Annotated in this window: 97 protein-coding genes and 3 pseudogenes (2 of these 100 only partly in view); 37 read left to right on the plus strand and 63 right to left on the minus strand. The window is 49.0% G+C overall.

Going from position 1 to position 115,343, the window contains the following annotated elements; all coding sequences use genetic code 11:
- The 5 genes from ASF12_RS06195 to ASF12_RS06215 form a co-directional block, all read right to left on the minus strand.
- On the minus strand, nt 1-787 hold the start of the coding sequence (locus tag ASF12_RS06195) for a 5'-nucleotidase C-terminal domain-containing protein (protein ID WP_056030973.1). 6,455 nt of this gene lie to the left of the window's left edge; 787 of the gene's 7,242 nt are visible here — the first part of the coding sequence; the start codon lies at nt 785-787; its stop codon lies beyond the left edge, outside the window.
- Nucleotides 788-1,359: 572 nt separating this feature from the next.
- Complete coding sequence (gene fumC, locus ASF12_RS06200; RefSeq protein ID WP_056030976.1) at nt 1,360-2,745, minus strand: class II fumarate hydratase; 1,386 nt, start codon at nt 2,743-2,745, stop codon at nt 1,360-1,362.
- A 193-nt stretch (nt 2,746-2,938) separates the two neighbouring features.
- Nucleotides 2,939-3,604 carry a bifunctional 2-keto-4-hydroxyglutarate aldolase/2-keto-3-deoxy-6-phosphogluconate aldolase gene (locus ASF12_RS06205; protein ID WP_046232188.1) on the minus strand — a complete coding sequence of 222 codons (666 nt, stop codon included), beginning with the start codon at nt 3,602-3,604 and terminating at the stop codon, nt 2,939-2,941.
- A 217-nt stretch (nt 3,605-3,821) separates the two neighbouring features.
- Complete coding sequence (locus ASF12_RS06210) at nt 3,822-4,646, minus strand: TerC family protein (RefSeq protein WP_056030979.1); 825 nt, start codon at nt 4,644-4,646, stop codon at nt 3,822-3,824.
- A 15-nt stretch (nt 4,647-4,661) separates the two neighbouring features.
- Nucleotides 4,662-4,979 (minus strand): Dabb family protein, encoded by a 318-nt coding sequence (locus tag ASF12_RS06215; protein WP_056030982.1) that lies wholly within the window; start codon nt 4,977-4,979, stop codon nt 4,662-4,664.
- A 242-nt stretch (nt 4,980-5,221) separates the two neighbouring features.
- Between ASF12_RS06215 and ASF12_RS06220 the strand changes: the two genes are divergently transcribed.
- Nucleotides 5,222-5,896: a stalk domain-containing protein gene (locus ASF12_RS06220; protein ID WP_056030985.1), complete on the plus strand. Its 675-nt coding sequence runs from the start codon at nt 5,222-5,224 to the stop codon at nt 5,894-5,896.
- Nucleotides 5,897-6,196: 300 nt separating this feature from the next.
- Nucleotides 6,197-6,721 (plus strand): DUF2062 domain-containing protein, encoded by a 525-nt coding sequence (locus ASF12_RS06225; protein ID WP_056030989.1) that lies wholly within the window; start codon nt 6,197-6,199, stop codon nt 6,719-6,721.
- 25 nt (nt 6,722-6,746) lie between these two features.
- On the opposite strand, the gene ASF12_RS06230 is transcribed toward ASF12_RS06225, so the two are convergent.
- A complete protein-coding gene (locus ASF12_RS06230; protein ID WP_056030992.1) occupies nt 6,747-8,822 on the minus strand; it encodes an endo-1,4-beta-xylanase in 2,076 nt (691 codons plus the stop codon).
- 167 nt (nt 8,823-8,989) lie between these two features.
- Here ASF12_RS06230 and ASF12_RS06235 point away from each other — a divergent pair, with 167 nt between their 5' ends.
- The 4 genes from ASF12_RS06235 to ASF12_RS34275 all read left to right on the plus strand — a co-directional run bounded on the left by ASF12_RS06235 (nt 8,990) and on the right by ASF12_RS34275 (nt 11,408).
- Complete coding sequence (locus ASF12_RS06235; protein ID WP_235533054.1) at nt 8,990-10,276, plus strand: XRE family transcriptional regulator; 1,287 nt, start codon at nt 8,990-8,992, stop codon at nt 10,274-10,276.
- A gap of 242 nt (nt 10,277-10,518) precedes the next feature.
- The gene (locus tag ASF12_RS06240) at nt 10,519-10,938 is read left to right on the plus strand and encodes a hypothetical protein (RefSeq protein WP_056030995.1); all 420 of its coding nucleotides are present in this window, start codon (nt 10,519-10,521) and stop codon (nt 10,936-10,938) included.
- Nucleotides 10,939-10,962: 24 nt separating this feature from the next.
- Nucleotides 10,963-11,166, plus strand: coding sequence for a hypothetical protein (locus ASF12_RS34270; protein WP_155972821.1), 204 nt, complete (start codon nt 10,963-10,965; stop codon nt 11,164-11,166).
- Nucleotides 11,160-11,408 (plus strand): hypothetical protein, encoded by a 249-nt coding sequence (locus tag ASF12_RS34275; protein WP_155972824.1) that lies wholly within the window; start codon nt 11,160-11,162, stop codon nt 11,406-11,408. The genes ASF12_RS34270 and ASF12_RS34275 overlap by 7 nt, the downstream gene beginning before the upstream one ends.
- 8 nt (nt 11,409-11,416) lie before the next feature.
- Here ASF12_RS34275 and ASF12_RS06250 read toward each other — a convergent pair whose 3' ends face one another.
- From ASF12_RS06250 to ASF12_RS06260, 3 genes are all read right to left on the minus strand, one after another.
- Nucleotides 11,417-12,397, minus strand: a complete 981-nt coding sequence (locus ASF12_RS06250) for a hypothetical protein (RefSeq protein WP_056031001.1) — start codon at nt 12,395-12,397, stop codon at nt 11,417-11,419.
- Nucleotides 12,358-12,969 (minus strand): RNA polymerase sigma factor, encoded by a 612-nt coding sequence (locus ASF12_RS06255; RefSeq protein ID WP_056031003.1) that lies wholly within the window; start codon nt 12,967-12,969, stop codon nt 12,358-12,360. Before ASF12_RS06255 ends, ASF12_RS06250 begins: the two co-directional genes overlap by 40 nt.
- A 64-nt stretch (nt 12,970-13,033) precedes the next feature.
- Complete coding sequence (locus ASF12_RS06260; RefSeq protein WP_056031006.1) at nt 13,034-13,486, minus strand: MarR family winged helix-turn-helix transcriptional regulator; 453 nt, start codon at nt 13,484-13,486, stop codon at nt 13,034-13,036.
- Between the two features lie 119 nt (nt 13,487-13,605).
- On the opposite strand from ASF12_RS06260, the gene ASF12_RS06265 reads away from it, so the two are divergent.
- Together ASF12_RS06265 and ASF12_RS06270 are read left to right on the plus strand one after the other, a co-directional pair.
- Nucleotides 13,606-14,079, plus strand: coding sequence for a GNAT family N-acetyltransferase (locus ASF12_RS06265; protein ID WP_056031009.1), 474 nt, complete (start codon nt 13,606-13,608; stop codon nt 14,077-14,079).
- On the plus strand, nt 14,076-14,687 hold the full coding sequence (locus ASF12_RS06270; RefSeq protein WP_056031013.1) for a YczE/YyaS/YitT family protein: 612 nt from the start codon (nt 14,076-14,078) through the stop codon (nt 14,685-14,687). The genes ASF12_RS06265 and ASF12_RS06270 overlap by 4 nt, the downstream gene beginning before the upstream one ends.
- 104 nt (nt 14,688-14,791) lie before the next feature.
- Here the strand turns inward: ASF12_RS06270 and ASF12_RS06275 are convergent, their stop codons facing one another.
- Nucleotides 14,792-15,880 carry a pentapeptide repeat-containing protein gene (locus tag ASF12_RS06275; protein WP_056031015.1) on the minus strand — a complete coding sequence of 363 codons (1,089 nt, stop codon included), beginning with the start codon at nt 15,878-15,880 and terminating at the stop codon, nt 14,792-14,794.
- A 215-nt stretch (nt 15,881-16,095) separates the two neighbouring features.
- Here ASF12_RS06275 and ASF12_RS06280 point away from each other — a divergent pair, with 215 nt between their 5' ends.
- A complete protein-coding gene (locus tag ASF12_RS06280) occupies nt 16,096-16,650 on the plus strand; it encodes a hypothetical protein (protein WP_056031018.1) in 555 nt (184 codons plus the stop codon).
- 98 nt (nt 16,651-16,748) lie between these two features.
- Here ASF12_RS06280 and ASF12_RS06285 read toward each other — a convergent pair whose 3' ends face one another.
- The 4 genes from ASF12_RS06285 to ASF12_RS06300 all read right to left on the minus strand — a co-directional run bounded on the left by ASF12_RS06285 (nt 16,749) and on the right by ASF12_RS06300 (nt 23,391).
- On the minus strand, nt 16,749-17,315 hold the full coding sequence (locus tag ASF12_RS06285; RefSeq protein ID WP_056031020.1) for a TetR/AcrR family transcriptional regulator: 567 nt from the start codon (nt 17,313-17,315) through the stop codon (nt 16,749-16,751).
- 252 nt (nt 17,316-17,567) lie between these two features.
- Nucleotides 17,568-20,786 (minus strand): bifunctional cytochrome P450/NADPH--P450 reductase, encoded by a 3,219-nt coding sequence (locus ASF12_RS06290; protein ID WP_056031023.1) that lies wholly within the window; start codon nt 20,784-20,786, stop codon nt 17,568-17,570.
- An 851-nt stretch (nt 20,787-21,637) separates the two neighbouring features.
- Nucleotides 21,638-22,057 carry a VOC family protein gene (locus tag ASF12_RS06295; RefSeq protein ID WP_235533055.1) on the minus strand — a complete coding sequence of 140 codons (420 nt, stop codon included), beginning with the start codon at nt 22,055-22,057 and terminating at the stop codon, nt 21,638-21,640.
- A gap of 47 nt (nt 22,058-22,104) precedes the next feature.
- On the minus strand, nt 22,105-23,391 hold the full coding sequence (locus tag ASF12_RS06300) for an MDR family MFS transporter (protein WP_056031026.1): 1,287 nt from the start codon (nt 23,389-23,391) through the stop codon (nt 22,105-22,107).
- A 135-nt stretch (nt 23,392-23,526) separates the two neighbouring features.
- Between ASF12_RS06300 and ASF12_RS06305 the strand changes: the two genes are divergently transcribed.
- From ASF12_RS06305 to ASF12_RS36500, 3 genes are all read left to right on the plus strand, one after another.
- On the plus strand, nt 23,527-25,302 hold the full coding sequence (locus ASF12_RS06305; RefSeq protein WP_056031029.1) for an ABC transporter substrate-binding protein: 1,776 nt from the start codon (nt 23,527-23,529) through the stop codon (nt 25,300-25,302).
- Nucleotides 25,303-25,374: 72 nt separating this feature from the next.
- Nucleotides 25,375-25,527 carry a hypothetical protein gene (locus ASF12_RS34285; RefSeq protein ID WP_155972833.1) on the plus strand — a complete coding sequence of 51 codons (153 nt, stop codon included), beginning with the start codon at nt 25,375-25,377 and terminating at the stop codon, nt 25,525-25,527.
- 13 nt (nt 25,528-25,540) lie between these two features.
- On the plus strand, nt 25,541-25,690 hold the full coding sequence (locus tag ASF12_RS36500; RefSeq protein WP_442952518.1) for an S-layer homology domain-containing protein: 150 nt from the start codon (nt 25,541-25,543) through the stop codon (nt 25,688-25,690).
- A gap of 89 nt (nt 25,691-25,779) precedes the next feature.
- Here ASF12_RS36500 and ASF12_RS06310 read toward each other — a convergent pair whose 3' ends face one another.
- Nucleotides 25,780-26,409, minus strand: coding sequence for an NUDIX hydrolase (locus ASF12_RS06310; protein WP_056031032.1), 630 nt, complete (start codon nt 26,407-26,409; stop codon nt 25,780-25,782).
- Between the two features lie 229 nt (nt 26,410-26,638).
- Here ASF12_RS06310 and ASF12_RS06315 point away from each other — a divergent pair, with 229 nt between their 5' ends.
- The gene (locus tag ASF12_RS06315; RefSeq protein WP_056032901.1) at nt 26,639-27,262 is read left to right on the plus strand and encodes a LysE family translocator; all 624 of its coding nucleotides are present in this window, start codon (nt 26,639-26,641) and stop codon (nt 27,260-27,262) included.
- Nucleotides 27,263-27,308: 46 nt separating this feature from the next.
- The gene (locus ASF12_RS06320; protein ID WP_056031034.1) at nt 27,309-28,433 is read left to right on the plus strand and encodes a metallophosphoesterase; all 1,125 of its coding nucleotides are present in this window, start codon (nt 27,309-27,311) and stop codon (nt 28,431-28,433) included.
- A 116-nt stretch (nt 28,434-28,549) separates the two neighbouring features.
- Here the strand turns inward: ASF12_RS06320 and ASF12_RS35470 are convergent, their stop codons facing one another.
- Both ASF12_RS35470 and ASF12_RS35475 read right to left on the minus strand, forming a co-directional pair.
- A complete protein-coding gene (locus ASF12_RS35470) occupies nt 28,550-30,754 on the minus strand; it encodes an S-layer homology domain-containing protein (RefSeq protein WP_235533102.1) in 2,205 nt (734 codons plus the stop codon).
- Nucleotides 30,752-34,516: pseudogene (locus ASF12_RS35475) on the minus strand (DUF5695 domain-containing protein); the annotation flags it as partial. The gene ASF12_RS35470 and the pseudogene ASF12_RS35475, both read right to left, overlap by 3 nt.
- 483 nt (nt 34,517-34,999) lie before the next feature.
- On the opposite strand from ASF12_RS35475, the gene ASF12_RS06330 reads away from it, so the two are divergent.
- Nucleotides 35,000-35,890, plus strand: a complete 891-nt coding sequence (locus tag ASF12_RS06330) for a helix-turn-helix transcriptional regulator (protein ID WP_056031040.1) — start codon at nt 35,000-35,002, stop codon at nt 35,888-35,890.
- 98 nt (nt 35,891-35,988) lie between these two features.
- On the opposite strand, the gene ASF12_RS06335 is transcribed toward ASF12_RS06330, so the two are convergent.
- The 10 genes from ASF12_RS06335 to ASF12_RS06380 form a co-directional block, all read right to left on the minus strand.
- On the minus strand, nt 35,989-36,249 hold the full coding sequence (locus tag ASF12_RS06335; RefSeq protein WP_056031043.1) for a hypothetical protein: 261 nt from the start codon (nt 36,247-36,249) through the stop codon (nt 35,989-35,991).
- Between the two features lie 30 nt (nt 36,250-36,279).
- Nucleotides 36,280-37,521, minus strand: a complete 1,242-nt coding sequence (locus ASF12_RS06340; protein ID WP_056031045.1) for a hypothetical protein — start codon at nt 37,519-37,521, stop codon at nt 36,280-36,282.
- 11 nt (nt 37,522-37,532) lie between these two features.
- On the minus strand, nt 37,533-38,375 hold the full coding sequence (locus tag ASF12_RS06345; protein WP_056031049.1) for a hypothetical protein: 843 nt from the start codon (nt 38,373-38,375) through the stop codon (nt 37,533-37,535).
- Nucleotides 38,372-39,061: an ABC transporter ATP-binding protein gene (locus tag ASF12_RS06350; RefSeq protein ID WP_056031052.1), complete on the minus strand. Its 690-nt coding sequence runs from the start codon at nt 39,059-39,061 to the stop codon at nt 38,372-38,374. Before ASF12_RS06350 ends, ASF12_RS06345 begins: the two co-directional genes overlap by 4 nt.
- On the minus strand, nt 39,054-39,485 hold the full coding sequence (locus ASF12_RS06355) for a GntR family transcriptional regulator (RefSeq protein ID WP_056031055.1): 432 nt from the start codon (nt 39,483-39,485) through the stop codon (nt 39,054-39,056). Before ASF12_RS06355 ends, ASF12_RS06350 begins: the two co-directional genes overlap by 8 nt.
- Nucleotides 39,486-39,709: 224 nt before the next feature.
- Nucleotides 39,710-44,473 carry an FN3 associated domain-containing protein gene (locus ASF12_RS06360; protein WP_056031058.1) on the minus strand — a complete coding sequence of 1,588 codons (4,764 nt, stop codon included), beginning with the start codon at nt 44,471-44,473 and terminating at the stop codon, nt 39,710-39,712.
- Between the two features lie 184 nt (nt 44,474-44,657).
- The gene (locus ASF12_RS06365) at nt 44,658-45,191 is read right to left on the minus strand and encodes a phage tail protein (protein WP_056031061.1); all 534 of its coding nucleotides are present in this window, start codon (nt 45,189-45,191) and stop codon (nt 44,658-44,660) included.
- 18 nt (nt 45,192-45,209) lie between these two features.
- Entirely contained in the window at nt 45,210-45,707 is a 498-nt protein-coding gene (locus ASF12_RS06370; protein ID WP_056031064.1) for a phage tail protein, read from the minus strand.
- A gap of 41 nt (nt 45,708-45,748) precedes the next feature.
- Nucleotides 45,749-46,264, minus strand: coding sequence for a phage tail protein (locus ASF12_RS06375; protein WP_056031067.1), 516 nt, complete (start codon nt 46,262-46,264; stop codon nt 45,749-45,751).
- A 78-nt stretch (nt 46,265-46,342) separates the two neighbouring features.
- Nucleotides 46,343-46,816 (minus strand): GNAT family N-acetyltransferase, encoded by a 474-nt coding sequence (locus ASF12_RS06380; RefSeq protein ID WP_081418637.1) that lies wholly within the window; start codon nt 46,814-46,816, stop codon nt 46,343-46,345.
- A 438-nt stretch (nt 46,817-47,254) separates the two neighbouring features.
- Between ASF12_RS06380 and ASF12_RS06385 the strand changes: the two genes are divergently transcribed.
- Complete coding sequence (locus ASF12_RS06385; protein ID WP_056031070.1) at nt 47,255-47,512, plus strand: hypothetical protein; 258 nt, start codon at nt 47,255-47,257, stop codon at nt 47,510-47,512.
- A 102-nt stretch (nt 47,513-47,614) separates the two neighbouring features.
- Here the strand turns inward: ASF12_RS06385 and ASF12_RS06390 are convergent, their stop codons facing one another.
- The 8 genes and pseudogenes from ASF12_RS06390 to ASF12_RS33515 form a co-directional block, all read right to left on the minus strand.
- On the minus strand, nt 47,615-48,469 hold the full coding sequence (locus ASF12_RS06390; RefSeq protein ID WP_056031074.1) for a diguanylate cyclase domain-containing protein: 855 nt from the start codon (nt 48,467-48,469) through the stop codon (nt 47,615-47,617).
- A complete protein-coding gene (locus ASF12_RS06395; protein WP_155972836.1) occupies nt 48,459-50,558 on the minus strand; it encodes a cellulose biosynthesis cyclic di-GMP-binding regulatory protein BcsB in 2,100 nt (699 codons plus the stop codon). The genes ASF12_RS06390 and ASF12_RS06395 overlap by 11 nt, the downstream gene beginning before the upstream one ends.
- A gap of 17 nt (nt 50,559-50,575) precedes the next feature.
- On the minus strand, nt 50,576-51,826 hold the full coding sequence (locus tag ASF12_RS06400) for a glycosyltransferase family 2 protein (protein ID WP_056031077.1): 1,251 nt from the start codon (nt 51,824-51,826) through the stop codon (nt 50,576-50,578).
- Nucleotides 51,827-51,836: 10 nt separating this feature from the next.
- A complete protein-coding gene (locus ASF12_RS06405) occupies nt 51,837-53,453 on the minus strand; it encodes a hypothetical protein (RefSeq protein ID WP_056031080.1) in 1,617 nt (538 codons plus the stop codon).
- Between the two features lie 4 nt (nt 53,454-53,457).
- A complete protein-coding gene (wsfD, locus tag ASF12_RS06410; protein WP_056031083.1) occupies nt 53,458-54,984 on the minus strand; it encodes a glycan biosynthesis hexose transferase WsfD in 1,527 nt (508 codons plus the stop codon).
- Nucleotides 54,985-55,213: 229 nt separating this feature from the next.
- Entirely contained in the window at nt 55,214-56,395 is a 1,182-nt protein-coding gene (locus ASF12_RS06415; protein ID WP_056031086.1) for a glycosyl hydrolase family 8, read from the minus strand.
- Nucleotides 56,396-56,424: 29 nt separating this feature from the next.
- Nucleotides 56,425-56,793, minus strand: a complete 369-nt coding sequence (locus tag ASF12_RS06420) for an MGMT family protein (RefSeq protein ID WP_056031089.1) — start codon at nt 56,791-56,793, stop codon at nt 56,425-56,427.
- Between the two features lie 327 nt (nt 56,794-57,120).
- A pseudogene (locus tag ASF12_RS33515) lies at nt 57,121-57,240 on the minus strand (TetR family transcriptional regulator); the annotation flags it as partial.
- 316 nt (nt 57,241-57,556) lie between these two features.
- Here ASF12_RS33515 and ASF12_RS06430 point away from each other — a divergent pair.
- Complete coding sequence (locus ASF12_RS06430) at nt 57,557-58,411, plus strand: SDR family NAD(P)-dependent oxidoreductase (RefSeq protein ID WP_056031095.1); 855 nt, start codon at nt 57,557-57,559, stop codon at nt 58,409-58,411.
- Between the two features lie 80 nt (nt 58,412-58,491).
- On the opposite strand, the gene ASF12_RS06435 is transcribed toward ASF12_RS06430, so the two are convergent.
- A complete protein-coding gene (locus ASF12_RS06435; protein WP_056032909.1) occupies nt 58,492-59,001 on the minus strand; it encodes a GNAT family N-acetyltransferase in 510 nt (169 codons plus the stop codon).
- A 241-nt stretch (nt 59,002-59,242) separates the two neighbouring features.
- Between ASF12_RS06435 and ASF12_RS06440 the strand changes: the two genes are divergently transcribed.
- Nucleotides 59,243-60,199, plus strand: coding sequence for a ribose-phosphate diphosphokinase (locus ASF12_RS06440; RefSeq protein ID WP_056031098.1), 957 nt, complete (start codon nt 59,243-59,245; stop codon nt 60,197-60,199).
- A gap of 115 nt (nt 60,200-60,314) precedes the next feature.
- On the opposite strand, the gene ASF12_RS06445 is transcribed toward ASF12_RS06440, so the two are convergent.
- Entirely contained in the window at nt 60,315-62,081 is a 1,767-nt protein-coding gene (locus ASF12_RS06445; RefSeq protein ID WP_056031101.1) for an AraC family transcriptional regulator, read from the minus strand.
- A gap of 194 nt (nt 62,082-62,275) precedes the next feature.
- Between ASF12_RS06445 and ASF12_RS06450 the strand changes: the two genes are divergently transcribed.
- Nucleotides 62,276-63,241, plus strand: a complete 966-nt coding sequence (locus ASF12_RS06450; RefSeq protein WP_056031104.1) for an ABC transporter substrate-binding protein — start codon at nt 62,276-62,278, stop codon at nt 63,239-63,241.
- Nucleotides 63,242-63,387: 146 nt separating this feature from the next.
- Here the strand turns inward: ASF12_RS06450 and ASF12_RS06455 are convergent, their stop codons facing one another.
- Together ASF12_RS06455 and ASF12_RS06460 are read right to left on the minus strand one after the other, a co-directional pair.
- Nucleotides 63,388-65,733, minus strand: a complete 2,346-nt coding sequence (locus tag ASF12_RS06455; protein ID WP_056031107.1) for an endo-1,4-beta-xylanase — start codon at nt 65,731-65,733, stop codon at nt 63,388-63,390.
- Nucleotides 65,734-66,041: 308 nt separating this feature from the next.
- The gene (locus tag ASF12_RS06460; protein WP_056031110.1) at nt 66,042-66,686 is read right to left on the minus strand and encodes a TetR/AcrR family transcriptional regulator; all 645 of its coding nucleotides are present in this window, start codon (nt 66,684-66,686) and stop codon (nt 66,042-66,044) included.
- Between the two features lie 343 nt (nt 66,687-67,029).
- Between ASF12_RS06460 and ASF12_RS06465 the strand changes: the two genes are divergently transcribed.
- The 4 genes from ASF12_RS06465 to ASF12_RS06480 all read left to right on the plus strand — a co-directional run bounded on the left by ASF12_RS06465 (nt 67,030) and on the right by ASF12_RS06480 (nt 69,969).
- Nucleotides 67,030-67,797, plus strand: coding sequence for an SDR family NAD(P)-dependent oxidoreductase (locus ASF12_RS06465; RefSeq protein ID WP_056031113.1), 768 nt, complete (start codon nt 67,030-67,032; stop codon nt 67,795-67,797).
- 42 nt (nt 67,798-67,839) lie between these two features.
- Entirely contained in the window at nt 67,840-68,592 is a 753-nt protein-coding gene (locus tag ASF12_RS06470) for an SDR family NAD(P)-dependent oxidoreductase (RefSeq protein WP_056031116.1), read from the plus strand.
- A gap of 171 nt (nt 68,593-68,763) precedes the next feature.
- On the plus strand, nt 68,764-69,216 hold the full coding sequence (locus ASF12_RS33520; RefSeq protein WP_056031120.1) for a hypothetical protein: 453 nt from the start codon (nt 68,764-68,766) through the stop codon (nt 69,214-69,216).
- Nucleotides 69,217-69,324: 108 nt separating this feature from the next.
- The gene (locus tag ASF12_RS06480; protein WP_056031123.1) at nt 69,325-69,969 is read left to right on the plus strand and encodes an HAD hydrolase-like protein; all 645 of its coding nucleotides are present in this window, start codon (nt 69,325-69,327) and stop codon (nt 69,967-69,969) included.
- Between the two features lie 183 nt (nt 69,970-70,152).
- Here the strand turns inward: ASF12_RS06480 and ASF12_RS06485 are convergent, their stop codons facing one another.
- The 4 genes from ASF12_RS06485 to ASF12_RS06500 form a co-directional block, all read right to left on the minus strand.
- Nucleotides 70,153-70,533: a VOC family protein gene (locus ASF12_RS06485; RefSeq protein WP_063892469.1), complete on the minus strand. Its 381-nt coding sequence runs from the start codon at nt 70,531-70,533 to the stop codon at nt 70,153-70,155.
- 199 nt (nt 70,534-70,732) lie between these two features.
- Nucleotides 70,733-76,543, minus strand: a complete 5,811-nt coding sequence (locus ASF12_RS06490) for a PKD domain-containing protein (RefSeq protein WP_056031131.1) — start codon at nt 76,541-76,543, stop codon at nt 70,733-70,735.
- 842 nt (nt 76,544-77,385) lie between these two features.
- The gene (locus ASF12_RS06495; RefSeq protein ID WP_056031134.1) at nt 77,386-78,612 is read right to left on the minus strand and encodes an S-layer homology domain-containing protein; all 1,227 of its coding nucleotides are present in this window, start codon (nt 78,610-78,612) and stop codon (nt 77,386-77,388) included.
- Nucleotides 78,613-78,637: 25 nt separating this feature from the next.
- Nucleotides 78,638-79,639, minus strand: coding sequence for an S-layer homology domain-containing protein (locus tag ASF12_RS06500; RefSeq protein WP_056031137.1), 1,002 nt, complete (start codon nt 79,637-79,639; stop codon nt 78,638-78,640).
- Nucleotides 79,640-80,154: 515 nt separating this feature from the next.
- On the opposite strand from ASF12_RS06500, the gene ASF12_RS06505 reads away from it, so the two are divergent.
- Both ASF12_RS06505 and ASF12_RS06510 read left to right on the plus strand, forming a co-directional pair.
- Nucleotides 80,155-80,712, plus strand: a complete 558-nt coding sequence (locus ASF12_RS06505) for a hypothetical protein (RefSeq protein WP_056031140.1) — start codon at nt 80,155-80,157, stop codon at nt 80,710-80,712.
- A gap of 27 nt (nt 80,713-80,739) precedes the next feature.
- Entirely contained in the window at nt 80,740-81,216 is a 477-nt protein-coding gene (locus ASF12_RS06510; RefSeq protein ID WP_056031142.1) for a hypothetical protein, read from the plus strand.
- Nucleotides 81,217-81,225: 9 nt separating this feature from the next.
- Here ASF12_RS06510 and ASF12_RS06515 read toward each other — a convergent pair whose 3' ends face one another.
- Nucleotides 81,226-81,552 carry a hypothetical protein gene (locus ASF12_RS06515; RefSeq protein WP_056031144.1) on the minus strand — a complete coding sequence of 109 codons (327 nt, stop codon included), beginning with the start codon at nt 81,550-81,552 and terminating at the stop codon, nt 81,226-81,228.
- 245 nt (nt 81,553-81,797) lie between these two features.
- On the opposite strand from ASF12_RS06515, the gene ASF12_RS06520 reads away from it, so the two are divergent.
- A complete protein-coding gene (locus ASF12_RS06520; protein WP_056031147.1) occupies nt 81,798-84,035 on the plus strand; it encodes a carboxylesterase/lipase family protein in 2,238 nt (745 codons plus the stop codon).
- A gap of 186 nt (nt 84,036-84,221) precedes the next feature.
- Here the strand turns inward: ASF12_RS06520 and ASF12_RS06525 are convergent, their stop codons facing one another.
- Together ASF12_RS06525 and ASF12_RS06530 are read right to left on the minus strand one after the other, a co-directional pair.
- On the minus strand, nt 84,222-84,875 hold the full coding sequence (locus tag ASF12_RS06525) for a hypothetical protein (protein ID WP_235533056.1): 654 nt from the start codon (nt 84,873-84,875) through the stop codon (nt 84,222-84,224).
- Between the two features lie 93 nt (nt 84,876-84,968).
- Nucleotides 84,969-85,736, minus strand: coding sequence for a helix-turn-helix domain-containing protein (locus ASF12_RS06530; RefSeq protein WP_056031150.1), 768 nt, complete (start codon nt 85,734-85,736; stop codon nt 84,969-84,971).
- A 317-nt stretch (nt 85,737-86,053) separates the two neighbouring features.
- On the opposite strand from ASF12_RS06530, the gene ASF12_RS06535 reads away from it, so the two are divergent.
- Nucleotides 86,054-86,860 (plus strand): alpha/beta fold hydrolase, encoded by an 807-nt coding sequence (locus tag ASF12_RS06535; RefSeq protein WP_056031153.1) that lies wholly within the window; start codon nt 86,054-86,056, stop codon nt 86,858-86,860.
- Nucleotides 86,861-86,982: 122 nt separating this feature from the next.
- Nucleotides 86,983-87,969, plus strand: a complete 987-nt coding sequence (locus ASF12_RS06540; protein ID WP_056032915.1) for a sensor domain-containing diguanylate cyclase — start codon at nt 86,983-86,985, stop codon at nt 87,967-87,969.
- 159 nt (nt 87,970-88,128) lie between these two features.
- On the opposite strand, the gene ASF12_RS06545 is transcribed toward ASF12_RS06540, so the two are convergent.
- The 8 genes from ASF12_RS06545 to ASF12_RS06580 all read right to left on the minus strand — a co-directional run bounded on the left by ASF12_RS06545 (nt 88,129) and on the right by ASF12_RS06580 (nt 96,810).
- Entirely contained in the window at nt 88,129-88,983 is an 855-nt protein-coding gene (locus ASF12_RS06545; RefSeq protein WP_056031155.1) for an AraC family transcriptional regulator, read from the minus strand.
- A 195-nt stretch (nt 88,984-89,178) separates the two neighbouring features.
- The gene (locus ASF12_RS06550) at nt 89,179-90,099 is read right to left on the minus strand and encodes a hypothetical protein (protein WP_056031158.1); all 921 of its coding nucleotides are present in this window, start codon (nt 90,097-90,099) and stop codon (nt 89,179-89,181) included.
- Nucleotides 90,100-90,216: 117 nt separating this feature from the next.
- Nucleotides 90,217-91,245, minus strand: coding sequence for a serine hydrolase domain-containing protein (locus ASF12_RS06555; RefSeq protein WP_056031161.1), 1,029 nt, complete (start codon nt 91,243-91,245; stop codon nt 90,217-90,219).
- A 189-nt stretch (nt 91,246-91,434) separates the two neighbouring features.
- Complete coding sequence (locus ASF12_RS06560; protein WP_056031163.1) at nt 91,435-93,171, minus strand: ABC transporter ATP-binding protein; 1,737 nt, start codon at nt 93,169-93,171, stop codon at nt 91,435-91,437.
- Nucleotides 93,140-94,993 carry an ABC transporter ATP-binding protein gene (locus ASF12_RS06565; protein WP_442952503.1) on the minus strand — a complete coding sequence of 618 codons (1,854 nt, stop codon included), beginning with the start codon at nt 94,991-94,993 and terminating at the stop codon, nt 93,140-93,142. The genes ASF12_RS06560 and ASF12_RS06565 overlap by 32 nt, the downstream gene beginning before the upstream one ends.
- Nucleotides 94,994-95,038: 45 nt before the next feature.
- Nucleotides 95,039-95,275: a nitroreductase family protein gene (locus tag ASF12_RS06570; protein ID WP_056031166.1), complete on the minus strand. Its 237-nt coding sequence runs from the start codon at nt 95,273-95,275 to the stop codon at nt 95,039-95,041.
- Nucleotides 95,272-95,613 (minus strand): nitroreductase family protein, encoded by a 342-nt coding sequence (locus tag ASF12_RS06575; RefSeq protein WP_056031170.1) that lies wholly within the window; start codon nt 95,611-95,613, stop codon nt 95,272-95,274. Before ASF12_RS06575 ends, ASF12_RS06570 begins: the two co-directional genes overlap by 4 nt.
- Nucleotides 95,614-95,835: 222 nt before the next feature.
- Nucleotides 95,836-96,810 carry a helix-turn-helix transcriptional regulator gene (locus ASF12_RS06580; RefSeq protein ID WP_056031173.1) on the minus strand — a complete coding sequence of 325 codons (975 nt, stop codon included), beginning with the start codon at nt 96,808-96,810 and terminating at the stop codon, nt 95,836-95,838.
- A gap of 144 nt (nt 96,811-96,954) precedes the next feature.
- Between ASF12_RS06580 and ASF12_RS06585 the strand changes: the two genes are divergently transcribed.
- Nucleotides 96,955-98,586 (plus strand): helix-turn-helix domain-containing protein, encoded by a 1,632-nt coding sequence (locus tag ASF12_RS06585; RefSeq protein WP_056031175.1) that lies wholly within the window; start codon nt 96,955-96,957, stop codon nt 98,584-98,586.
- Between the two features lie 119 nt (nt 98,587-98,705).
- Nucleotides 98,706-99,719 carry an ABC transporter substrate-binding protein gene (locus ASF12_RS06590; RefSeq protein WP_056031178.1) on the plus strand — a complete coding sequence of 338 codons (1,014 nt, stop codon included), beginning with the start codon at nt 98,706-98,708 and terminating at the stop codon, nt 99,717-99,719.
- A gap of 91 nt (nt 99,720-99,810) precedes the next feature.
- On the opposite strand, the gene ASF12_RS06595 is transcribed toward ASF12_RS06590, so the two are convergent.
- From ASF12_RS06595 to ASF12_RS06605, 3 genes are all read right to left on the minus strand, one after another.
- A complete protein-coding gene (locus ASF12_RS06595) occupies nt 99,811-100,845 on the minus strand; it encodes an ABC transporter substrate-binding protein (protein ID WP_235533103.1) in 1,035 nt (344 codons plus the stop codon).
- Nucleotides 100,846-100,944: 99 nt separating this feature from the next.
- Complete coding sequence (locus ASF12_RS06600; RefSeq protein WP_056031181.1) at nt 100,945-102,654, minus strand: AraC family transcriptional regulator; 1,710 nt, start codon at nt 102,652-102,654, stop codon at nt 100,945-100,947.
- Between the two features lie 37 nt (nt 102,655-102,691).
- Nucleotides 102,692-103,735 carry an NAD(P)/FAD-dependent oxidoreductase gene (locus tag ASF12_RS06605; RefSeq protein ID WP_056031183.1) on the minus strand — a complete coding sequence of 348 codons (1,044 nt, stop codon included), beginning with the start codon at nt 103,733-103,735 and terminating at the stop codon, nt 102,692-102,694.
- A 129-nt stretch (nt 103,736-103,864) separates the two neighbouring features.
- Here ASF12_RS06605 and ASF12_RS34290 point away from each other — a divergent pair, with 129 nt between their 5' ends.
- Entirely contained in the window at nt 103,865-104,029 is a 165-nt protein-coding gene (locus ASF12_RS34290) for a hypothetical protein (protein ID WP_155972839.1), read from the plus strand.
- A gap of 325 nt (nt 104,030-104,354) precedes the next feature.
- On the opposite strand, the gene ASF12_RS06610 is transcribed toward ASF12_RS34290, so the two are convergent.
- Complete coding sequence (locus ASF12_RS06610) at nt 104,355-105,293, minus strand: aldo/keto reductase family protein (protein WP_056031186.1); 939 nt, start codon at nt 105,291-105,293, stop codon at nt 104,355-104,357.
- 91 nt (nt 105,294-105,384) lie between these two features.
- Nucleotides 105,385-105,711: pseudogene (locus ASF12_RS06615) on the minus strand (winged helix-turn-helix transcriptional regulator); the annotation flags it as partial.
- Nucleotides 105,712-105,912: 201 nt separating this feature from the next.
- Between ASF12_RS06615 and ASF12_RS06620 the strand changes: the two are divergent.
- The 5 genes from ASF12_RS06620 to ASF12_RS35030 all read left to right on the plus strand — a co-directional run bounded on the left by ASF12_RS06620 (nt 105,913) and on the right by ASF12_RS35030 (nt 109,599).
- Nucleotides 105,913-106,647 carry an SDR family oxidoreductase gene (locus tag ASF12_RS06620; protein WP_056031187.1) on the plus strand — a complete coding sequence of 245 codons (735 nt, stop codon included), beginning with the start codon at nt 105,913-105,915 and terminating at the stop codon, nt 106,645-106,647.
- Between the two features lie 207 nt (nt 106,648-106,854).
- Nucleotides 106,855-107,457 carry an adenylyl-sulfate kinase gene (cysC, locus tag ASF12_RS06625; protein WP_056031190.1) on the plus strand — a complete coding sequence of 201 codons (603 nt, stop codon included), beginning with the start codon at nt 106,855-106,857 and terminating at the stop codon, nt 107,455-107,457.
- Between the two features lie 50 nt (nt 107,458-107,507).
- On the plus strand, nt 107,508-108,266 hold the full coding sequence (locus ASF12_RS06630; protein WP_056031193.1) for a sulfotransferase family 2 domain-containing protein: 759 nt from the start codon (nt 107,508-107,510) through the stop codon (nt 108,264-108,266).
- 43 nt (nt 108,267-108,309) lie between these two features.
- The gene (locus tag ASF12_RS06635; RefSeq protein WP_327204899.1) at nt 108,310-109,107 is read left to right on the plus strand and encodes an HAD family hydrolase; all 798 of its coding nucleotides are present in this window, start codon (nt 108,310-108,312) and stop codon (nt 109,105-109,107) included.
- Nucleotides 109,108-109,128: 21 nt separating this feature from the next.
- A complete protein-coding gene (locus ASF12_RS35030) occupies nt 109,129-109,599 on the plus strand; it encodes a hypothetical protein (protein ID WP_056031194.1) in 471 nt (156 codons plus the stop codon).
- A gap of 150 nt (nt 109,600-109,749) precedes the next feature.
- Here the strand turns inward: ASF12_RS35030 and ASF12_RS06645 are convergent, their stop codons facing one another.
- The 4 genes from ASF12_RS06645 to ASF12_RS06660 all read right to left on the minus strand — a co-directional run bounded on the left by ASF12_RS06645 (nt 109,750) and on the right by ASF12_RS06660 (nt 115,109).
- Nucleotides 109,750-110,727, minus strand: coding sequence for a diaminopimelate dehydrogenase (locus ASF12_RS06645; protein ID WP_056031197.1), 978 nt, complete (start codon nt 110,725-110,727; stop codon nt 109,750-109,752).
- A gap of 64 nt (nt 110,728-110,791) precedes the next feature.
- Nucleotides 110,792-112,051 (minus strand): Glu/Leu/Phe/Val family dehydrogenase, encoded by a 1,260-nt coding sequence (locus ASF12_RS06650; RefSeq protein WP_056032926.1) that lies wholly within the window; start codon nt 112,049-112,051, stop codon nt 110,792-110,794.
- 506 nt (nt 112,052-112,557) lie between these two features.
- Nucleotides 112,558-114,357 (minus strand): sensor histidine kinase, encoded by a 1,800-nt coding sequence (locus ASF12_RS06655; RefSeq protein WP_056031200.1) that lies wholly within the window; start codon nt 114,355-114,357, stop codon nt 112,558-112,560.
- Nucleotides 114,354-115,109 carry a response regulator transcription factor gene (locus ASF12_RS06660; protein ID WP_056031203.1) on the minus strand — a complete coding sequence of 252 codons (756 nt, stop codon included), beginning with the start codon at nt 115,107-115,109 and terminating at the stop codon, nt 114,354-114,356. The genes ASF12_RS06655 and ASF12_RS06660 overlap by 4 nt, the downstream gene beginning before the upstream one ends.
- Before the next feature lie 220 nt (nt 115,110-115,329).
- Between ASF12_RS06660 and ASF12_RS06665 the strand changes: the two genes are divergently transcribed.
- Nucleotides 115,330-115,343, plus strand: the 5' end (the start) of a protein-coding gene (locus tag ASF12_RS06665; RefSeq protein ID WP_235533058.1) for a M23 family metallopeptidase. It continues 1,039 nt past the right edge of the window; only the first 14 of its 1,053 coding nucleotides appear in the window; the start codon lies at nt 115,330-115,332; the stop codon falls past the right edge of the window.

The raw sequence follows: 115,343 nt of genomic DNA on the forward strand, positions 1-115,343 counted from the left end.
TAGGCGAAGCATAAGCTGCAAAATTTTCCGGAGCAACCGGCGCATCCGGGCTGTAGACGCTGTAATACACGCTGTATCCAACCGTTGCTGTAGACAAGGTTACATATGTTCCTGCTGGAACCTCGCCCGCCGCTGGACTAGCCGTTACGCTTGCAACCACGCCGTAAGAAGAATTTCTAGGGCTTGGAGCAGCTACTGTAAAGTCGGCGTTATTGTTATCCGTATCCAGCGCGCGGTCACCCGGATTTAGCGCTTTGCGGATAGCTGCTAATGCAGCACCCAAATCGCCAGTTGGAGCACCTTCTCCACCAGTCGCTGTTGAACCGTAAGCAACTAGATCAATCACTGCGCTGCTTGCATTAAGCAGCCTAACTTTACCAGCGGTACCACCCATATTAAGCGTACCAATTGCATCTGGCGATTCCAGATCAGCAGCCGTCGTGCTTGCTCCCGCCGCCTCTTGAATAAGGAAGTAGCCTTTAGCGGCAATTGTTCCGCTTAAATTGTGTATATTCGTTGTAAAAGCTCCTGCAGCCGAAGCATATTGCACACTCCAGCCTGCGAGGGAAATCGGTGAATCGGTTGGATTGTATAATTCTATAAAGTCCTGTTTGAGTGGCGCGCCTCCATTGCCGCCGCCCCCATACACTTGTGAAATGACAATGTTGTCATTGCTTACAGCCGCTTGCACAGGTGCACCAAAACCACCCAATATCGTTCCTACAAGCAAAATAGCAGCCAAAAACAGGCTTACTGGCCGCTTGAACGCCTGAAACTTTCGCCTCATAGACAATCTCTCCTTTTTTCCTAGGTTAATTCCATAGATAGTTCTTTTTCTCACATATATGTGACATTGAGATCATTTTGTCGATAATTGTTGTCATTTCGTGCAATAAATCAGATGAAAATAAGAAAAATCCACAACTATTTTGCTATTTGTGCATTTTTCATTCATCAACCCCTTATCAAAATTTCATATTATTATGAATCAATGAAAAAAAGAAACCTTTTTCTCTCTATTTAATATTTAATATAAAGTAGAGTAGGCCTATTGTAAACATTTTGACAAAAAAATATTGTTAAGCTATCTTTAATTGTTATCTAAATTTACATTGTCTTAACATTCGGTCATGAAAATGAATATAATATCTTAACATTTCGCTTGTCGCCCCTCCGAATGATCAAATGTTCAATATGTCGAGAATCAATTGTTCAGTCTGTTTTCATCCCATTTTCCACAGAAAAAAGCCCCTGGCATCCTATATTTCTTAGGACACTAGAGGCTAAATTTTATACCTATTTAAAATTTTATCGTACCGCTAGCAAGAACAATGCAGCACTTGCTGCTGTGTCACTGGCTTAGCGTTTGCCAATCATCGCTTCCGGCTTCACAAATTCGTCGAACTGCTCGGACGTCAAGAGGCCGCTCGCAATTGCCGATTCTTTCAGCGTCAGCCCTTTTTTATGCGCGTTTTTCGCAATGGCTGCTGCATTTTCATAGCCGATATGCGGATTAAGCGCTGTTACGAGCATGAGCGATTGATCGAGATTGCGCTTGATCACGGCTTCGTTCGGCTCAATGCCAACCGCACAGTTGTCATTGAAGGAAATCATGCCGTCCGCCATCAAAGCAACGGATTGCAGGAAGTTGTAAATGATAACCGGCTTAAATACGTTCAGCTCAAAATTGCCCTGGCTCGCCGCAAAAGCAATCGTTGCATCGTTGCCGATAACTTGGCAGACCGCCATCGTAATCGCTTCGCTTTGCGTCGGGTTAACTTTACCTGGCATAATCGAGCTGCCCGGCTCATTTTCAGGAATCGAGATTTCGCCAATTCCGCAGCGCGGACCGCTTGCCAGCCATCTAACGTCATTGGCGATTTTCATCAAATCAGCCGCCAGCGCTTTAACAGCACCGTGTGTATAGACGATTTGGTCGTGGCTCGTTAGCGAGTGGAATTTATTTTCTGCTGTAATAAACGTTTTGCCCGTAAGCGTCGTTACTTCCTCCGCTACCTGCACCGCGAAATCCGGATGCGCGTTAAGGCCTGTGCCGACCGCTGTGCCGCCTAGCGCCAGTTCGCGCATTTCGTCTACGCTTTGCACGATCATTTTGCGAGTTTTAACCAGCATGGCGTACCAGCCGCTAATTTCTTGGCCAAGTGTAATCGGAGTCGCGTCCTGCAAATGCGTACGGCCTATTTTCACAATATCGTTGAAACGCTCAGCCTTGTCCTGCAGCGTTCTTGCCAGCACATCAATAGCCGGAATCAGGCGCTGCTCCACCGCTACTACGCCAGCAATATGCAGCGCCGCAGGGAACGTATCATTAGAGCTTTGGGAGCGGTTAACATCATCATTTGGATGAATGCGAACGGCGCTGCCGCGCTCCTCAAGCAGTTGATTGGCGCGATGAGCTACAACTTCATTGACGTTCATATTCGTTTGCGTACCGCTGCCCGTCTGCCAAACGACGAGTGGGAAATGCTCATCCCAGCGGCCAGTCAAAATTTCATCTACCGCTTCACCGATAACCGCAGATTTCTCTGCATCCAGCACGCCCAGCTTCTCATTGGCGATAGCTGCAGCTTTCTTAATAATAGCCATAGCATGAACGACCTCAATCGGCATCTGCTCTCCGCTGATTTTGAAGTTTTGCAAGCTGCGCTGCGTTTGAGCGCCCCACAGCTTGTCCGCAGGAACCTGAATTTCACCCATTGTGTCCTTTTCAATCCGATATTCCATCTTTTAAGTAGCCTCCTTAAAAATCTTGAACAACCTACTCCTACTTTATCAAACGCAAACGGCTTTCGCCATCCAAATGCGTCAAAAGCCCTTTAATTGCTTGCGAATAGGCTGCCCACTCGCCTTGCAATAGCCGCTTTCTGCCGCTTTTCGCTAATGCGCTTACATAAAAAGCAGCGGCCGAACGTTAATTTTAGCGCTTCGCGCTGCGGTAAGCTTCCATATAAGCGCGTGCTTTTGCCTCAATTAAGGTGTAATCGCCTGTTTTCACAGCTTCCTTCGTCAAATCGGAGCCGATGCCAACAGCAACCGCGCCCGCTTTCACCCATTCGCCGAGATTATCCAGCGATACGCCGCCAGTCGGCATGACATTCGCTTGCGGCAAAGGCCCTTTAATCGAAGGAATAACGCTTGGCGAATACAGATTGCCAGGGAACAGCTTCACAACATCAACACCCAGCTCCAGCGCATGTTGAATTTCATTAACGGTCATCGTGCCCGGCATAACTGGAATGGCATAACGATGGCACAGCTTTATAGTATCAGGGTTAAGTGCCGGAGAAACGACAAATTCCGCGCCGCTCAAAATCGCCGCGCGTGCCGATTCTGGATCAAGTACCGTTCCCACTCCGATAATAGCAAATTGATCCGATTGCGGGTCCGCATCTACCGAATATTCCTTGCTGAGCTGCTCGATCGCACGCAGCGCAAACGGTACGGTCAGCGTAATTTCAATCGCTTTAATCCCACCTTTTATCGCATGGCGGGACATTTCTACAACTTCCTCCGGCGAATCAGCGCGAAGTACAGCGACGACGCCAGCATCTACAATTTGTTGAAGCACCTTGATTTTCTTCACAAGTACAGCCTCCCCTAATGTTCATATTTGTACGAAAAAGTACGATGTTTGCCGTTTTAATTATATGCCTTTCTCGTCCACTCGGCAATGCATGACAGGCAATTGTCAAATTATGCGGAATAAAAGAGCCACCTCACAGCATAAAGCTGTGTAGATGGCTCCCCTTGTTCATTCATTTATTCATTCATTCATTTATTAAACGGTTTATGTCATTTGATTAACCCGTATGTTTATCCAAGCTTGCGGCTTTTCCCGATCCATCTCCATGCTCGCCTTCCACTTTGCTGCGGCCCGACAAGAACCAGCCAACAACAGCAATCAGGACGAGTACGATGTAGAAGGTCGCTTTCCATACAGAGCCTTCTACAAAATCATGCGACAGCCAGTGGATGGATGGATGCGCCATCGTATGCACGGCCAGCTTAACGCCGACCCAGCCGACGATAACGAATGCTGTCAGCTCCAGCGCGGGACGGGAATGCAGCAGCTTCACGAAATAGTTCGCCGCGAAACGCATAATGACAAGCCCGATAAAACCGCCGAGGAAAATAACGATAAACTGTCCGCCGTCCATGCCGCCGATTTGCATCAGACCGCTTGGAGGCAAGGCCACTGCCAGCGCTACCGCTGCCAGAATAGAATCGATCGCAAAGGCGATATCAGCGATTTCGACCTTCAGAACCGTCCACCAGAAGCCAGCTTTGGAGTTTTTCTTCTCCTTCTGCTCCTCTGTCTCCTCTTCCTCTTCGGCCTCTTTGGACCTTCGTAAAAACTTAATGATATTGCTTATTGAAATAAATAAGAGATACAGCGCTCCGAGTGCCTGAATTTGCCATACATTCACAAGCAGCGAGATAACGAACAAGGAGGCTAGACGGAAAATAAATGCGCCGAACAATCCGTAAAACAGCGCCTTCTTCCGGCTTTTCTCATCAAGATGTTTAACCATTACAGCTAGCACGAGCGCATTATCTGCTGCCAGCAAACCCTCCAGAACAACCAAGACCACTAATACCCAGCCATATTCCAACAGCAATTCCAACGTTGTCTCCTCCTTCTAAACGACCGTGACATGTTTCTGATAATCAATTTCCAGAAACTTCTCTACTTCCGTAACCCAGCGCTCCTCAACAAACTTTACATGCATTGGATGCGCATTATAAGCTTCATAATCCTCATTGCTTTCGAATACCATGGAAAAGCCAAAACGATAATCGTTTTTAGGGCTTACCTGCAAATACACCTCAAAATCGCGAACGACCGGAATCGAACTCAAAATGGTACGTCCATCCTCCAGAAAGCGCTGCTCCTCATCGGAGCCCTCCGCGTGCTTCAAGCTAAAAACAACCGAATGCTGAATCCAAACACCTGACATTTTTTCTCCTCCTTATCATGTTCTGTTTCTATACCTATTAACCACATTTCTCCTTCCTTGTACGTGGCATGTACGGCTCGCGTTTCAAAAACAAATCCATTTCTAGAGACTTATTTTTAGAGGAAAATAGTCCCAGCAGGCTTGCCCCTCTGTTGCACCGCACCTATAATAGGGTAAGCATTCCCAGGCATTAGATATGCGTACGACCATTTTTTCAAACCAGAACAGGAGAGTGGCCTATTTTGAAAAAGCTCACGATAGCTGTAGTTCTTGGCACGACGATTGTTGCAAGCATGGCAACAGGTGCTTACGGCGCAACGAAGCTGCAAGAAATTAAAGCTTATTTGAATAAAGACATTGCCTTTAAGGTGGATGGCAAGCCTGTGCAGCTGCGGGATGGCAATAATAATACCGTTGTTCCGATTAGCTATAAAGGCACAACCTATCTTCCAGTAAGATCAATTTCCGATGCGCTTGGCGTTGCGGTTGACTATGATGGCAAGACGCAATTGATTCAGCTTGGTGAAAAAGTAGAAGGCGTTTCCATCTCAAGCTCCTTGACCACCAATACGTACCGCACGAAAGATTCTGCGCAAACAACCTATAACGGCAAAGATTATAAAGAAGCCCTATTTGATAATGCAGAAAGCTCCCGTTCAAGCTCGTTTATTTTGGAGCCTAAGAAAAAGTACCAAAAGCTGTATCTTCAAATCGCAGCCGTTGGGCAAGACTTGGGCAAGTTAACGGTGAAGGACACGGGTACGGATACGATTTTGAAAACGACAGAAATTAACGTGGCCGACGGCCTTGTCACGGTTGAAGTGGATATCGGCGGCGCAAACCAGCTGTACGTTTATGCCGATGCCAAAGAGGACGGAGCTGTATTCGTTCCGCTCACAACCTCCTATTACAAATAAAGGGTCATAAGAAAAACGCCTGTGGCGTCCTTTCTATTAGACGCCATCGTTTTGGCGAAACGGCTGTCGCCGTCCTTTGGCGGCAAAGCTGCCGTTTCGAGGGTGAAACTTATAAATCCTTATATTTTAAACAAGCCTCTAAATACGCTATTGCAGCGTATTTAGAGGCTTGTTTGTCGGTATGCTGCTTTTTTGTCTCTTTTTGGCGAAAACGCAGCCTTCCGAAGCAGCATCTGTCTTTGTTCCACCACACGAATATGTTATGATACTTTCATCATAAACAGCTGGGAGCCGTTCATCGTGAGAACAAAAATGCTGCGAAAATTCAAATATTATTGCTTGCGCCTGCTCCGTATAAAAAAAAGCGACCATGTCGTTGCGCTTGGCAGCGTACTCGGTTTTCTGCACTGCTGGTTTCCGACTTTTATCGTCGGACTGCCGATCTCCCTGCTGCTGACTCGGCTGCTTCGCGGCAATTTGGCCGCCTGCGTTATTTTTTCGACGATCGGCTCTTTTACTTGGCCGGGACTTTTTTATTTGAATTATAAAGTCGGATTTTGGCTGAATCGCCTCGTCGGCGCTCCAGCCGCCAACCATCCCGCCCATATGGCGCTTGCGCCGCCGGTTACGCATAAGGTCGGACATTTTGCTTCCTTCGGCCATTTGGGCATGAATTTTCTGATTGGCTCCATCGTCAATAGTATTGTTTTTTCCTTAATCGGCTATTTTGTCATCCGCTTTATCCTCAATCGCTATAGACCCACTCTAATTACCAAGCTCAAAAGCCAAGGCAAAGGCGTTCGCCGCAGTCTAACTGTCGGTTAAGAACACCTCCGGCGGTGATTCAGCCTTATTTCGGCATATCGGCCAGCCAGACCGCTCCCAGCTTGCCCACTGAATCGCTCGGCCAAGCACTGTCGTTCCAATAGATGGGCTTGCTTGCGCCGGACGATCCATCTATGATTTTCACCTCAAAACCAATTTCCCGCCCATTTGAGCCCTTGACTGCTTGCCAAGGAATGACCGTTTCCACCATATAGCCAGTGGCAAGCGCTCTAGTTACATAAGAATAGCTGCCCTTCTGATGATTCAGACGAGGGAAAATCAGCCGTCTTGCTTCTTGTGCATTATCGCTGCCCTCCTGCCCATTTTCCTGAACATACAGTTCTACCTGATCAGCGTCATCGCGGGTTTTGTCCGCTACAATGACCTGTACATAAAGATTTGTCCCATCCCATAGCGTCTTAAAGCTCGTCTTCTCGTTGCCCAATTGCGTAAGCTGAGAGGAGACCGCTTGATCCCAAATGGGATCGGCTGTCTGCTGCACTCTTGGCGAAGCCCTTAGAGCAGCCGTCCGGCTTTGTGGATCTGACGGCAGCTGGGACGAATCTGCCACTCCCCAATAAGCTGGCTTAGCTTGCAGCTCCGTATCAAATAAAAGCGCTTGATTGTTGTACGTCTTCTCATCCTGCACACCCCAGAAGGTCACAGATGAGATCGATTTGCTGTATTTTTTATAAAGCTCCAGCAGTTCCTTGTAACGGTAGGCCTGCTGTACCGCAATCGCCTCCGGTATTGCCGTGCCGAAGCTGATCCGGGTATCAATATCCAGCTCCGTAATTTGAATGTCCAAGCCGAGCCCAGCATACAGCTTGATCGTTTTCTCGATCTCCAGCGCCGATGGCGACTCCAGCTTATAATGGGATTGCAGCCCTACGCCGTCAATCAGTCCTTTGCTCTTCAGGCGCTTAAGCAGCTGATAAATCTCCTGACGCTTCTGCGGCGTTTCCGTACCATAATCATTGTAATAAAGCTTGGCGGACGGATCGGCGGCGCGAGCAAACTCAAACGCTTTTTCAATGTAATCCGGTCCTATCGTTTTATACCATGACGTTTGGCGAAGCCCGTTTTTATCGCCGTCGGTGTCCGCAATCGCCTCATTCACGACATCCCATGCATACACCTTGCCCTTGTAGCGCTTCATGACCTTCTCGATATATTGCTTCATACGCGATAGCGCCAGCGTTCGGCTAGCTGGCTTGCCATTATTGTCCCAATACATCCATTCCGCCGCATCCGTATGCCAAATCAGCGCATGGCCGCGCACCACCATATCATTCGCCTGTGCAAAACGGACGTAACGATCGGCTGCCGCGAAGGCATATTGCCCCTGCTTCGGTGCCAGAAATTTCGGCTTCATCTCGTAGGTTGCGGTTAAGCTGTTGAAATGCTTTTTGAGCAAATCGCCATAAATGCCTTCCATTTGCCACGGATATACCGCCGCTCCAATCGTAAAATCGTCTTTATAAACCTCCTTTATTGCCGGAATATCGTCCTCTATCGCCATGTCAGAAATAACCGCAATCGATACATCATCCACATAAAAAGCTGTCGTATCAACTGTATCATCCGTTATGTAGGGCGTTTCCAGGTACAGCTTCAGCTCGGATGGGGTGTCTCCATGAAGAAACGTTCCCTTGAGCTCATGCCACTCTTGCCATTCCTCCTTCTTGATTGTCATTTGCTTCAGCGGGCTCCAGCTTGCCGCCCCTGAATTTTTATAAACGGTCAACTGCATCGTTATATCTTTGGCAGGCTTTTCCTTCAGCCTAATGTACGCCGAAATTTCATATTCTTTATTAGGGAGCAGCTGCTTCCTAAGATCGAGCATGGGGCCATTGTAGGTTCGCTTTCGCCCCTCTACCAGCATGCTCCCGCTGCCGGTGTTCGCCTCTTGCTTGCTGAGGCTAAGCTTCTCATGTCCGATTCTGGCTTTCCAGCCTTGCAGGCTGCCATCTTCAAAATCGCTGCCGAGCACAATCTGTGGAACCTTGTCCGCGATAACAGCATTGGAGAAGGGAATGGCCGCGCCTATGAAAAGCGACATCACCATCCATGAAGCCAATATTCGTTTTTTGAACTGCATTTTTTTCCTCCTTCTAGTCGTTAGAGACTGCGACGAAAAAAGTACCGCTAATTTCCTCGCAGCTCCTTAGCATCGGGTTATTCCCCTTGGAGCTTGGGGTAAGTTACTATTATAAGATAAATGATGCAACCAGATGGGCAAGATGAAAGATTATTAACCTGAGGAGGATGAATTTGCTAAAGGAACGGGTTGAGTTTCTATGTAAAAAACGCAGTTTAGCGCGCAAGGATTTGGTCGAGGGGCTGGTGACGCAAGCGCATTTCGCCAATATTTTGGCGGAGCGTTATCCGTTTGCCGACGATTTGGCTAAGCTGATTGCTGCCCGCCTTTCCGTCTCGCCCGAGTATTTAACTCACGCCGCCTTGCAGGATGAGGTCACGCTTGAGCGCGCTGAGGAGATTTTCACCCGGCTGTCGCAGCCTGTTCCAGCGCTGGCTGAGACTGATGTCAATGAGCTTGATGACAAAAATGACGCGCTGACGATTGAGCTGACTACCGCTTTAATGAAAGCCGTCTATTATCAACAGATAAATAATGGCGATGCTTATGAATATATTCACCGTACTTATCTTCACTATTATTTAGAGAAGTTTGGGCGTGAGGATGACCCGGATTTGCCCATTCCGCTCAAAAAGGCGCTATTTTTGTATAAGATTCAGCATTACCGCTCCAAAAATCAATATTTTGAAGCATTAAATAATAGCCAGCGTTTAAGCACACTTGTGGAAAAAGGCTCTGAAATTTGGTTAACGGTGCAAAACTTTTTAATGGAAGCCTCTGTTTACAGCAAGCAATATGAATCGGCTAAAGCGATTTATGAGCAAACGATGCAGTATGTGTACAGCGAACGGCTGTATCATCGATTATCCGGCCAGCATCTGGCCTACAGCGGCTGCTGCTTTGCGATGGGACGTTATGAGGAAGCTCTGCTCGCTTTGTCGATGGCGGAAGCCCATCTCGTCTATACGCCTAGCCCTGGCGACCTGTTTCCGTCCATTATGAATAATCGCATCATTATGCTGACGCACCTCGGCGAGCTGGATAAAGCATCCGATGAAATCGCACGCTTTGAAGAGCTCGCGCAGCAGGAAACGGACGAGATGAAGCAGCTGCTTGCGCCGCTTCTACTGATCTATCGCTGCGAGGTGGCCTTCGCCTCCAAAAACTGGGGCCTGCTCTCGCAAGGGCTTAGCTTGCTTGCCAGCTACCCGCTGACGGAGGATCAGCAAAGGACCGCCGTTTTTTATGAAAGCCAGCTTGCCCTGTCGAGCGATAAAAGGGAAGCTTTTATAGAGGCCGCCTTATCCTGCCTGCCCTATTTCGAGCAGACCCAGCAGACGATGCGTCTGGAGCAGCTTTATGAAACGCTAGCTGTCGCCTCCGAAGACAGTCGCCGCTACAAGGAATCAGCGCTGTATTACCGCAAGCTGGTCTATTTATTGCGAAATAAATAGGCGAAGCAAGGGGACAGCCGCAGCGAATACCGCAAAACAATGGGCGATGTGGCTCATTGAATCGCCGAAACGGGCTGTTTTTTTGCTCAAAGCGCCTTCCGGCACAAAAAAACGACCCATTTTCGCTGCTCAAGCATCGTTTTTTAAGATTTGTTTACATGTGCCCGATTGTATTGAAAGGATTTCCAGTCTGCCTCATACTTAAATTAAGCTACAAAATACGATGAAAATGAGGTGTTGTTATGTTTAACTTATTCGGAAAGAAGAAAAGCAAAGAAGAGGCTTTGGAGTATGCGGATAAGAAGCTTAACAAGGGGTTCACTGGCATGATGATGAAAGGTTTTGTCCCTAAGGAGCATCGTGATATGATGAATCAAAGCCTCAATCAAGCCAAGCAGGCGCATATGGCGTCCACTGGCGCAATTCCTATAGCCGCAACTGCGACCGTGCTTTCGATTACCGATACAGGCAAGCTCGTCAACTTTGATCCGATTGTCATTCTTGCACTTAACGTCACCGAGCCAGACGGTCGCAGCTATCAGAAAACGATGGAAACCCTCGTCTCCAAGCTGCAAATCCCGCGCCCCGGCGATCTAATCGGGCTTGGCCAAAACCCTGCTAATCCTTCCGAGCTGATTTACATGGGCTTGTTGACGCCTTAGAAAAGGACGAAGGGGGAACCCGCGATGCATAAATGGATGAGATGGATTGGCATTTTGCAAATGGTCGCTCTTGGCCTGTATGCCGCTATCGCCAACTATATTTGGCAGGACCCTTTTTATTGGCTTGGCATGCCGCTGTTCATTCTCTTAATGGCCAAAGGCTTCGGAATCATTATATTGTCGAGGCTGTTTCCTTTCAGAATGGGGCAGCCTATGCCAAAGTGCTGAATGCCACCCCGCTCTGCAGCACGCCGAACGACAAGCTCAAGCTGCGGCTGGATCTGGCGATAACGAAGGCGGACGGGGACACGTTTCAAGTGACCATGACGAAGGAGATAAGGGATACAATGCTAGCCCGTCTGCAGCCGGGCACAGTCATTAAAGTTACCTATTCTACGTCCGATCCGTCTAAAATCGTCCTCGCCCTGCCAGCAGAAGCCGCTGATTTAAAGCAAACGTTCGGCTTCTAAATCAAAGCCTATTTAAGCACCTTAATCGATTCGCCAGCCAGCGCGAGCAGCTCAGCTTTTGTTAAATGCTTATTTCCGCGATCTGTAAGCATATAAAAAGCATCCTGATTCTCGTCGTACCACTGGGCGTAATGATAGTTGTACTTCTCGCTAATAGTCCGCTTATTATATATTACTTCTATTCCCTCTACCTTGATCTTCTCGGCATTTTGACCGGAAGGCAGCAATAAATATATTTCACCGCCATCCAAAGGGTTCTTGGTTAATTCCGATTTATAATGCCCCTTGGTATAAACCGCGCTTAACACGCCCGATTTATTCCATGGCACAGCTTTCATGAACAGCTTCTTTCCATCTGCTCCGGCAGCAGCCTGTGCCTTCAGCTCCGACAGCACTTGCTTATAGGCTGCCGTCTGCTTGTCCGCATCGGTACTAGGCATATAAGGAGCCACTTTGCCGGAAACAAAGCTGTAGCCGCTCAGCTTCTGGGGCAGCAGCTGCGCGCCAGTCCGATTTGCCTCCTGTTTAAAGGCGGCATAGGTGCCCAACCGCTTTTCTTTGTAGGTGTACAGTGCCTCATCTTCTTTCCCTAACACATAAAAAGCAACCAGCTCGCCCGGCTTGGCAAATTTTTGGGCTTTATTTAAATAGTTTTGGTACGCCTTGTTGTCTGCACTGTCTGTTTGCGGCGTTATTTCCTCGATCGTCTTCACCTTAATTTCGCCAGCCGAATTGCGAATTTCAATATACTGGCTTGCCGCATAGGCACTAACCGATAGCAAGAGCAGCAGCATGAGCGCTCCGCTGAATGCCGTCGTACGCTTCATTACGGGGCGCATAAAGGACGTCTGTCCCTTCCTGCCTGACGCAGCTTCCCCTGTAATTCGCTTCATTACCGCTTCAGTGACATCGATAGCTGGAAGTCCTCCATTTGCTGCGGCTCTGCTCGTTATATCGTTGTATTCATGATCGAAGCGGATTCGCTCCATGCCTCTTCCCCCTTATTTTGCAGCTGCTGTTTAATTTTTTGCTTAATGCGGCTCATCCTCTTTTTCAGCGCATCCGGTTTTTTTCCCATTATGACACCAAGCTCGGCATACGATTTTTCCTCAAACACTCGCAAAACAAGCAAATTCCGCTCCTCCAGCGACAATGCTGCAAGAGCTGCCGCAAGCGCAGGCGTATACAGCCGATTGTCCAGCTCCTCTTCCGCGCTTGCAGCCGTCATCTCGCTCGGACGAAACAAACGCAGCCACTGCTTTTGCAAACGCCGCCTTCGCAGCAAATTCAGGCAATGATGATAGGCAATACGGTACAGCCACGCCGAAAAATGCACCTTGGGCACATATCCCGCTATTGCCTCATACGCTTTGACAAAAATATCTTGAACCGCATCCTCTGCGTCCTGCCGATTCGCCAGCATCCGCCAGCAATAATGATATAGCGGCTGCTGAAAAGCTTGTACAATCGCAGCGTAATGCTCCGTCTCCCCTGCTTGAACAGCGCTGATTAGCCGTTCCAGCTCCGATGCTTCCAATGGATTATAATGCGTTGTGAGCACCTCCTTCTTGGTTTGTATACTCTCTAGAACACCTGACGCCAAAGAAAGGTGACCGCAAGCTGCATTAATATTTGCGTTTGTTTCCTTTTTTCACAAATTCCCAATCCACTTCAATATTTTTTCTCACCCGCTGAAGAAGCTGCAAGATGTTATCCGCCTCTTCCGTTGAAAATCCAGCTAATGCAACCGCATTGGAATGCTCCCCTTCGCGCTTGAGGAATGGATAAACGGCTTCGCCTTTTTCTGTCGGAAACAGTTTTTTAATTTTTTTATTGCTGTCATCCTCTTTTTTCACGATAAAGCCCTGCTCCTCCAGCCTCTGGATAGCCCGGGCAGCAGTCGTGCGATCGACCTTAATCATTTCCGCCAGCTTTTCTTGGATGATGCCTGGATTTTCACAAATGCGCACCACATATAAATACTGCCCTTTTGTCAGATCAAATTGTTTAAATTCAATGTTGCTGATGGAATCCAAAGCCCGAGCAATCATGCCGATTTCACGAAGAATATCTTTCATTGGTCTCATTTCCCCTCACTTTTTTCTTTTTGTTGCATTTACAACAAAACTCAATTCATTTATACTATTAAAAAGCTTTAATGCTAGCACTTATACCTATACGAAAAGGAGTGAGACATTTGTATTCAAGCATTATACAAACTCAAGCTGATTTAACCATTGCTTTGCAAATCCGCCAGCAAGTATTTGTCGAAGAGCAAGGCACTCCCTTGCAGGATGAATTTGATGAATTCGACGATTTTGATGCGCTGAAGGATCGGGTACAGCATATTTTAGTTTATTATAACGAAAAACCGGCCGGAACTGGGCGTTTAAGAACGGTAGATGGATTTGCCAAGCTTGAGCGCATCTGTATTTTGCCCCCGTACCGGCAATTTGGGCTGGGAAAAGTGATCGTGCAAACTTTAGAGGAAATAGCCAAGGGGCTCGGATATGGCCGATTCAAATTGCATGGACAGCAGCAAGCAGAAGGCTTTTATCATAAGCTGGGCTATAAAACCGTCTCGGACCTATTTATGGAGGACGGGATTCCGCATGTATTAATGGTAAAAGGATTAGCTGCCGAGGGCTCAGGAAAAGATGGGATAACGTGAAATATTTCTTTTATACGACAGGCATTTTTATGATGTCTCTGGGCATCGCCCTCACGATTGAATCGGGCTTTGGAGCATCGCCGTTTGATGCGCTTCTGGTCGGCCTAGCCAACCAAATCGGGCTTACGGTGGGCAGCTGGGAAATGATTATTGCCCTTATCATGGTTGGCGGCAACTCGCTATTATCCAAAACAAGGCCCGAATTTAAAGGCTTGCTTACCGCTTTTATTGCCGGCCTCGGCATCGATCTGTGGCTTTATGTGCTGCAAGCCTTCACCCAGCCGGAGATGTGGCTAAGCAGGCTGCTGTTTCTGGGATTCGGCTTACTGATCGTTGGAGCAGGCATTGCCTGTTATTTGCAGACGCAGGTCGCGCCCATTCCTATGGATCGCTTAATGCTTCTGATTCGGGATAGGAGCGGCATGGGCATTCTGCTTTCCCGAACGTTGATTCAGCTCTTTTTCTTATTGATGGCCTTTCTATTTCATGGGCCCATAGGGATTGGAACGTTATTAACCGTCTGCCTAGGCGGTGCAATCCTGCAGTTTTTTATGCCGTATGCGGCAAAGCTGATTCCAACTCACAAGAGCAGCAGTTCTTTCCAATAAGCTTTTTTTGACGAGCCTTTAAAACAAAAAGCCTAGAAGCGCATGTGCCGCGCTTCTAGGCTTTTTTTATTTCTGTTAGCTTATGAATTCCCTCCCATGCTCGTTTAATCAACCCACCGTATGCTATGAATCTGTTCATCTGAAAAGCTGTAGCTATCTTTTATTTGACGGGAAAATAACGCATGCTGAAGGTTTGCTCCTTCAAAGCTTGTCCGGCCAAAGGTCGCTCCAATGAAGCTCGCCCCTTCCAGATCTGCATGATCGAAACGCACGCCCATCATTCCCGGCCTCCGATGATCTCTCGGCTCATGGCCGCGCACGTAATCAAACACGGCTCCTCGCAAATCGGCATGGCGAAAATCTGCTTCCGGCAGCGACGAATATCGAAAATCCGACTTGGGTGCAAGGCAGCCATTCCATCTCGTACCCATCAGATCACAGCGCTGAAAGCGGCTCCCCTGCAGATCGCTGCCACTAAAATCCGCATACCGCAAATCATTCGACTCCGCTCGCACCTGGGGCAGCTTTAAATTACGGTAGCATCCATAAGCAATGCTGCTTGCCTTGCTCTCTTCCAGCCGCCTGCGAATTTCCTTCACATCCTGCAAGCCTTGATAATCGACCAGCACATCCTCGCTAAGATCTGTATATTCGCCAATGCTGATACGCAAAGCGAGCTCTCGTTTAATAGACTTATATTCCTCCAGCATAATGGCTTCCGGCATCGCTGCCCGCAGCAGCGCAACCGCAAATAAATGGTAACAGCCCACTGCTTTCAGCATCATCGCTTCAAATTCTGTAGACTTGGCACATTCCCCGTATCCTTCGTACGATTCGGTCATTTCCTGTATAAACGCCGGCAGCGAGTGATATAGCCAAGCGGCATCATATTCCTCAAACAGCGGCGCCGAGTTCTCATACCATCTTTCCGAATACGCTTCAATGAAATAACAGGAATGATCCATCATCGACCTGCGCAGCAAGCAAAAATGGATAAGCGAAATCGGGCCTTTTTGATCCGAATCCTGCATTTCCCTAATTCGCAAGCAAATACGCTTGAAGGTTTCCAGAAACTGATTGATCCATTGCTCCTGATGATGCTGAAGCTCTTCTTCAATCGCAGTCATCTTCTGATCCAGCGCCGGGAGAAATTGATGCTCATAAAAATATTGCACGATATTCTTGTTATTCATCTTCACACGCATCCTTCCAATAACAAGGAATTCCACCCTTTAATTAACTTCGGATTTCGTGCGGGAAAACTTTAGTTTTTAGGGCAAAATGCCCAGAAAACTTCAAATTTTCTTTTTTCAAGGATACCTCATATTAACAGTTACCCTAAAAATAGTATGATTAAATCACTAATTTTCGGGGTGTTTACTCCCTCCACATATTGCTAAAATACTAAATGAAAGCGCTTTACAAAATCGATAACTCCACACCTTATGCCAAACTAAATTTTAACAACAATAAATATTATTTATTCAACAACTCTTGGGGCAGCTCGGGCATTTCCGGCTGGTGGCAGACCGTTTATCATAACAGCAATACGAACTTTGGATATGTGTGGAACTGGCCAACTACAACAGGCGGCGTAAAAGCTTTCCCTTCGATTGTAAGCGGCTGGCACTGGACAGAAGGCTATACACCGGGCAGCGGACTGCCGACGCGGCTCTCTGACAATAAAGCGATTAACAGCGGAGTAACCTATTCTATTGATCCTGCCACGAATGGCCAATATAACAATGCCTATGATATTTGGCTGCATACCACAGGTACGGCAACATGGAGCAGCACGCCAACGGATAACTTCACCATCAATGTGAAAAATTTTACCGACTATCTCGTTGGCAAAAGCTATTTCCCAACAACCCGCTACGTCAGCAGCATAGAATATGGCACCGAAATTACAAATGGCAGCGGCCAGCTTAATTATTCGAACTTCTACGCAAACGTTCAATAACCTTTATCATAGAACGAGCAAGCGGCTCTCTCGTCCCCCCTAATACGGCGCAGAGAGCCGTTTTGCTGTGCTTGGCCGGGCTTATGTAAATCAGGGAATCAGGGAGTTTTAAAACCATGGTAGAATGTGTCCACGACCAAGGCTGCTGCGGATTTTCTAGCAATATCCCCGCTTACGACTTGCTGCCATGTCAGGAACAGGAGGGAATACAGGACATTCACAATCCAGTTCTTATCTACATCATGGCGAAAATAACCTTTTTGCTGCAGCAAGCCGATTGCATGCAGCACGGGCTCCCTCAGCTTTAGATCTGCTCCAATAATCTCCTCGTTGTAATTAATGGTTGTATCATGGGCAATGAAGTGAAGCTTATCCCCTAATGGGATGAGCGCTTCAATGAGCATCGGGATGTAGTTTTCACAGTTATCCTCATCGAGCCGAATGTCCTTCATAGTTTCACTGACGACCTCGATTGCGCGCAAGCCCAAATAAATCATCAATTGCTCCCTGCTTTCCACATACCGATGCAGCGTAGCGATCCCGATTCCTGCCGAATCTGCAATTTCATTCATCGACGCATTGGGCTTCTCTATAAGCAGCTTGGTTGCTTCATCCAGAATAGAGTTAAGCCTCGATTGCTTGATCGATGACATTTCTGTTCTCATATTTGTTCACTCCTTGGAGAGAATTATGGTGTAATGGATTCATTGTCCAATCATATGGTAGGAATATTACATTGAAATTATAACATAAGCACGAATGCGGCTGACTGTTCCAAAATTGAATCCGCTCCCTGCTATAGATGGCTTAGTCTCAACTGAAAAGTCTCCCCGGAGAAATGGCTTGCTGCAGCGCTATCTCCAGGGATGACGCTTCGGCTTTAGCTTTCATTGGTCTTTACATCATACTACCGTATGTTAGGACACGGTTGGCTTGGAATTGCCGGCCCATACATCCTTTACATACCGGCTTTCCTCCTCTAACTGTTCGAGCCAGCGGTCGCCTGCTTCAGGCCCTGCTCCATGCCTTTTCTCATACGCAGCCTTTAATGTCTCCTCCACAGCAGGGGCCATTTGGCTGCCGTCCCCACACACATATATTTTGCCACGCTGCTCTATTAGATCCATCAGTAATGAAGACACCTGCTTCATTAAATCCTGTACATAGGTTTTGGGTTCACTAGGCACCCGCGAGAAAGCGGTATGAAGCTTCACAACACCCTCCTGTTCGAATTGGATCAGCTCATCTCGATACAGGAAATCCATTTCGTTCCTGCACCCGTAGAACAGATGGGCTTCACCGAGTGCCACCCCTTGCTGTTTCAAGACGGATCTCGCCTGTAAAAATCCTCTGAATGGAGCAACGCCCGTTCCTGGACCGATCATGATGATTGGCGCAGCTGCTTCTTCTGGCAGTCCAAACCCGGATTCTGGCGTCTGTACAAACATGAGAACACGGTCGCCTGGTACACGATCAGCCAAATAAGTAGAGGCGACTCCCGCATACTCTCCTTTGCCGCTCCATGCCGGTTCCTTGACGACGCCTACCGTAATGCTAACCTCTCTCGGATGGAGCAGAGGAGAGCTGGATATAGAGTAATACCTCGGCTTCAGCGGAGGCAGCAATTCCAGCAGCCTGACAAAAGGAAGCTCGCAGGCCTCATATTGTTCAATCAGCTCCAGCATCGTTACTCTATTGCCTAAAATATACTGGGTGTAGCGCTCATCCTCCATCATGGCCTCCAGCTCACGACGATGGGGCGGACAAACGGTATGAACGGCCAATTCCTGCAGCTGAGCACGTGTGACGGGCGCCTGAAGCTCCACACAGGATTTGATCAGCTCACGCACATTGACGGATCGTTCTAAGGGCAAATGGGTCAGCTGTGAACCGCCCTTGCTCAAGCAAATCATTTCGCTGCCATCCATGCCAAACCGCTTCAGAATGCGGTCTACATTTATGTCCCGGTTAAGCGGCAGCACACCGATGTGGTCGCCCTCGCGATAGCTGATGCCTTCGGGAAGAAGAAGTTCGATGTGGCGCGTGCTTCGTCCACTTTCAGAGGCTTGCAGTTCCCGGTTGTTCTGAACAGTCGCATAGGAGGCCTGATAGGTTTTTTCGTAAGGCACTTGAGACGGCCCCTCAACAAATTGCAGCTGAAGCGTACTTGAATTGGCCATCTCCATGCGATTCACTTGTATGCCAAGCTCATCCGTAACCGCCCGCCACATCGCATCCAGCCACTCCTTGACCTGCTGTTCCATATCGCCCCCTGCATCGACTTCACCTCGGGATACAAGTCTTTTGGCACCTAAAGCATCCAGCCTCTCATCAATAAAGCGCGGGATGCTCTGGTACGTTCCCGACCAAGTTCGGTCTCCGCAGCCTAATACCGCATATCGAACGCCTTGCCCTTCAGTTGTTCCTGCTTCTTTCAGCCAATCCACGAATGCCGATGCATTGTAAGGCGCCTTGCCGTTGTATGAAGCCGTAACGATAATCGCAATGGCTTTGCCCGGCAATCTCCCACTCCATTCATTGAGTGGCGCCACCTCACTATGAATTCCGTAACTAACAGCTGTACTCGCGATCTGACGGGCAATACTTTCCGATGTACCCAGGTTTGAGCCATATAAAACAAGCAGCGATTCATTGCCGCTCGATGTTCCGATTATGGCCGGTCTAGTCTGGTCCGCAGCAACAGATCGTGAATCTCCAGAATTGGTCTCTGCTGCGTCTGTTATTCCTACGGTTCCTCTCGTGGATATCTGCTGACGGGGTTTAACCCGAATCTGGAAATCACCAGGCTTCAGTGTCAGAGTCTGCTTTACATCCAATATATAATTGTCGTAATCGATTAAGTCGAAATGCTTTAGCACCATGCCCAGTACTAATGTGGCTTCATAGAGGGCAAACTGCATACCGATGCAGGCGCGCTCTCCATTTCCAAAAGGCTTGTAAGCATGATGGGGAACCTTAGTCGGATCTTCGAATCGCTCAGGCCGGAAAAGATCTGCATCCTCTCCCCAAGCAGCCGGATCACGATGAAGCTGAGGCAGAAGCACGCTAAAGCTCTGTCCCTTTGCAATGGGATACTTCCCGCCAATGACCGTATCCTCCCTTGCATAAACGTCAAATCCTGGTGCTGTCGGCCACAATCGCAGCGATTCATTTAATATTAATCGGATGTAATTAAGCTGAAGAACCTCCTCATATTGCGGGGTTTCACTTGTCAGCACTCGGCCCACTTCTTCCTGAGCCTTCAAAAGCACTTCCGGATTTTTCAACAGAAAATATATCGCGAAGGATAACAGCCCGCTCGTCGTCTCATGACCAGCAATTAGAAAGGTAATGATCTGATGACGAATGTTTTCGTTGTCCAGCATCTCTCCGGTTTCCGGGTCCTTGCCTTCCAGCATGCGTGCCAGTAAATCCGTCTGTCCCGGCTCGGAGCTTGCCTTTCGTTCAGCGATGATCCTATCCACGAGCGTAAACATCGTTTGAATATCCTCTTCAAACCGGCGTTTTGTTTTGATCATTAACATATTTTGAATTTTCATTCGGGAGCCTCTGAGCATCGCTTCGTTCAAGGCGCGAACCATGCTTTGGACAAACGGGGCATGATCTTCCCGATAAAAGCTGTTGAATCGATAATTGAACCCGCACAGTCCAATCGTATCCAGCGTCAACCGGGTCATATCATCGGCTACATCGACGGAGTCTTGCGGATTTAGCCGTGCCCACTTGAGGATTAACTGTTCGGCGATGTCGATCATCATGGAATGATAACCCTTCATCGCCTGCTTGCTGAACGTAGGAAGCAGTATGTTGTGCGCTTTTTTCCAGTTCGGCTCATGCGTCCAGCTAGTAAACAATCCGTCGCCGCCGAAGGCGCGAACGTTCTGCAGCTCGTTGTATACATATTTGTCAAATCGGGTCACATCGCATACCTCAGCCACGAGCTCATGGCCTGACACGATTAAACTGGATAGTCCTGGTGCAGTAAATTTAAAAATAGGTCCGTACTTATCTGCCAATGCTCCAAGCGATAAGGTTGGCGAGTCTATGTCAATCAAAGGCAAATTGCCGAGCGGACCATACGTTGGGGGGTGGGGAATAGAGATTTTTTCTTTCATCTTCTATCATTCCTCTCTTCATGTGTTCAACAGTTTTCAAACATTTGTGGTGAAGGGAAGCTAGAGCGCGTAATCAAACGTAATCGAGCCGGCTCCAGATCGTATTTAGTGCCAAACTTGTTGCCTCCATGACCGGGAAAGTCTCCCCTCATGAACGTGAGCATACTTACCGAATGGCAGCTTCAAGTTCAAGTTCAAGTTCATCGGTTCAGCAGTTGACTCCCTTCACAAAAATAGACTTGGCGGACACAGCAGCCGTTATTTCAACTGAATCACGGGTTGCGGCACTGGATGTGGACTCAGGAGCCGCTAATACGCTGTAAATGGCTATATTGACGGGATAATGAGAAACATAACGGATTTCCTGTCCACTTATGGCCTGAAATTGGATCAAAAGCCAAAATAGCGGAACCACAGTCCTCCAATCAAGAAGTGGGCGCCCCTAGCTGTGTAGTTTCAGCATCACTTGTAGGCTGAAGTTTACCAGCCTTGAAGTGTCAGAAGAGATGGGTCTAATACTTGATCGGCATTGAAAAAACCTAAGACAAATAATATTATCAATTGATAGCAAAAACTATCATTTGATAATATTATAATTCTTTTATTTTTAATTTTCAACGTTAACTACATTTTAATTGACTTGTCTTTGGGGCAAATCCATTCAACGAGAAATATCCCAAAACATAAACAAAACATAAACTATGCCCTCTCCGCTCCCTATTAAGACAAATTGGTTTGGTTAACCTAGACAGGCTAAAAAAGCTTTGCTCACTTTTAGATACAAGTAAGCAAAGCTTTTTTAGCTTGGGTTTTGATTTCTCCAAATAATGTTTCTTTAGATCAACTTTCAATTAGCTCAGCCCAGACGTATTTTGCAGCACGATACGGTAGCCGTCGGGATCGGCGATGGTGATGCCTTTTTGCTTCCAATAGGGGTTTTCCGGCTCCACCTCGGGGTAGCCTAGCTCCAGCAGACGCTCTGCGATTAAGAGCTGCTGTTCCCGTTCCTCAATGTAAAATACGAGCAGATTATCCTCAGACGGCGGGGCAAGCGGCGGCCCAGAGACATGCTGCGTAAACTCCAAATGATAGTCCGCCCCCGGCAGACCGAACATCATGCCGTCGTACCCGTCATGCCCCTCGAAGGAGCCAATTCGTTCCAGTCCCAGCCCCTGTTCATAAAAAGCAGCCACCTTAGCCAATTGGTTCGTCGGCCTTGCTACTCTGAATTGTACGGCTGGCATCGCGCCAGCCCATTGTTTTTTACTCATGCTGCACAACCTCCTCTATTTTCTTCGCTTCCAAAAAATATCCGCTTCTAAACTTTCGCAGCAGTCGGTGCTGAACCTTGCGGACGAGTCGTCTCTGGCGCGAGCCGCTGAAATACATAATGCGTCAGCAGCAGCCCCGTCATGCCCATTACAAAAATGATTAATGCCATGTAGCTCGAATGCAGCACGGCACCCAGGCTAATGCCGATAGCTCCGAAGGCTCCGGCGAACTGTCCCAGCAAACCGTTGACCGCAAGGTAGGAGCTTCGCGCATGATCCTTCACAATGCCGGCCAAATAGGCTTGTCTAATCGGCGTGAACATGAGCTCGCCAACCGTCGCTCCCAGCATCGATACGATAAGCAACCATACAGAATTGCTGAAGCCGACGATCGTAAAGCCAAGCGTGTACAAAATAACGCCAATATACATAATCCGTGCTGGGCGGAAACGGCGGACAAAGCTGGCTGCCCAAATTGCGAGGCAGACGATGATAAGCGTATTCTCTACTTGCAGCAGACTGACAAGCCGAATGCCTGTCAGCTCGAAGGTGAAGTTGTCCAGCATATGCAGCTGCTGAGGCTCGAACTCTTTTTGCAGGCGGACGCTAATGTAGTTGTACAAGTGGATTTCCAGCGAGCGAATAAGCATCCCGCCCACACTGTAGATAATAAACAGCTTGTCCTGCGCTACCAGCTTGTAATTCAGCACCATATTGCGAATCGGGCCATTGCTGCTATATTGCAGCCTGCTTTCCGCATCTGGAAAATGGGTTTCCCGAATTAAAAATAACGTCAGCATAAGTGTAGCCAAGCTCGCCAGTCCCATAATCATAAACAGCTCGGTCCGGTGCGTCGCGAACAGAAAGCCGCCGATCGGTGCACCAATGGAAATCGACAAATTGATCGCCCAGAAATTAATGCTATAAATAAAAGCGCGATTTTCCTTTGTACTGACGTCAATCAGCATAGCCTCGGCCGCTGGATTAAACATGCCATTACAGAGACTAATCAGCAGCATCATGGAAAAGGTCAGCCAAGTTGAATCGAGAAAGGGCGAGTTGGCGAGCGTCATGACGAGGACGGAAATAAAGCGGATTATTTGCGCGTATGCCATCACCTTTTTTCGTCCATAACGATCTGCCATATAGCCGCCATACAGGCTCGCTGTAATTTGCGCGAGCAAATTAATGAGCAGCAGCAAGCCAGCCATTCCGGCCCCCAGCCGCTGGGTAAAATAAATCGCCATAAACGGCAAAATCATCGCCTCTACGCAGCGGGTCAGGAAGGTCGTCAAAATCCGAATTTTAATGTTGCGGTCTAGCTGCATAAACATGTTCGTTTCCCCTCTTTCTGTGTAGACTTAATTTTAGCTGGGAAAACGAGAATAAAAAGAGTAAGATTGAAATTAAAATTTCACCTTTTATGGGGCGCGCTTGCGCCAGCCAGAGCAAAGGACGGATTGTATAGGATGAAACATAAAGAGCATTATATTAGCCTGCTTCTGTCGCTGCCCGGCAAGCAGCACAAAGGCGCAACGATACCGATTACGATTGGCGAGCTGACTGAGGTGCTGAACTGTACGCCTCGCAACGTCAAGCTGGTGCTGCGCAGGCTGGTGGAAGAAGGCTTTGCGGCATGGAGCGCGGGGGTGGGCCGCGGCCATATTTCGCAATTGACGGTTATCCGCGAGCTGGAGGATGTACTGACGGAGCATTTCAACGAGCTGCTTGCGAAGGGAAAAATGAAGGAGGCCATCGCTTTCATCTCCAGCCACGAGCTGCCTCCTGCCTTGCGTGACAAGCTGCGCGCCATGCTGGAAAATCGCATGGGCTTCCAGCTGGAGCAGGCAGGTGCCGCCAATCTTGACGTGCTTCGGGTTACCGTGACGAGGAAGCTGGGCATCTTTGATCCAGCCTTTGCTTTTACCGTTACCGAGGTGTTTCTGCTCGAGCAGATCTACAGCCGCCTGATCGACTTTGATTCGGCGTCGCAGCGCTTCCTGCCTTCGCTTGCCCACGCTTGGGAAAACAACGAAGATTACACGGCATGGACCTTTTATTTGCGCAAAGGGGTCCGCTTCCACCACGGGCTGCTTCTAACGGCCGAGGATGTGCGATTCACGCTGGAGCGTTTGCAGGAGGTCCATTCTCCCTCCTGCTGGCAATATGAGGATATCGCGGACATTGAAATCGTCAGCGATTATTGCCTGATCTTCAGGCTGCGGCAGCCTAATCCGTTTCTGCTGCATTTTCTCAGCTGTGCGGCCATGTCGATTTTGCCGCATAATGAACCATTTTCTGAGAAAAAGATGCTTGGGACAGGCGCTTTCAAGATGGTGGAAAATGCAGCGCAGGTGCTGCGGCTTGAAGCGTTCGACCCCTATTTTCGCGAGCGGGCTTGGCTTGACCTCGTGGAGGTATGGCATATTCCTTCGGATGCGCCGCGGGAGCGGCAATTTTCCTTGCCGCATTTGGACGCCGCAGCCGGCGATCATGCTGCGGAAAATAATAGAGCGATGGATTCCTTGCTTGATGGCTGCCGCTATTTAGTTTTCAACTTCAGCATGCCGGGCATCCAGCATCAGTCCTCCTTCCGCCATGCGCTGCGGCTGCTGCTTGACCGCGAGCTGTTGATTGCGGAGCTCGGAGGCAATCGCGCCGTACCTGCCAACAGCTTTCTAGTCGCCAGCAGCGAGCTCGCTTCCTATGAATCCGGCTCGCTGGCTGATGCGGAAGCGCTGCTCCGAGAAAGCGGCTATGCCGGTGAAGCCATTGAGCTGTATTACCACGGGAGGCCTGTTGAGCAGCAGGACATGCTTTGGCTGCAGCAGCGGGCAGCTGCTATAGGCCTTCATCTGAACCTCCATTCCTATGTCATTGCCGAGGTCTCGCCCCAAAAGCTCGCGCAAGCTGCCCATTTGATGCTGGCAACTGAGGTGCTTGAAAACGATACCGAACTAGGCCTGCTGCGGCTTTTCTATAATGAAGACAGCAATTTGCATCATTTTTTGACTAGGGAACAGCGAGAACGGCTGCGGAGCATACTTGCCCGCTATGTCAGCCTCCCAACCGCTGCCGAGCGCGCCCAAATTGTTGAGGAAGCCGAGCAGTGGCTGCGGCAGGATAATTGGCTGCTTTATCTGTACCATTCCCGGTTCCAGACGCAGCTGCCGCTAGCCCTTCAAGGGCTGGCTATCGATTCCTTCGGCTGGCTGGATTTTTCTAAGCTATGGATTAAAAAATAATAAGGGGATCTGGCAGGATTGCAGCTAGCTCTCCTCCACTATATCCGACAATTTCAATAGGTTAAGTAAATAATGATTGACAAGGGAACTTCTGGCACCTATTATACGGGCTACCTGGCTGCGGCAAAACGTCTTGGCATTACTACTGGCGTAGGCGACAATCAGTTAGCCGGATCACCAAATTACGCGGCAGGAGCTGTTTACGCTGCTGTACCGCTCGCTTGACAAGCTTGGCGAGCTGCCTGAAGGCAGCGCAAACACGTCCTTATCCCGCTTCAGTGATGCGAACCAGATTGCCGATTATGCACAAGAGGCTATTCAAAAGCTGGCCGATCATGAAATCATTACAGGATCAGGTGGCACAGGTGCTGTACAATCTCCTCTCTAAAAACTAATCGCTGAATCCAATTCAGCCTATCAAATAAGGGCAGCCCCGCTAGTAGTTAAAAACTACTGGCAGGGCTGCCCTTATTTCCATTAATCCAGCACGACCGGCTTATCCGGCTGCTTCAAAAACTCGAACATCATCTTGATCTGCCGCTCAGTATTGCGCTGCACGGATAACGGAGGCAGCGCATCCTCTGTGAAAAAACCAACATCGGTCGTCTCCGGCCCAACTGCCGCTTCTCCGCCAATAATTTCACATTCAATAAACAGGTCGTAAATATGATAAATATCTGGTGGATGCTCGTGCTTCTTTTTGTCCAGCACCGCGAGCAGCCGCTTCGGCTTAACCTTAAAGCCGGATTCTTCCCAAATTTCCTTCACTGCAACCTCAGAAGGAGAAATGCCAACATCCGCCCAGCCTCCCGGCAGCGCCCACGCCTGATCCTGCTTTTCTTTGATCATTAAAATCTGCTCATCCTGGAAAACAACGCCGCGAATGCCGACCTTCGGCGTCGCATATCCCGTATCGCTGGCAAAAGTATGCTTTAGCTGTTCCCGGCCTATGCCTGTTGCATACGCCAGCATGTCAACCGAAATAGCGCGAAGCTCCTCATAACGCTCAATATCGAAAGCATTTTCCGAATAGGCAAGCCCGTTTTGCGCGAGTGCTTGAACCCGTTTTACCCAGTCCAGCCACTGTTCATCTGACGAATGGTTCATTCCACATTCCTCCATATTTCTAAATCTGGCTTTAATCGCTTTGTCTAGCTTGCAATAAACCCTTGAATGCTTTCACAATAATATCATGAAACGCAGTGTTTGCCTTTATCATTCCCTCTAGCTTGGCACGCGATTGACTCTAGTAAAGTGTATAGATTGAGATCGGGGAGCCGTTCCTAGTATACTAAAGGAAGTAAGTAACTTTTTGATAGAACAGGATGTGTTGACCTTGGAATGGGCTTCCCTCTTATCATTTCTAGGCGTTGCGGTGCTGCTTACCTTAATGCCGGGACCAGACAATTTGTACGTGCTCACCCAAAGCATCGCTCGTGGCAAAAAAGCAGGAATCATCACAACACTTGGGCTATGCACCGGCCTCTTCGCCCATATTTCCGCAGCCGCTCTCGGCATCTCCGCGATTGTCTACCAATCGGCAGCTGCCTTTGCCGTCGTGAAATATGCCGGTGCCGCCTATTTGCTTTATTTGGCCTATAAAGCTTTTCGGCAAAAGCAATCGCCCCTTGCGCTCGGCACCGCCGATGAGCTGGCCTATGCCTCCTTATACAAAAAAGGCATCTTCATGAGCATGCTGAATCCTAAGGTTTCCTTGTTTTTTCTAGCGCTGCTGCCGCAATTCGTCAATGAGTCAAGCGGCTATGCTTCTTTGCAAATGATCGCGCTGGGACTCATATTTGTGCTGCAAGCCATCGTTATTTTTACGCTGATCAGCATGTTTGCCGATGTGCTGCGCCGGTTTATTTTCAAACGTCCACGCCTGTCCAGCAAACTGAATATCGTCGAAGGCTCCGTATTCGGCCTAATTGGCCTTAGCATCGCCTTCAGCAGAAAATAACTAATTACGTAAAAACATAGAAAGAGACATAAAAGGGAGAGTTATCATGTTTATTGTTATGGGTATTGTCATGCTTGCCGTTTTCGGCTCGCTCGTTTTTTATCAAAGCTGGAGCATTTGGCGGTGGCTTAAGCCGCTGCATACGGGGGCCCGCAAGCTCATTTATACGGTCGTGGCCGCTGCGCTGCCCTGCACTTTTATCATCGCGATGATTACGCAAAATGCTATTTTAATTGCCATTGGCATGTACTGGCTCGCTATTTTCTGCTTATTGCTGCTCATTATTCCTTCCGTACAGCTCATCGCACGACTGCTGCGCTTTACGTCATTGCCACGCGAGTCGGTGTCCAAATGGTCCGGCATTGCCGTCCCCGTCCTGCTCCTAGCGCTGCTCGGCTACGGTTCGTTTCTGGCATACAGCCCCGTTGTCCGCACTTATGATATTACGATTCCCAAAGGCGCACAAGACGGCGATTCAGCGAAAAATACATTAAAAATCGTCATGGCCTCCGATATGCATTTTGGCATTTTGTCCGGCAAAGATCATGCCGTCCGTCTCGTCGAGCGCATTAATGCTTTAAAGCCGGATATCGTGCTATTTCCTGGCGATATTTTGGATGATCAAATTCAGCCATATTTGGATCATGGCATTGATAAGGTCATGGCAACGATCGAGGCGCCCTACGGTGTGTACGCATCCCTCGGCAACCATGATAAATATAATGGGCATATCGAGGATATTATTAACGCCGTTGAAGCGGGCGGCATGAAGGTGCTGTATGACGAGTCAGTTACCATTGATGACCGCTTCACGCTGCTTGGACGCAAAGACCATTCCGATACGGAGCGCGCTCCGCTGAGTGAGCTCGTTCAAGGCATGGATGCCGCCAAGCCGCTCATTTTGCTGGAGCATCAGCCTTACGATTTCGATATTGCCGATGAGCTCGGCATTGATCTGATGTTATCAGGCCACACGCATCACGGCCAAATATTCCCGGCGAATTTCATTACGCAGCTTGTGTTCGAGAATGACTGGGGCTATTTGAAAAAGGAACAGCTGCAATCGATCGTTTCCTCCGGCTTCGGCTTCTGGGGACCGCCTATTCGCCTCGGCTCCCGCTCCGAAATCGTGGAAATCAACGTGACGTTTAGCAGCCCGGGTGCTGAATAGAGCTTCAATTGAACCATATCTATGCAAAAAAAGAGAGCCATCCCCTATGAATCGGGATGGCTCTTCTTCGTATGGTTTGACGACCCTATTATTGTGTCAAACGCAATCTTTGCTGACTACTCCAGCTTTTGCAGAAACTTGTTAATAACCTGGGCCGTTTCAGCCCGCGTTGCAATAGCAGCTGGATCAAAACGATTTTGATTTTTGCCATTCATAATTTCCAGCTCGGTTACTAAAGCTACTGATTGCTTTGCCCATTCCGATATGTCGCCTGCATCTGCGAAGTCCAGAGCCGTTTGGTTGGCAGACTGCTCGTCATCATTCAGCATCGCCCAAGCTCGGGCCATAATGCTAGCCATTTGTTCTCTGGTCAGCGCTTCATTCGGAGCGAACGTCCGTGCATCCTTCCCTTGAATGAGTCCCGCAGCTACCGCTGCCCCTACCTCATCATAAAACCAGTTGTCAGATGATACATCGTCGAACTTTTTCTCTGTGCCAGTTGTGCCAGCGACAGCAGTATCCAAATTGAGCGCCCTGACGAGCATCGCTGTAAACTCAGCGCGGGTCGTCGTTTTTTGCGGGGCAAACCGTTCATTTGAAAGCCCAAGAACGATATGCTTGGCCGTTAATGAACGGATTGCATCATACGCCCAATGCGAAGCAGGCACATCGCTGAAAGCTGCTTTATAAGACATGACCGCATATTTGCTGAAATGAGGTACGGAGGTGCTGATTTGCTTGGCAGCCTTGTCGATTTTGCCACCGACATACTCCCATTTCTGCTCGTTTTCGTTATACCAGTAAATGCCCAGCAGATTTTCTTCATCCGCGCTCGCGTTATAGCTCAATTGAACGCCAACTGGCGAGGAGAAATTGGGCAGTTCCTTCTCCGTACCATTTGCTGTGCGGATCAGCAAAGTAAACGCGTAAGCTTCCCCGGATGATTTTAAGCTGCCGGATTGAACGTTCTGCTCCAGCCTATCCAAAGACAAAATAATTTGCACTGTTGCAGCTTCATTTGCTCCAATTAGCTTTGCCAAATCCGCAAGCACGCTTGCTGGAATTTCAAGCACTACTCCGCTGCTTTCTACACGAAGTGTTGAAGTTCCCAGCAATGTGCCGGCATTCGCGGGAAGTACAAGCTTGCTCTTGCCAGCGGCAAGCTGAAGCTTAACGATCCCACCATTGCTGCTTGCCAGCTCATTGCCCGTCACCACTTGATTCGCTTCCGGTAGTGGCGTTGCCGATGGCGACGGTGTTGGCGTCGATGATGGAGTCGGACTCGACGTTGCTGGTGCTGGTGTCGCAGTTTGTGACGGCGTTGGTGTTGGCGTCACCGGCGAATCCGTTGGCACTGGTGTCGGAGTTGGCGTCACCGGCGTATCGGTTGGTGCTGGTGTCGGCGTCGGCGTCGGTTCCACCGGTGCTGCCGTCACCGTCACAATGGCCTCCGCACGGAGCGAGGTTCCATCAACCGTTCCCGCAACAGCAAAGCTGCCTTCCGCCGCATATTGCTCGGCGCTTATTGCATCCCAGACGACAAAAGCGGTTCCTCTCGCATCGTTCTCATACGTCACTTGAACGCTTGCCGGGAGGCTTGGCGCAGTGCCAACGGTCGTTGCTGCTGCTGCTTGATCTACGCTTTTAATATCTTTGCCTTCATACAAACCCTTCACTTGCGAGGCCGTCATCGGCCCATTGTAAATCCGGAAATCATCAAGGCCCGCATGCAGCTGAGCCCCGTTGCCATAACCGGAAACGCCGATCTTTTTGACATCCGCAGTAGCAGTTATCTTCCTCGGTGTGCCGTCTGTGCCCAGCGTCTGCGCCACCCCATTTTTATAAATCGCCCGTTCGCCGGTCGCGGAATCAAATGTAATGACGACATTCGTCCATTCATTCAGCGGCAGAAAATCATTCGGCGATTGCTTTACATAAAAACCGTTGGCGCCATCGACATAAAAGATGCTCGAGTTGCCATTGTAGGTCAAGAAAAAGCCATTGCCCGCATAATTGCTCTCCGGCTTGAACCAGAGCAGCACATTTTCGCGGTCATTCATATTTTCCGTCCGTTTAATCCAATAGGACAGTGTCAAGCTGCTAGGCTGCAAAGCCTCACTATTGCCCGCGTCTACATAATTGCCAGAAACGCCATCAAACTGCAACGCTCCTCCGGTATGTCCATCGTTTACCCGGCCCAATTCTCCGTTAATCGTGCCATTCAGCGCCGAAGCGGATGCATCCTGGACGATCGTTCCTTCCGTCTCATCGAAATTGTAGCGAACAACGAGCGAAGGATAACCTTGTATTTCTCGGGCCATTACCGTTACATTTGCCGTCGCTTCCAAGCTTGTGCCAATAACGAGGCCTTTTACCGTAAAGCTGCTGCCCGCTTCCGCGTACTGCTCCGGCTGAATGTCGTTCCATCTCACCGATGCATCAATGGAGCTTCCATCTTTCAAATAAACCTTAACCGATGCTGGCAGCTTCGGAGCTACGTCCACTGGAGTGGACACCTGCACCTCTTCAATGCGTTCGATTTCATCAACTGGCGGAGCAACCATTGCCGCAATTTCCGCCGCAGTTAAAGCACGGCTGAACAGCTGAAAATCATCGACGCTGGCATTTAAATAAGGATCGCTATACTGCGATTTGCCGATGTAGTTGTTTTTCGTTTTGCCGAGGCTTCTCGGCGTTAATGCCATATGGTCATTGCGTCCAACCTCTGCGCCGTCCACGTACAAAATGCCTAGCGAACCATCCAGCGTTACCGCTACGTGCCTCCATTCGCCCGTAGTCAGCGCGGGTCCGGTAATCGATTGCTCGGCTCCCGGCTGGTTTCCGCCCGTCGTTATGCTGAATTGCATCGAGGAGCCTACCTTCGGCGCCAAAAACATATAGGATTGCGTTCCTGTGCCAAAATCAAACAATCGGGAGTAATCATTCAATTGATCGGCCTTCACCCAAGCCGCAACCGTAATTTTCTCCGTAAGTCCCAGCACATTGTCCGGCAGCAGCACATAACCGTCCGTACCGCCTACTTTGACGGCGTTGCCTGAGCGGCCGCTTGCCCATGCAGACGTGCCTTTAAGGGAAGCATCCTTTCCGCTGCCAGAAGAATCTGCGGCAATCGTGCCCGACGTCTCATTAAAGTTATAGCTTGCAATAACGTCCGGAAGGGCCGCTGGCGGATTAACGGTAATGCTCACCGTATCGCTGGCATTCAGCTCCGAATCATCTGCACTGAGCTTTAATACATAATTACCCGGCTCATTAAACTGGGCTGTCGTTACAGACGAGGTCGCAAATCCGAAGTCCACCACACCGCCCACGGGGCCGGATTCCATGCTCCACTGCACCGTCAGCTTTCCGGCCGGAAGGCCATCATCCTGCACACTGCCTTTCAGCACCAAATCATCATACAAATGAATCTCCTGATCATCACCCGCATGAACCGTTGGCGCTGTATTCGGATCTGGCGTCGTTTCACTCAGCTCAACCGTATAATTTGCGGCTGCTGGCGCATCTACCGCAAGAATCGCTTTTGCCCCAAACGCATTCAGCTTGCCTGCTGGCTGCCCATCCACCGTTACGGCATAGGCTCCTGGCTTCAAGCCCTCCAGCGTCAAATGAACTTGATGCGCTGTACCCGGCGTCAGATTTTTAATATTCAGCGCAGCTGCATCCTTGGTTTTGGACAGTTCCGCATGCGTAAACTGGTCCCGCTCAAGCGTCAAATACAGCTTTTCGGTAATCAGATTTATTTTCTTATAAAGCCCATCTATCGGTTCAATTGAATAAGAACCGCTATCCTCCGTCACATTCGCTCCATACCCTGTCAGTCCAAAAATCGGATCAATCGCAACGTCCGCGCTTAAAATTTGCAGAGCGCCGAACAAGCCAAGGTCGGATTCTCCCGTCATGCCTCTCCAGCCGTTAAGCAGTGGGAGCGATGCGCCACCGCCATGTCCAAGCGTGCCAAGATTGCCCTTCTCCGCTTGATACGTCCATGCCGAAGCGCCATAGTTGGCCGGATCGTCGCTGATCTGTCCCGTGTTGATAGCGCCAATGTTGGCGATTTTCGCCGCATAAGAAAGCCGCTGCTCTACTTCCCGGTTGCCGCTTGACTGATAGCGAATCCAGTCATCCATCGCATAACCGGCGAGCGATACGGTGTACTGAAAATTCCACCAGTTTTCGCCCGTAATCGTAACCGGGTCCGTGTAGTAATACCACACCGGCATATGGCCGCGCGAGGCCCGTGTTTTGGCATTAATTTTGCCCATCATTTCTTGAGCTTTGAGCTGCTCGGCCGCATTATCGCTTTGCATTTTGGCAAGGGTGTAGACCGCTTCCTCGCCCGTGTTGTCATAGCTGTATTCCGAGCCGTACGGATACTTCGTATTTTTAAAATTATTATATTTCGTTGCCATTTTCCCAATGATATCGCTGGCTTCGACGACGTAGCCTTCATCCTGCAGCGCTTGAATAATCGCCGGCGTCGTCAGCTCGCCCATCAATCCCGTATTCCAGTTGTAGGCAACCGGCCCTTCGTAGAGCGCCTTCATAATATTGTAGGCCCGCAGCAAATACGTATTTGCATCATGCTCATAGTCGATGAGATCAGGGTATTCTTTAACGATTTTATACATGCTGAAGAAGGTGTTGTAAATGTGCGGATACGCATAACCCCGATAGGTCGGCGTCGTATTCGGCTCCGGCATTAAAAAGTCATGGATCAAATAATCGTCATGATGCCCGTTCATCAAATTTGTCCAAATCGCCGTCTCCAAATATTCGTCGACTGCCTTGACCTCTCTCGCCACCGGATCGAGGGCATTTTTCTCCGCCAGAAACTGCCCATGCGTCAGCCCCCAATCGTCGCCCCAGCCCCAATAGCCGTTGAAATTGCCCATTTTCTTCTTCGTGTTCATCATCCAGTCGTCAAACACTTTGTCATAAATTTCGCCTGGCGCCTGCCACTGCATGGAATCCACCATAAATTCAGAATGCGCCGCCAAAGCTTCATCGATAGGCGAAATCGCATAAAATTGCAAAACGGTGCTGAGGCCATCCCCATAATTGACTGTAATATCGTTCGGCCCCAGCTTCGTCATTTGCAGCTCGTAAATATGATGGTCGCCAGCCTTGCTCTCTACCAGCGGAATGTCGTTGCCCGCATCATCTTTAACGGAGTTAATCGTCTGCTTCGTACGCAAATCGAACTTCGCCTTCTGATTAGTCGGAACGATCATGCCGGGAACGACACTGACATCGACCAGTCCTTCCTCATACAGCTTCTGCTTCATTTGATGCTCATCAGCAACAGCATGAAAATTAAAGCCATACTGATTGTCAGCCCCAGCCTCCAGGATGAGGCTTGTATTCGGCAAATAGCCGCGGTTCGTCTTCTTGATCACATTGGAGTGAATGTAATAGACGTTCAGCCCTTCTATCCACTTGCCGCTTTCTCCCGTCCATTTGCTGTTCGGGCGTTCCTCCTGCCGCCACCGATCCTGGTATTCAAAGCCGGCCTTCGTCTGCGCATCCGGCGTCATCAGCAGGTAGGAGCCTAGTCCGCTAGGACGGCTTGCCGTCATATATGAGCTGTTATTGCCAACAAAGGAGTGGCTCACGACCCGCGTTTCATAAATCGCATCCCCGTAATTCCACTGCTCATTGAAAGGAAGCGGTACGCCGTAATCGCCGATCTCCAGCTTTTGCCCACTCGTATTCGTCAGATGAATGGTCCAGTTTAGCGTTCCATCCTCCTCTAGCGTGTAGGTTTCCACCAAAGTGAAATCCTTTATGCCTCCAGCATTTTGCGACCCCGCATACGTCACGGTTGTCACATCGCCATCTCTTGCGATCTGCCGCACATCACCTGATTGATTGGTCGACACTTCCTTCCATTGCCCGTTATCGCCCAAGCGATACGTAAACATCAGCTCGCCCATCCATTGGTGATCGGCTGTATTTTGCTCCGGCGCTACCGTCTTGTTCATCACATATTCCGTCGGGTATAAATCGCCTTTGATTTTAAGCGAGCTGATTTCGCCATATTCTCCGATCTCCACCTGCAAGCCGCCGCCCTCTGCTTCCGCACCCCAGGCCTTCCCGATTAATGGACTAAATAATCCCGCTATAATGGCTACTGCTGAAAATAAAGCTATGGTCCGTCTAGCCGTTAACGTCTTCCATCTCTTCTTTATCACAAAACAGCCTCCTTGTTAATCGTTTAGATTTTTAGTGAGAAACCGCTCCTTCATTCTAGCTCCTCATTCAAATAGGAAACAGCAGGCACCCCTTTCCGCTTACTTCACAAGCATATGTAAGCGCTTTTTTATTATCATAGCACGGTATTTTTGAATAGGATTTAATGATTTCAACCAAAACTTTCATATTCGCAACCTGATTTCCTAAATCTAAACGTGTAACCTTTTTTTGCGCAAGTTGCCTGCCTTCTATTTTTTTCGATTGAGTTTGTGAGCCGCCTTGAGTATGATAGAGAAAAAACGAAGCTGTTCATTCATACAAAGCCGACTCAAGTATGATGGAGGTGCACGTTGAAACCAACCGTTTTGCATTTTATCACACCGCCGGTTCCTTGCATTATCGATTGTGGTACAAACGTCTACGCGCCGGGCGAGCAGCATATTAGACGCAGAAGCATTGGCGTCTTTGATCTAATTGCGGTCACCCGTGGCACCTTATTTATTAGCGAGGAGGAGGAGCAGTGGAGTCTGAAGCAGGGGCAAATGCTCATTTTGCGCCCCGATGCGCTGCATTACGGCTTCGCTCCATGCACGGAGCCTACTGAAATTGTCTGGATTCATTTTCAAATTTTCGGAAGCTGGCGCACAAGCGAATCGTTGCAGGCTGCTGCTGAAGAGCAAGCCTCTCTCATGGAGTCGCACCGGGCAAAAGCCTATTTGCACAACCGCGATTTAAGCTCTATTTTTATCCAAAAGCACAGAAGCTTGTCCGCTCAGGCTCTCAGCCTGCTGGTCCATTTTTCCCAGCTGGAGCAGGTGCCGCCCACCTTGCGCAATTGGAAAAGACAGGATCATTTTCAAGCCTTATTGCATGAATTGAAGGAGGAGCAGGCGCTAGCCTCAGACTCTACGACCGCCGCTCTTGCCAGAAAGATTGAGCTGTTCATCCGCCAAAACTATGCACTCCCCATTACGAATAAAATGCTGCAAATTCACTTAAACTATCATCCTAATTATTTAGCCAAATGCATGAGCAAAATGTATGGTGTAACGCCCGTCGAATATTTGCTAGTCTATCGCATGGAGCAGGCGAAGCGTTTGCTCGCGCAAACCTCCTATCCGATTGGCAAAATCGCCGAGGAGGTCGGCTTTGTCCATACGTCCCATTTCACCTCCCACTTTACGAAGCGCGAAGGGCTGTCCCCGTCCAAATATCGGCAGGTGCACTCCCCCGTCTCCTAGTTCAAGGGTGAGTGGCATTGCTGTCCTTCGAAGCCGATGCCCGTTTGACGGTGCTATAGAAAAACAATTGATAATAATAGAAAAAACAGCGGACACCGTTATGAACGGCGTCCGCTGCTTGCGCTTACGATAAGCGCTTTGCGCATAATCATCTTTTTCACTTTCTCTCGGCGCTCAGCGGGGGATTGGAGATGGAAGTCCTGCTCTTGGCCAATGGCAAGCAGCGCCTGTTTGCCCGCCTCAGCGGCAAGCCGCTCATCCTGCAAAATATAAAAGGCCAACTGATAGCTCCAAGTTTCCAGCTCTCTGAGCGCCTCGACCGTATGATCCAGGCTAGCTGCTGCCTGCATGCCTTGCACCTCACCCTCTTATTTGGGATGTTTGCTAGTCTATTCTTTAATGCTCATATTATTTAGCGCCATATCGCTTAATGCGATCTGTCTCTCTTCCTCGCTGCCCTCAGCTGTCACACTGCCTTTATATAATGGCTCGCCAGTTGCAGCATTCATTACCACAACGGTTCGAGCATCTTCCTTACCGAGCAAAACATACAGACGCTCTCCATTCATAAAAAAGCTCTGCAATTCGCCCTCGCCAATCTGGCTTGACAACAGTGACCAAGTCTCACCTCGTCTTTCCCCTGTTTCCAGACTATAACGTGATACCGCAATCAGCGTCTCATTGTAATTTGTAAAATAGAGGTCACCGCCTGAAATGTAGCGCCCCCCCATTCTACGCGCATCCAATTTCTGCATTTCATCCGGCAAGCGCTGCGTTATCCCGCTCTTATACGAATACACATAAAGTTCTGCCGGAACGTTTGTCGGAACGCTGCTGCTGTTGGCTTCTCCCGTCTGTTCCTGCGTAACGATACTTAAAACAAAATAATCATTTGGTGCTGTATAATCATTTTGGGTGGCTGCAGATGAAAGGGGAGTCAGCTTGGTCCCAGCAGCATCTAGAAATTCCAGGGCAATCCTTTTAATGAGCTGACCGCTATCCGAATCGATTATATAATCAAAATACTGTTTTGCTCCTGATGGCCTATTATCTGTTTCATATTGGTTTACCATCACATGAAGACCATCTGCTTGCAGTTGTACATCATATATGGTTGCATGCTCTCTCATGCCTTGCTGAGAAAAAGGAGTTAATGCAATCGAATAGTCTGCGACCTTGCCAGTGCTTCGATTCAGCATCTCTACCTCTATCGTTCCTTCCGGGTCACTAGTAGCCGAATTGTATGGAATTTCAGCGTAGGCTAGCCAGTCCTGATCCTGATAAAAGCTGCCTATCTCCGCTTTGCCCCGCATGAAAGCGGGATATTTTTCAATAAGCTCTCTCATGCCCTCTTGCTCATAAAACCACTCACGAGCATCAGTTATATACGATTCATAAAGGGACTTCCTGCTTCGATACTCACTGCCGTGTACAGTTAAATTTAGAGGCTGCGAGCCCTTCCCGCCTATATACGAACCGACTAATACCAGATTAGCCGCTTCATTCGCATCCCCTTCCAGCGTCTCTAATCGATATTCCGGCAAATGGTCTGCCGAGCCAAAAGCGTAATACGTGCTGAACCCTGCTGCTGCGAGCAGGACGAGCGCCAGCGTAGTGATATAACGTTTCATCTTGCCCCTCCTTACACGGTAATCTTTTTATTTAACAGTCTGATGCTAAGCCATACGGATACCAAAACGAGAATGACGGTCAACGCCAGCATAATAGAGTAAGTTTCCCCTGGATATAAATAGGAAGCCGTATTCCCCGGCCGCTGCAAAGTAATAGGAGCCAGCAGCGCGGCGCCGCATACGAACAAATAAATAACAGCATAACCAATGCCAATAACCCGATAGCTTCGTTCCAGCAAAATAACCATAAAAGCAGCAAGTACGGTCAAAATCCCAATCGCATAGGCCATCACAAATGCATCAAACTGGCCTGGAATGAGCACTTTCAATGCTTGATTTTGCAAAATCGCCTGCGACAAATAGGACGGATCGCGCAGCGCTTCTGGTATAACCAAATTGAACAGCATCATTTCAAGCGGAAGCAGCAGCAGCTGGAAGGAGACCAGTCCGAACGTAAACAGCAAAATCGCTGTCAGCTTCGCTGCGTAAATGCAGCCGCGATTGCTCGGCAGCATCAGCAGCCGATAAATAAACGTATCGCGCCCCAGCCAATCGCGGTACCAAATGAGAAAAACATAACCGGCGATAACTGCAATGCTGATCAGTACCGGAAAGGAAAACCAAAATTGATTGTTGAACATCAGCTCATTAAACGTCAGCTTCCCGGTCTCAGAGAAAGGATGATACGTATTCAATTTCTCACTCCAGCCAGGGCCTGTTCTAATGCTGCGCTCACTAAGAGACCACAGCAGCACTACGCCAAATTGCATGAGAAGCGTTAACGCCATTAATCCGCCAAGCAAATAGCGAAAACGGTGCACTTCCATATGTACCAGCTTCAAATAAAACTTCAAGCCTGATACACCTCCTTCATGACATCCACAATTGACTTGGCTTCCTCCATACGAAGCTGCTCGCAGTTGAAATTGCGGATAACCGAACCATTTTTCAAAAGCACGGCCTGATCAATAAGATGTTCAACGTCTGCGATCTCATGCGTCGTAATCAACACACCGCGATCTTCAATTAGATGGCTCGAAAAAACTTCCGTAATGAGCGCTCGGCTGAACATATCAATGCCGGAAAACGGCTCATCCATCAGCACATATTCGGTATCCAGCGCAAGTCCCAGCAGCAGATTGAACTTCGCCGCCGTCCCTTTGGACAAATGGCCGATCCGTTCTTTCCCTTCCAGTTGAAAAAATGTCATCAGCTCCTTGGCCCGATCCTCATTCCAGCTGCGGTAGAAGTCCGCCATGAATACCATCGCTTCATCCAGCTTCATCGCAGGCGGCATCGTCAGATGATCCGGGATAAAAGAAATTTTCTCATACCGCTCCTTGCCAAGCTTTTGACCATCCATTGTGATTTCGCCCTTGCGGATCGGCGTCAGCCCCATAATGGCTTTCATAATGGTCGATTTGCCCGCTCCATTCGTGCCAATCAGGCAGGTAATTTCACCCTTCTCGATTTGAAAGGAGACACCATCAAGCACCTTGCGCCGACGATATTTTTTATGTATATCCCGCACCTCAATCATACTGCGCGCCTCCCCCCTGCTTCTCGCCACTCAGCTGCTTATCTTCCGTATACTTATGCTTGACCAGCTCCAGCAGCTCCTCCACCGGAACGTCGATTTTACGAACAGAGGCAACGAATGCCTCCACAGCCTCGCCTATCAGCTCCGCGCGGATAGCCCGCAATACGTTCTCGTCCGTAGTAATCCGGCTTGGCGAGTTTCCTTCTGTTACGATCAACTGCTGTTCCTCCATTTCCTTATAAGCTTTCTGCGCCGTATTGGGGTTGATCTTGAGCAGTGCGCCGAGCTCCCTTCGCGAGGGAATAATTTGTCCGGCTTCCATTTTCCCAATGACCAATTGCTCCTTAAAAAACTTGACGACCTGCAAGTAGACCGGGTCACGGCCATTGAAAGCGACTTCCGTCCAGCCTTCATTTGTCTTCATCCCGTTACCTCTCATTCTTGTTCCAGTGTGTGTACCAAGTAGTTCATACACTTTAAGTGTATTATGCGCATAATACGTTTCTATGTCAAGCATTTGTTAAAAAATAGGGAAAAGCCCTGCGCTTATCAAATATAATTTTATGGGTTGCCGCAGCGCGAACAGCCCCTGAAGACATAAGTCTTCAGGGGCTGTTTCATGTTTTAATGTTTTAATGTTTTAAACTATTAAATCAGCTTCGAATTAGCGAGCAGCCTCTGCACCATCACTGCAATTTCCGCTCTGGTGATAAAAGCTTTAGGGGCCAGCTGCGCACCCGATCGGCCTGAAATAATTCCGCCCTGCAAGCTGTCTGCAAGGCTGCTTTTCGCCCACACTGCCGCTTCATTCGCATCGGCATAAGGCCGTAATATATCATCTGTATTTCCCGCTGGCAATCCCGCTTTCAGTCCGGTGACGGCCATTGCTTTGGCGATAATGACCGTCGCTTGTTCGCGGGTTATTGGCTCATTGGGCCGGAAGGTTCCGTCCTCAAAGCCATTAATCAGCTTGTAGGCAACAGCCGTTTGAATCGCCTGATTATACCAAGCGCCGGCCTGCACATCAGAGAATCCGGAAGCCCCGGTCTCCAGCTTCAACCCCAGACCCCTTACGATAATAGCCGCAAATTCAGCACGGGTAATGGGCGCATTCGGATTAAAACGATCGCTACCTACACCGCTGATGACCATACGCGAGCCCATATCATTAATTGCCTGCTCAGCCCAATGTCCAGCAGCATCTTGGAACTTAACTGGATTCCAGACTAAAGCGTAAGTGCTGTTAGTAAGGCTGAATATTTTCGCCCAATAACTGCCATTCACCTGTACGATTTTTGTTGGAACATGACGGATGCTGCCATCTGCCTCGACCACAATCGCCGTTGTAATTCGCTGTGGATCAATAGTACTCGGAATCGCTATTTCACGTTCTACATAAGTATTAAATTTTGCAATCTCCTGCCGTGTCGTCCCATTGACAACCTTGACGGTAAAATCAAACGGCTCTCCAAAAAGCTCGAAGCCACCCTTTGCAGCGGCTGACTTCACTTCCTGCAGCCTGCTTGGAGTTAGTGCTGCCACCTCAATTTGAAACTCCAATTGTTCCAGCCCTGTTTGCTTTAGAAGCTCTCGTATATCAGAAGAGCCTGTAATTTGCTCAACAGGAAGCGTATAAGTGGCGCTTCCCGTTTGAATTTTGACAAGAGCTTGTTTTTGCTCCAGTACCTTCACATTATCCCCATTGAGCTTCACAATCAACGCACCCGATTGGATATCTACCGGAAACGTAACGACAACTCCGCTTGTTTCGTCCGCAAGCCTGCTGTTCAACGCTGCTTGATTGACGGTCAATGTCGTTACGCTTTGATTGTTGACCATCGCAGTTGAAGTCGAGCCTATGTTATACACAATTCCGTTTATAAGGACATTTACGCTTTTAGTCGTTGGCGTACTCGGATTGCTAGAGCTTCCACTGCTGCCTCCACCACTCGAAGGAGCAGCCGGTGTTACCGCATTAGACGGAGCAGACGGGGCACTGCTGCCCGCAATATTGAGTGCTTTTACTGTAAACGTATAACTGGTTCCGTTCGTAAGTCCCATCACCGTTATTGGGCTGCTGATGCCAGAGGCCGTAATGTTTCCTGGCATCGCTGTCACTTCATACCCTTTCACTGGGCTTCCCCCATTATCGGCAGGGGCAGTAAAACTAACGATTGCCTGTGCGTTGCCGTGGGTAGCTGTGACACCAGTAGGTACGCCAGGAACATGAATATTTAAGCGCGTCACCTTCACCGTATAGGTTTTAGAAAGTTTTCCTGCTTCTTCTACAGCAATCAATACAGTCTGCTCTACGCCAGCATTCAGACTAATTGGGGCAGAAGCGATACCGCTTGTTACCGTCGCGCCATCCACTTTAATTGTTCCGTCTCCGCTTGGCGTCACGGTAAGAGTGGAGACGTTATACGGGACTGTCAATCCGATATAATCATACGTACCACTGGCAAACACAAAACCGCTTGGACTGCCGCTTAAGGAAAGCTTAATGAGGTCTGCTGCCTCTGCTTGCGTATAACTAACGCTTTCGACGTCACTGTCGAAATAATCGGCCTTCGTCGCAATCGCCTTCACCGTCATCGCTGCACTAATCGTCGGCTTCGCCAACGCATTATACGCAAGCGTTGAACCGCCTACCGCTGTCGCTGGCGTACTCCCGTCCGTCGTGTAATAGATGTGGTCAGCTCCAGCCGATACAATCTCCAGCTCCGTGCCAAAAGCGACTGCTCCCGCTGCTGGATTGAATGTCGGCTTTGCCTGCGCTACTTTCTCGCGCGTCACTTTAATCACATACGTTTTTGCACTTTTTCCCGTTTCCGTTGCCACAACGGTAATCGTGCGTTCCACTCCCGGCGTAAGCGTAATCGCGCCGTTATACACATACGTCCCGCCTGCAAAAACAAATCCGCTTGGCACACCACCCAGCTCAACGTCCATCAAATTCGCTGTCGCCGCCTGCGTATAGCTCGCGGTCGCAACCGCACTGTCCAGATTGTCTGTCTTCGTCGCAATCGCCTTCACCGTCACTGCTGCACTAATCGTTGGCTTCGCTGATGCATTATATTCCAGCGTTGAGCCGCCTACCGCTGTCGCTGGCGTACTTCCATCTACCGTATAGTAGATGTGATCGGCTCCTGACGATATAATCTCTAGCTCCGTACCGAATGCCACCGCTCCCGCTGCTGGATTAAACGTTGGCGTTTCCTGCGCTACCTGCTCGCGCGTCACTTTAATGACGTACGTATTTGCACTTTTCCCCGTCTCCGTTGCTACAACGGTAATCGTGCGTTCCACTCCCGGCGTAAGCGTAATCGCCGCTGAAGCTGTTCCGCTTGCTACCRTCGYTCCATCYACGGTYAGCGTSCCTGCTCCRCTTGGYGTYACYGTTACACTCGSMACACCATTCACTACCGTCACGCCGTTATACGYGTACGTWCCRCCYGCAAAMACAAAACCACTTGGACTGCCGCTAAGCGCGAGGCCCGTCAAATTCGCTGTCGCCGCCTGAGTGTAGCTCGCACTCGCAATAGAGCTGTTCAGATTGCCCGCTTTTGTAGCAATCGCCTTCACCGTCACTGCTCCGCTAATTGTAGGCTTCGCTGATGCATTATATTCCAGCGTTGAGCCGCCTACAGCCGTCGCTGGCGTACTTCCGTCTGTCGTGTAGTAGATGTGATCGGCTCCTGACGATATAATCTCTAGCTCCGTACCGAATGCCACCGCTCCCGCTGATGGATTAAATGTTGGGGTGTCCTGCGCTACCTGCTCGCGCGTCACTTTAATCACATACGTTTTTGCACTTTTTCCCGTTTCCGTTGCCACAACGGTAATCGTGCGTTCCACTCCCGGCGTAAGCGTAATCGCCGCAAACACAAAACCACTTGGACTGCCGCTGAGCGCGAGGCCCGTCAAATTCGCAGTTGCAGCTTGTATATAGCTTGCACTGCCTACAGCACTGTTCAAATTGCCCGCCTTCGTGGCAATCGCCTTCACCGTCACTGCTGCGCTAATCGTCGGCTTCGCTGACGCATTATACTCCTGCGTCGAACCGCCTACCGCTGTCGCTGGCGTGCTTCCGTCCGTCGTGTAGTAGATGTGGTCGGCTCCTGCTGACAGAATCTCTAACTCCGTTCCGAAAGCGACCGCTCCCGCTATAGGGTTAAACGTTGGCGTTTCCTGGGTTACCTGCTCACGTGTCACTTTAATGACATACGTTTTTGCACTTTTTCCCGTTTCTGTTGCGACAACGGTAATCGTGCGTTCCACTCCCGGCGTAAGCGTAATTGCCGTCGAAGCTACTCCACTCAGTACCGTCGTTCCGTCTACGGTCAGCGTGCCTGCCCCGCTCGGTGTCACCTGTACGCTCGCAACTCCATTCGCGACTGTCACTCCGTTATACGCATACGTGCCGCCCGCAAACACAAAACCACTTGGGCTGCCGCTGAGCGCGAGGCCCGTCAAATTCGCAGTTGCAGCTTGTGTATAGCTTGCACTGCCTACAGCACTATTAAGCTTATTTATCTTCGTCGCAATTGCCTTCACGGTCACCGCTGCGCTAATTGTCGGCTTCGCTGCCGCATTATATTCCAGCGTTGAGCCGCCTACAGCTGTCGCTGGCGTGCTTCCATCTGTCGTGTAGTAAATATGCTCGGCTCCTGCCGATACAATTTCCAGCTCTGTTCCTAACGCGACTGCTCCCGCCGCCGGATTGAATATCGGGGTGTCTTGAGGGACAGGGCTAATCATATTGGTCAGAGTAATATCATCAATGTTCAAGTTGGATGGCTCGTCACTAGTTGAGAAGCGCCATTGAAGCGTTACAGAAGCAACATTCGAGTAGTTGTACGAGGCTCCATTACCTAATAAAGTCGAAACCTGAAACTTCTTAATGACTCCGCCCTCATGCAGGTTAACGTTACCTGTGTTCGAGCGCGTAGCAATCACTGTGCCTCCAGCATCCTTTAAAGTAATGCTAAGCAAACTAAGTTGGGGGGGATACGGAAAACCAGAATATGCAGAAATACCTAAATTGTTAAAGGTAAAGCTGCTCAGCACATTTTGCCCTTCCGCCTTAATGACGAGCTCGCCAGTCGTGTTCGGAGTCGTCATATGCGCCGAGTATAAAGAAGTTCCGTCCTGTTCAAAGCCATTTGTTACGACAAACTTATCTCCCTGCTTCCTGAAGCCCGTTCCGCCTGAATCATTTACCCCTAAGGTATCACCAAAATCATAAGTCCCATCCGCTGTCCCCGCAGCTGCATTCAGACTTGCCGGAAGCAGATTAAGCATAACGGCAAGCACGAGCAGCATAACGGCAACTCGCTTGATAGGGCTGCCAAACTCTCCTCGCCTCATCGTGACTTTGCCTTCCTTCTGCCCCACTAATTGATGCCTCATAACCGCATCTCCCCTTGTTCTAATAGAAATCTTCATACTTTTTACAAACTTCACTAGTCCACTCAAAAAGCGGGTGCTATATCCGGCATCTGCCGAGATCTCCTGCACCCGCCACAAGTAATCACTCTTTTTCTCAAAAGAGAGACTTCCATCACTATCCCATCTCAATCAGCCTGTGCTTCCTCTATCCTCTTGGAGGATATTCCCCATTAAGGCATATTATGAAATTCATTGCCAAGTACGGCTGCATATTGTTATGCGGCTGGCTGCCGCCTGCTGGCGTAAGCGCTAGTGGATTCATTTGCGTATTATTTGCTGCTTTATATAGCGGCCGCTGAACGGCTGGCCGTCCTGATGCTTTCGTCTCCGCCCAATAATGATTGGCTGGATCATCGGAGTTTTGCTCCGCTGCTATTCCAGTAGCGATATGTGTATGGGTAGGAATTTCAGTAGAGAGAAGCGTTACTTGAGCGTCTCCACCCTGTTCGCCTACCGTTGTTGGCGTAAGCCCGGGACCTGCTCCTTGTCCCAAAGGAGCCATCCCCATTAAATTAGGCAAAGCAAAGGTTGTCGATCCATTTCCGCCATATTGTGCCCCAATAATAGAATACAGAGTAGAATTGGATTGAATCTGCAGTATAGCTCCATTGCACAACGCCCAATTATTTGGTGGATAATTCCCCGCAAAAATGCGTATTTCCCCTGTAAATGCATCCATATGATAAGGCTGCCTCCTTTAACTTCTTGGTGGGTATATTCCTGTAATAGCGATACAAAAATTCAGCGCCAAAAATGGCTGCATATTGTTATGCGGCTGACTGCCACCTGCAGTGGCGATAGCGCCTGCATTCATAGTGACGTTCGCAGAAGGAGGCGCATAAGGCGTATAAGGTGTGTCTGCCCAAGCATTCCCCGCTGGAGATATTTGATCAGCCGTTTCCGAGGAGGCAGCGAGCTGGTGCGTATGCATCGGCATCTCGTTTACCGTTAAAGTATGATTGGCTTCCCCTGCCATACTACCAAGTGGAATATTCTGTCCGACATGAACGGGAACCCGTCCTTGTAAATTCGGAAGCGCAAAATTATCCCTTCCATTCCCGCCATAATACGTGCCAAGAACGGCGAACAACGCTGTGTTTGTTGATATCTGCAATAATTGCCCATTGCATGGAGCCCAGCCCTTCGGTGTAAAACCAAATGGGAACACTCTAATTTCGCCAACAAATGGATTCATTTTCAACCTCCTATATAAAAAGAATGAAATCTATAAAACAATTAAGACTGGGGTGGAAAGATCCCGAAAAGTGCAATAATAAAAGAAACGGTCAAGGAAGGCATCATATTGTTATGGGGCTGACTGCCACCGAAGGAAGAAAGATTGTTGTTATTCATAGGAGCCTTTGGAAGTGGATTGTTGCTGCTATCAAGTCCTGTGGAATATACGGCTGCTTTCGCCCAGGTATTATTTTGAGGAGAAGAGGCACTGCCCATAGTTTGGACTACTTGGGGTAAGTGAGTGTGGGTAGGTAACTGAGTAGTTAAGAGTGTGACGTTTTCTGTTCCTGCCTTCATGCCTAAGGGATAATTGGTCGCTTTATGAATGGGAACCCTCCCTCTCAAGTCCGGTAGTCCAAAGGTCGACATACCGTCACCACCGTAGGTAGTCCCTAATAGCATATATAACGTTTCATTCTCTGATATAGATAAAATTTGGCCTTCACATTTCGCCCAGCCCTGTGGAGCATAATTACCAGCGAACATGCGAATTTCACCAATAAAAGCCTCGCTCATTTTATAATCCCCTCCGATTGAACATTTAAAGCTGCTGAAAAACAATAGGTGAGCCGAGGCCTGTCCTGTCTTAGGAGTCTATGGCTTCCATTCCATCAATATATGCATGCCTTGCTCCTCTACCATGTGGAAGCCTAGTCTTTCGTATAAACGGAGCGCCTCATTGCCCCGCATCACATGCAGTTGAATAGGCTGCTTTTTCTCAGCCGCTTCTTCCTGAAGCTCCTGAAGCAAGTACGTGCCATAACCAGAATTGCGGAAAGCTGGCAGCAGTGCCACATTAACGAGTATCATTCTATCTGCCTTGCGAACAAGCATGCAAACCCCGATTTGGAAATCATCCTTCATTAAAATATAGTTCTCCGCATCCGGATACTGCGATTCATAAGAGCGCTTCTGTAAATCATATTGCATGCGCAGAAAGGCCTGCTGAAACGATTCCTCCCAGCCCCATGCTTCTACTTCTTCCTCGCGGGTACTCGCATAAACACGATATAGAAATGAATGATGCTTCTCCCCTGCCTGTGCCATATGGAGTCTGCCCGTAAGCACTTGCTATCCCCTCCTAAAATCAACCAGAAAGATGATTACCATATTTATCTATTCCACATCTAAATTTACAATCCTCCTTAATATTCGACATTTTATTTTAATTTTAACTTAAGTTGATATTGAATTTAGCTTTCATAAATTGCGAATAGCTTTCAAGGTGCTCTGCACGGCTTTATGGTCTATTTTTTCGCCTTGCTCCAATCAGCGGATAAACACCTGAAGAGCAATGCAGACGTTTGATGAAAAGTCATACTCTTGCTGTTAGTTCATTTTTCCCATAATAAAGAAACTTTTTAGATTCCAAACAAGTCTGTACTTATGAAGGAATTTGGTAATCAATTAAATTATGAATGTAACACGGCGGCCTTGGAGATCGAACGTGGATTGAAGGCCGCAAAGATATGTGGGCTTATGGTGTATAAGATAGGAGGAATTAAAATGAAAAAATTCATGAAACTATGTTTAGTAATTGGTTTTGTATTTATCATTTCGTCTATGTCGGTATTCGCTGCTGCTGAGGAATATTCTAAAGATGAACTCTCTCCTGAAATTGTAGCTGCTGCTGAAAAAGAACTATTGAATTTTCAAGAAATGATATCGAAAAGCTATTGGATATATGACTTTAAGAACGCAGAAGAAATTAAATCCACACAATTGGGTGAAGGTTTTCAAGTTTGGGGAATTGATAAATTGTAAAAAAATAAATATATCGCAAGTTTCTAATTATTAAAAAAAGCGAAGCGTGAAAGCAGCCTCAGGGGCTATTTCATGCTTCGCTTTTTACCTTGCTACTATATTTTACACATCATACTCCAGCTGCTTCCGCGCCTGCACGATGAAATCAAGCGGCGTCGGGATTGCTTCCGGCTCATATTGCAGCGCTCCGATTTTCAGGCTCAGCTCTACCTTGTATTTATGTGAAAACTCGGCAGAATTAAACTCCTGGATTTTATGCCTCAAGCGCTCGATGACGATATTCGCCCCTTGGCGGTCTGTGAACAGCAGCAGTCCCCAAGTCGGATTATCCTTGCTCAACATATAAATCGAATCATTCGTCCGAATGCTTGTCTGGCTCATCTGCGAAAGCTCGAAGATCGCTTCCGTCATCCGCTCCTCGCTGACCATCCGCCGCAGCTCATCCCAATATTTCACGTTCACAACAAGCAGTGTGAGCGGAATTTGATACCGGGTGGACAGCGCCATGAAGACGGCGGCGTCATTTTGGAACGAACGGCTGTTGCGCAGATTCGTATTTTCATCCATCGTCGCCAGCCGGCTGTTCGTTTTCTTGAGCTGTTCATTTTCCGTTTGGAGCTGTCTGCCTGCAAGCGTGAACATCCACGTCACCAAGGTGAACACCGGCGTCATGACGAGCCAGAAATAATTGCCGCCGCTGACCGCCTCTCCCCCCACAAGCGTTCCATATAGCGTATAGGTACCAAAGCCAAAAATAAACACAATGTTGAGAATCAGCCCTGTCGTCACATTCGTGAAATACGTAATGATCGCAATCAGGAAAGCGACATTCAGAAAAATAACATTTTGCAAATAACGGTCAGGATCTCCCGCTGTAAATACGATGCAAATGAAGCTGACGACGATGAGCAGCAGGAAGCCGCTGTCGGAAATAAGACTGCTCTGATTACGCCTCATCGCGATCACCCCGTCTTCTGCGATATTTGCGAGCCAGGAAAATCAGCGATACGAGCACCAGTACCATAACAAGTGCCGCCGCGATCACGAAGCTGAGCACATCGGTGCGTTCCATCACATTGCTAATGACGGAGGATTGCTCGGGCTCGGCTTCTTTTTTGAAACGAAATGCGTTAATGTTGCCGTCCTTGTCCGTCGATACGCCATCGCCGAACACCTTCCATACCGTTCCTTGGCTGGCGACCAGCTTGGAAGCTAAATAATAATATTCCGAGTCTGCCCCAGTAACGGCAAGCAAGCCATGTCCCGCCTCATACGGGGAGTCAATAAGCTGCAACGTCCCGATACGCTTGCCGTAATCGGAGTCGATGCTCATTTTCTCATTGGACTGCAAGCCTGCGCCATTCGCATCATATTTGAAGTACAGCGCAGCATTATGATCACGAATCACCTTGTTGCTTTGGAAGGTTCCGATCGCGATGACGTTGCGGGCTTTCAAAACATCAGCAGCAACATCATCGCTATAAAAGAGAACGTCTCCCGTGTTGCCCTCTGCATATTGGCCGAGCAGGTTAAACAGGTTCGCTACCGTACGATACGTGTAGGAATCGCGCTCCTGCGGCAGCACGACCGCTACCTGGTTAAATGCTCCATCTCTCAAAAATGGATACGGATAGTTGTTGAACAACAGCTCCGTCCGATCCTTCGTATTCAATTGCAGCATGGAATCCTTCGTCACGAAAGCCCACGGCATTTGGTTCTGATTTTGCACGCAAACGGCATTTTTCAGCTCTAGATCAAAGGCGACAACGACGGAAAAGTTGCCGGAAATGTCCAGATTTTTCGGAATTGGCAATGTAATCGAATCGCCATTTGCCAGCTCCTCCGTCAGCTTCTTGCTGCCGATTGGCGTATTGTTGATGAGCACTGTCACCATCGAACGGTCAAAATCCAAGTTTTTCGCATAGCGGAAATCGAGACTGATTTTGCTTGCGTCAGCGATGGAACGATTGGCTGGCAGCGACACAAAATAAGCTTTCTCCTGATGGCGAGGGCCCTTCAGCTCGTCGCCTGATTCGGTCAAAACGACATTGCGGCTAATGTTGACCACAGGCGTCGAGACATCGGTGCTCTCATCGACGATTTTACGGTCGGAGCTGAGCTGGCTCATCAATGCCTGATTCGCCACAAGGCGGCTTGCCTTCACAAGCAGCGCCTCATCCTTCGCGGTTACAACGAGCGCCCATTGCTCGCCTTGGCGCACGAGCTGAATCAGCGCTTTACCGTTCAAATCCGGTGTGCCGACAGCTGTCTTCAGCCCGCTCGGAAGCTGGTCATACAAGGCGACAGCCGTAACGAGCTTTTTGCCTGCATAATATTCATCATCGAAGGCAAGCAGCGGAATCGTCTTGTCCTGAAGCGTATTCGCCTTGGCAAAGCCAGACAGTGCGTAGACGGCCGCTTCCATTTCTTTCGCAGAAGCCTGTGCCGGCACTGCAATCGTATTCAAGCTTTTGCTGACCGTGTCGAGGCTTGTAAAGCGCTCATTAAAATCACGGATGGAGCCGTCCAGCGGCTTGCTTACATAACGAACATCCACGCTGGAGCTGCTGTATAGCTGGAGCCAATTGTCCCGCTCCTCATCCGGCGAGCAAATTTGATCATTGACGATCGTCTGAATGCTTCCTTCTGTCGACAGCGTGTTTGTGCCTTCCGCCAGCAGCTCGCGAGGAATCGTCACACTCAGGCGCTGCTTTTTCTCTACCGTGCGATCCGGGCGGAACGAATAGAAGGCTACGCCGTTAATCGCCAAAGTGACGCTGGAGCGGTCCTTGTCCGCAAGCTGCGACACCTTGTAGTCCATATTGACGACGACGCTGCTCACATTCCAATAGGACGGTATTTGAAAAAAGTCCTGGCGCGTCGCCATCACACCCGACATGGATGTATCTGCTGTAATGAATGGAATATCATAGCTCTCTGTTCCCGGTGCCTCTGCTGCGCTTGCTGTTGCTGCTCCAAGCTGACCCAGCTGTCCAAGCAGCAGCGCCATACAAATGAAGGTAATTACGAATATGCGTCTTTTCATGATGCTCTCCTCCAGCTTTAATAACGTTCGGTTTTGTACCATTTCGCTTCACGCTTAAACACTAAATCCTTGAGGTAGGTATATAAGCCGTAGGCGGCAACAACCATCCACATTTGGCAATAGGATACGTACATCAGCATAATAATCCACACATTGGACAGCCTAAGCTCGCCTTTTTCCGTTGTTAGCGTAATATAAGTGCCTACTATAAATAGCGTGACCGCCAGCACCCAGAGGAAGGAGCTGAATCCGGCAATCGTCGTATGTACATAACCTAAAGCGTGAAGAATGAGCAGCAGATCAGACATAACGAGCGACGTGAGAAGCAGAAAATAAATCGATAAAAAGTATAAAATATCAAAGCGGATGTTCGTCGCCGAGCGGTCAAACAGCAAGGGGATATTTTTCACAATGACATAAATATTGCCCTTCGCCCAGCGCGTCCGCTGCTTGAACCATACCTTGACCGTTTGCGGCTCCTGCTCCCAAGTGACGGCCTTCGGCTGAAACTTGATTCGGTACCCCATCATGTAAATGCGGAAGCTGATCTCGGTATCCTCGGCAATCGCCTTCACATCCCAGCCGCCAATCCGCTCGACGATATGACGCCACATAATGAAGTTCGTGCCGGGTATCGTGCAAAGCTTGAACAGCTTCCATCTGCCCGCCTGCGCCATCCATTGGAAGGACAGCGTCTCAATGTTAATGAAGCGGGTGAGCAGATTCGTATCGCGGTTGCGCGTTCGGAACTTCCCGATGACCGCGCCCAGCGTATCATCATTCGTAATTTCACCGACCAGATAGCGAAGCGCTGTGCGCTCCGGCGTATTGTCCGCGTCATAAATGGCGATCAGTTCGCCTCGGCTCTGCTGAAAGCCGATGTTGAGCGCATTCGACTTGCCCTTGCCGCCTGTAACCTTGTCGGTGTTGATAACAATTAAGTTGCGTCCTGCGTATCTCGCCTGCACCTCGGCAAGCAGCACCGCGCTATTATCCGAGGAATTATCGTTAATGACAATAATTTCGTAACGGTCATGCGGATAATCGAGCGCAAGCAGCGATTCGACCGTCTTCGTAATGACCTTGCCCTCATTGTGGGCCGGAACCATAATGGTGACAAAGGGGGTCTCCCCTTTGATTTCTGGCACAGGCTTTCCTTCGCTCTGGATATAAAATAAATATCCGGCAATAATCAGCACCACATTGACGAGCAGGAGCGACCAAATACAGATAACGGCAATCAACATGAGGATGTCTGCGATTGTCATAGCTGTCTCCTTATTTGAAGTATTTGCGTCTGTACAGTCGGTATCCGATCATAAAGAGGAAGCCGAATATGAAGAGCGACACAATAATAATGACGATAAAAATTTTATTTTGCACATTAAACAAGGTGGTAAAGCTTACCGTGCCCTTATCTGCATATTCAAAATCAGAGCTGACCTGCCGCAGCGCATCATTCAAGGTTACCGCTTGACCATTAATGGTCATATGGCCGCCTTGCGACAGGATGACATGCGCCTCGGTTCGCACCTCGTGGCCTTGTTGCTTATAATCTGTGAAGGTCATCCAGCTCTCTGTAATGCTGGCGAGATCGGCGCTGAGCTGCGCTTCATTTTCAGCAAAATCATACGTCAGCGCCGTATTCATCGGAAGCGGCTCCCAAGCCTTGCCCTCACGGTCAAAGCTGGCAAGATAGCTCGGGCTTATGCTGTAAAGCGATGAGGCGAAGGGCTGGGAAACGTTCGTCTGCGAACGGTACATCAGCTTCTTATTAGGCAGCAGCACCGCCGAATTAAAGAAGCCCATGCCATCCACAGCGTATTCCTTATCGTAGGACCAATACATTTCTGCTCCCATGCCAAGCGGGGCAATGCCGTAAGCCGCTAATACGTCAATGAACGAGGTCATCTTCGTTTTCAGCGTCTGGTCATTTTGACCAATGGTTGAAGCTACGACTGGCGCATTGACCAGCACAGTGCCGTTTCGCGACTGGACATACTTCAACGTTTCCAGATAGCGCTGCATCGCCGGAAACTCCGAATTGCTGAACACCGGCTGGACGCTTATCGCAAAAGGAATGCCCGCATCATATAAAGTATCGGCCATTTGGGCCAATAGCGTTAAATCCGAAAACGGGTAAATTTCCTTAAAAAGCAAGTAGGTTAGTCCCGGCTCGGCAAGTCCCAGCCAATCCTTCAGCACATACGACATCGCCAGCTCGCTCAAATTCCCCTTCTGAAAATAAGGCACATACGCCGTATGCTCATTCCTCACCGCGTAGGGGGAGCTTCCGTTCGCACCGCTATTTTGCTTGGGCGTGAAGCTGCCGTAGGCCTCGGCCTGAAGATTCACCGAAGGATTGGCTGCCGTCTGCTCCATCACGATGTACGGGGTGTTTTGCACACGCACTGCCTCATCTGAAAATGGGCCAATCGCAAGCCGCATCGTTTCCTCGCTCGGTGTTTGTTCGATGGCAATATGCAGCGATTGCTGCTGCCGAGCAGGCAATTCCTCGCCGATGTGAAAATAATCGCCCCGATAGGCTGCCCTATCCTGAACAAAAGCGGCATTCGTCAGCTCCATATCCGCTGCATTTCGCACCAGAATCACCTTGCTATACTGCTCCAGCATGCCGCCTGAGTAACCATCTACGGAGAGGATTGTCACCTGCGCCCCGAATGCGGCAAGCTGCTGCTGCAGCGCCTCGACATTGCCAGCCTTTGGCGAGTCCTTGGCCAAGCTGTCATAGAGCAGCAGCACGTGGATCGGCTCCGCCTCTCTTTCTGCGGCAGCAGCGAGAGAAGAAATGGAAGAGCTACAAAGCAAACAGAGCAACAGCAGCAGGTGCAATAGCGTTTTCGGTAATGGTTGTCTACATTTGCTTTTTTTCACCTTCTCACCTTCCCACCCTCTCTAGATGTATTTCGTTTGGCGAATCCTGCTCCTGCTCGCTATGCCATAATCTGCGGCGCACAGCATCTGCGATAACCAAAAACGTAATGAGATCAAAAGCCGCGGTAAACAGAAATTCATGCTTCGCCAAATCGGCGTCCCCCGCCCCGATAATCGAGACGAAGATGCCGGACAAGCCGGCCAGCATCATCATGACGATGAGCGGCAGGCGCGAAGCCCGCCTTAAATTTCGCGCCCTGATCGCCGCTACGAAAGCCGGCATATATACGCCAACGACGACAATCATCCAAATGACGATGAAACCGAAGGTTTTGGGTGCAAGCGCCTCTTTGAGCAAGCTGTAGCCGGAGAAAAAGACCGTCTGCTGGCCAAACGGCTTGCCTGCTGACTTCTCATAGTTGCCCATCGCCGCGGGGCGGATGGTGAATGCATTTTTCGCTGCCAAATTCAGCATGCTGCCAGCCTGATCCGGATGGCTGATATAATAGCCGACAATCGCACCAAAGCCGTACTGGCTATAGAAGTTTTCCTCTAAAATCGGCGAATCCACATCCACCGTCGTAAACGGCTCATAATAAATGCTGTCCTTCAATATCGCATATTGCTTGTCCATGCCGAGCGCCTCCAAGGCGCCTTCCGGATCGTCTGAGCCCATCAGCACCCCGCGCGTCATCGCATGGTATTTGTTAATATTGACGAACTCCTTCGGAATGAGCACATACGTTGCAATGCCTGCCAGCATCAGAACGGTGAGCGATGTCAGCATTAGCACGCGGAACGTCCGCTTCACATGGATGAACAGGTAGAACAGCCCGATGACGGCAATAATGACGCCAACCGGTGCATTTTGCTGCTTGCTCGTCGTCAGCAGAAACCCGCTTACTGTAAACACGGCGAGCATCGCGTAATCATTGTAACGGCGGCGGTAAAGCAGCAGCCCTGAGGCAAAGACGAGCATCATCATAATAAGCACGATGCCTTCGCTGAAAAAAGAATTGAAAAACGCCGTATATCCCGTATCGCCAAACATAAAAATCGCCAGCAGCGCAATGATATAGCCGTATTTCCGGTCAATTTTCCAAGTCAGGCTCTCAACGAGCAAATAAATCGCAATGACGTAAAGAATCGTCAATATGGCCGCCTGAAAACGCACATCGAACACCTGGCTGCTGGCCAGCAGCGTATTCAGCGCAACTGACAATTGAATGAACCAGGATTGCGAGGACGTAAAGGTTGTCCCATTTTCATTGTAATATTGCAAAATGCCAAATTTCTTTACAAAGTAGCCGAGATATTGGCTGTCATAATCCGGGGCGTTAAAATACAAGCCGTTGCTGTACAAAATACGAAAAAAGTCCCCGTTGTCCGCCATCCCAATATACGGGGGCGTGAACAAGGCGATGATTGTAATAATTAACACTGCCAAAGCAGCGAAGCTGGCAGGCGATAGGTATCTATTCAATAAGGCGTAGGCTTGCCGCGCATAGTGCTTGGCCCTGTCTGCTATCATGGTGGGCGCCTTCTTTCTTAATAACTTTTATAAACTTGGTGAAAAAGGATCATCGCTGCGCGAAAGGTTTGGCTTACGATCGCCATTACCCTTGAATTTCTGTGATTAAGCCGCAATAGGAAGAAATTCAAGGGTAAAAACGAACGCTACCGCTTCTCCAGCTCAAACCTTTCACTCCGCTTGCCTTTTTCACCAAAGTTTCTGCTAAGGAAAATTATGAAAAAGGCTTTTAGTAAGTATAAGCAAGCAAAGCCATTAGGTTGTCGAAGGAATAGGCCTGCTGAGCTGCCGTGTCGCCAAAGCCGCCGAGCAGCGGGCTTCCGACCTCCTCGATTTGGAACTCATTCATTTTGCCAATACTGTCGGCATATAGGGTCTGGTCGCCAATCACGGAGCCAATCATCGCCGTTATCGCGTAGATGGCAGTGGAGCGCGTATCCGTCGTGGCTGCGCCTTCCCTCGTGTATTGGCCGTAAAGCGTACCCGCCTTCACCTTATCCTTTATGTATCGGATGCTTTCGGCTTTTTCTTCACCCATTTCGGCTAATACCAGCACAGTTAACAAAGATTCCACCATATTAATATGATCCGAGCTGTATTTACCTTTGCCATAATCATAACGCGTCTCATAGAAAGGAAATTCATTCGTTAAATAACCGTCCTTGATGACTTTCTCCATATTAGCGATCAGCGTTTGCCGCTCCCCCGCCTCGATAGGCAGCAGCCCCAGCGTCTTCAAATCGATATAGCAGAGCGTAATAAAATCATTCGTTATTTTGTATGTTTCATCATAAAAATCATACAAATAGCCATTTTTCACATTATGCTCGTAAAAACGTTTGCCGAAGCTGTCGGCCTCCTGCTTGTAGCCTTCATTTTGAAAAACATCGCCGGCCTCATAAAGCGCCCGGATGATGCGCAAATCGTCAACCGCTGCGTTCAGCGTATAACGCTTTTGCAGCTTGGGGCTGAAGCGGTAGCTGAATGCCGTCTCCATATTGAACGATTGCTTGGCGCGGGCCCACTCCTCCTCGAAAGCAGACTTTTGCTGCGTTAACGCTTTGTAGCGCATCATAAGTCCCGCTGACTCGCTAAGCATTTCATGCCCCGTCGTGAGCTCCGCATTTTGCTCCGTATCCTGCAAATTCGTATAAATGCCCGCCGTTCCAGACAGCTCAGTCGTTATAAAATGATACAGCTTCTGCCGCTTGTCCTGCATTTGCAGCTTGTCACCATAATGCTGCTCTGGCAGCAATGCTGCCATAGGCGTGTCCTGTGGCGCTGCCGAGGATGTAGGCAATGAGGATGGAGCTGGCTGCTCCGAGCGTCCACATGCCGTCAACAATAACACGAAGGTTATTGCGGTTAAGATCACTTTTTTGCCCGAACCGCTTGATTGTATTTTACGCATCCATCTGCCTCGTTTCTCTGAATCCGGGTTTAAAACATTTGGTCCACATCGTCTGGATCTAGGTTATCCCACGCTCCCATTATGTCCGCTGGTGCCGGATTAAAACGATATTTTGCCAAATCCAGCTTGCCCTGCGCACTAACCTCGATACCCTCTTCCTCCAAGCGGGACCGCTGCTCCATATTCCCCTCTTCACTCGGGATGGCGATTTCGCCTTGCGCATTGACAACCCGGTGCCACGGCAGCTGATGGATGCTGCTCTGCGTATGCAAAATCCGCACGACCTGGCGCGCCCCTCTGCGGCTTCCCGCAAGCTCGGCAATCTGCCCATAGCTCATGACAGCGCCTGCTGGAATGCGTTTTATAATTTCAATAACTCTTTTCGTAAATGGCTGCATAATGGCCTCCGTTAGAAAGCTTATTTTTCTTTTGAAAAGATTGTAACATGTTTCAGCATTCGACTGGTTTCTACATTTAATATTTACACGCAAATCTAAAAATAAATTCAAAAAAGGCAAGCACGTCGTTCCCTGGGGAGCTACGGCCTGCCTTATTTTACAAAAACATACTTACAAAAAATGATTGATTGATCAATTACAATTAAGCAAAATAAGCTGCCTGATCAAGCCTTGCTTGCCATATAGGAAATCTGCTCCAGCCATGCTTTGCGCGTTGCCTCATCAGATGCTGGAACGGATTCGAAGAACAGATGATACATAACCTCCAGCCCGCTCGGCTACTTGCGCTGTAGTTGCGCGATAATAACCAATTTCAGAAAAAACCTCAATAGCCGCAGATACGATGTCGGAACGCCTGCTGGCAGCTGTTGCCGTTCCTTTTGCCATAAACGCACCAAACCTTTCATTTGGTATTGATTGATCAATCACTAACTTGATTTAAACTATATCCGATCCAAGGTGAAACGGCTGTCGCCATCCTTTGGCGGCGCGGCGCGTTTCAGTCCGAGAAATATAAGCTGATTATAAGAGTGAAACCTATAAATTCTTATATTTTCAAAAAACTTGCAAGTCCTTTGTTTCAAAAAGTTTTGCCTGACTGCTTGACTTGGAGTCGCCTCCAAGTTGTACGCTAATGCCATCAAGAGCAGCATCAACAGCTAGCTGCTGGTTTGATTGCCAACCTTATCGAGGAGGAAACATAATGAACAAGCAAATAGATGTACAAACCGCGCTCATTACAGGCGCTAACAATGGAATTGGGCTAGCGCTCACTCGCAGGCTGCTTGGGGAAGGCTGGCATGTTGCCGCGCTCATTCGTTCCGATTTTCTAGAGGACGATGAGGAGATTCAAGCTGCTCTGCGCAAGGGACAGCTTCGCATTTACAAAGCCGATTTAGCTGATTTTGCAAGCTTAAAGCAGGCAATGAAGCAAATTAAAGCAGCAGAAGCCAAGCTGGATGTGCTATTCAACAATGCAGGAGGCAGCTTCTCGGAGCTATCCATAACCAAGCAAGGGCGGGAGCAGCATTTTGATTTGCAGACGGTCGCGCCTTATGCCGTCTTTATGGAGCTGAAGGAGCTGCTCAAAAAAGGAAGCTATAAGACGATCGTTAATACTTCGACCAGCTCTTTCAAAACTTTAAAGAAATTCGACGCGAAAACGTTGGAGCGCCCAACGGAATTCAAGAAGCTGTTCGGTCCCTACTCCACCTCCAAGCTCGCTCTTTCCTTGTGGACAAAGGAGCTGGCTCCAGCCCTTGCTGCAGAAGGCCTGCGCATCATCAGCGTTGATCCGGGCGGCAATAATACGATTAGAAAAGGAAAAAGCTCCGGTTTGCCTTTTTATATAAAGCCCATCATGAAGCTATTTTTCCCGCATCCGAGCAAAGGCGCTTCCCTGCTTTATGAAGCAGCGGTCGGCAAGCAGAAGCTCGCAGCGCCTGGCTCTTATCTTGTAAATGGCAAAACCTCTGCGCTGAAATTTACTGACCAAAGCGCCAAAGTGCTAAATCTCGTCAGCTCGATTTATGACCGGGAGTTTGCAAAGCCCCAGTAAGTGTGAGGGTGCTTCAATATAAAGCCCAATTAAGAGCGGCAAGCTGCTGCTCCTAATTGGGCTTTGGACAATCAAACCAACTATATTTCTTTGTAATATAATACCGTCGCATATAGGTTGCCATCACCTGAACGGGCAAATTTCGGAATACGCCCTGCTTCCATAAAGCCCAGCGACTGGTACAAAATATTAGACGGCGCTCCTTCTAGCGTATCTAGGATGAGCAGGCTTCGTTGTTCCGCAACAGCCCGCTCCTCCGCTGCCTGCATCAGCAGTCTGGCAATGCCTTTGCGCCGCTGCTGGGGCTGCACCATCATTTTGGCGATTTCCGCCCGGTGGGACGCATTTTGCTTTTGCGCCAGCTGGAGCTGTACGGTACCGACAATTCGCTCTCCCTCCTTGGCAACCCACAGCAAAGTGCCCGGCTCCAATACGCCTTGCCAATACCCTTTCGCATCCTCCCTGCTAAGTGGCGGCAGGAAGCCGATCGACGCTCCATCGTCTACGACCTCGACAATGAGCCCGGCTAACTCCTCTAACGTATGCTCATCAAGCTCTGTCAGCTCTGCTACTCGCAACGATTGGCCCATGCCCTCAGCTCCTTTTTCATACTCCTTTTTCATCTCTGTTTCATCCTCTCTAGCATATCCAATTTGTAATTTGAGCTCAATATACTAAACATGATCATCGAATAAATCTTCATTGCCGCGAATAATTTTTGTAAAGACACATTGGAGATGTCCGGCACTACGATGCCAATGGTCAGCGTTTTTCATAACTACAAGCTTCAAAGCGAAAAAATCGGTGAAATGTTGTTTCTATAGGAGGCTTATGATGCAAAAAATAAAGCTTTTTTCCGGCACGTCCAACCGCAAGCTCGCTGAGCAGGTCTGCTCTTTGCTTGGGCAGCCGCTTGGCGATGTCGCTATTACCCGCCAGCAAAGCGGCGAAATTCACGTTTCCTATCAAGAGCCGATCCGCACCTGCGACGTCTTTATTATTCAAGCGATGTCCCATCCGGTTAATGAACATTTGGTCGAGCTGCTTGTGCTCATTGATGCTGCCAAACGTGCCTCGGCAAATAAAATCAATTTGATTTTGCCCTATTACGGCTATGCCCGGCAAGAGCGAAAAACCGCGCCACGCGAGCCGATTTCGGCGAAGCTAGTCGCCGAGGTGCTGACGACCGTAGGCGCGAACCGCATCGTAACGATTGATCTTCATGCCGATCCGATTCAAGGCTTTTTTGAAATTCCGGTTGACCATTTAACCGCCCTCGACCTTATTATCCATCATTTAAAAAGCAAAAATATTGAAAATCCGGTCGTCGTCTCTCCCGATGCAGGACGTGCTTCCACAGCGGAAAAGCTTGCTGGCGAGCTCAATTGCCCATTCGCCATTATGATCAAAAACCGCCCGGCCCACAACCAGACGGAGATTACGCATATTATTGGCGATGTAGCGGGCAAAACGCCGATTATCATTGAGGATTTGATTGATACCGGGAATACAATCGTCAATGTCGTTAATGCCCTTAAGCAAAATGGCGCCGGGAACGCTTATGTTTGTGCGACACATGGGCTGTTTTCGGGAGGGGCACGAAATTTGCTGGCATCGCCTAATATCAGCGAAATCGTCGTCACCGATACGATTGCGATGCAGGAGGAGCACGAGGTTTTTGGTGAAAAGCTTGTCATCCTGCCAATAGCTCCTATAATCGCTGCTGCCGTACAAATTATTATTCAGGGCGGCTCCATCGATACACAGGTAAACTCGGGCAAGGTTTAACATTTGGCTTCCTTGTTCAGCATACATGTATGCCATGTTTGCTCGCGGTTTTGGAGGATGAAGGGCTGCTGTGTCCCTTCCCATCCCTCCTTCCTCCTCGTCCTGTTTGGTTTGATTACCGCATAGGAATGGGACCCACTGCCGTGATCCGCTGCGCGATTTCCTCCGCCTGCAGCAGGGACGACAAAGGATCGGATAAAAAATATTTATTCCATTCCAAGTAAATGACTTCACATGACGGCTTTTTATCCAATTCAGACTTTAGCATCGATTGGGCAGAAGGGCTGCCCTGCGAACTATTCAGCATGAGCAAATAGTCGCCAAGAAACCTGCTAATCGCGCTTCTTTCAATTTGGGCGTATTCAAGCCTCTGCTCCATGATCTCACGGCGTACTTTTTCGGCAGGCTTGAGCCCCAGCAGCTCATAGGCAGCTCTGCCTCCACGGCCTTTGCTGTTCCCAACCAAATCGACATGCTCCGACCAATTCGGGTCAGCTATTGTAAATGTCCGCTCAGACGAAACATATGTGCTTACATGATGGCGTACTAGAGAAATTCGCCGTGCGAACTCGTCCAGCCAATTAGCCGCTTCCTTTTTTCGATTCAAAATATGACCCATCGCCTGAATTTCCTCCGCTACAGTCTGGTACGCTTCACTTTGAAAAACAACCGTTGGCGCGATGCGGGCATACGAGGCGTATGCACAGGGGTTCCAGGTAATAATCAAATCCGGCTCCAGTTCCAGCACTTTTTCCAGAGAGATTTGGTTATGGTTGCCGATATTGTTCACCTCCGCATTCATATAGGGCGCAAACCACTCCTTGCTCCCGATCAAAGAATGCGGCGCTCCTAGCGGCGTAACCCCTACCGCCAATACGTGGCCGATATCCCAATCCACGACTACCCGACTAGGCCTATCCGGAACTTGAATGCTGCCCATTGGCGTAGCAATCGTTCTTGTCCTGGTTTCGATGGATTTGCTGTTTGCCCGATTTGCCGTCCCTTCGCTATCCGTTCCTAACCATACCTTTACAGCTGAACCGAGATCTCCAGCTCCTATTTCAAAGGCTGGCCCGTGTTTTTTAAGCTGTTCCCTATAAGACATAGGTGAAATTCCAAAATTTTTTTTAAAATAACGGCTTAATGTAAATCCATTCGCATATCCCACTTGCTCGGCAATATTTTGCAGAGTCGCTTCCGTTTGTCTGAGCAGCCTCGATGCTTGGGCCATGCGAATTTGGGACAGCACACGTCCCGGGCTCGTATGCAGCCGATTTTGGAACAGACGATTTAAATAACGGGGGCTGCAATGAAAAATAACGGCTACGTGCTCAACGGTTATCTGCTCTTTATAATGCTCCGCCAAATAGCCGATGACCTGCATGGTTCGGTCAGGGCTCAAAGCTAGCGCGCGATGCTGCCGAATTTGCTTTAACAGCTCGTACAGCCATTGATAAAATTGGGCGGTCGATTGGATACGCTCCAAATAATCAATGTTTTCCCATTGCTTCTGCAGCTGCACCACATGCTCCAAAAGCGGTGAAGGATAGGACAGCTGCATGCCAAAGTGGGCATTCAAATCCGCAGCTTCCACGGGCAAAGGCCCCAAAAACATATAAACAACCCAATAAAGCTCTATCGCCTCATCGGCTATGACACTTAAATGCGCCCCTTGGCTGCCATGAATGGCATAGCAGGTATCAACCCTGTGCATTTCTTGATTCAGCCACACGATGCCTCGGCCGCGCGTTACATATAAAAAAGTGTTGGACGGGCATATTTGCGAGCTCGGTACCTGATTACTTTCATATTCATAACGCCGTACATCCAATAGCCGAATTGGCCTATTGTCCCACAGCGCTGCATACTGCTCTATATCCATTAAGAAAGCTCCTATCGTTAGCTTCAAAACAAGCATACGTTCTCATCATATATGATAACAATTCTCAATACAAATATATATCAAGTTCCGAAACGGGTATGCCCTCGGTCCGAATTGGTCATTGTACAATCTGAAAAATTCATCTAAAGTGGGATTTAAATGAAAATTGTTATCAATTAGAAAGAGGGTACAAAATGTTTAGACAACAAGCTTTTTACAAAATGGCATGCCTCGCCATGCTGGTACTTGCAGTATTTCTCGCTGGCTGCACTAATCAAGAGACTACCGATCAAGTGGAAGATGCAGTCGAAATTCCGAAAACCCGGATGATAAACACGTCCATTGGAGAGATCGAAATCCCTGCTCAGCCAGAGCGCATCATTGTAGATTGGAATATTGGGCATGTGCTCGCTGTAGGCGTCACTCCTATCGGAGTGCCTCACAGCCTTCTCGATTATGGCGAATTTATGCGCAAACCTCTGGAGAATACAGCAGATATCGGAAATCACAATCAGGTTTCACTTGAAAAAATGGTAGAGCTTGAGCCTGATCTCATTATTACATGGAGCAAAGATGCCTATGAGTCCTATTCCAAAATTGCTCCGACGGTCGTTTTCGTGCCCGACGAATATGCTTCCATGGAAGAGGAAGTGACCGCTATGGGCGAAATTCTGAATCGCCAGACGGAAGCAAAAGCATGGAACGAGCAGTTTACCCAAAGGGCAGAAGCCGCACGTAAAAAAGCACAGGCTGCCGTACCAGCTGGTGCCACCTTTACGATAGCTGATTTTAATTGGCTCACTAATGTAGGCATCGTTGGAAAAAGTGCAAACCGAGGCGGTAAAGCGGTATACGACTTGCTCGGCCTCACCCCTGCCACAAAGATTAAGCAGGACTTAATCGATAAAGGCGAGGAAAGCATGGATATCAGCTCCGAGCTGTTCGGAGAATATGTCGGCGATTATCTTCTGCTTATGAAGTCCGAGAACAGTGATAAAGAAGATATTCCCGAAATATGGGCGGGGATGGATGCCATGAAAAACAACCGGGTTTATGAGCTCGATATTCATAAATACCTTTCTGCTGATCCTTATACGACGATTTATCAGGCAGAAGAAATTGCTGAAAAATTAGCTGCCAAGCAAACTAAGCTGGAATAAGTGAAAGAGTAGAGCATAATAGACTTGCTCACGTGTTAAATAATCGTCTTCTTTTGGCGGACAGGCTGGTTCAGCAGGACGTTAAAAAAGGAAGTGCAGAAAGGCAACGATCTGCCTTCCGCACTTCCTTTTTTTCGTTTCCCCTGTTAGCTAGGCTCCGTGCCCCACACTAAATTTCCGTTTTGATACAAGGTGACCTTCGTATAATCTGCATAAGTCGTCCGTGTCGAGTTAAAAGAATAATCATCCGTCTCGCTGAAATTTGTCCAATCGCTCTTATGAATGCGCGTATGAATTTCGCCAGATGTCCCGCCCGCTGGGATGCTGCCCGCGCCAGAGCCAAAGGACAGCTCTACATAATAATCGGCGCCTGTCCGCGGTGTACTCAGCTTGACGAAGCTGCCCGATACATGACCGTTGCCTACTTGGGCATAGTCGCTGAAGAAGTTTTGCTGTTTTTCCCCGTCAATCGTATACCAGTAGCGGATCTTTAGTCCGCTCATTGCGACGGGAGTCGTCCCGTTATTTTTTATGATGAACTGCGGCTTAAGCTGGTTATCCCCTGCATTATTATCCCCTAGTCGATAAGCTACTGCTAAGGCGCCAGAAGGCTGCTCCGGATCGGTCGTACCGCTTGGTGTGGCGACAGCTTCAGCCGAGGCTGCTCCCGTCCCAGCGCTGTTGGCCGCCTGAATAATATAATAATAGGTCGTTCCGTTCGTAACGGCTGTGTCATTATAGACGCTGCCAGATACATCAGCAGAAAGCGTTGTATATGGCCCGCCGCTCGTCGTTGCCCGTTTTACCGTATACGAGGTCGCGCCGGCTACCGCATTCCAAGCAAGCTGAACCTGCATGCTGCCAGCTGTCGCTGTTAGGCCAGTCGGTGCAGCAGGAACGAGCGGCCCCTCAGGCGTCTGGACCGCTTCCAGCACCGACCAATAGGCAGGCTTGGACTGCAAACGCTCGTCGAACAGCAGCGGCCAATTGTTGCGGGTTACCGGGAAGGTGCGAAGCCACGTATGCGCATCGTCCTTGCCCCATAAGGTTACATTCGTTACGGTGTCCGTATGCCGCAAAAATACCTGAAATAGCGCTTTGTACAAATTGGCTTGGCGCTGCTTCAGCTCCGCGGGGAATGTATCATAGGCTTGCGAATTATCCGAATAGACGCTAATGTCCAGCTCCGTAATATGCGTCTCCAGTCCAAGCGCTTTGAACTTGATGATGGAGCTTTCAATTTCCGCAAGTGTTGGATAATAAAGACTAATATGCGTCTGGTGGCCAACGCCATCAACCGGAACGCCTTTGGCCTGCAAACGGGTAATTAAGTTATACAGTGCCTGGCTTTTTGCCGATTCATGCGTATTGTAATCGTTAATGAACAGCTTCACGGTCGGGTCCACTGCGTGGGCGAACTCGAACGCTTTTTCAATATATTCTTCCCCTGCAATTTGATACCACAGGCTGCGGCGCAAGCCATCTGGCTGCGATGCATCGATAACCTCATTAACTACATCCCACGCATAAATTTTGCCCTCATATCGTTCCATTACAGTCTGAATATGATTTTGCATGCGTGCATACAGCACCGCTTTGCTGACTAAATTTCCGTTCGCATCACGAAACACCCAGTCAGGTGTTTGTGAATGCCAGACTAGTGTATGCCCGCGCACTTGCTGGCCATTTTGCACTCCGAAAGCTACCGCAGCATCTGCCTCCGTAAAATTAAACACATTCTCCTGCGGCTCCGTGCTGTCCCACTTCAGCACATTGCCAGGCGTGACGCTGTTAAAATGCTTGGAAAGCAGCTGTTTATCCGGAACGGTCAGCAGCTCATCATTGGTAAAAGCTGAGCCAATTAAAAATTTCCCGGCAAAAGCAGCTTTAAGCGACGGTATGTCTTCAATTATAATTGGGCCAAGATCCGGCTGCCGCTCAAACCGGAAATCATCAAGGTAAAAGGAAGCGGTTGCACTTCCTGGCACCTCAAAATAAACCGCTACCTGTGTGGCCGGCTCTAGCATTTTGAATGTAGCCTGCAGCTTCGTCCAGCCGCTCGCTGTGACCGCTCCAGATGCGATATTTTCATACCGGGTACCAGCAGGCAATGTGCGCTGAAGAGACATTGAAATATTGGCGTTTGCTGCTCCAGCAGGCAGCTTGACCCAACCAATAAACTCATACGTTTGCCCAATCTCAAGCTGGCTTGTCACATCAAGCGAAGGCCCATGCCAAGTGCTTGTGCGTCCACTTACCGCCAAGCCGTATGCTCCGCTGCGCGCTGCTGCTGCATTTGCAGCCAAAACCTCCACACCGCCGCGGCCAACCCATTGCTGCACCGTACCATCCTCAAAATCGCTTTGCTGAAGCAAGGTATTCCCGGTTTCCACCGCTTGCACAGGCTTTGCCCAGTAGAGGGGAAGCAATAAACTTACGATAATTAGAAATTTAAGCGCTTTCATAAATGGGTAAAGCTGACGATTGCTCATTCTTTAATTCACTCCTTTTCCTATTCGGGTATGGTAACCACTCACAAATCCGAAGTACTGTCGTTCCACCTACTTAAACGAAGATAACGACTTATACTTGTCTATATTTTTAGACAGACGCGCCTCCTCCCTATTTTGGTTGGAAGAGCCGACCCTTTTGCAAGAAAGATACCCGATAGTTAGAGCTGGGAACGACCCCTATGAAAAATTATACATCTTCCTAGCTGAGCCTACAATATCAATTAATAGAAAAATTTGTAACAAAAGCTTGATCCTTTGCCCTAACGAACGCAAGCTTCTCCTAGGCATTACTGATTATAAGGGGAATAGACACTTACGGTTGGAGCAGACGAAGGCGCATTTTTTTTGAACGTGATTTTGTCCATTTTGCGATTTACCAGCCCAATTAACTGGTCCGCCATGTAGGAGGTGGAATATTTAAAGCCCGATTCTTCCCAATAAAGAATAACGCCCATTGCAGCTGACATCTGGTAGCTGAGCAAAATTTCGTAGTCTAGAGCAGGGCTGCCCACATCCATAGTTATGTGCATATCGCGCCTCATCGACTCCCGAAGCACGTCGTAAAGCTCAAACCCAAAGCTGCGATCTACGGAAAGCAGCGCCTGAAATTCATCTTTATGTTTTTCAATATGGTCAAACAGCTGCAGCGCCGAAGGATAAATATCTTCAGCCTTTACCAGATCCATCCCCTCGTATGGAATAAGCAAAGTCTCTGCAAAGCCAAGCAGAAATTCGCTACGTATCTCTTGCAGCAGCTCTTCTTTGCCGACAAAATGCTTATAAAAAGTTCCGCGATTGTAATCCGCCCGCTTTGCCACATCAAGTATGGTCACAGCCTCATATCCTCGCTCTAATATGAGCGACACGAATGCAGCTTTAATCGCTTGACGCGTCCTTCTCGTCCTTCGGTCCAGTTGCTTCTCCGTTGCCAATGCGCTCAGCCTCCAAAGCCTATAGGTAATGTTGTCCCTATTATATCTCATTCGATATTCCATAATAAATGTTATCTAATCTCCCACACCTATTAAACACCCAAAGCTTGCATACAGTGGAATACATTTATACATCATAAGCAAAAATCAACAATTAAGTTTCATATGTTCAATTTCCGTCTATAAGTAGACATACATTCTTTACCTGTCACTTACGTGACATTTAAGAAAGTATTGATTATTGTCGTGACAACAATGTGAAGTGTAACCTGTAATGGCACACATACAACTTATTCATACAAGCTGCGCTCGACTAAATTATACGATAAGGATGAGATAAAACATGGTTACAACAACAACGAAAACCGCAGTCATTACAGGCGCCGCTGGCGGTATTGGAAAAGAGCTTGCCCGCCGTTTTGTAGAGCGTAAAGTTAATTTGGTACTGGTAGACTTGAAGCTTGAAGCTTTGCAGCAAGTCGTTGCTGAGCTTGGCCTAGACGATTCCAACTCCCTAATCGTTGCAGCAGACGTCTCCAAAGAAGAAGATGTTGAAAACTACGTAAATAAAGCCGTGGAAAAATTCGGCACAATCGATTATTTCGCTAACAATGCCGGCATCGAAGGTCCATCCGGGCTCATCGAAGAGCAAAGCGTGAAAGCACTTGACCTTGTATATAACGTTAACGTTCGCGGCGTATTCCTTGGTCTTCACTACGTCGTTCCTGTTATGAAAAAACAAAAATCCGGCGCGATTTTGAACACTTCATCACTGGCGGGCCTCATGGGCGCACCTGGCATGTCCCCATATATCATGTCCAAGCATGCCGTAATCGGCTTGACTCGCGTTACAGCTAATGAGCTTGCTCCGCTTGGCATTCGTGTCAACGCCGTTCTTCCAGGTACGATCAATACGCGCATGATGCACCAAATTGAAGAAAACTTCGGCAATCCAGAGGCATTCAAAAAAGCCAATGAAGCCGCAACGCCGATGGGCCGTTACGGTGAGCCGGAAGAGGTAGCTGCTGTAATGAATTTCCTTCTGTCCGATGAAGCATCTTTCGTTACGGCATCGCTTTATACGGTCGATGGCGGTATGGTTGGACAATAACAAATAAATATATACAACGAATCGAAAAGGAGACTATCTACAATGAAGCTTGAAAATAAAGTCATCATCATTACAGGTGCGGGAAGCGGCATTGGACGTGCGACTGCCTTGAAGCTTGCGGCCGAAGGCGCTATCGTCGTATCCTCCGACTACAATGAAGCTACTGCCAAAGAAACAGCTGAATTGATCAAGCAAGCTGGCGGACAAGCTTCCGCAATCCGCGCTGACGTTTCCAGCGTGGAAGATGTTAAAAACATGATCGACAAAGCAGTTGAAACGCACGGTACGCTTGATGGAATTTTCAACAATGCCGGCGTTGGCGACATTCGCTCCTTTGAGGATCACACACCAGAATACTTCAACCATGTTATTTCTGTAGACCAATTTGGCGTGTACCTGGGCATCTATTATGCCTCGAAGAAAATGAAAGAGCTTGGTGTTAAAGGTATTATTGTAAGCACCGCCTCCATCTTCGGTTACATGGCTGCTAAAGGCAGCTTTGCTTACCAAGCTGCTAAGGCTGCTGTTGTCATGATGACAAAATCGGCAGCACTGGAGCTTGCTGATGCGGGCATTCGCGTAACTGCAGTCGCACCAGGCTTCATCGAAACACCGATTATCAAGGATGGCGATGATTTCAAAAATTTCCTTGCTGAGCAGCATCTGAGCAAAAAGCTCATTCAGCCGGAGCAAATTGCTGATGTTGTAGCTTTCCTCTTCTCCGAAGAAGCTTCCGCAATCAATGGACAAACGATTCCTGTTGAAGATGGCTTCCTCATCTTTAAACGCTCTTAATTGCTACAAACAAGCAGCATCTGCCGATTACTGGCAGGTGCTGTTTTCTTTTTCTGATTAGTGTATTGTTCCTAATTAGGAATATAGGACTATTCATTTTCTAGTTAAAAAGATCGAAATAGTACTAGGATATGGATTATTATATTTTTATAAACAGAAGGAGAATTATCTATGAAATTCCAAACTATTTTGGCCGAAAACACTGAATTAAAAATTACTACTGGTTTTGCAGGACGCTTTTCCGTATTTATTAATGGCAATAAAATTGAAAAATCAAATGATGGCTACCTCTTCCCGCTCAATGGAGAGACGCAGCAAATTACGGTTAGACGGGCGATGCTTGATAACGTACCGAAGGTGACATGGAATGGCCGCGAAGTGCTGCTCGCAAAAAAACTAAAGAGCTATGAATGGATTTTGAGCGCATTGCCTCTGCTGCTGCTCTTTTTGGGCGGTGCTGTAGGCGGTGCAATTGGTGCCATTGCCATGCTTGGAAACGTTAATCTATTCCGCAGCCAGCTTCCTACTGCCGCGAAAGTCCTCCTCTCCCTGCTTATCTCAGGCTCCGCTTTTATCGTCAATATTCTTGTCGCTATGTTCATTTATTCGATGGTCAACGGCTAGAGAAATGTTAAAATGCCCATACCCGCAAAGCTCCGTCATGAACTACCCTTGTTGTTATCGTCTACTTTTTATAGTATAAATAGGCATAACAAGGGAGCTGATACTGGTATGTACAAGCATGTTATTTTTGATTTTGACGGTACGATTGCCGACTCTGCTGCCGCTGTATTTACCATCTATAATGAAATGGCGGCACAATATCGTTTTAAGCCTGTAACCGAAGAGGAATATAAGAAGCTGAGCCAGCTATCTTTGCAGGAGCGATTTAAAGCGCTTGACGTTCCCTTTTATCGGTTTATGCTGTTTCGCAAAATCAGCAAGGAATTCAAACGGAAATACAATGAGCATGTTGCTTCGATTCCATTTTGTGACGGGATGCAAGATGTATTAAGCCATTTGCTGCAAAGCGGCATCAAGCTATCCGTTATTACATCCAACGCTGCAAACAACGTCGCAGATTTTTTGCAGCCTCGTGGCATTCACACCCTGCATGACATACGCAGCTCCAGCGGTCTGTTCGGAAAGCATAAAACCATTCAAACCTATTTGAAACAAAACCGGCTCCGGCCAGACGACGTGATCTACGTCGGCGATGAGCTGCGGGATATTGTAGCTTCCCATAAATGCGGCATTAAGGTAATCGGAGTCACTTGGGGACTCGACCCTAAAGAACTGCTGGAATCCGGCAAACCTAGTTTTTTAATTGACCAGCCCCAAGAGCTTTTACGTCTAATAGAATCCACCTCTCCTTAACTTCACAGGAGTCGAAAACATACCAGCCTCTACTGAGTGAAAATCTGCCTGTGCAAAATTTACTCATGAAAAATCCCCTATAAGTAAATTGTAACGAGCTTGCTCCACACTGTTTACTTATAGGGGATAATATAAAGCAGGGCTGACCTTTACTTACCATCAACTTTTTTACTTCTCAAATAATCATACTAAGTACTGTGATAATTCAATGAGGTTCCGATCTGGATCTCGAACATAAACAGAGACAATCGGGCCAAGGGCTCCTGTTCTTTTTACTGGCCCTTCCTCAATTTCAACCCCATTTTTATGTAAATGATGCACGACCTCTTCTATGTTTATATCAGTAATAAAACATAAATCGGCAGACCCAGGTAAAGGGTGCTCAGCTTTGGGTTCAAATTCTTTTCCAGCCTCATGCAAATTTATTTTTTGATTACCAAAACGCAAAGCTTTTCGATTCACACCGAACGTCTCTTCCTTCATTCCCAAAACTTGTGTATAAAAGTGTATAGTCGCTTCTAATTTACTGACAGTTAAAACGAAATGATCAAGCCGTTTTATCATCATTTTCCCTCCAGTTTCGACAATCTACGTACTGCTTCAATCTATTTGGCAACAAATTATACCAAAAAAGTGACAACAACAAAATATTGCTTTTAATTTCGCTATAATTAAGAGCCTGCTGCTATACATTGGAACGGCCCAGCAAATCTGCATAGACCAGATGAGCCGTCCTGATTATTCTAATTGCACAAAATAAACTCTATCGCACGCGATGAACACCCAGAACATCATTAATCGTGCCATCTATCGACACCTGGACAACATCCTGCTTCACTGTTCCATTATTATAATGAGCTGTAAATGTGAAGCTTAATGTTCCTTTGTTAAGCTTTTCAAAGGAAGCATCCCATAGCGCGCCAGCCCATAATGTGCCCGCCGTATTTTTCACCTCCAGCTTCGTTTTATAGCTGTTCATGGCAACTTCAACGCGCTCTGGCTTCGTATCCGTCCCTGTTTCTGTCGCATTCGCTACCAAAATGAACTTTTCGCCTGCCCAAAATACGCTGTATGCACGCGGAGTTTCTTCATCTCCGCCCTGCTTTTTGTTATAGGATTTACGAATGCTGTTCCAATCGTCCGTATGATTGACCATTCCCGCCACTTTCAGCGGCTGCACTTGAACGGTTTGGGAGATCGTTACTGGTTCGGCTAAACCGTCATCTACCGTTACGCTAAGCTGCCATGCGCCAGTCTGCTCCATTTTGAGCTTCGGCCCTGTCTTGGCGTAAGGATAGGAAACGGTATACTCGTACGCATATTTTTGCCCGGAAGGCGACTGAAGCTCCATCTTTAGAGCCAGCGTATCTTTGTCCGGATCAGCTGCAATCGCCTCGAACGTTACCATATCCCCTTCAAAAATCGGTTTCGGAGACCAGTCTACATCAATCGTTGGCGGGCGATTGGTCACAAAATAAATATACGCATATTTCCCTAGATTGCCCGCTACATCCGTATCTATGACCGTCAATCGATACGCTTGTCCGGGAATTAATCCTGTTACTTGATGAGAACGTGCCGCCTGCTGCAGGGCTATGCTGTATTCGGCCGAACCATCGCCATTTAAATCAATCGTCGTCACACTGCCATCTGTATGAACCTTTTGCATATAAAAGACTCGAGCTGCATGGCCTGAGGATGGGGACGCATCGCTAAAAGCATTAAAATTAACCGTTACCGAGGTCGGTTTGATTTCGAGCTGCTCCTCCACATCATCCGGCTGCACGGTATCCACAAAGAAATAGCCGTTGCTGCTGTAAGGCCCCCATACATAACTGTCATAGGCTCTCGCTTTCCAATAATGCAGACCTTCCTGCAAATTGAATGCTGGTATATGACTGGCTGCAGCACTCGCCATATTAGTGTCCAGCACCCTGCGATCCACAGCATGGAAAAATACCTCATAATCGATTGCTGTGATTTGGTCATTTTCAGGATCAACAGTAAATACACGCAAATTCGGACGATTGTTATTCGTATAGATCGGCTCCGAGGCTGTTGCCCCGTTGTAGCTAAGCAAGTAGGTTGTTGGCGGCGAATCAATGATAAAATATACGACATTGCTATCATCCGACCATACTCCACGGCTGAATACACGCCCCTGTACCTTCACCTTGCGTCCAATATCTATCGTGCCTGCTTCAAGCTGGAAGCTGGCATCACTGCCCGGGTATTCTACCTCCAGCGCCGTTTGGCCATTATCCACATACGTTAGTTTCAAATAAAACTGTTCCTGCGGATCATTTTCTTTATCCCGATATATCCACTTTAGATTAGGCTCGTTAAGGACAACTGTTGGTGCAGAAGAAGAACCAGCAGGATAGGTAATGACCATTTCCGGCTTGGACTGATTGACTGCAGGCAGCGCTTCCTTATAAACTCTCGTCTCCGCCCAGAAACTCCATGCCCCATGCATGTCCTTCACCTGCTCCTGAACGATCAGCTCGATGCCGGGACGGCTATAAAGCAATCTTTTCCCTGTTGTCCAAGCGCTTTCGTCCGCCCAGCGTGTCCGAAACAAACGATCCGCCAAATAACCGGGAACATCCGGGTCATACGACGTATCGTGCGTCAAATAATCCAACGCTTCCCCTCCAGCGTAAATGGTGCCCGTAAACCAAATATTCGGCTGCGCGATCGGTCTGCGGTGCACATAAAGCGATTTTGTAATAGGCTCCGAGAACAAACGGTAATCAGCCAGACCGGGATTATCCTGTGCCGAATAGGTTATTGCATACAGTCCAGGCTCTTCGAGCGAATTTAACGCAGTTCCGAAAGCTCTCCCATCATACTGGCTAAGGCCAAGCGTATTGGCAAAATAATTTGGGTTATGCGCGTAGCTCCATTTTTCCGCTAATTTCGCATCCGTCTCAGGATCATTAAACAGCTTATTGTATAAAATCTGTTCTCCTATAAGCACGGCTTCATAAGTTTCCTCTGGAATAGAATCGCCATAATTGGTGCGCTTCACTTGGCTAAACGAGGCCTGCTCCTGACCAAGCGACATTAAGCCTGCTGAGCCTTTTTTGTAAGTAGCGTCCGTCGCTTCAAGCTTGTTAACCCCATTAATAGAAACTCGGTGTACACCTGCGAGCGATTCTAGCCTGAAAGCATAAGGGATACCCGCACTTCGCGGCATGGCTGCCTGAGCCAAAACGGTCTTGTTGCCGCTCGTCACTTTGTAAAGCGTAAGGGAACTGCTCGTCCACTCCAATGCGTACATATTTTTTTCATCTTGAATTTGAATAGCTGCCCCTACTGGTCTATCATTCGATAAATGATTAATGGATAGCTCAAATTCAAGCACCTGATTTCTCATTATGCTATTCGGATCGTAAAGCAGTCCGCCCCATGCCTCACTATCAATCTCAACCGTAGCATCGTTTAGCAGACGCGGCAAATCTCCTGTTGATTCACCTGTGAAAGGAATCACTACTTTTTTGCTCGTGAGTGAGCCTGAATATGGTCCCGTATAGATAACATCTGTTCCGATGCCTAAAACCGAACCATTCGGAAGGACATTGGATGAAGCGTTAAAAGCAACTCCATCATAGCCATTTCCATCTGAATATTTCATCGTTTCCGTCACAAAATAGGCTTTGTTCTCATAAGTTTCCGCACCTAAAGTCGGCGTTTGATTAATGCCCAATACACCTGCCCAATGCTGTAATTTTTGAAATGTTGAGCTTGCCCAAACTTGCTGGCCACCCGATGTCTGATAAGTGATTTTATTAAATAGCTTCACACCGGATGCCATTGCCCAAAATTCATCCGAAGGCTGTGAAAAAGGGCCGATCAGGCCTGTTTTAGGCCATAAAATTTGCGTCATAATCGGATCGCTTGGCGACGGGCTTTTATCATTGGCCACTATAAAATGATCCAGCATTCGGTATGGATTTCTATCATCGTTTCTCGTTATGGAACCGTCCGGCATTATCAAAAAACCATACGGCGTTGCCATAACTCCTGACTTATTTACCGCTGTTTTCGCGAGCTCGTAAGGGAATTTCAATACATCAATCGTGCCGCTGTTTTTCTCCGGCCTCGTAAAGCTATTCGTTGCTGTACCGTAAGACAGAACGCCACTCACCTGAGAATATCCGTAATTTCCAAACTCAAAACGCATGGAAGTCGCATAGCTTTTCATTCGGTCAGCAGACATCGTAATAGCAGAAAGCATGCCATTGCCCGTAACATGATTGGCTATAAGCTGACCATTAGGGTTTACGACATAAAATAATGCCGTCCAATTATCTTCCGTACCTCTTCGCATGTTGGCAGCCACTAACAAATTGCCATTTGCATCGACATCTACACTGCCGATCTGGTAAACGTTCCATGCATCTATTCCCGCATGCACAAGCTTTGTCCAATACAGCGTTTTTTGCGCGACAGAATATTTAGCTACATAAAGCTTTTGCCGAATATCGAATGTCCGTCCTCCGTTGCTTTCCCGATACGCGACATATAGAAACTGCCGATCTGGCGAAAAAGCAGTGCCGATGACCTTATTGCTCGGATCGTCCCAATAGCTGCTGCCCGCTGCACCTCCAGTCGCTGGGGGTGCGATGTTAGGGTATTCCTCCAATAGCTGCCCGGTCTCGATGTCATATATGCGCAGCGCATCCCCAGAAACATTCACTGTCCCTTCTTCTAGAAAATAAGCCTGCTTCATTTGGGTTGGATGATATTGATAAAATGCCCCTTTGAATGTACTTCCGGGATGCACATACGTATGTTCAATCTGGCCTGTCCATACATCACGAATGGAAAACACCCAGTTTTTAGACTCTGGCGGTTTGTAGCTATAAGCATAATAATACCCAGCCTCGGTCATCACTGTCGTTTTGTAGCCAGCATAAATTTGACCGATACTGCCTTCCCATGCCGGCAGCGGCTTCACCTTTTTCGCCAAGTTATAGCTTCCATTAAAATCTGCCCATAGCGCATTGCGGGTCGTCAGATTAACTCCATTTGATTTCCAGCTTGCCTTATTTGTCGCCCCGCCTTCATATGGCGTCTTATTAACCCATGATCGCAAAATCGATTCCGGAGAATATGAGGTAATTGGCGGACCGCTGCTCTCCCCCTGATCCGGCTGCTGCGTCAGGCCGACTGCAGTAAAATCTACACTTGGCGCGCGATTAATAATGTCCGTTGCCACAATAGCAGACTGTGCTGACAAGCCATAATCCTCCGTAACCGTTGCCCGGTACTGCCGCTTGCCAACTGTCGCATATTTTACACTATGCACCTCCTTGTAAGTCCCGTTATACAACGTGTGCCATGGTTCCTCATTAAAATCGCCATCATTGTCACCATCGTAACGCTCTTCAAGCAAAAGGCGCTCCAGCTTGTCGCCATCTGGGCTGCTTGCATCCATATAAATCGTGTTTTCGTTATCGCGCACGCCTTGCTCGGCAGCTAAAAACGCCACTACAGGCGGCTGATCAGGAACAACCTCCAATGGATAAGCCGTCCATTCGCTTTCTCTCCCTTGAGAATCATGGACCTTGCCTTCAAGAGTGTAGGCTCCTAGCTGATCCGGTGCTTTAGCAGGCCATACACCGACCGTATAAGGACCACTATCATTTTTCTTATAGCGAATTTCCGACTTGCTGAAATCAATGGTCACTCCCCGCTCCGACAGTGGTGAAAACGAGTTATTCAGATGATAAGGCTGCGGGAAGGACCTCCCCTGAATCCAGCGCGTTACACCAGAAATGATGGCGACTGGTTTCGGGTCATTGACATAAAGCAACGCCGTATCTGATTGGCTTTCATAGTCGTTAGATACATTCAGCGTAGCCTTATAAACGCCCGGTTCATTAAAGGTCACCGTGGGATGAGAGAAAGCTTTTTGATCAAAATTAAATTTGTCTAAATTTTCAGTTAATTCCCACGAATAATCGGTATATCCTCGGGCTGTCGCCGATAATGTAGCCCGATCACCGGTGAAAATGGAGGTTGGACTCCAGTTTGCATTCACTTCGAGGATTGTTCTTGGCGCAGGCGTCGGCTCGGATCCTCCATTGGAAGCTGTAGCGATTGGCGTAGATGCTCCCGGCTTTGTAACGGTCGTCGTGCATTCAATGGCCTGCTCCGCTGTCGTTCCGTCCGTGAATGTGACTATGGCGCGCATGACAAATGTCTCGGTGAAGCTGTCTCGGCCACTCAACTGGGCCTTCGGTATTGTGAATGCAAATTTATAGCTGATCGTATCCAATACTTGAGCTACGGTCTGCGTCTGATATTGGGTCCCGTCTTCAAGGCGGCCAAACACTTTCCAGTTTTTTATTTTGAGCGAGCCTCGCTGCTTTATCGTTGCAGTAATTGTTGAGTTTACAGCAACGTCTTTGTCTGCAAAGGCTATTATTGATGGATCAGCTTTGCAGGAGCAGTCGAGGTAGGGCTGGTCTATTGGAGGTAGTTTTTCGTATGTGACTCGGACTTCACCTTCGTAATAGTAGGTTTGTCCTGTCCAATCAGTGATTGCAGAGATTGGGTATTTCATTCCTATTGCATTTCCCGTGCACCCATTACATTCGTTGTAGTCCCAAGTAGTGTTGCTTTTATCCATTGGAACTACTATTGAAATATAACCAAATCCATCTTTTCCTTTCTTTGCATCCACAACCTTATGATATATTTCCCTACTGTCCTTTGTTGTGGCAACTGCATTTACAATTCCAATACTTGACGAAATTAATTTACTGATATTAACAGGTTTATCTTGAAAAGCATACCAAGTTGGCCCATTAAATTGGGGGTTTGTAACAACGGCCCACCCTTGTGAATCCTTCATCTGGTTGGATATAGTTTTTCCAGTAGCATCTTTTGATGGCAATATACCTGGGCAAATTGATAGGCCCCCCTGCCAACACGCGTCTCCAATAGGAGGAGTAACGTTATAAGTAACACCATCAATACCTTTGAATACCCATTCTTTTCCGCTGGAACGTCTATTTACTGCAAAGTACATATCTGGATTGTAACCTTCAGCTGTAGCTGTCACTTTGGATCCCGAGAACTTTTTCACTGTAATCTCATCATTCGCGAAACTAAAATTATTTTGTGAACTTCCTGAATTAGTTAGTTTCAATTTGCCCTTACTATCAGCTACCATTGTCCATAGTTCAAAGGATTTTATCTTGTATCCATCTGGAAAAGGTGCATTTACAGTAGTAGAATTACTTCTGCTTGATGAAAGATCGAAATAACCATCCTTTCCCAACTTTACTTTATAGCTTTTTGTCATCGTCTCTGAACTAGCTACAGCTGCTGATATAAATGATGGTTGAGAAGGAAAAATACCTATTACTATTGAGAAAATCAATAGCAAGGACATTATTTGTTTTATTTTGCCCATATGTCTTTAACTCCCGTCAAATAGTAGTCTTTTTGACCACTATAAGTTCTAAGATGAATAGGAAAACCACCGTATTTTCCCAACTGTTTCTCGATATCAGTTTTCGGAATAAACGGCAAAGACCAGGCATGCTCGACATTACCTTTTTTACCGAAGTATAGTGTCATTTTATTTCTAAAAATTCCTTCACGTTCGATAGTTTTCATATCATAGTAATTATATTTATCTTGAATTGCAGTCGCTCCAACATCGCCTTCAGTGTACATATAGAAGCTACTAGCCGCACTTTCACTACGGTTAGCGTCAACAACAAGATTTTTGCCGACGAGTTTATATCCAAATACTAATCCTGGCGTTTTTTTAGGATCGACAAACTTTCCATATATTTGGAATTTAGCACCATCCAAATACTCAGCATAATAGCCGTTTTTATCGAGTGGATCCATAATAACGAGTTGCAAAATAGAAACCTCAAAATCTTTTCTCATTTCCTTCGTAAACGGTAGCTTCACCAAATCATCTTGGCCTAACATAGTAATCACATTATGATCATGCCATTTAATCTCAGCGGCACTAGAAGCCCCCTGATCCACCGATAGCTTCCCGCCACCAGCAAGCTTCAGCAGGCGCGTGACGATAACCGCCGCTTGTGCCCGAGTAGTCGTCCCATCTGGATCTATCGTTTCCGCCTTGGCACCTGTGCGCGACAGCAAGCCCGCATTCACGGCGCGGAACATCAACTCATCCGCCGTAAGCTTCGCACCGCGGTACTCAGCATTTGCTCCACGAACGGCAAGCTTAGCCATTTCCACGCGTGTTACCGCCTTGCTCAGATCGCCCGTAAAATCGCCTGCGGCATAGATTTTCGCATCAGTCAGCGCCTTCTGATAGCCTGCATACCACGGCTTGCCAGCAGGAGCTGCTGCTGCCTCCACCTTCGTCGTCAGCGCAATAACCTTGAGCAGCTCCGCACGCGTAATCGGATTTTGCGGCTTAAACGTTTGATCCGGATACCCGTTCAAAATTCCCGCCTTCACCGCAGCTTCAATCGATTCCTTCGCCCAGTGTCCTGAAATATCCTTAAACACAGGCGCGGCTGCCTCAGCAACTTTAGAATCTACGGACGTTAACGACAACGTAACCGTAAACACTACCGCCACCAACACTAGCCATACAATAGAGCCTTTCCACCATTGCAATCCCATTTTCCCCATCTTATTTAACCTTCTTCCGATTAGATTAGTTTGCATAAATAATAATAGCCAAAGACTTGCTGGCCCTACTTTTGTCCATTATGATTTTCTTCCCCTTATAGGTTTTCAGCAGTCTAGCCTCTAACGCTTTTCCAGCGTCCAGCTTGACCGCATCCCGGTAAGCCGTATCCGCAGACTCGCCTACATAACGGGCCAAGAGTTCCATTAACAACTCCTTATGTAATGAGGGCTTCTCATATAGCCATATCATCGTTGCTTTTTTCCTGCTGTCATACTCCAACACTAATTTATAATCTGCAGGTTTTCCGCTGCCTTCAGGATTAAGCAGCACCGTTTGACCACTAACCATCACATCGCCCGAAAAGCTTTCGAGTGACAAAACCAGCTGCTTCAGCTCCCCCGTAGATGTATAAGCGGACTGCTCCGTAATGCCCCCAGCAGCCCGAAGCTGCGCAGACTGCCAATTCAGCAACCGATAAATGACCACAATCGCTTCCGCACGCGTCATCTTGCGGCCCATCCCGATCCTCCCGGCAGTATCACCCTTCATTAGGCCAAGCTGCTTGGACATATAGACATAGCCTTTCGTGCTCCCCGCCTTGTCCTCGCCTGCTGCCCGAACGAAAAGCCTCGCCGCTTCTCCGCGCGTGATCGCGTGATTCGGCTTGAACTTGGCAGAATCATATTCCGTCATCTTCAATAGACTGAGCTTCAATCCGGCAGCCAAATAAGGGCGGAACCATCCGGTGTCATCCAGAAAAGGCGTGTCCATATTGGCGACCTTAAGCTGCTGTGCTTTTACGACTGCGGCAAGCAGCTCCGCTCGAGTTACCTGCTTATTCGGTCGAAAGGTACCATCCGCATAACCGCTCACATAACCGGATTGTACCGCCTGCTCCACGGGAATACGGGCCCAATGGCCGTCCATATCGTTTAGCTGCTGCTTCGCCTCTGCTGCCTGGGCATGCAATACTGGATTAAAGGCAAGCGCTACAACAACCGTTAACATAAATTGATTTTTCTTCATGCGGGGACTCCTTCATAGGTAAAATGGCACAGCCCATCCCCCCATAAAGCGCAAAAAAGCACGCAAAAAACCCAGGAGGATTTAAGCGTGCTTCGCTTCATAATTATTTTATACTTTACCCTATTTTATAAAATATTGTCAATCCATTTTTCGGATCTTTTCGTCACAAAAACTCACCAAACTCCTCATTACTCTCCTAAATACGCTGATTTTCTGCATAAATAACCAATTTTCTACGTTCAGCAGCCGTTATGCAAGCTATCCAAGCCTAGTCGCTCCTCTTCTTTCACTTGTGATTTTTTCCATATTATCGCACTGCCAAAACCCTTATTTCATTCGCTATCAGCAGCCTTACTGTTCTCGCAAGCGTCTTTCGCCGCCTATACCTCCCCCCCATCTAAAGTCCTACAAATTAAAACACAAGCGCTTCCTTGCCACCCGAAACATTAAACAGTTAGATAGGTTTTAACTTTCTCGCTCAGATTTTCACTTTAACCTAGATGGAGGCCAACAAGATGAAGTGGTTCAAGCGCTATAAGCTGCAGCCAACGCTCGTTATCGTAAGCAGCTTGGTTATTTTGCTGCTGCTTGCGGTGCAGGCGATCATCGTTTACTACTCTACTTCACAGCTAATGTCCGCTAAAATTAGCGATGCTTCGCTGTCACAGCTGGAGCAGACTAATGAGAGCCTGACGCAGCAGATGCAGTCGATTCGCTCGCTAGCACTGTCTATTGTCATTAATCAAAATGTGATTCAAATTTTGGAGGACGGGCGCTGGGGCGCCGACATTTATCAGCAAATCCGCAGCAATGAGTCGATTACTGACCTGCTGTCCAATACGGCCTACTCCCGCTCCGATATTAGCGAAATTATTATCATTACCGACCGCATGAGCATCTACAATTATTCCAATCCTAACGGCATTTATGAGCAGGAACGTATGAAAGATAAGCCTTACTGGGATTATATGAGCAGCCGTACGGAAGGTTTTTTGCCGCCACGTGCCAACGATATTCGAATTGACGGAGCCGGCGCTCATATTATTACATATTTTCGCCACTTCAGGACTTAAATAAGCTAGCAAAGGAAGAGTGCTGCCATGTATATGTTCAGTTATTTTAAAGAAACGGATGAGCGGCTGTTTCTAGCCGAAAGCGAGGATGGCTACAGCTGGCGCGACTTCGCGGGCGGCGAGGCAGTCTTTCAATCGGAGCTGGGCAGCGGGCTAATCCGCGACCCGTTTATTTGGCCGGACCCGAAGCGCGGCCTGTACCACCTCGTTTGGACCGATGGCTGGAGCAGCCGAAGCATTGGCTATGCGCGTTCAGCCGATCTTCTGCACTGGGAAGAGGCGAAGCTGATTCCCGTTATGGAAGCGGAGCCGGATACGCAAAATACGTGGGCGCCGGAAATCTTTTTTGATACCGCCGCTCAGGCTTATCGCATCATCTGGTCCTCCACCGTCCAGCCGGGGCCGCGCAATCATCGAATTTGGTCGGTGACGACGACTGACTTTGAGCATTTTTTCAAGCAAGCGCGCGCAATATATCATCGATTTTTTTACTATTGGAAATGACGCCATTGTTCATCCAAGAAGAAAATCAACCTCGTACACACAGCTATTCTGCACAGTGGGAAGGCTGCGCCACTCAGGCTGCTCCAGCAGCCGGCGCTCCTCTCCTTCCGCTTGGCTGTGCCACTTGTCGAACGTGATAAACAGATGGTCAGCTGATAGCAGCGCAAGCTCCTCAAGCGTCACCTTGATCATGTGCGAGCCAACCGCTTTGGAAGGAACAGAACCCAGCTGTACCGCCGGTGACGGGCATAATCCCAAATCTTCATACAAAACCGCAGCAGCAAAGCCTCTGCCTCCGTCTGTATATGACCTGCCCTGCTTGCCCCACTCGTCCAAAATAATCGGCTACGGTATGCAGCAGCGTCCGCCAGCTTTCGCTTAGCTCGCTGAGCACGCATGTGTTCGATATTTGGCGGCATTTCGACAAACCCGTTTATACAAAATGATCATTTAAATGAAAGCGATTACAATAAGTCGGATTTGAACATGTTAGATGTCGTTATCGTCGTAGTGGCATTGAAAGCAACTTCTTATAATGAAAAGGCATCATAAAGGATGACAACAGAGAGGATGATTGTACAATGGGGAAGGTCAGACAAATAAGCGTTGTTGCTTTACTGCTTGCTGTTTTATTCGGAAGCATGCCCATTTACAGCTATGCGAGCATGACGGTGTCTGCTGCTGCGGCAGTATCTGCCGAAATTCAGTCGCTCATCGATCAAGGAATGATTACGGGCAATGGCAAAGCGCTCAGCGAAAAATATTGGAGCAAGCAAGCGACTCGTGCACAAGCTGCGACGCTGTTTCTTCGTTTGAAAGGCTTAGAGAAAGAAGCGCTTAGCTATTCGGGAAGCGATTCCTTCCCTGATGCGGCGAAAGCAGGCAAAGTGCTTCAGCCGCTGGTTAACTATTTGAAAGCTCATCCGCATCTCGGTTGGCTTGCAGATAAGGATGGCCGCTTCGCGCCACAGCAGGCTGTCACCGCGCAGGAATATGCCCGGGTGCTGCTGAAGGCGCTCGGCTATGAAGCTGGCATAGATTATAAAGAAGCCGAGGTGCTGGCTTTTGCAGCCAAGCAGGGGCTAGCCGCATTGAAAACTGGCGGCAAGCTGACCAATGCCCAGCTTGCCACCGCCACGGCGCAAGCGCTGAAAGCAAAGCATAAAATCAGCGGCGAAACGCTGGCCGCGATTATAATTAGACAAGCGGCACAAGCGCCTTTCACTGCCGATGTGACGCAACAGACCGCCTATGGCGCGATTAAAGGCGCCAAGGATGAAGCGAGCAGCACGCTTAGCTGGCTCGGCGTACCTTATGCGAAGGCGCCAGTCGGCGAGCTTCGCTGGCAAGCACCGCAAGCGCCAGCAGCTTGGACAAGCACGCTGGCGACGACCGCTTTCGCTGCGAATTGCACCCAGCTCGCAGCTGGCAAGGCAGCAGGCAGCGAGGACTGCCTGTATTTGAACATTTGGCGGCCGGCTGACAGCAGCACAAGCCTGCCCGTTCTTGTCTTCGCGCACGGCGGCGGCAATATGACCGGCTCCGGCAAAGATTTCAAAGGCGACCTGCTTGCCGAAGCGACGAACAGCATCGTCGTATCGATCAACTATCGCCTCGGTGCGCTCGGCTTCTTCCATCACCCTTCCCTAGCAACAGGCGATGCGGTTCAGGATTCAGGCAACTATGGGCTGCTGGATATTTTCCAGGCGCTCAAATGGGTGCAGGGCAACATTGGCGGATTCGGCGGAGACGCGGCCAATGTGACGCTTTCCGGCCAATCGGCCGGCGGCCGCGATGTCATGGCGGCCGTCATCTCTCCACTGAGCCAAGGGCTGTTTCAGAAAGCCATTGTGCTCAGCGGCGGCATGACGACCGCGCCTACGGCGGACGGCGACGCCAAGGTGAACAGCGTGCTGGCGAAGCTGGCCGCTGCGGATGGCACAGCCGCCGATGAAGCGGCGGCTGCCAAGTGGGTGGCTGGCCAAACAGCCGAGCAGCTCGCGGCATATTTGCGCAAGCAGCCTGCTGCCGACCTCGTGCAGCAGTTTGGTGGAACGGCCATCCGCATGGCGCCGTTCCCGCATTTATTCAGCGATGGCACGGTGCTGCCAGCGGAGGGTTTTAACGTATTGAAGAGCGGCAAATATGCGCAGCTTCCGATGATTTTGGGCAGCACAGCGACGGAGTTTTCCGCCTTCGCCTTGAGCGATCCCTCATTCGCTGCTGGCTTCGCTGACGGCAGCCTGCTGAAGGACCCGGTGAAGGGACCACAATATGCAGCAGCTATCAAATATGGCAGCGAGCTGTATTCCGGCTTCAATGCAGAGCGCGCAGCCGAGGTACTGTCGGCACGCTCTGGACAGCCAGCCGTTTATGCGTACCGTTTTGCATGGGGCACACAGGACGGCGTCATTTCGAGCAGCCTGCAGCAGTTGATTGGCGCAACGCACGGCGCTGACATGGATTTCATTCTCGGACGCAAAGCTGGCATTGCTGCGTATTTCCCTGACGGCTATTTCTCCGAGCAAAATGAGCCTGGTCGCAATGAACTGACAGCAGCCATTCACGGTTACTGGAAAAACTTCCTCTACACCGGCAATCCAAATGCCAGCTCCCTGCCAGCATGGACACCGTGGACGGCGAAGAATGGCGCTGATCGCATTTTGCGTCTGGATGCTTCAAATGAGCATCAGACGATTCATATGTCGAATGAATATTACAAGAAAGCGGATGTGCTTTCCCGCATGGAAAAAGAGCTACCAGCCGACACCCTAAAGCTTCTGCAAGAAAACGTATTGGCGGGCAGATTTTTCTGGTAAGCCTCATTCGCAGCGTTAAGCATTTAGCTTAGTGTAGTGAAGACTAGTGTAGAGTAAAGTACTGATAAACACAGCCTTGCCTCGACATATCTGCAACCATATAAAAAACAACAGCCCGGCAGCGTCCATTCAGGACAGCTGCCGGGCTGTTAATGCTCTATTTTCAACCGCAAATAGTGCGCTTGCTTATTTAAACGTAACGGAGCTTATGACATCGTCCGTCGTTTTTTTCGTTTCATCATCCAAGTAAGTCGTAATCAGGTTGAACGCATAGCCCTCCAGAATCGCACTGTAGTAATGCTGCGTTACCGTCACTTCGCCTGCATTGATTGTAACTTCCATCATATCAAAATCTTTGCCGCCAACTTTCGTCGAGACGATATCTTTGTATTCGTAAGGCAATTGGCTCTCGACCATGAATTTTTTGGATGCTTCCAAATAATCTTTGCCTGTTTTGATGCCTTGCAGCATGCTCAGCTTTTCCGCAATCGCCATAACGGATGCTCCCGTCTGCTCTCCCCCGATTGGGTATTGCGAAGCCATCAACAAATTAAGCGTCTTCGTTTGAGCGTAGTCGAGCTGTTTTTTCTTTTTATCATCGTTGCCGACAATCGCTTCTCCAACCTCGCTCGTCAGTTGGTTCATCGTTTCCGAATCCTGATATTCCCACTCTTCCGGGAAGTTCAGCGATACGCCGAAATATTCATTGCTATACGTTCCTTTTGCTGTCGTCCCTAAATCAACATCCTTCGTGCTGCCTCCGCATGCTGCAACCAATACAGCTACAAGCACGAGCAGCAGCGATAAGGAACCTAGCTTCTTTTTAGACATTTTAGACATAATACCCTCCGATAAATATTCTCTATTTGTGTACTACGAAAGTGTAGCATATACCCTATTATTTTCCACCTACAAAAAACTATAGGTTGTTTTTTACAAATAAGCGCATTTACTGGCGATAGATACCGCTTCTGTACTCGATTGCACACCAAGCTTCTCAAAAATCATTCGCTTATGATGATTGACCGTACTCTCCTTAATTTTGAGCTTCAATGCAATCGCCTTGACCTTCATTCCCTGTGAGATCAGCTGCAGCACCTTAAGCTGGCGTTCCGTTAATTTCACCGTGCCCAGCCCTTGGTCCAAATCCTCCGCAGCCTGCTGCTTGTCGTAACGGAACAGCATGTCGGTCGGAATCAGCTTGGCTATCGCAATCAGCTCGCTTTTCATATCCGCATTAATCGTGGACACATCCAAATAACCGACCGTTTCCCCATTCACCTCAAGAGGGGTAGAGAAGCAGTGCCAGCTTTGAAAAAGAGGGCTTCCATGCTGCTCCGGCAGTAAATATACCGGTCCATTCGATGCCATCGCTGCCGAAATCGCATTGACGCCGCAGCTTTTTTCAGTAAAGTACATGCCAAGGCGCAGCTTCGATTTGGCAACCGTCTGTTTCAAATTGTCGCTGTAATCCATGGCAAGCAGAACGCCCTTCGCATCAGTCAGCAGAAATAAATAATTGCCTGTGAGATGATCCTTAATGGTAGAGAGACTATCGTGGAAAGCCGTAATCAACGGTTTATTTTGAAGGGAAATGCTTTCGAATTGCTGCTTGGGGGCGAACGATGCGGTGGACTTGCGATATTCTTCTATATGGCCTCCACCCCACCGCTGGCGCAGAGTCTTGATCGTTTGTGGCATGGTCGTGCTATTCCTCCCTGCTTAACTCACTCTTATACTTATCGGTCAAACTTGGCAAAAACTTGAATCTCTTCACGGTACCGGATATTTTATGCTTTATGCCCTTTTACCCCATACAGCTAAGAAATACTCGCATTTTTTGGAAAATAGCCCTGAGCCCCAGCAAACTGTGACGTCTGCTTCATGCTTTATTTCTCTAGTTCCAGCATTGAATCTTGCTAACCATCATCAATCTTCCTCCATTTTCCGATATAATGAACAAGAAGCCAACAATCATCGCTATCCCTTCATCAAGGCGCTTCAGAGAGGAGCTTCATATGACTATCGACGTTTTGGAACGGAATAATGTAAAGGTAATGGGTACAGGCAGCAAAACGATTGTTTTTGCTCATGGCTTTGGATGCGATCAGGATATGTGGCGTTATATGGTTCCTAGCTTTGTAGACAACTATCGAATTGTATTGTTTGATTATGTAGGCTCTGGAAAATCGCAAATTCACAATTATGATTCAAAAAAATATAATGACCTAGAGGGCTACGCCCAGGATGTGCTGGATGTAATGGAAACGCTGGATTTGCGAGATGCTATTTTCGTCGGCCATTCGGTTAGCAGCATGATTGGCATGCTCGCTTCCATTCATGATACTAAATATTTCGAGCGTATCGTTATGCTCGGTCCTTCTCCGCGCTATGTGAACGATCTTCCGGATTATTACGGAGGTTTTGACAAACGCGATATAGAAGAATTGCTTTCCATGATGGAAATGAATTTCATTGGCTGGGCCAGCTACTTGGCGCCCATTGTCATGCAAAATAGCGAGCGCAAGGAATTAAGCGAGGAATTGGAAAAAAGCTTCTGCTCCAGAGACCCGCATATCGCGAGGCAGTTCGCAGAAGTTACTTTTTTCTCCGATTGCCGTGTCAGCCTTCAGCATGCATCTGTGCCTACACTGATTCTTCAATGCACCGACGATAGTATCGCTCCGGTTGAAGTAGGCCATTACTTGCATGCCCATCTCAAAAACAGCGTCCTTCGGCAGATGACAGCGACCGGGCATTATCCGCATTTAAGTCAGCCTGAAGAGACGAGCCAGATGATTAAAGAATATTTAGCCAGTGTTTAGTAGGCAAGGTGAAACGGCTTTCGCCGTCCTCTGGCGGCGCGGCGCGTTTCAATCCGACAAATATAGAGGAAGGATGGGAACATCATATCCTTTCCTATATTTTAAAGAAAGGCAGCCCTTATATGGATATTCAATTAGATAAAGCTCCCTGCGGATATTTCTCCATATCGGACGTAGGCTTGATTCAATCGGTTAATCAGACTTTACTGGACATGCTGCACTATGAGCGCGATGAGCTGCTTGGCCAGCATATTCATTCCACCATGTCGGTGACGAACAAAATGTTTTTTCAAACGTATTTTTATCCGTACATTCAATTGTATGGGCGCGTCGATGAAATGTACTTTTCTTTTCGGACGAGCAGCCATGAAGATGTGCCTGTATTGCTGAACGGGGTTCGCCAGGAGCGTGACGGGGTTACCTTCATTGACTGCGTTGTGTTAGTGATGCGCAAGCGAATCGAGCACGAGAAGGATATTTTACAAACCAAGACGAAGCTTGAAGAGTTGTATCAGGCCACTCATGAAGCCAATAAGAAGCTCGAGCTCCTGCATGAGGAGTACGAGCTTAAACAGCAGGAGCTGCTAGGGATCAACCATCGCCTTGAAACGATGGCCTCCACGGATGCGCTGACCGGGCTTAAAAATCGGCGTTTTTTCCAGGACAGCCTGCTGGCACAGCTTGCCTTGTTCCAAGAAACACAGCAGCCCTTCTCGCTGCTCATTATTGATATCGACCATTTCAAAAAGATTAATGACACCTACGGACATCCCGTCGGCGATCTTGTGCTGACCAACCTGGCCCGTTTGCTGCAAACGATGTCACGGGAGAAGGACATTGCCGCCCGCTATGGGGGCGAGGAATTCGTCATCATTCTTTCCGGCGCCAATCAGGAAAAAGCGATCGTTGCCGCAGAACGATACTGCACGACAACCGCTTCTATGGATTGGGGAGAGTACAGTATTACAGTCAGCATTGGCGCAGCAACCGTTACACCAGGCGACACCGACCAGACGCTGATCCATAAAGCGGATACTGCACTCTATGCTTCAAAGACGGGCGGAAGAAACCGCATTACTCATGCGGATCATTTAGTGAACAGCAAGTAGCAGGCAGTAGGATAGATAGGACTCCAAGTAAAAAAGAAGAAGCCACCTGCGCTGCGAGGCGAAGACGGCTTCTTCTTTTGCTATATTTCACACTTACTAGATTGCCGAAATGCGCGCTATTCGCCAACTAAATCGTGCAGCAGCTCGGCTGTCGGGCTATTAAGCTCTCGCCTCAACCGCCACCCATAGCTCATTACGGTTTTCTTCTGGCGGCAAATAACATTCGATAGCCGGCAATTCGGCGAGCCGATAGGCTGAGGTAGGCAGCCATTCCGTATACAGCCGCTTCCAAATACCGGCCAGCTGATCTGGTCCGCCCTCCACTTCAAATACCACCCATGATGATGGCGAAAACTCTCGGCGGACCATAGCTTCAGGAGCCTCTTGCTCTGTTTCAATTGCTAAAATGTAGTTCAAAAACTCATTTTGCCCGTGCCCTCCGTCCGCACATACGCCAAGTATGCCACGGATACCGGGTTCGGCTGCGCGGATTTCCCATAGCTTTTCAAACAGTCCAGCCTGTGCTGCCTCAGCCCATAAACGCGGTACTGTCTCAAACACCTCGCTATTGCGCACCTGCTCGGAAAGACCAACGACAGAAAATGCGCCAAGCTCCTCGATTCGATAATTCATTGCTGCCGCTCCTTTTACTGAAATTTGAAAGGATAGTCGCGGATAGGCCTTCAGCTTTGTACCGGCACTTCTCGCAGCAGTCGGTGTAGTACCATGCAGCTGCTGAAAAGCACGGGCAAACGCTTCAGGGGAATCGTAACCATATTTGAGCGCCACATCGATAACCTTTACCGTGCTGTTTTGCAGCTCAAACGCTGCCAGACTGAGCCGTCGCCTGCGAATGTATTCCGATAACGACACCTCCATAATGTAGGGGAACATCCGCTGAAAATGATAGAGTGAACATCCCGCTATATGGGCTGCTTCCGCATAATCAATTTCATCAGCCAAATGATCTTCAATATAGCCAATGGCCGCGTTCATATGTAATACCCAGTCCATAACCTAGCCCTCCTCTGTTTACTACTATACTCAAGGTGAAACGGCTTTCGCCGTCCTCTGGCGGTAAAGTTAACGTTTCGCGGTGAAATATAAGCTGAGTATAAGCGTGAAACTTATAAATTATTATATTTTAAAATAACATAAAATAGCCTTGCATTCTCTGCACAAGAATGCAAGGCTTCTCCCTGTAACGTATTATCCCTCTCGTTCCAACGACGGGCTGCTCACCTCTGAACTCTTCCCGCTTATTACAGATTGCCATAACATAAAGCAGCCAGCCCCGAGAGACAGCAAGAAGAAGAACAAAGCGAGCAGCGGCAGCGGCGACCATTCCAGCATGGCTCCGCCGATCCAAGTTTGCCAGCCTACTTCAAGCAAGCCCAGTATATAGGCAGCTCCCGCCACATGCACCCACTTGCGGCGCTCCTGCGGGCGCAGCCTCGTGCGCTCCGACAGCCATGCGACAAGCGGCACAGCTTGAATCGCATGAAAACCCAGACCATGAAGCCAGATGATATTCCCATTCCCGCCTGTCATGCGGCCCCCCGTCAAGGAAATCCAAATGCCAGCGGCGAAGGAAAGCAATATCGCCATAATCGCATAGCGGATCGCCAGCACCATCTCCGGTCTTAGCTTATACGATCTGCTGCGGAAGAAAGCAACGGCCAACACGCAATAAAACACGATCAGCAGCATGGCCACAAGGCTAAAACCGGCTGCCACAGCTATATCAAAGACTGTACCGCCTTCTGCAAAACGCGGATTCATGCCGCGCATATTTTGTACATTTTCAGCGAAATACGAATACATGGAAAGAACCGCATAAGACCAGCGAAAAATCGCCTTGCCTCTCGTGCTCATAGCGGACAAAGGCAATATCGCCGCTGTCGAAAGCAAAAAAATACCCAATGCCGCATTAAAGGAAGCCGCTTTGCTTACATCCCCTTTTGGCGCAACCTCGCCACCATAGAGCAGCATCCAGACCACGCATACCGCTGCCAGCACAAAGCCAAATATGCCTAGTGACGCCAGCAGGCCCTCCCCCTGAAACAGACGAACCTTCTTTGCTGGCTCCTCCCATTGCGGGCCCGCTTCCGCACCTAAATTCCTAATCATATTATCCCATCCATTCCCTATTAGCTTCTTGCCTTAACTTTAAAGGAATGGACAGGGCAACCGGAACGGACCTTTATCCAGTATTTCACTGAACGGAAAGCGGATATTGCCTCAGGCTCAAGACGGAGAGATCATTTCCCCAATCATCCCTTTTAACTGATGAATGCCTAAATCGGTATTCGTCATAATAACGGTTCCCGTTCCTGTGAATGGGAAAGCAACTAGCATACATTGAAATCCTACGCCCCAGCCGAGCGAGGAAATTTCCAGCTCATGCTTGGAATGGTCTAGAAAAAGGCCAAGCCCCGTCCATTCTGTAACGCCTTGAGGGGTAACGAGCTCCTTCGCATAGCTTGCGGACAATCCTATTTCACTTTGATCTTTAAGAGCATTCATTAATTCCACAACTAAAATGGCCAAGTCCGACGGCGTTGTCCAAAGCCCGGCTGCTGCCGGATAAGGATAAATCGGATATTTCCCTTCCACTGCCTTTCCATGCTTATCGTGTCCACAGCAAACTCTCCCGCTCATTGCTTCTAATAATGATGGACGAAACGTGCTGTTGTTCATATGTAAAGGTTCAAATATAAGCTCGCTCATGACGATTTCAAAGGGCTTCCCTGAAACATCCTCTATGAGCTGCTGAATGATGCAATAGCCCGCATCTGAATATTGAAAGTCGCTTCCCGGCTCATATTCCACCTTAATAGGCCCTTTGCAATAAGACGTCTCTCCCTCTAACAACGCCACCATTGGAGGAAAAAGCGCCCTGGAATGAAGCTCGCCAAATCCTCCCTCTGGATCAACAATGCCCGCTTGATGGCTAAGCAGCTTCCTAAGAGTCACTTTGCTGCTAGCAGTCCATGAATGACCCGGAACCTTCCATGAAGTGAGCCTATCATTTATATCCTCATCTAATGCTAGAAGACCATCCTCGACCAATTTCATAACGAGCATAGCTGTTAAAAACTTGCTAATGGAACATGCATTGAAAATCGTATCGCTATTCACCAGATGCGAGGCTCCTTGCTCCAGAACACCAAAGCTCTCTGCCGCGCTCAACTGCCCCTGCCGAATAAACGCAGCACTTAAACCCGCCACACTATAATGTGCCATACGTTCAACTATATTAATATTTAATGGCATACTCTGTTCCAGCCCTCTCTCATTCCAATTCGTTCCAGTTACCCCTCCTCATTATAGAACATATGTTCTTATAATTCAACCATTTATGACAAGCTTTAACCTGATCCCTTCAAAAATAAAAATGCCGAATGGATAAGCTCCATTCGACATTCCCTTATGGCCTTTCTCTATCCAAACACCATGCAAAATCTAAGAAGAAATCTGCCAGCCCGCCGTCTGCTGCTGCAGCTTCCATAGCCGCGCATACAAGCGGTCCGCGCCCAATAGCTCCTCATGCTGGCCCTGCTCAACGATTCGGCCTTGATCCAGCACAATAATTTGGTCGGCACTCATAACCGTCTTGAGCCGATGGGCGATGGCAATAACGGTACGCCCTTGAATGAGGCGGTCGATCGCCTGCTGAATATCGGCTTCATTTTCAGGATCGAGCGAAGCCGTCGCTTCATCCAGCAGCACAATCGGAGCATCCTTCAGTATCGCCCGCGCAATTGAAATGCGCTGCTTCTCCCCGCCGGACAATGTGCTTCCGCCTTCTCCAACTAGCGTTTCATAGCCTTGCGGCAGCTTCATAATAAAATTATGGCAGCATGCCTGGCGAGCCGCTTCCTCTACTTCGTGCTGGGTCGCCCCAGCTTTGCCGACACTTATATTATTCGCAATTGTATCCTGGAACAAATACACATCCTGAAATACCATGGATACTTTGCGCAGCAGCGCCTCCGGGTTCATCTCCCGAATGTCCTCCCCGCTGAGCAGCACCTGCCCCTCGCTTGGATCGTAGAAACGGGCAATCAGCCGCAGCATCGTGCTTTTGCCGCTGCCCGAAGGGCCGACCAGCGCGGTGAAGGAGCCTGACGGCAAGCTTAGACTTGCCTGCTGAATAACGGCATGCTCATTATAGCCGAACGTCACCTTGTCAAAAACGAGATCATGACCAGCAGGAGGCTGCTTCTCTCCAGGCATGACGGGCTCCTTCATCAGCTCAATGATTCGTTTTCCCGCCTGCTCATTGTAGCGGAACTCTGTAAAGCTAGTCAGCGCCGTCGTCAACGGATCATAAATTCTCGTGCCTATTAGCAAAAAGGTAACGAAGGTGATCAAATTAAGGCTGCCTCCAGCAAGCAAATATACCCCGACAATGGTCATTAGCGTTAATCCCGCGCGAAGAAAGGCGATTGCACTCAGCACGACTGGACCCAGAAGCCCCTCAATCCGAATGCTGTGACGCATAAAATCTTTAAATGATTGCTCAAGCCGCACGAAGCGCTCTCCCGTCAAATTAAAAGCCTTAATCACCTGAATGCCATTCAAATATTCCTGGAGCCGATTGGAGGCATTGATTTTCGCCGCCATATGGTTCGCACCCAGCCTACGGGTTAGTCCCGAGGTCGCCAGTACGATGACAATGGTAAAGGGCAGCGTCGCGAACAGCGCCAAAGCGAGCCGCCAGTCCAGCAGCGACAGCCCAATCAAAGCTAAAATCGGCGTAAGGGCAGCGGCAAACAGCTGCGGCGCCACATGGGAAATACCATGCTCAACGAGCGCAAAATCCCCCATCATCATATTGGCGAGATCGCCGGGATCACGCTTATTCAAATACCCGAGCGACAGCTTGCGCAAATGCTCCGCAAGACGGCTTCTGCCATCGACCGCTGCGGTGTAGGCACCGCGGAATTGCGCGCGATAGGCGGGTATTTCGCTTAAATAAAGCAGCACCAACGCCCCAATCATGCTGGCGCATACCCACCAAAGCCTCGTCATATCAAGAGCTGTACCCGGTTCGGCAAACGAAGTAAAGATAAGCTGCGCCACCTCAACGAGCATAATAAAAGGAATAATCGCTACCAGGTTGGAGAGCGTTGTATATGCAATTGGCTTCCATAATGCTTTTGGATTACCTGCTGTTATATTGCTCAGCATTCCCATGTTTGTTCCCTGCCTCCTTCCCTGCTCCAATTCGCCAGCCTGTTGCTGCCGTATAAGCGTTCCATAGCTTCGAATACAGCCCCCCGGCGGCGACTAGCTGCTCATGCTTGCCACGCTCGGCAATACAGCCCTCGTCCATGACAATAATTTGCGACGCATCGCGAATCGTAGACAGCCGGTGCGCAATGACGATAACCGTCTTGCCCTTCGTCAGCTCCTTCAATGCAAGCTGCATTTCAAATTCGTTTTCCGGATCGGCAAAAGCCGTTGCTTCATCCAGCACAAGCACTGGCGCATTTTTCAAAATCGCTCTCGCTACCGCAATACGCTGCTCCTCGCCACCTGACAAATAAACGCCGCCCTCGCCAATCAGCGTATGGTAGCCCTGCGGAAGCTGAGTGATAAACGTATCGCACTGTGCCGCTTTCGCTGCTGCATATACCGCTTCTGGCTTAGCATCAGGCACGCCGATCGCAATGTTATTGTAGACGGTATCGTAAAATAGAAACGTCTGCTGAAAAACAAACGCTACCGTATTCATTAACTCCTCCGTCGCCATATCGCGGATATCGACGCCGCCAATTTGAATCGCTCCTTCACGGACATCCCAGAAGCGAGGAAGCAAGCTTGCCACCGTCGATTTCCCCGCCCCCGATGGCCCAACGAGCGCCGTTACTTCCCCCTGCTGCGCCACAAAGCTCACGTTGGACAACACGAGACTGTCGGCCTGTCCATAAGAGAAGGATACATCATGAAAGGTCACCTCGTAGGAAACCGGACGTTTAGGAAATTCCGGCTCTGGTACGGGCTGCTCGGCGAAAATTTTGTCAATTCGCTCAACCCCTTCATTTATGTCGCGCAGCCCAGATGCAAGATGCATAATCTTGAACATCGGCGCGGTAATGCCCGGCGACAAAATGAGGAAGAACAGCAGCACAGCGGCAAAAGCCACATTGCCCGGATCACGCTGGAGCAGGAACACGCCTACTGGCAGGATGAAGGCTGTGAATGAGCCGAGAACGACTTTGAACGATAAAAAACCATACTGAAATTGATCCGTATATTTCACGCAAAAATCCCGGTATTTGACCATATCCTCATAAAATTGACGGAAGGAAAACACCGTCTGCCCAAATACTTTAATGACTGGCATTCCCCGCACGTATTGAATGGCTGAACCATTCAGCCGCTCCAGCGAATCATAATACTGCTTGATGCTTTCCTGCTTCTTCGAGCCTGACATCATCAGCATTTGCAGCACGAAGCCCAGCACAATCGGAATCAGGCAGGCAGCAGCGAGCCACACATTCAGCCAAAACATGGCGATAATCATTATAACGATCGTGACTGCCATATGAATGAGATCCGGCAGCTGATGCGCGACGAACGTCTCGACCTTCTCAACATTTTGATCCAGCGTCTTCTTGACTGCTCCGGTCGAGGTGCTGTTTAGCCAGCCGAGTGGCAGACGGCCAATATGCGAGGACAGCTTCACCCGCAGGCCATACAAAATCCGAAACGCCGCAATATGCGAAGCCAGACCGCCGCCATACATCAGGAGCAAACTGGCTAACAGGCCGCCTAGTGCAACGAGGCCCCAACGAATCATTAGCCCGCTGTCCGCTGCTGCCGGGTTCGCCGCATGCTCCAGCAGTTCTTTTATTATAAAATAGACCGATATATATGGAATCAGCATGCATATGGCACTTAATGCGGAAAAAATCCCTGATACAGCAAGCAGCCCTCGGCGTTCTCCCGCCAATTCCAGCAGCCTTGCGATTCCCTTTTTCCCTGCGATTTCTCCAGCTGTTTTTCCAGCCATGATAGCTTCCTCTCCTTCAGGCAAAAATCATCGGGACGTGCTGCCCTACAGCCACGTCATTTTTTTATCAGCCGAAATGCGGTTGCCAGGTGCTGGCTTCTGATCGAAGTACCCTAAATACAGCATGCCGATGCCCTGCTCCCAAGCACACAGCTGAAAATTCTGAATCAATGCGCACGCCGCTGCAAAATCCTCATCGCGCTTCACCTTGCTTTTCTCCTCCTTCACGACGACCAAGGTGAAACCGCTGTCGCCGTCATTTGGCGGCGCAGCGCGTTTCATTCCGAGAAATATAGAGAATGGATGAGAAAATCATATCCTTTCCTATATTTGAACAAAACCGCAGGTATTAGCTGAATTTTGTCCTTGTACATTTGCTTGATTTTGCTCGGCATCAGCTTATAGCGCTTGAGCTCCGACAGCGAACCCACCATATGATCCGCCAGCCTCGCCTTCGACTCCATCTCAGTCGCACAAATGAACCGCCATGGCTCGCGCAGCTTATGATTTGGCGCCCACACCGCGATATTCATCAGCTCCAGGATCGTCTCCTGCGAAAGCGGCTGTGTATTAAACTTCCGGATCGTCCTTCTGTCTTTAATCAATTCCTGTATATTCAAGCGAAAATCCTCCCCTTATGACACTACTATTGAGAAACATTATCATCATTAATGAATATCAGCTACCTCTGGACGGATTATTCCTGACGGTGGACGGAGATGCAGCCGCATAGCAGCCATTTTATATGAGAAAAAGCCGGAGCCGTGGCGGCGTTATCGTCATTTCTAACGTTAACGTCGCCGTGGCTCCGGCTCTCCTATACTTTTCAAGCGGGTTGCCACTCACATCGAGCGGCTCTGCTGCCTGGCATATTCGCTTGGATTAACCCCAAACGTTTTGCGGAACAACGAGGCAAAATGGCTCATATTCGTATACCCGACCATAATCGCCGCTTCACTGACATTCATTCTCCCCTGCTCCAGCAGCAGCTTCGCTTCCCTCATCCGCTCCTCGCGAATATAGCCGAACACGGTTGTGCCAAACAGCTCTTTAAAGCCTGCCTTGAGCTTAAAATCATTCAGTCCCGTCTGGCGCGCCAGCTCCAGCAAGCCCGGCGGATTGGTGCGGTTGTGGTATAAAATGTTTTTCGCCAGATGAAGCCGCTCCACATCGGCTGTCTTTAAGCGCGAAGCGGCGGATTCCAGCTCGCTCTTCTGCTCCAGCCCGTACCAGAACAAGGCAATCAGCTCAAACGCTTTGCCCTCCAAATAATGCTGCCGAATAGGGTCGGTATACGGGCAATTCTTCAATTGATCGAACACCTGCTTAATTTCCGGTGTCAGCTGCTGCTGCTCGCAATAAAACGTATCGCCAGCCTGCCAAGGGAAATACGAGAATAGATGCTTCCATATTCTAAAATCGATTCGCAGCTCCATATGGGCCAACCGATCCGAATGCAATTGCTCGAAATGGATGCGCGTATCGTGCAAATAGATCATTTGCGTCCCGCCCGAGCCCATCGCCCGCTCCCCTCGCCTGCCCTCAATCGTCCAACAGCCATTGCCATGCTGCGTTAATGAAATTTCCAAATGCGGATACTGCACGTCAATATAAAAAATATGATTTTCATGCAGCTTCACATCAATCGTATGCAGCTCCATGCCCGGCCGCAGGCGCGTGCGCTGCAAATAGCCGTCTCCCCATTGCTCAGGAAGCTTAACCGTATCTGCAAGCTGCTCCACCGGAACGCCTAGCTCTACACCAATCCATTCATTATATAAAGATTCGATATGTTGGGCTTCCAACGTATGTTTCATCCTTATTTACCCACCTTTATTGAGAAACGTTTTCAATTAAAATTGTATCAGCATCGGGCCGGAATGAAAAGCATTAATGTGAATTGTACTCTTTATTCAGCAATGATAGACTGGTTAGCAAATAAAAATAACAGGTGATTAACGATGAACCCCATTACCTATGAGCTGCTTGGAGCCTCCTTGCTTGCAGATAACGGGACGACGAGCCCGTCCGTCCTTGCCTTTACGACTTTCCCGGCGATTATCGTTCCAACGGAAGCAATCGTTGTCGGGTCGGATAGCAATACTTATCCAGTAGAGAAAGGGCAAGCGATTTTGCTGCGGCAAGCAGAAAATAATCTGCATCTCAGAAGCACGGATGGCAAGCCATTCCAGCCCATCTACGGCATTTCGTTCAACAGCTACCGAATAACGGAGCGTGGAAAAAACCGGCTGGTCTATGAGCTAAGCAGCGAGCAGTTGCCAGAACACGGGCAGCTGCTCGAATTTCCGCGCCAGGCTGCGGGCCTGCTGCATGAGCTGCTGCAGGTGGTTAAGCTGACAGGGTCTATTCAAAATACGCCAAGGCTGCATTTCATGCTGCATGAGCTGCTGGATTTGCTTTTTTCCCGCGATTTGTACAGCAACCATTATTTGAAAAAGGATAAGCCTATTCATCAGGTGCTTGCTTATATGAAGCAGCATTACCGCTCGCCGCTCAGCCGTGCTTATTTGGCGAAAATGGCCGGCTTCAACGAAAGCTATTTCTCCTCGCTGTTCCGCAAGGAAACCGGCTGGAGCTTCGCCGAATATGTATACCGGCTGCGCATTGACGAGGCCAAGCTGCTGCTGCTGCTCACCAACGATAAAATGCAGGAAATCGCTTATAAAACCGGCTTTGCGGACGGCTCCTATTTGGGCAAGACGTTCCAAAAAATCACTCATCTGTCGCCCAGCAGCTTCCGCAGCAGGAAGCATGCAACGCGCATTGTGGGCATGCAGTTTCTTGGAGCTCTGCTTGCTGTCGGCATTGAGCCGCTGGCCGCACCGCGCGAGGTGCTCCGCTCTTCGTCGCTGCTGCGTGGCCGGCTGCAAGGCATCATGGAGCTGGCAGACATCGAGCAGGTCGAGGAGCTTCGAGCGCTAGCACCTGATTTAATTATTGCGCCTACCTACCATTACAACATGCCTCATATGCTCAAGGCGCTTGAACATATCGCTCCCGTCATTATGCTGCCATGGGGCGAGATGGACAAACTGGAGGAGGTGCGCATGATAGGCAGGCTGCTTGGGCGTACAGCGGAGGCGGAAAATTGGATAGCCGGCTTGCAGCAGCAAGGAGCAGCGGCGAAGCAGCGACTAGCGCAGCTTTTAGCCCCTGATGATACGTTCGGCTTATATGAGCTAAGATATGATGATTCATGGATGATTCTTCATCCGCCTGTTCGTTCCGCCTTCATCCTTTATAAGCTGCTCGGGCTGACGCCTCCCGCTGCTATTCAGAAGGAAGTTATTGATGCGAACACCCATCTAGCCTTGCGGGAACAGCATTTGCTGCCTTATGCCGCCAAGCATATGTTTCTGATTGTGCCAGCAGATGACACTGAGGCTGTAAGAGGCAAACTCATGGAGCGCAGCTTTTGGCAGCAGCTCGTGAAGGAGCAGGGCCATAAAATCTATCTGCTGAAGCTGAATGAGTTTTGGATGGACGATGGAGTGTCGCTAGAGAAGCAGCTAGATATAATGGTGGAGCTTCTACTATCCGATGCAGCTGAAGGTTCAACAACAGACGGGTAAATCCAACAATTTTCCCAGCCAAATATCCAACTTTATCACATCGACCTTTCTCTTCCGCTGCCGTTATAATAGAATTATCATCGCGAATGATAATCATTATTATTTTATCGGAGGATCACATGTATCAGTTACATAAAGTTACGAAATTGTTTGCCTTGCTTCTACTTGCACTATCGCTCGCTGCTTGCGGAAACTCGGCAGGCAGCAGCAATAGCAGCGGCAATGCCGTTGCCTCGGACTCGCCATCGCCTTCTCCTTCTGCAGCTGTGGAGCCCGAAGCTTCTCCAGAAGCAACGACCCGCATCGTAAAGACGCATCGGGGAGACGTTGAGGTGCCCATTAATCCGCAGCGTATCGTAACAGACGGCTATTTGCCGGAGATGCTTGTCATGGGCATTAAGCCCGTCGGCTCCACCTCATGGGAGCTTGAGAACAAAGTTATCCAAGACCAAATTGACGGCATCGAAAGCACAGGCGAACGCAATCTTGAGAAAATACTCGACTTGAAGCCCGATATCATCGTAACGTGGACCGGCGACGAGAAAATTTTGGAGCAATATGACAAAATCGCCCCGACGGTTGCTTTGCCCTTCAGCACGTACACCGATATCCATGAGACGCTGCGTTTCCTTGCCTCTGCTGTCGGCAAAGAGGCGGATGCCGAGCAGTGGCTCGCTGAATTTGACCAGCTTGTTGGACAAGAACGGGCGAAGCTTGCTAATATGATTAAACCTGAAGATACCTTCTCGCTCATGGGCGTTTTCGTCGTAGACAGCGGCTTCTACATTTATGGAGATGGCGGCTATCGCGGCGGCGAGGCGATTTATACACACTTGAAGCTGACTCCCCCTGACAAGCAAAAGCAGGAAATGATCGGCAAGGAAGCCTATCGCCAAATTTCCTACGAGGTCATTGAAGACTACGCAGGCGATTATATTTTTCTCGACCAGGGAGACATGATTTCCGAGGTGTGGGGAAGCAACCAAGGACTATGGAAATCGCTGGATGCGGTTAAAAATAACCATGTGTTCAATCTCGATCCAGAATTGTTCTGGGGAAATGATCCCGTGTCCTTGAAGCTGCAAATTCAGGAAATTGTAAAAATGCTGACGGAGCAAGCCAAGCAAGAGTAAGCCTGTATGCCAGCAAGTGTTCGAGAATTAAATAAAGCCGCCGAGATCGCTTCGGCGGCTTTTCATTTTGGATGCTTAATGCAGTTAATGTTTAATTGCCTTTAGTAAGCCATTCCGCAAGCTCCTCAGTCTGAGCCAGAACCGCGAGCGGATCGTAGTACCATGAACGCTCCTCCGGCCATACATACAGCTTGCCATTTTTCACTGCCGGAAGGTTGCTCCAAATCGGATCAGCCTCAAAATCAGCCTGTGTCCAGTCGTTCGAGGTCATGATAATATAATCCCCAGCATATTGCGGAACAATCTCTGCTGACAGCTCGGCCCACTGCTTCTCCATAATGACGTCTGCTATTTCGGTTGGCGGCTTGCGTCCAAGCGCCTGATACACCGGCTGGCCCCCACGTCCAAAATTATCTCCGTAGGCATAGGTCGACTTCTCCATATGCTCAAAAATGGAAAAGGTCGCGTCTGCTGGAATGGCCGCATCAACCTTCGCCTTCGCTTCAGCAATGCGACGGTCAAATTCCTCCAGCCATGTCTTCGCCTCTTGCTCTTTGCCCAGCACCTTCCCGAAATACGTCAGCTCTTCATGAGCATTTTTGAGATCGCCATACGGAATAAAGAGGGTAGGCGCAATTTTGCTGAGCAGCTCGTAGCTTTCTCCATTGCCCGTAATAATCAAATCGGGAGCAAGAGCTGCAATTTTCTCTGCAGACGGCTTGCCATATTCCCCCGTATCTTCAACGCCCGCAAGCGCCTCTTTAAAATAATAGTTTTTCAGCGTTAATCCCGGCGCCCCAATTGGCACAACGTCAAGGGCAATCAAGCTGCCGAGGTACTCTTCAGCCACGATGCGCTTCGGCTGAGCCGGAATTTCAATATCGCCTTTTACGGTAGAAATCGTTCTGACCTCATTAGGATCAGCGCTAGCCTCTGGTGTTGCTTCTGCCGCTCCGCCATCGCTTGCTTCGCTGGATGCCTGCGCTGTCGCTTCACTCCCAGCATTCGCCTTGCCAGTCTCGTTCGAATCTGCTGTACCGCATGCGGTAAAGATGCTTACGCATAGCAGCAGCATAACCAGCATAGCAGCCATGCGGCGCTTATGATTTTGGCTTTGATTTTTCAAAAACACGTGTAAATCCCCCTCATTTTATGTCGATAATCATTCTCATTTACACTTTAACGTGTAAGCGAGCAAATGACTATGCCTTAAAATGATCCGGCACTATGCAAATTTGTGATGCGGTGCCAGCAAGCCTATCAGCTCCTGCAGCTGCGCCTGCGAGGACAACGGGTCATACCCGTAAAACTGCCCCTTCTCCTTCAGCACATGTACGCGGTTTCCCTGTACAGCGTCCAGCTTTCTCCAGCCTGACGATTGGAATAAACGCCGCAGCCGCTGCTTGTCGTCAGGGTTAGTTGGCGGTCCTGTTATAAAAATATGATCCGCCGGATAAGCAGCCAGCAGCTCAATGCCTGTTTCAATAAAGCCCTTGGCGGAAATATTTTGCTCCACCAGCTTTGCCGGAAGGCGAAAGCCCATGTCATCATAAAGCACCTGACTGCCTCTTCCAAAGCTGCTGCTGAAGCAATAGGCTGTATTGCGGCCAATTTCCCAGACGATTGCCGTACCTCTGCTGCCCAGCTCTCGGTCAAGCTGGCGGTTAATGATGTAGATCTGCTCATCGTATTGCGCCAGCCAGTTCTCCGCCTGCTGTCTGCGATCTACAATGCCAGCAATCAGCAAAAATTGCTCTCGCCAGCTCATCGTCTGAAAAGGCAGCTCGATAACGGGAGCAAGCGGCAGCAGCCTCCTGTTTTCCTCAGCCCCGCTGTAGTTGATGATGATATCCGGCTTAGCTGCTGCAATCGCCTCGTAAAACGTCTGCGGCGTATGCCCATACGGATTGAAGCTCCCACTCCCGCTCTGGCTCTGGCTTTGGCTTTGGCTTTGGCTTTGGCTTTGGCTTTGGCTTTGGCTTTGGCTTTGGCTTTGGCTTTGGTGCCTCCCCGACTGCAAGCCTCCTCGCATCCCTTCCAGCCAGGGCGTATATACGCCGAGCTCCGGAATAATGCCGAGCGCCATTAGGCTCGCGGTATGGTTCAAATTCAGCGAAACGAGCCGTTTGTTTTTGCGCAAATAAGCCGTCGGCGACAAGCCGATGCCTTCCTTAAATTTGCGGCTGAGATAAACGCCCTCCTTGTAGCCAACCTCCTGCGCCAGCGTGCCGAGATCATGGGCCGTTCCGGCCAGCAAGCGCTGCTGTGCGCTGCGAATGCGCAGCAGCGTCAAATGGGCATTGAATGTCCGGCCCGTATGCTTGCGGAACATTCGCGAAAAATGCTCTGGGCTGACCCCCGCGCGGCTCGCCATCTGCTCCCGCGTTATATCCTCGCTGAAATGCTGCTCGATATAAGCTTCTGCTTGCTCCAGCCATGAGCTGGCGGGCTTTTGCCGGCTTGCCAGCTCCCGGTGCAGCTCGGCAAGCAGCTGCGTAAAAAGCTGCTGAACGCAAAAAGGCGAATGGGAATCACATTGATTCCACACATTCGCCAGCTCGCTCGCAAGCCGCAGGATGACCGCCGGGCAGCGCTGCAGCGGAGCCGGATGCTCCAGCCCCGCTCCTGTTTCACCAGCAGCTGGCATACAGCTGTATTCCAGCAAAATGCCTCGCAATTCCGTATGCGCCTCTATCTGAAGCTTAGGCAGCGAAGGGCCGCTAAGCCATACGCTGCCACGGGACAGCTCATGATAATAGTTATGAATGTAAAGCGCGCCCTCTCCGCCCCACACGATGAGCATACGGTAGAGAGGAGCCGCTTCTTCCTGATGTTTTTCATCCAGGCCCTGCTGAAGCTCCCGCAGCCGCACAGGCATATAGAAGCTATGCTGGGCCTTAGGCAGGCCAGCATTTGCCGAAGAGAGCAGCATCATTTTTCACATCCTATCTAAGCTAATCTTCTTTCCTTCATTAAGCATCTTCTTCTTTAACGCCGAGGGCTAGATTTTTCTCCTTAAAGCGGGAATTATGCGAGGATACGTAAGCAACCCCATCCGCCTTCGGGTCTATGAAAAGCTTGGCACTGTTGACCGCTAGCGCGGCATCCGTAAACGCTCCGGCAATCAGGTTCAGCTTGCTGTCATAAGAAGCAAAGTCGCCTGCGGCGAAAATGCCTGGCAAATTCGTCTCCAGATTAGGAGTGACGTATACGCACCACTCATCCATGCCGATGCCCCAATCTCTAATGCCGCTGAAATCGGACTTCAGCCCGTGGTTAACGATGACAGCATCTACCTCCAGCTGCTCTGTTTCCTCCGTCTCCAAATGTCTCACCGTTACCTTACTGATCGTCGATCCGTCGCCGCTGTAAAGCTGCGTGACCTCCCATGGCGTGCGGACATCGCAGGAGGAGGTTTTCATCTTGATGACGTTTTTCTCATGGCCGCCAAAATACTCCCGGCGATGAATGACCGTCACCTGCGCCGCAATCGGCTCCAGCTCATTCGCCCAGTCGACAGCCGAGTTGCCGCCGCCGGAAATAAGCACCCGCTTGCCTCGAAACGGCTCCAGCTCCTGCACCGTATAATGCAAATTGGATACTTCGTAGCGCTCGGCGCCCTCCAGCTCCAGCTTTGCCATCTTCAAGATGCCCCGGCCAATCGCCAAAATAACGGTGCGCGTCCAATGCTTCTCCCCCGTAGATGCTTCAAGCATATACGTTCCGTCCTCAAGCCTCGTCAAATTGCGAATTTGCTGCCCAAGCTCAATGGTCGGGTCAAAGGTTTGCGACTGCTGCTTGAGCTGTCCAATAAGCTTCTCACATAAAATCGGGGTGACGCCCCCTACATCCCAAATCATTTTTTCCGGGTAAATCAGCATTCGTCCGCCCAGCTCTTCTTGAGCATCAATCACCTTCGTCTTCATGTCCCTCATCCCGCTATAGAAAGCAGCATAAAGTCCTGCTGGACCGCCGCCAATAATCGTTACATCGTATAATTCTAGCTGTTCTGACACGCTTGTTCCTCCCAGATCTTGAATTTGATATTCATTCTCACTATATTATTCATTGTAGCCTTCTATTCCAGTAAAGAGCAATGGACAAAATAGAACAATCGTTTATACAAATCTAATAAAAGGCTGTCCATGTTGTCTGTTGGCGGACACAGCAGCAGCTATTTCAACAAAATCACGGGTTATGGCACAGGCTGCGGACACAGGAGCCGCTATTGCGCTGTAAATGGCCATTTTGACGGGTTCATGCAGACGATAACGGATTTCCTGTCCGCTTACGGCCTAAACTCGGGATAAAAGCCAGAATAGCGGAACGCCAGTCCTCACAAAATGGTAAGAGCATCCTAAACAGGGTGATCTCAGCAACCATCACATCCAGATGCAATTCTCCAGCCGTGCAGCATTCGATGAAAACAGTGCATATAAGATTCACTTCGGAGGAAGTCGATTCTTCCTTATTGTTGCTTTATATTTCATTTTTTTTGGAACAATTATTTCTCCCCCTCTAACCGCGTTATTTTATAAAAAATGAAAATATGGATTCTTTCCAAATGAAACAGCCGCTTGAGGAATAACCCCCAAGCGGCCAGCTCTATTTACGCTCACTAATTTCAATCACTTATTAAGCCAATATTTCCTCGATTCGCTCCAAAACGTCAGCGCTAAGCTCTACACCCGCCGCTTTGGCATTTTCTTCGACCTGCTCCGGACGGCTGGCTCCCACAAGCGCACTGGACACATTCGGCTGGCGCAAAATCCAGGCCAGCGCCAGCTGTCCAACCGACAGCTCTAGCTCCGCAGCGATTTTGCCCAGCTGCTGCACCTTGGCGATTTTCTCGTCGGTCACATTTTTACGCATGTTCTCAAGCTTTGCTGCCCGGCTGTCCGCCGGAAGCTCACTTGCCGAGCTGTATTTGCCCGTCAACAAGCCTTGCGCCAGCGGCGAGAATACCACTTGGCCAATACCGCCACGCTCCCCGAAAGGGATGACTTCCTTCTCAATGTATCGGTTAAACATATTATAGATCGGCTGATTGGCTATAATGCGGTCCAGCAAATAACGATCGGCAATCGCATGCGCTTCCGCCATCTGCGCCGCTGTCCATTCGCTGATGCCGACGTACAGCACTTTTCCTTGGCGAACCAAATCGTCCAATGCGCGCAGCGTCTCCTCCATCGGCGTATTCGGATCATGGCGGTGGCAGTAATATAGATCAATATAGTCGGCGCCCAGACGCTTCAGGCTGGCATGGCACTGCTCCGTAATATGCTTGCGGGACAGCCCTTGGTCATTCGGACCATCGCCCATTTTGCCAAACACTTTCGTTGCGAGCACGTAGGATTCGCGGGGATACGCACGCAGCGTTTCGCCCATCACCTTCTCGGCCTCGCCCCGCTCATACACATTGGCGGTATCAAAAAAATTAATGCCTAAGCCATAGGCGGTCTCAATCGCTTTAACGGCGTTTTCCCGCTCCACGTAACCCCCATATGTCAACCAGCTTCCCAGACTGATCTCGCTGACTTTCAAACCGCTTTTTCCTAAATTACGAAATTGCATTTGAACTCATCTCCTCATACGTCCGGTCCGTACTCCCTTTCACCTCGGCTGATGCCGCTGGCTGGGAATCCGTGGCCTTATTGGTTTCCAGCTCTTGCACAAACCGGGCATGCTTCCTGCCCCAGCCGCACATGCTGTCCAGCACTGCCGATACGCTAAGTCCATGCTCGGTCAGACTGTACTCCACACGGGGCGGGATCTCCTGAAATATTTCGCGCTGCACAAGCCCGTCTTCCTCCAGCTCACGAAGCTGCTTCGCAAGTGTTCCTTGCGACACATCGGGAATTAACCGCCGCAGCTCGCCAAACCGTTTCGTACCTTCTACGAGTAAAATAAACAGGATGAGCGGCTTCCATTTGCCTCCGATTACTTCCAGCGTTGCAATAACTCCTGCCAATCTCGGCTCTTGTAAATTCATCCTAGTCTACTCCTCTCTCTACCATCATACCAGCTAAATGCCAATTCTGCACACCTGCCGCCTAACCTCCGCGCGCTTGCTGATGGTACGAAATTTCGGACTATGTACGAAAAAACTGCGTACTTGGCAGCGCTTATGATCTCTTCAATAATAGCGGTAATGGCGAAATTCGCCCATCGATGAAAATCAGGAGGCTTACCTATGACTATTCTATCTTTGAAAAATAAACGCGTCGTCATTATTGGCGGCAGCTCGGGAATTGGCCTGGCGACGGCCCAGCAGGCACTTGATCAAGGGGCGTCCGTCGTCATTGCCGGACGATCCGAAGCGAAGCTGGCAGCAGCCCGTCAGTCGCTTAGCTCTGACAAGGTGGAGACGCATGCGCTGGATAATCGCGACAACAGCCAGCTGGAACTCTTTTTCAAGAAAATCGGCAGCTTCGACCACTTGTTCACTCCGGGAGCCTCGTATGTGCGGGGGCCGATCACTTCAGATGAAGCGACAGCGGAAAGCTGCTTCAAGGCGAAGTTCTGGCCGCAATATTATGCGGTAAAATACGCTCTCCCTTATATTCACTCAGACGGCTCTGTCGTGCTCATGTCAGGCGCATTCAGCCAGCGGCCGCTCGCGGATGGCGCGTCTTATGCCGCCTGCAACGGCGCGATTGAAAGCTTGGGGAAGGCGCTAGCTGTCGAGCTCGCACCGAAGAAAATAAGAGCCAATGTCATCTCGCCGGGCACGATTTATACGGCATTTAATTGGGAGGGCGCCGAGCAGGCAACCCGCGATGCCTCCTATGATGCTTACACGAATATGAATGTGCTGGGCCGAGTTGGGGAAGCGGCAGAAGCCGCCCATACGGTTGTCTATTTAATGACGAACAGCTACACGACAGGAACGACCTTGCATCCCGACGGCGGCTATTTGCTGCGCTAGCGCTGCAGGTTCAATCGAGATGAAGGAGAACTCAGCGTCACCTGTCCAGCAAAGCAATATGGCCGGCATAAACGGGCAGTACCGTCTCCATAAAATCAGGCACAGGCCACTGTGCCTGATTTTGTGTTTTTGTACGAACGCTTGTCACAGCGCAACATATTTTAGTACAAAAAGGACCGTAGCGCCCTCCGGAAGCGAAGTGGAAATATGAAACATGAAACGCCCCCTAATGAGCGGCACTTGCCCAAAGTAAGCAAGGACGAGCGGCATCAGCTGAACGGGCATAAAAGCTGCGTGCTATGGTTTACCGGATTGCCCAGCTCTGGCAAATCGACTTTGGCTTTCGAAGTAGAGCATGAGCTGTTTAAGCGCCATATGCACAGCTATGTTTTGGATGGGGACAATCTTCGGCTTGGCTTAAATCAAGGGCTCGGCTTCAGCCAGCAGGACCGCAGGGAAAATGTCCGCCGCATTGGCGAAGCCGCCCGGCTGTTCGCCGATGCCGGATTGATCGTGCTGGTCGCTGCCATCTCCCCCTACCGGGCCGATCGCGAGCGGGTCAGATCCTTTTTTTCCGAGGACGAGTTTATTGAGATTTATGTCAAATGCCCGCTTGCAGAATGTGAGCGCCGGGACCCGAAGGGCCTGTACAAAAAAGCACGTGCCGGTAAAATCCATGATTTCACAGGCATTTCCTCCGTTTACGAAGCGCCAGGGCATCCTGAAATAATGATCGCAAGCGACAAGCATACGCCTAAGGAATCTGTCCGCTTCATTTTAGATTATTTAAGAGACAACGGCTGCTTGTAAGCGGCTTTGGCACCAACTACTTTTTTACAAATGAGGCGAGGTGCAGCATCATGAAAACATCCAAGGAGCCATTGCTGCTGTATGCACACATTCCGAAAACCGGAGGAACCTCCTTCACGCAGGCGATTGTCGAGCATTGCCCGATTGCGGTTTACTATTTTCAGGTAGCGGATAAACCCGGTTTGCTGCGTCAAACCCTCAAACAGGCCGATGCGCTATGCGGCCACCTCCCCTTCGGCCTCCACTATACCACCGCCCGCCCCTGCCAATATGTAACGATGCTGCGTGATCCGGTGGAGCAGATCGCCTCCTTCTTTTATTTTAAATACAAAAATAAGCGTTATCCCGATAACTACAATCCTTATCTTACGTTCGAGGAGTTTTTGAATAATCCGTATTTCGATCCCGAATATGTCAATGTACAAACCCGTTTTCTGAGCGGAGAGCTGGGCAGCACGACCCCCAATTTGAACTTGGCCATCAGGAATTTGGAGCAGCACATTTCTTTTGCTGGCATTACTGAGCTTTATGCGGAATCGCAATTTTTGTTTATGAAAACAATGGGCTGGGAGCCGAAAGTCTATTCAAAAAAAAACGCCAATGAAAACCGCCCGCCGAAAACAGAACTGACAAGCGATATGATCGACCTCATTCTTCGCAAAAATGCCAGTGATGTTGAGCTGTATTATTTAGCCCGCCAGCTTCTGCTGAAAAAAATTTATGCGCTTTCGCACGCCACCCGAGAGGAGCTGCGCCTGTATAAACGCAATTGCTGCTGGCAAGGCGAGGACGAATTGGGTTACTATTAGAGCAACTAACGATGAAATAGACGAAAATGGGAGAGAACTCGCCGTGAAGGATAACCGCTTAACAAATAGATTCGCATATGACGCTGCACCAGAAAAACATTCCGCAGCTCCCGTTGTAAAAGGCATTTTTTTCGATGTGGATGATACGCTATATGACCATTTGCCCCCATTCACTAAAGCGGTACAAGAAGTGCTTCAGCTCGGCGAAGCCTTCCCCTATGAAGCAGCCTATCGCCGCATGCGGCATTACAGCGATGTGCTGTCTGAGCAAATGGGCGGCGCTGGCGCACTGGAGGCTGGGGCTGCGACGGAGCTGATGCGGACGCGCCGCTTCCAGCTGGCGCTAGGCGAGTTCGATGTAGTGCTCACGGACGAGCAGGCCGCAGCGATGCAGGCTGCCTACATTGGCTGCCAATACGACATCATAATGTTTCCGGGGGCAAAAGCCATGCTTGAGCGGCTTGTAAAAGCCGGGTATATCGTTGGCCTCATTACCAATGGAGCTGGCGCCCATCAGCGCCGCAAAATCGAAGCGATGGATATCGACGATTTGATTCCGCGTGACCGTCAGTTCATTTCCGGCGAAGTCGGCTGGGACAAGCCCGACCCGCGGATTTTCAAGCTGGTGAATGAGCGTACAGGCACACTGCCCGAGAATAGCATCTACATCGGCGACTCTTGGAATAATGATGTAGTAGGCGCCCTGCAAGCAGGCTGGATCTCCATTTGGTTCAACCACCGCCAAGTGCAGCCGTTAACCGAGCACGCTCCCGCCTACATAATGTCTGGCTATACGGATTTGCAGGAGCAGCTGGTGAAAATGGGCGTTTTGCCTGAATAGTTACACGATGAAGAAATTCACATGTCCAATATTTTCACCTCTGTATTTGTGGATGTTATTGCGCTTAGTGGATCGGCGCTTGCACAAACGAACCGCGAGAAAGAGTTTGTCATTTGGTTGGCTCAGCGCGATCAAAACATAGTCGGCATTGGAACCGTCGGCTTTAGCCTCGATGAGCTGCCGTGGGACCCGGATGATTTTTCATCCAATCAGCAGTTTCTGCTTCGGGTTGTAGACGGAGCGCTGGCGCGTTTAGGCTGGAGCAAACTGAGCTACGAGCCGAACCTGGACTATATCAAAAGCACGCTAGAGCGGTTTGGCCGGATGGTTTCCGCCTTTCGACCCGAGGATGTCGATGCCACTCATTATGAGGATTGGTCTCTCGTTGAAGAAGGAGACGATTGGCCGACGATTCCACCAGGGTATCCGCAATGCGGGAAGCATGGCATCTATCTTACTTGTCACGGATGCGTTATATGCAATTCGAAGTAATGCCTGCTCAAATAGTGCCGATTTAGCTGTTCCATGCCAATACAGCAAAAAAAAGAAGCCGTCCCTTAGCAGAATGAACTGCTGAAGGACGGCTTTTTTTCTTTAATAGCAACTAGCAAAAAAATGCAAGCTAGCTTGTTGTGGAACGAATTACAGCAATTCCTTACGCAGCTGTGCTGCGGATTTCGGCGACAGAAGGCCGAACGGAATATCAAAGACGGTTTTCGCGCCAGCTCCACCTTCTTGAGCAAGCTTGTAGGCTGCTCTCGCATAAGCGACAAGCACGCTTGCTGTGAACTCAGGGTTGCTGTCAAGCGTAAGACCAAATTCAATAATTTGCGTGCTGTTCGTTCCGGTTTTGCCGCTGCGCAGTACCGTGCCGCCATGGGGCATTGCGGAATGCTCTGCTTTCAGCGTCGCTTCGTCTACAAAATGCACAACCGTATCATAGTCGGCAAAATAGTTCGGCATATTGCGGATTTCATCGGCAATCGCTTCTTGATTTGCGCCTTCTTCTGCTACGATATAACATTCTCTAAGATGCTTCTCACGCGTTGTGAGCACAGGATTTTCCCCGCTCCGCACACGATTGACCGCTTCTTCAACAGGAATCGTATATTGCACGCCATTCTTGACGCCATTGACACGGCGAATCGCATCGGAGTGGCCTTGGCTTACCCCTTTGCCCCAGAACGTGTACTCCTTGCCCTCCGGCAAAATCGCTTCCGCCAGCAGACGGCTAAGGGAGAACAAGCCTGGATCCCAGCCTGTGGAAATGACGCTGATTTTGCCGCTTGCTTTCGCAGCTGCATCTACCTGCTCAAAATATTCAGGAATGCGGGCATGCGTATCAAAGCTGTCGACGGTGTGGAACAGACGGGCAAAAGCAGGACCCTGCTCCGGCAGGTCTGTTGCCGAGCCGCCGCACAAAATCATAACGTCAATGTCGCCAGTGAATTTTTCTGCGTCTTCAATGGAATATGCTTTCGTCTCAGACGGAATGGAATCTGGATTTCTGCGGGTAAAGATAGCATCCAGACGCAGATCCGGACTTTGTTTGATGGCAAGCTCCACGCCGCGGCCCAAGTTGCCGTAACCTACAATGCCAATGCGAATTTGTTCAGCCATGTGTATCGCCACCTTTTATTGATTGTAAAAATGATTGCAAGCCGATCCGTAATTAAAGGTCGTTCTACACCCAGCCTCTTGCTTCCATCGCTGCAGCAATACGCTTGATGGAAATCATATAAGCCGCTGTACGAAGATCAGTGCTGTGCTCTTTCGCCAAATCACGAACAGCCACGTAAGACTGGATCATGTTTGTTTCCAGCTTCTCAAGCACTTCAGCCTCGCTCCAGTAGTAGTTCATCAGGTTTTGTACCCATTCAAAATAGGATACCGTAACGCCGCCTGCATTTGCAAGGACGTCAGGAATAACGACGATGCCCTTCTGGAACAGAACGCGGTCTGCTTCTGGCGTCGTTGGGCCATTGGCTGCTTCAGCGATGATTTTCGCTTGAATGCGGTCTGCATTTGCAGCTGTAATTACATTTTCCAGCGCAGCTGGTACCAAGATGTCAACATCCAGCTCAAGCAAAGCTTCGTTGGAAATGACGAAGGATTCGCCGTAGTCCAAAATGGATGCATTGTCCTTAAGATCGGAAATTTGATCGATGTCCAATCCGTTTGGATCGTAAATGCCACCGCGCGAATCGCTGATCGCCACGATTTTGCAGCCTGCTTCGCTAAGCAGACGAGCTGCGATTCTTCCTGCGTTGCCGAAGCCTTGAATAGCTGCAGTCGCATTTTGTACCGGAAGATGCTTATCTTGGAGCGCCGCCAAAATCGTATAAACACAGCCTTGAGCTGTCGCTTCATTACGACCTTTCGAGCCACCGATAATAAGCGGTTTGCCCGTAATGACACCTGGGGAATATCTGCCTTTCATCTTGCTGTACGTGTCCATCATCCAGCCCATAATTTGCGGCGTCGTATACACGTCTGGTGCAGGAATATCTTTATCCGGTCCAACAAAGTCGGCAATAGCTTCCATAAATGCGCGGCTTACGCGTTCCAGCTCGCCTTTGCTCATTTTGCGAGGATCACAGATAACGCCGCCTTTGCCGCCGCCGTAAGGCAAGCCAACAACGCCACATTTGAAGCTCATCCACATCGACAATGCTTTAACTTCATCAAGCGTAACGTCCGGGTGGAAACGAATGCCGCCTTTAGTCGGCCCAATCGCATCATTGTGCTGGGAGCGGTAGCCTTCAAAAACCTGTACAGTACCATCATCCATACGAACCGGGAAGTTAACGGACAACACGCGCATCGGATGCTTCAAAATTTGAGTCACATGCTCAGGCAGCTTCAGATGGGCAACCGCCGTATCGATTTGCTGCTGGGCAATTTTATAAGGGTTTAATGTTTCTTCTGCAACAACGACTGTCATTTTCGAAATCATTCCTTCACTCTAAATTGGTCTGCTTGAAAACTGCCGCTTTACCGCGACCGCGCACTATCGAACTGCACCGACAATGAGTTTTTTTCATTTTACCTTTTTCATCTGCATATTAAAAGAATTTTCTTGATAAAAATGCAAAAAAATATTCAATTCGTCCATTGTCACATTAGTTTTCTTTAAAAGTTATAAGAAGTGACATGTGACATCAGTTGATATATAAATCCGAGATTTTGTGTCAAAACTCCGTTTTAAGCGCGAAAATAAAAAACAAGTCAGGTTTTGTGCCATTCTTTTTTTCTTCCTCGGCAAATCAAAAGCTTATTTCGTTGATTTCATGGCATTCTTCATTACGCAAAAAAACTATAAAATATAACAAAAGCATCACTCGACTAAAAAAGAAAGGCTGGAAGCTTTATGCATCCAGCCTTGCACCATTCCAACCTTCCCCCAAACCGGAAGGAAGCAAAAAGGGCATTTTCTCCTCTAAAGCTCCTCTACTCGGAGGCTCCAGCCGCATCTGTCCTTACTATCGTATTTCTCCAAATGAGCCGAATGATCGTGCCTTGCCCCAGAGTAGTCACGACCGTGATTTTGCCGCCCATCGCTTCTGTCAGCCCTTTGGCAATCGCCATCCCAAGGCCCGAGCCATTCGGCGTGGAGGCGGTATCTGTGCCGCGATAATACCGTTCAAACAGCCGATTCAGCGTGCTCTCGTCCATTCCGCCACCATTGTCGGCAAATTTGATCGTCACACTATCATGCTTTTTCTCCTCCGAAACGATTAACGAGACGGTCAAAACCGTATCCGGCGCATTATGAAGAAGCGCATTTGCAGCAATATTGTTAACGACACGCTCCAGCCACGGGGTATAGAGCTGAACCCATACAGCTTTCTGAGCAGATGCTTGGAACCGGATTCGACCTTTGCCAAACAGGGGATCATCTGCTGCCAGCTGCAGCGTGTCCCGCAGCCAGCCATTCAATTCCACTTCCTCGATCTCGGGCGGCAAAATCCCCGTCTTTAACCGATAGGTCATCGCCAGGTCGCTGATCAGCATGTCCATATGAGCCGATTTTTCCAGCATCGTTGCTGAAAATTTGCGCACATCCGCCTGTGACCAATCATATTTGGGCTCCACGAGCAGATGAGCATAGCCCGTAATGGAGGACAATGGCGTCTTCAAATCATGGGTCACGCCCGCAATCCATTCCTCCCGCAAGCTTTCCGTCTGCTTCCGCATTTCCTGCTCGCGCTGCAAAGCAGCAGACAGCTTATCAATGGATAATATGACATCGGCGAAAACACGGTATCGCCGCCGCCATTTGCCAGAAGGCATCCGGCTGCGCGGCAAACCCTTGCGATCCAGCGGCTCTTGGTAAACGGCATTGCCGATGGCATCCAGCCATACCAGCATATGCAGCAAAGGAGCGCCAAACCGCCGCGCTTGCCATAGCGACAGCAGCAAGAACAGGATCAGCATCGCGGCGAACATCGCAACGACGCCAATGATGACAATTTGCGCTTCGGCCGGAATGAGCGGTTTCTTGCCCGCGGCCCCTGTTCCCGTATTTTTTTGCCCAACAATCCAGGTCTGCTTCGTCTGTTCATTGTAGGAAGATTGAATGAGATAGCCGTATCTGTCGGAGTAGAGCGTCCGAAGCACCAGCTCCTGAACGGTATATTGCACCGGAATGGCGTCCGGCTTATTATAGGAAGCAAGCTCCGTACCTGTCTGATCCAGCAGTTGCACGAACACTTGGCCTTTCTTCAGCTCGGTTCCCATCGCATCAGGAATTAAAAGCTGACCGCCTTGAGCGGTAAATCCGCCTTCGTTCACCTGCGTTAGTATCGGCTTCATATAATTAGGCGCGCCATAAACGAGCGTGTACAGCCTACCGTTCTTCTGTTGAATCCATACGGCCAAATGGTAAGCAAACGGCTGCTTCCCTGTCCAATAAGCGACCAGCTCGCCCGGTCCATATTGCTTGGGAACATCCGCAGGCGTATTATAGGAGCTTTCCACCTGTCCGAGCTCATCCAGACTTTGCAGCCAGCCGCCATTTTCCTTCACCTGCTTCAGCAGGCTGGGATCAAAGCGAATCCCCTCTGGTCCAAGCTCCGACGATTCAACTAGTCTCTCCAGCCCAACGCTGGCAAAATCACGCGTAATGCTAATTTCGTTAAACTTTTGCAGCATCCAGACTACCGTTACAGCAGACATAAGCAATACGATTGTGCCCGCTATCCCCAGCTGAAGGACAAATCTCAACGTCAATTGCCGCCGCATATTCATCGCGTGCCATTCTCCCGCAGCGGCCCTTGAACGAGCTTGTAGCCAAGCCCTCTCACATTGACGATAAACTTCGGATTAGAAGGATCAGCCTCAATTCGTTCCCGAATCCGGTGAATATGAACCATCACGGTATTATCGTCGCTGAAGGCGTCGTCGCCCCAAACCTTCTCGTACAGCTCGCTTTTGCTGAAAATCCGGTTCGGGTTTTTACATAGAAACAATAGCAGCTGAAACACGAGTGCCGGACAGGCTACCGCTTGCCCTTCCACCGTCAGCTCGCCCGCTGCTTCATCCACCTTAAATCGTCCATAATCAAAAATAGGGCTGGCAGGTCCCCGCTCCATCTCCGCCGCACTGCCGCCATTGACTGGAGTAGACGCGCCAAAATACCGCCGCAGCTGCGCCCTGATACGCGCAACTACCTCAAGCGGATTAAAGGGCTTCGCAATATAATCGTCACCTCCGATGGCAAAGCCGGTCAGCTTGTCGAAATCGGAAGTGCGCGCGCTCAAAAATAAAATCGGAGCATCTGTCGTTTGCCGGATAAACGGACATACCTCGATTCCGCTGCGCCCCGGCAGCATCACATCCAAGACGATTAAATCATATTTTTTCGCCGTACAGGCAGCAATCGCCGCTTCTCCTGTGCCGACGCTGTCAATATTCGTATAACCTTCCTTGTGCAGCACCGTCTGCAACAGCTCCAGCAGCGCCTGTTCATCGTCCACAAGCAAAATCGCTGCATTTTCCACTACGCCGCCTCCTTTCAAATTCAATGCTGTATTGCACTATTTCTCCATCATAGCATGATAGCTTTGATTAAATACGCTATGCCGTCTTAACGGAAGCTTAATTCGTTAAACCAGTCTGCTGCTGAAAGTTAAGACAACGTTAAGCTGCTGTTTCAGTACAGCTAAGTGTGGCTTGCTAGTATAGGGTTATAGACTATAGGAATATAGAGGAGAGATCGGAATGAAGAAACCATC

The organism is Paenibacillus sp. Leaf72 (genome assembly GCF_001422685.1).
Lineage (GTDB): Bacteria > Bacillota > Bacilli > Paenibacillales > Paenibacillaceae > Pristimantibacillus.

Coding starts and splice junctions, on each gene's coding strand:
- fumC (WP_056030976.1), bottom strand. CDS start 2,745: ATGGAATATCGGATTGAAAAGGACACAATGGGTGAAATTCAGGTTCCT.
- ASF12_RS06215 (WP_056030982.1), bottom strand. CDS start 4,979: ATGTCAGGTGTTTGGATTCAGCATTCGGTTGTTTTTAGCTTGAAGCAC.
- ASF12_RS06230 (WP_056030992.1), bottom strand. CDS start 8,822: ATGCAGTTCAAAAAACGAATATTGGCTTCATGGATGGTGATGTCGCTT.
- ASF12_RS06235 (WP_235533054.1), top strand. CDS start 8,990: ATGAATTTGCTAAAGGAACGGGTTGAGTTTCTATGTAAAAAACGCAGT.
- ASF12_RS06240 (WP_056030995.1), top strand. CDS start 10,519: ATGTTTAACTTATTCGGAAAGAAGAAAAGCAAAGAAGAGGCTTTGGAG.
- ASF12_RS34270 (WP_155972821.1), top strand. CDS start 10,963: ATGCATAAATGGATGAGATGGATTGGCATTTTGCAAATGGTCGCTCTT.
- ASF12_RS06250 (WP_056031001.1), bottom strand. CDS start 12,397: ATGGAGCGAATCCGCTTCGATCATGAATACAACGATATAACGAGCAGA.
- ASF12_RS06260 (WP_056031006.1), bottom strand. CDS start 13,486: ATGAAAGATATTCTTCGTGAAATCGGCATGATTGCTCGGGCTTTGGAT.
- ASF12_RS06275 (WP_056031015.1), bottom strand. CDS start 15,880: ATGAATAACAAGAATATCGTGCAATATTTTTATGAGCATCAATTTCTC.
- ASF12_RS06280 (WP_056031018.1), top strand. CDS start 16,096: ATGAAAGCGCTTTACAAAATCGATAACTCCACACCTTATGCCAAACTA.
- ASF12_RS06285 (WP_056031020.1), bottom strand. CDS start 17,315: ATGAGAACAGAAATGTCATCGATCAAGCAATCGAGGCTTAACTCTATT.
- ASF12_RS06290 (WP_056031023.1), bottom strand. CDS start 20,786: ATGAAAGAAAAAATCTCTATTCCCCACCCCCCAACGTATGGTCCGCTC.
- ASF12_RS06295 (WP_235533055.1), bottom strand. CDS start 22,057: ATGAGTAAAAAACAATGGGCTGGCGCGATGCCAGCCGTACAATTCAGA.
- ASF12_RS06300 (WP_056031026.1), bottom strand. CDS start 23,391: ATGTTTATGCAGCTAGACCGCAACATTAAAATTCGGATTTTGACGACC.
- ASF12_RS06305 (WP_056031029.1), top strand. CDS start 23,527: ATGAAACATAAAGAGCATTATATTAGCCTGCTTCTGTCGCTGCCCGGC.
- ASF12_RS34285 (WP_155972833.1), top strand. CDS start 25,375: ATGATTGACAAGGGAACTTCTGGCACCTATTATACGGGCTACCTGGCT.
- ASF12_RS06310 (WP_056031032.1), bottom strand. CDS start 26,409: ATGAACCATTCGTCAGATGAACAGTGGCTGGACTGGGTAAAACGGGTT.
- ASF12_RS06320 (WP_056031034.1), top strand. CDS start 27,309: ATGTTTATTGTTATGGGTATTGTCATGCTTGCCGTTTTCGGCTCGCTC.
- ASF12_RS35470 (WP_235533102.1), bottom strand. CDS start 30,754: ATGGCCCGAGAAATACAAGGTTATCCTTCGCTCGTTGTTCGCTACAAT.
- ASF12_RS06340 (WP_056031045.1), bottom strand. CDS start 37,521: ATGAAACGTTATATCACTACGCTGGCGCTCGTCCTGCTCGCAGCAGCA.
- ASF12_RS06350 (WP_056031052.1), bottom strand. CDS start 39,061: ATGATTGAGGTGCGGGATATACATAAAAAATATCGTCGGCGCAAGGTG.
- ASF12_RS06355 (WP_056031055.1), bottom strand. CDS start 39,485: ATGAAGACAAATGAAGGCTGGACGGAAGTCGCTTTCAATGGCCGTGAC.
- ASF12_RS06365 (WP_056031061.1), bottom strand. CDS start 45,191: ATGGATGCATTTACAGGGGAAATACGCATTTTTGCGGGGAATTATCCA.
- ASF12_RS06370 (WP_056031064.1), bottom strand. CDS start 45,707: ATGAATCCATTTGTTGGCGAAATTAGAGTGTTCCCATTTGGTTTTACA.
- ASF12_RS06375 (WP_056031067.1), bottom strand. CDS start 46,264: ATGAGCGAGGCTTTTATTGGTGAAATTCGCATGTTCGCTGGTAATTAT.
- ASF12_RS06385 (WP_056031070.1), top strand. CDS start 47,255: ATGAAAAAATTCATGAAACTATGTTTAGTAATTGGTTTTGTATTTATC.
- ASF12_RS06390 (WP_056031074.1), bottom strand. CDS start 48,469: ATGAGGCGTAATCAGAGCAGTCTTATTTCCGACAGCGGCTTCCTGCTG.
- ASF12_RS06395 (WP_155972836.1), bottom strand. CDS start 50,558: ATGAAAAGACGCATATTCGTAATTACCTTCATTTGTATGGCGCTGCTG.
- ASF12_RS06400 (WP_056031077.1), bottom strand. CDS start 51,826: ATGACAATCGCAGACATCCTCATGTTGATTGCCGTTATCTGTATTTGG.
- wsfD (WP_056031083.1), bottom strand. CDS start 54,984: ATGATAGCAGACAGGGCCAAGCACTATGCGCGGCAAGCCTACGCCTTA.
- ASF12_RS06415 (WP_056031086.1), bottom strand. CDS start 56,395: ATGCGTAAAATACAATCAAGCGGTTCGGGCAAAAAAGTGATCTTAACC.
- ASF12_RS06420 (WP_056031089.1), bottom strand. CDS start 56,793: ATGCAGCCATTTACGAAAAGAGTTATTGAAATTATAAAACGCATTCCA.
- ASF12_RS06430 (WP_056031095.1), top strand. CDS start 57,557: ATGAACAAGCAAATAGATGTACAAACCGCGCTCATTACAGGCGCTAAC.
- ASF12_RS06435 (WP_056032909.1), bottom strand. CDS start 59,001: ATGGGCCAATCGTTGCGAGTAGCAGAGCTGACAGAGCTTGATGAGCAT.
- ASF12_RS06440 (WP_056031098.1), top strand. CDS start 59,243: ATGATGCAAAAAATAAAGCTTTTTTCCGGCACGTCCAACCGCAAGCTC.
- ASF12_RS06445 (WP_056031101.1), bottom strand. CDS start 62,081: ATGGATATAGAGCAGTATGCAGCGCTGTGGGACAATAGGCCAATTCGG.
- ASF12_RS06450 (WP_056031104.1), top strand. CDS start 62,276: ATGTTTAGACAACAAGCTTTTTACAAAATGGCATGCCTCGCCATGCTG.
- ASF12_RS06455 (WP_056031107.1), bottom strand. CDS start 65,733: ATGAGCAATCGTCAGCTTTACCCATTTATGAAAGCGCTTAAATTTCTA.
- ASF12_RS06465 (WP_056031113.1), top strand. CDS start 67,030: ATGGTTACAACAACAACGAAAACCGCAGTCATTACAGGCGCCGCTGGC.
- ASF12_RS06470 (WP_056031116.1), top strand. CDS start 67,840: ATGAAGCTTGAAAATAAAGTCATCATCATTACAGGTGCGGGAAGCGGC.
- ASF12_RS33520 (WP_056031120.1), top strand. CDS start 68,764: ATGAAATTCCAAACTATTTTGGCCGAAAACACTGAATTAAAAATTACT.
- ASF12_RS06480 (WP_056031123.1), top strand. CDS start 69,325: ATGTACAAGCATGTTATTTTTGATTTTGACGGTACGATTGCCGACTCT.
- ASF12_RS06485 (WP_063892469.1), bottom strand. CDS start 70,533: ATGATAAAACGGCTTGATCATTTCGTTTTAACTGTCAGTAAATTAGAA.
- ASF12_RS06490 (WP_056031131.1), bottom strand. CDS start 76,543: ATGAAATACCCAATCTCTGCAATCACTGATTGGACAGGACAAACCTAC.
- ASF12_RS06495 (WP_056031134.1), bottom strand. CDS start 78,612: ATGGGGAAAATGGGATTGCAATGGTGGAAAGGCTCTATTGTATGGCTA.
- ASF12_RS06500 (WP_056031137.1), bottom strand. CDS start 79,639: ATGAAGAAAAATCAATTTATGTTAACGGTTGTTGTAGCGCTTGCCTTT.
- ASF12_RS06505 (WP_056031140.1), top strand. CDS start 80,155: ATGAAGTGGTTCAAGCGCTATAAGCTGCAGCCAACGCTCGTTATCGTA.
- ASF12_RS06510 (WP_056031142.1), top strand. CDS start 80,740: ATGTATATGTTCAGTTATTTTAAAGAAACGGATGAGCGGCTGTTTCTA.
- ASF12_RS06520 (WP_056031147.1), top strand. CDS start 81,798: ATGGGGAAGGTCAGACAAATAAGCGTTGTTGCTTTACTGCTTGCTGTT.
- ASF12_RS06525 (WP_235533056.1), bottom strand. CDS start 84,875: ATGTCTAAAATGTCTAAAAAGAAGCTAGGTTCCTTATCGCTGCTGCTC.
- ASF12_RS06530 (WP_056031150.1), bottom strand. CDS start 85,736: ATGCCACAAACGATCAAGACTCTGCGCCAGCGGTGGGGTGGAGGCCAT.
- ASF12_RS06535 (WP_056031153.1), top strand. CDS start 86,054: ATGACTATCGACGTTTTGGAACGGAATAATGTAAAGGTAATGGGTACA.
- ASF12_RS06540 (WP_056032915.1), top strand. CDS start 86,983: ATGGATATTCAATTAGATAAAGCTCCCTGCGGATATTTCTCCATATCG.
- ASF12_RS06545 (WP_056031155.1), bottom strand. CDS start 88,983: ATGGACTGGGTATTACATATGAACGCGGCCATTGGCTATATTGAAGAT.
- ASF12_RS06550 (WP_056031158.1), bottom strand. CDS start 90,099: ATGATTAGGAATTTAGGTGCGGAAGCGGGCCCGCAATGGGAGGAGCCA.
- ASF12_RS06555 (WP_056031161.1), bottom strand. CDS start 91,245: ATGCCATTAAATATTAATATAGTTGAACGTATGGCACATTATAGTGTG.
- ASF12_RS06560 (WP_056031163.1), bottom strand. CDS start 93,171: ATGGGAATGCTGAGCAATATAACAGCAGGTAATCCAAAAGCATTATGG.
- ASF12_RS06565 (WP_442952503.1), bottom strand. CDS start 94,993: ATGGCTGGAAAAACAGCTGGAGAAATCGCAGGGAAAAAGGGAATCGCA.
- ASF12_RS06570 (WP_056031166.1), bottom strand. CDS start 95,275: ATGAAACGCGCTGCGCCGCCAAATGACGGCGACAGCGGTTTCACCTTG.
- ASF12_RS06580 (WP_056031173.1), bottom strand. CDS start 96,810: ATGAAACATACGTTGGAAGCCCAACATATCGAATCTTTATATAATGAA.
- ASF12_RS06585 (WP_056031175.1), top strand. CDS start 96,955: ATGAACCCCATTACCTATGAGCTGCTTGGAGCCTCCTTGCTTGCAGAT.
- ASF12_RS06590 (WP_056031178.1), top strand. CDS start 98,706: ATGTATCAGTTACATAAAGTTACGAAATTGTTTGCCTTGCTTCTACTT.
- ASF12_RS06600 (WP_056031181.1), bottom strand. CDS start 102,654: ATGATGCTGCTCTCTTCGGCAAATGCTGGCCTGCCTAAGGCCCAGCAT.
- ASF12_RS34290 (WP_155972839.1), top strand. CDS start 103,865: ATGTTGTCTGTTGGCGGACACAGCAGCAGCTATTTCAACAAAATCACG.
- ASF12_RS06610 (WP_056031186.1), bottom strand. CDS start 105,293: ATGCAATTTCGTAATTTAGGAAAAAGCGGTTTGAAAGTCAGCGAGATC.
- ASF12_RS06620 (WP_056031187.1), top strand. CDS start 105,913: ATGACTATTCTATCTTTGAAAAATAAACGCGTCGTCATTATTGGCGGC.
- cysC (WP_056031190.1), top strand. CDS start 106,855: ATGAAACATGAAACGCCCCCTAATGAGCGGCACTTGCCCAAAGTAAGC.
- ASF12_RS06630 (WP_056031193.1), top strand. CDS start 107,508: ATGAAAACATCCAAGGAGCCATTGCTGCTGTATGCACACATTCCGAAA.
- ASF12_RS35030 (WP_056031194.1), top strand. CDS start 109,129: ATGTCCAATATTTTCACCTCTGTATTTGTGGATGTTATTGCGCTTAGT.
- ASF12_RS06645 (WP_056031197.1), bottom strand. CDS start 110,727: ATGGCTGAACAAATTCGCATTGGCATTGTAGGTTACGGCAACTTGGGC.
- ASF12_RS06650 (WP_056032926.1), bottom strand. CDS start 112,051: ATGACAGTCGTTGTTGCAGAAGAAACATTAAACCCTTATAAAATTGCC.
- ASF12_RS06655 (WP_056031200.1), bottom strand. CDS start 114,357: ATGAATATGCGGCGGCAATTGACGTTGAGATTTGTCCTTCAGCTGGGG.